Origin of the sequence: Micromonospora sp. NBRC 101691, from assembly GCF_030269285.1 — a bacterium.
Classification (GTDB): Bacteria; Actinomycetota; Actinomycetes; order Mycobacteriales; family Micromonosporaceae; genus Micromonospora; species Micromonospora echinospora.
Genome location: NZ_BSTB01000003.1, coordinates 57,672 through 168,823 on the forward strand (window position 1 = coordinate 57,672; position 111,152 = coordinate 168,823).

Consider the following 111,152-nt stretch of genomic DNA (forward strand, 5'->3'; position numbering starts at 1 on the left):
CCCAGTTGAACAGGACAGACCGAGCATTGCCCACGTGGAACATGCCTGTCGGGGAGGGTGCGAAACGGACGCGAAGATCGGAGCTGGTCACGGATAGCAGGCTACCGAACAACCGATGGTCAGCCTCACCGATATCCGGGCCGGAGCTTCCGAGGCGAGACGGGGCGCCCCCGATCTGCGCAGACCTGCTGTCAACGGGGTGTTGGAAGCGACAGCCGCGTCTCTACGCGAAATGGCGCGCACCCGACTGCTTACTCGACCTGAGCCCCGACGAGTACCCGAGCGAGTACCAAGCGTGGCGCAGCGAACGCCTTCGTGATCCGGATTCGGCTCTCCATGGTGGGGAGAGCCCGACCGCGCTACGACAACGCGCGATGGAAGCCGTATCGCGCGCCCACGAGGCCGCCCAGCAGGGCGTAGCCCTCATCGTGTCGCACCGCGTCTTCATCGGCGCCGTAGCCGCAAACCTGAACGGTGCCCGCAGCCCGCAAGACACTTTCCAGGCAGTCCGGGACTTCGGACTCGGACCGGCGATGGTCTGGCCAGCCTGCCCTACACGGAGAGCAGGGCCTCCTCGTTGGAGATGATGAACTCCTTCAGCGCATCCGGCTTGAGATCCACCGCAGGCAGCTTGTCGATCGTCACCCGGTCGAGGTGGTAGCCGCCACGCGACGGATCAACGAACTCCTCCCCGGTCCGGGCGTCCTCGTTCAGCTCACGTAGCCGACAGGCGAAGAAGTGCTGGACGGAAACGCCCTCACCAACGGGGGCGGTGAACAGGAACACCTGGGCGAACCGGTCCGCCTCGGCACCGAGTTCTTCGTGCAACTCGCGGCGAAGCGCCGCCTTGAGGGAGACATCCGTCGACTCCAGGCCACCACCCGGCGTTGTCCAGTACGGCGCTTGGCCGGGCTTGATCCGCTTGATCAGCACGAGGCGGTCGTCCTCATCCAGGAGAACGGCCCGCACCGACCTACGTACGATCTGACGCACGACTTGCCCCTATCCGCGCCCCGGAACCACTGACAGTAGGTACCTGTCGCATCTTTGTAGGCACCACGAGGTACCTGATCCAAGCCGCACCCTCCGACGCGGCGCGCCAGGCAGTCGATCCATCCCTCTACGGCCGCGCCACCCGTCCACCGGCAGCCGCAACAGTCCAACCGCTCCCGAGCACCCACCGAGCACCGGACCCCCGACGGGGAAACAAAAAAGGCTCCGACCCAGGGTGAAACCCCAGGTCAGAGCCATTATTGCTGGTGCGCCGCCAGGGACTCGAACCCCGAACCCGCGGATTAAGAGTCCGCTGCTCTGCCAGTTGAGCTAGCGGCGCTCGTTGGCAACGGGGAGAACCTTAGCACGCACCCTGAGCCGCGTTCCAATCCGATCCCCTCCTCACCTCTTTGGACGAGATTAACGGTCCAAAGGCGGACAAAAGCCCCAGAGTTCCGGTCACCGGGGGTCGGCGGCGGGCGCCGATGCGGCACGATGTCCGCCAGGCACGCAAGAAACTGAGGTGGGGATGGGCAGGTTCGCGCGGGCCGGGGCGATGGTGTGCGCTCTGGCTGTGACAGCGTCGGTGGCACTGACGGGCTGCGGCCCCGACCCGCAGAAGCCGGCGTTCGTGGGCGGCGGTCCCTCGGGGGCACCCGAGACGGGCGTGGCGGCACCGGTGGGTGACCGGGCGAGCGGGGCACCGGCCCCGAACGGGGGAACCGTTCCGGTCGCTCCGGCCGACGGGGCGACGAACCGGCCGGTGAGCACGGAGATCGCCGCCGGAACCCCGGACGTGAAGATCACCGAGGTCAAGCTCACTGCGGCCGACGGCAAGCCGGTCGCGGGCACGGCGCGTACCGACGGCTCGTCGTGGGTGCCGGCCGCCCCGCTGAAGTACGGCACCCGCTACACCGCCACGATCACCGGCACCAGCGCCGCCGGTCAGGTGACCGGCACCAGCACCTTCACCACGATGAAGAAGCCGAAGTCGCTGATCGGCTCGGGGCTCTACCTCTTCGACGACAAGACCTACGGCGTGGCGATGCCGGTGGTCACCGAGTTCTCGCCGGGCATCCCGAAGAAGGACCGGGCGGCCGTGCAGAAGCGGATGTTCGTCCAGACCGACCCGCCGCAGCCGGGTGCGTGGCACTGGGTGTCCAACGGCACCCAGGCCTACTACCGGGGCGCCGAGTACTGGACGCCGGGCACGAAGCTCACCGTCCGGATCGCCCTGGAGGGCATCCCGCTGAGCAACGGGAAGTACGGCAACGTCGACCGCCGGGCCAGCGCGAAGATCGGCCGGGCCTTCGAGATGAAGGTCGAGAACGCCACCAAGCAGATGACGGTGTCCGAGAACGGCCAGGTGGTCAAGACCCTGCCGGTGAGCCTGGGCAAGAAGTCGACCCCCTCTTCCAGCGGCACGATGGTCGTCATGGAGAAGAAGGAGGCCACGGTCTTCGACACCCGCGACGATCCCGATCCGGCCAACCGCTACGTCACCGACATCGACTTCGCCCAGCGCCTCACCTGGGGCGGCGAGTACATCCACGCGGCCCCGTGGTCCGTCCAGCACCAGGGGCGACGCAACGTCTCGCATGGCTGCGTGAACGTCTCCATGGACAACGCGCGCTGGCTGTTCCAGAAGACCCTGGTCGGCGACCCGATCACCATCACCGGCACGGAGCGTCAGCTCGCAGCCGGTAACGGCTGGACGGCATGGAGCCTGAGCTGGGCGGAGTTCGTCAAGGGCAGCGCGCTGCCGGTGCCGGACGGTGGTGAGGGTGCCACGCTGGCGCTCTGATCGACCTGGGTCGCGTGTTTTCCTTCACGCTCCGAAACGGGTACGAGGTTCCCTGCGTCTGTAGAGGGACGATGGTTTCCGGGACCACGACTGTGAGGACATCATGCGAGCTGACCAGAACCAGCTGATCCGGAGCGGGGGCGCCCGGCGCGGCCGGCGACGCGGCGGGTTCGCGGCCGCGGTGCTCGCCGTCGCGCTCACGCTGACCTCGGGCTGCACCGGTGGTGGCGACGACGGGCCGGCGGCCCCACCGGGCGCCAGCGAGAAGGCGCCCGAGGCGACTGTGGCGATCACCACTCCGCAGGCCGACGCGAAGGACGTGCCGGCCTCCACCGGGATCACCTTCACCGCCGAGAAGGCGCAGGAGACGACCGTCGAGCTGAAGGACCCGGCCGGCGCGGTGGTCGAGGGTACGCTCGCCGCCGACGGGAAGAGCTGGCTGCCGGCGGGCGCGCTGGAGTACGGCGCGACGTACACCGCCACCGTGACGGCGACCGGCTCGGACGGGAAGGCCGCGACCGCGACGCACTCCTTCACCACCATGGCCAAGCCGGCCAACCAGGTGCGGGTGACCAGCTTCCTCGGTGACGGTCAGGTGGTCGGCGTCGGCATGCCGTTGATCGTCAAGTTCGGTCGGGCGATCCCGGAGGACTACCGCGACGACGTGCAGAGCCGGATGACCGTCCGCTCGGACCCGCCGCAGGAGGGCATCTGGCACTGGGTGAGCCCGACCGAGATCCGCTACCGGCCGAAGGAGTTCTGGCAGGCGGGCAGCACGGTGCAGTACCGGGTGCAGGCCGGCGGCCTGCCGATGGGCGCCGGCTGGTACGGACGGGCCGACCTGACCGTGGACGTCAAGGTCGGCGCGGCGACGGTGATGACCGTCGACAACAAGACCAAGCGGATGACGGTCACCCGGGACGGCAAGGTGATCAAGACCATTCCGGTCAGCCTCGGCAAGAAGAGCACCCCGTCGTCCAGCGGGACGATGGTGGTCATCGAGAAGCTGAAGGAGACGGTCTTCGACACCTTCGACGAGCTGGGGCCGGAGGAGGGTTACCGCACCGACATCGACTTCGCGCAGCGGCTCACCTGGGGCGGGGAGTTCATCCACGCCGCGCCTTGGTCGGAGGGGCAGCAGGGCCGGGTCAACGTCTCGCACGGCTGCGTGAACGTCTCGATGGCCGACGGCGCGTGGCTGTTCGACCAGACCCGGATCGGTGACCCGGTCACGGTCAAGGGCACCGAGCGCAAGCTCCAGAACGGCAACGGCTGGACGGACTGGAACATGAGCTGGGACGAGTACGTCAAGGGCAGTGCCCTGCCGTACGAGCCGGGGGCGACCTCCTCACCGGAGGCGACGCCGTGACCGGACGCTGACGGTCAGCGTGTGACGGCCGGGGTGGCCCGCAGTGGAGGCGGGACGCCCCGGCCGTCCGGCGTTCACGACCGGTTGAACCACTGTCGCGACTGCGGGAGCAGCAGGAGTACGAGCAGGACGAGACCGGTGACGAAGGACAGCCACTCGCCACTGAAGACGCTCAGCAGAGCCAGCGCGCCGCCGATGATGGCGAGGATCCAGGCGATCTTGTTGCCCTTCCAGAGCCCGAAGGCGATGGCGAGGTAGATCACCGCCGCGATGAGGGCGACGACGACGCCGCCCGCGCCGCCGACGCCGTCGTACATGCGCAGGACGCCCTGGAGGCCGGCGAGCAGGAACACCACGGCGGCCAGGATCACGGTTATCGGTGCCTGGCGAGGCGTAACAGTAGTCATGCTACGTACGTTACCGAAAGTCGCCGCGTATCGCCCTCGGTGATATCCACCAACTTCGACAGGGATTCCCCTGCGGGGCAGGACGGGCCGGAGAAAACGGGACGGGCGGGAAAAGCAGTGAGCCCCCTCCGTGGAGGGGGCTCACTGTCAACTGGGTGACTGATGGGAATTGAAACCGCCGCACGGTCAAGGTCACGGGTCCGAGACTGCGTCCGCCGTGCTCACAGCGGTGGCTTGCCGTGGGTCATCGTGGGTCATCGTGGGCTCTGTGCCCCCACCCTGCCCCCAGTCGGACCGGGGTAGAGCCGCGTCCAGAGCCGTGGCGATCCGCTCGTCAACCGCCGGCAGCAGATGCCCGTACCGGTCCGAGGTGACCGTGATCGAAGCGTGCCCGAGCCGACGCTGGATCGCGGTGAGGTTCGGCGGCTCGGGCGCCGACAGCAGCCACGCCACGTGGCTGTGCCGCAGGTCGTGGAACCTCAGCCCGGCGACGCCGGCCCGCTCGGTCGCGGCCAGCCAGATCCGCCGGAAGTTGCGGATCCTCAGGGGCTGCCCCGTCGACGTCCGGAACACAAGATCACCCGGGCCGAGGTTGGCGACCAGGCCGACGAGAGCCTGCCGCACCTCCGACGGCAGCGTCACCGTCCGCCGCGACGCCGCCGTCTTCGGCGGCCCGAACACCAGCTCCGCCGCGCCCGGCAGCTCCGACAGCGTCTCCTCGACACGCAGGATCCCCGCCAGCACGTCCACCCGACCCGCCCGCAGACCGGCCAGCTCACCCCACCGCAGGCCGGTGCCGAGCGCAGTGACGAACAGCGGGCGGTAGTGCTCCGGCAGGGCGAGTAGAAGCCGGCCGGCCTCCGGCTCGGTTAGGAACCGCATCTCGGCGGCCATCCCCCGCGGCAGCTTCGTCCCGGCACACGGGTTCGCCCGGATCAGCCGCTGAGCTACAGCCCCCGCCATGATGCTGTTCAAGACGCCGTGCACGTTGGCGACGGTCTTCGCTGACCGTGTCTTGCCCATCTCGGAGACCCACCGCTGCACGTGCAGCGGCCGGATGTCCCCCACGGCCTGGTCGCCGAGCGCCGGCAGGATGTGCGTCTGGATCCTGCTCCACTCCGAGCGCTGCGTGTTCGGCGACAGCCCGGACTTGCGGGCCTCCCACCAGTCGCGCGCCCAGTCGCCGAGCAGCTTCTCCCCCGCCGACGGCATGACCAGGTCCCCACGTACCTGGTCACCCGCGAGGGCCTTCAGGGCCGTCTTGGCGGCGGTCTTGTTGAGGTACCCGTCGGCGACGGTGACCTTCTTGTCCCCTACCCGATCGCGGATCCGGTAGGTGGGTCCGTGCTTCTCAACCCACACGGTCAGACGTGACGCAGTCGGATGAACGAGTCAACAAACGACCTGCGGCGGTCCGCGTCCGCGCGAGCCATCCGACGCAGCTCCTCGACCAGCTCCGCCTTGACGGACTCCGGGAGGTCGGACGCCATGACCATCGCGACCTCGGCCGCATCGGGATCGGTCTGACCAAGGACGTCAGCGGCGGCAGCGAGCGCGATGGACGGGTTGTCACCTGCGGCAGCAGCAATCTTGTTGACCAGCTCGACGGTTGTGCCTCCGGTGTCGCCCTTGATCCAGCGGTAGATGGTTGATCGGTGCACCCCCGCTTCGTTCGCTAGGCGGGTAACGCTCCATCCGGGCCTGTCGGCCACTTCTTGCAGGTAGCGGGCCCACGATGAGCGCGCAGGGTCGGCTGCCGGTTCGGTCATGGGGACACGGTAAGGCGTCGCAAGGGTGCGACGCACTAGGTCAGATGCACGGGCCGTGATCTTGTCGCGTGGGCGCGACAATGACCTGTTCGCGGACGGCGGGCATGCAGGGGTCGTCACCCCGTTCTCACGTCGCATAGTCGCAACGATAGATGACCGAACGGGCAGGCGAAACGCACTGCCCGTACCCCTTGTGTCGCACGATTGCGACAGCTACAGTCGTCGCATGGATGCGAACGATGGTCGCTCCGAAGCGACAGACGTGCGGTTGAACCGCACCCGCCTCACCGAACTGCTCGCCGACAAGGGCGTCTCCGGTACTACCGCCTCCGCTGATTTCCTCGGCGTTCACCGTTCAGTCTTCGACCGGTGGATGGGTCAGAAGATCCTGCCGAGCCTCCCGGTAGCCCTCCGGATCGCCCGCCGGCTCGGCGTCAAGGTCGAGGACCTCGTCGAGGAGCGGAAGCCCGACAGCAGGCGGGTGGCCTGATGGCCCGCCCGACGAAGACCCAGCCCCTCACTCCCGTCGACGCTGGCCCGCTCATGGACGACGCCGACCTGGCCCGCCGCCTCAAGGTCCCCACCTCGTGGGTGCTCGACAAGGCGAAGGCCGGCCAGATCCCGTGCACGTTCATCGGCCGGCACCGCCGCTACACCGAGGCGCACTACCAGTGGATCGTCTCTGCCGGAGAGCGACCCGCCAGGAACGGGAGGCGGGCGGCATGAGCACCATCCACCCGCTGCGGCTGCGGGCCTTCATCACCCAGATCGACAGCACCGGCGGACCCGACGCCTGCTGGACGTGGCGCGGCGACCTCTACGACGGCTACGGACGCCTCGGCCGCAAAGGCGACCAGGCCCACCGGGTCGCCTACGAGCTGATGGTCCGCCCCATCCCCGCCGGGATGGTCATCGACCACCTCTGCCACAACCACGACGAGTCCTGCCCCGGTGGCAGCGGCTGCGTGCACCGGCGGTGCGTCAACCCCGCCCACCTGGAGGCGGTCACCCAGCGGGACAACGTCCTGCGGTCGCCGCACACCATGCCCAACCGCAACGCCGCCAAGACGGAGTGCCCGCAGGGCCACCCGTACGACGAGGCCAACACCTATTCGCGGCGCACCCCGCAGGGTCGTGCCCGCCGCGAATGCCGGACCTGCCGACGCGAGCGCCTCGCCCGCCGCGCCGCCGCCTGACCTCCTCCGGTGCCCGTCTGGGCCCGGACAGCCAGCGACCCCGCTACCCGACCAAGAGCCGCGGGGCCGCATGACAACGACAGGGAGTATCCCATGAACCCCAGCGTCACCGGCAACATCCCGGCCGAGCCGGACACCGTCGCGATCCTCGCCGCTCTCGACGCCGCCGGCCTCACCGTCACCGGCCAGCAGATCGAGGCCGACAGCATCGACATCCACCTCGCCCACCGCTACAACCCCGACTACGCGGCGACCTCGCTGTCGTGGCGGCCCGACGGGCAGGGCTGGTACCTGCTGAGCGTCGAGCCGGACGACGGCATCGAGGGCGACGCGTGGCCGCACTACCTGGGCGTGGAGGACCCGGCGCAGCTCATCGAAGCCGTCGCCGAGCTGCTCGACCACACCACCGCTCCGGCCGTCCCGGACACCACCCCCGACCTGACCGTGCGGCAGCGCCTGGCCGACGGGCTGCACCGGCTCGCCGACGACATCGCCACCACCGAACTGCCCCTGCCCCACGTCCTGAGCCTGCACCTCGGGCTGCTCAAGAGCCGCGCTGACCTGCACCAGTGGGCGGACCACTACGGGGCCGACGTCCAGGTCGACAGCAACGGCATCCCGCACATCGAGACGCTGCACCGGCTGACCGACGACCGGTACGGACCGACGCTCCGGATCCACGCCCAGTCGCCGCAGGAGCCTCGGGAGTCGGAGCTGGAGCGGCTGCGGGCCGAGCGCGACCAGCTGCGCGCCGAGCTGGAGGCCGCGAAGGGCAGCGACCGGTGACGGCCCCGACCCTGGACGGCCTGACCGCCGAGCTGACGCAGGCCCACGCCGAGATCGCCAGCCTCCGCAAGGCCAACGCCAAGCTGTACGCCGAGACCACCCACGACGCGCTCACCGGCCTGCTGAACCGTAAGGGCCTGGCCGAGCGGTGGCAGGGCAGGGACATCGACCAGCACGACGCCCTCGCCGTCCTCGACCTCGACAACTTCAAGCAGGTCAACGACACGTACGGCCACGCCGCCGGTGACCGGGTGCTGCGGCACGTCGCCCGCGACCTGGACGACCGGTACCACGTGGTGGCCCGCCTGTCCGGTGACGAGCTGGCCATCGTCGACGGCCGGGGCCGGCTGGGTGACCTGGTCCGCTGCCCGCTGGCCTGGCAGGTGCCGCTCTCCGCCGCGTTCACGCTGACGGTGACCGCGTCGGTCGGTATCGCGAAGTGCACCGCGCCGCTGAATCTGGTGCAGGCCAGGGCGGACGCGGCGCTCTACGACGCCAAGGCGGAGCGCGGGTCGGCGTGCTGGTTCGAGCTGCGCCGGCACCCGCACCTGCGCACGGCTGAGGGCATCGAGGCCCGGCCGGCGCGCCGGCTGCGGGACACCCGGACGGGGGTGGCCCGGTGAGCCAGACCGAGACCACCACGCCGGACCCGGACGGCCCGTACCGGCCGCAGCCCGGCCCGTGGCAGCCCACCGCCCGGCCGATCACCGTCCGCTTCAAGCCCTGCTGCCGGCGGGTGCTGGTGCGGGAGCGCTGCGACTGCCGGGCCATGCGTCGGCAGCTGCGCCGGGCGCCCGTCATCTGGGTCACCGCCGGGAGGGCCGCCGCGTGACCGCCGTCGCACTGGCCGTGCTCGCCGTCATCGCGGTGGTGCTCGCCGCCGCGTGGCGGTCCGCCGAGCGGGACGCCCGCGCCGACAGGACCCGCGCTGACACCGTCGCCGCCGACCTGACCCGCACCGAGGAGGAGCGCGACGGCCTGGCGGTGAAGGCCCACCACCTCGCCGGCCGCAACCAGGCGCTGCGCGCCGAGCTGGCCCGGCTGACGGCCGCCGCGCACCTCACCCCTGACACCGACCCGGACCCGCTGGAAGCCCTGTACGCCCTGCCCGCCTACGACCCGGAGGGAAACCGGTGACCACGACGATCGAGTGGACCGAGGAGACCTGGAACCCCACCACCGGCTGCGACCGGATCTCCGCCGGCTGCGACAACTGCTACGCCGCCACCCTCGCCAAGCGGCTCAAGGCCATGGGCTCGGCGAAGTACCAGACCGACGGCGACCCGCGCACCAGCGGGCCGGGCTTCGGCGTCGCCGTGCACCCCGACACGCTGACCGCGCCGCTGCACTGGCGGCAGCCGAAGCGCATCTTCGTCAACTCGATGAGCGACCTGTTCCACGCCCGGGTGCCCCGCGAGTTCGTCGCCCGCGTCTTCGCGATCATGGCCGCCACGCCGCAGCACACCTACCAGGTGCTCACCAAGCGGCCCGACCGGATGGCGCGGATCGTCAACGACCTCGCCTGGCGGTCGTCGGTCTACCTGCGCGAGAGCACCCTCGACCTACGCGGTCCCGCCAGGGACATCCCGCCGTGGCCGCTGCCGAACGTGTGGCTCGGCACCAGCGTCGAAGACCAGAAGGCCGCCGACCTACGCCTCCCGGCGCTGCTGGACACCCCCGCCGCCGTCCGGTGGCTGTCCTGCGAGCCGCTCCTCGGCCCGGTCAACCTCGGCCAGTGGCTGGACCGGGTGGAGCCCGACGGCCACGAGTACGACCAGGCCGTCGGCAACATCTCCTGGTACCGACGCCGCCTGGGCTGGGTGGTGGTCGGCGGTGAGTCCGGCCACCGCGCCCGACCCATGCACCCGGACTGGGCTCGCAGCCTCCGCGACCAGTGCGTGGACGCGGAGATCCCGTTCTTCTTCAAGCAGTGGGGCAACTGGGTGCCGCCGTCGCAGATGCCCGAGGACACGTTCATGAGCTGGGACGTCGAGAACGGCACCGGTGCCTACGACCGGGACCAGCCGTGGCGCGTCGGCAAGAAGGCCGCCGGCCGATCGCTGGACGGACGCACCTGGGACCAGTACCCCGCCGAGCTGGCGGGAGTGTCCCGGTGACCGCGCTCGACGCCCCCACCCAGCAGCAGCCCGCCGCGCCGGCCCCCACCGAGGGGCCGGCCCCGGCCGGGGACCACCAGCCCGGCCGACACCGCGCCGACCCCCGCGAACCCCGCCACACCCGGCACCTCATCCCCGCCGAACGGCGCGTCCCCGACACCTGGTGGCCGCCTCGCCGGCCCCGACCCGGCGACGCCGACACCGGCTGGTGGACCACCCGCCAGCAGCCCGCCGGACCCGACGAGCCCACCGCCCTGCTCCACACCAACGACATCCAGAACGCACGGAAGGACGGCACCCCGTGACCCACACCACGACCGCCCCCGCCGTCGACCAGATCACCGCCACCGACCGGCAGCTCCTCACGCTGCTCGCCGACGGCCTCACCCAGCAGCAGATCGCCCACCGGCTCGGCCGCGGGGGCAGCGCGGTGAACATGCGCATGCTGCGGATCCGCGAGCACCTCGGCGCGGCCACCACCGCCCACGCCGTCGCGATCGCCTACCGCACCGGCCTGCTCGACACCCGGGACGGCAACCGGTGACCACCGCGACCGAGCAGGCCATCATCGAACCCGGGGTGTACGCCGGCATCACCGACACCGCGTACCACCGCGACCCGGTGCCCGGCGGCAGCCTGTCCAGCAGCGGCGCCCGCCGCCTGCTCCCGCCGTCCTGCCCGGCCCTGTTCCGGCACTGGCAGGACAACCCGCAGCCACCGAAGCGGGAGTTCGACCTCGGCCACGCCGCGCACACCCTCGTGCTCGGTGCCGGCCCGCAGATCGTCGAGATCGAGCACGACTCCTGGCGGACCAGCGCGGCGAAGGACGCCGCCGCCGAGGCCCGCGACGCCGGCAAGGTGCCGCTGCTGACGAAGGACTACGAGGTCGTCCAGGCGATGGCTGCCGCCCTTCGCGCCCACCCGACGGCTGCCGCGCTGCTGCGGCCGGAGGGCGGCCGTCCGGAACTGTCCGCCTTCTGGATCGACCCGGAGACCCGCATCTGGTGCCGGCTGCGCACCGACTGGCTGGACGTGTCCCGGCCCGGCCGGCTGATCGTGCCCGACTACAAGACCTGCGCCAGCGCCGCGCCGGACGACCTTCAGCGGGCCATCTGGGACCACGGCTACCACCAGCAGGCCGACTGGTACCTCGGCGGTCTGCGGGCCCTCGGCCTGGCCGCCGAGGACTCGCAGTTCGTCTTCATCTTCCAGGAGAAGCGCGCCCCCTACCTGGTGACCGTCGCCCAGCCGGACCCGTTCGCGATGCGCATCGGCGCGCACCTCAACCGGGAGGCCCGGCACCTGTACCTCGAATGCATGACGTCCGGCCGGTGGCCCGGATACACGGACGACGTCGCCCTGATCTCGCTCCCCGGATGGGTGGAGCGCCAGTACGAGATGGAGCTATCCCTGTGACCACCATCGAGCGTGTCAGCCCCGCCGCCGTGATGCCGGCGGCCACCACCCAGACGACCGCCGTCGAGCAGGCCCGCGCCGTCGCCGAGGTCGCCGCAGCCGTCCAGGTCGCCCAGCAGTGCCCCCGCGACATGAACCGCGCCTGGGCCGAGATGAAGGCCGCCTGCTCCCGGCTCGGCCTCGCCTCCCGCGCCTTCTACTCCGTCCGCAACCGCGGCACCGGCCCCTCGGTGCACCTCGCCCGGGAACTGGCCCGGATCTGGGGAAACATGGACTACGGCGTCCACGAGCTGCACCGCGACGACACCCGGGGCGTGTCCGAGATCCGCGCGTACGCCTGGGACCAGCAGACCAACGTCCGGTCCTCCCGGACCTTCCAGGTGCCGCACGCCAAGATGGCCAACGGCCAGCGCAAGCCGCTGACCGACCTCCAGGACGTGTACCTGAACAACCAGAACATCGGCGCCCGGGCCGTCCGGGAGTCGATCCTTGCGGCCCTGCCGGCAGACTTCGTCGAGGAGGCGAAGGCGCAGTGCCGGGCCACGATCGAACGCGGCGACGGCAAGCCGCTGGTGGACCGGATCGCCGACATGGTGCAGGCGTTCGCCGGTATCGGTGTGAAGGGGCCGCAGATCGAGGCCCGGCTGGGCCGGCCGCGCGGCCAGTGGACGGCGGCGGACGTCGCCGAGCTGAGCGTGGTGTTCCAGTCGATCCGGCGCGGCGAGGTGAGCGCCGACGAGGAGTTCCCGGCGGCCCGGGTCACGGCCGCCGAGATCGCCGAGCAGGCCGCCGCCGCTCCGGCACCCGCCCCGGTGCCGGTGCCCGGTCCGGACGCGGCCGGAGCATCCGCCGAGGACGACTGGCCGACGGTCACGCAGCCCGGCGGTGACCGGTGACCGGCCGGGACCCCCTCGCCGCCGCCATGACCGAAGCGGAGCTCCAGTCGAACGTCCGCGACCTCGCACACCGGCTCGGCCTGCTCACGTACCACACCGCCGACTCCCGCCGGTCCGACGCCGGCTGGCCCGACCTCGTCATCGTCGGCCGCCGGATGCTCATCCGCGAGCTCAAGACCGAGACCGGCCGGGTCCGCCGGGAGCAGCAGGACTGGATTGGGGCGCTCGCCTCCGCCGGGGTGGACGTGGCCGTGTGGCGGCCGTCGGACTGGCGGTCCGGGCGCATCGCCGCCGAACTGACGGCGGTGTGCCGTGGCTGACGCCACCGCCCGGCCGCTGACCGCGCACCCGTACGTCGCCGACGAGACCGCCGCCCCGGACCACCGGGACCGCCGCCCGTGCCGGTGGTGCCCGCTGCCGGCCGGCAACCGCATCCACGACCAAGACGCCGTCGACGCCGCCGAGGCCGACCGCGACGCCGCCCACGCCGAGCACCTCCGCCGCATCGGAGAGGACAACTGATGCCCGCCACCGCCAACCACAGCAAGCCCGTCCGGCTCGCCGCCGCCGCGCTGGACGCCGCACTCGCCCGCCAGTGGCCGCGCGCCGAGCGAGCCCTCCAGCGGCTCAACGCCGAGTGCGACAGCGAGGGCCTCGCCACCGCCCTGATCGGCTGGTGCGACACCCTCATCGTCCACACCACCGGCGGCGACACCGGGTCGCAGACGGTTCGGATGGCCGCCTGGAACGTCGACACCGGCGTGATCGACGGGGAGATCCGGCCGACCGTGCGGTGGGCGATGGAGTTGATCCAGGCCCGCGCGGCCAAGGACCTCGACGCGTTCCAGGCCAAGCTCGACGAGCTCAACGCCATCGACGACGGCTTCGAGCGCGGCAAGTACGCCGTCGAGCTGTTGCAGTCGGTGGCGTTGACGATCAGCTCGACGCCGCGCGGCTACGCCCGGATGGGGCAGCGGTGACCAGCCCCATGGGCCGCGACGAGTACGCCGACCGGCTCGCCGAGATCGCCCAGGAGCTGGTTGTCCGGGTCCGCGACGACGACCCCGAGGCGAACCTCCGCTGGCTGACCAACACGCTGCGCACCCACGACGAGCGCGTGCACCTGCTCTTCGTCCTGGCCGCCGCGGTGCCCGACGACCGGCCGTGGCACCTGCTGACCGCCTGGACCGTCCTCGGCACCGGCCGACCGGCCGGACTGCTGGCCGAGAGGTACGGGCCGCTCGACGACATCGAGGCCGAGCTGCCCGCCGCGGCAGCCGCTTGACCGGCGGTCCGGGCTCCACTTCCCCGGGGCCCGGACCGCCCACCACGAACCGCACGAAGAGCACCACCAGAAGATCAGGAAGGCACACGACGTGGCCCGGATCCGCTCCATCAAGCCCGAGTTCTGGAAGAGCGAGGCGATCGCCGTCCACACCTTCCGGGCCCGGCTCACCTTCATCGGGCTCTGGACGTACGTCGACGACAACGGCGTCGGGATCGACAACCCGAAGCTCGTCGCCGCCGAACTCTTCGCACTGGAGGACGACCCTCGCGAGGCTCTCGCGAACGTTCGCGAGGATCTCGCGAGGCTTCACGAGGCCGGTCGAATCCGTCGCTACACCGTCGACGGCAAGGCGTACCTGGCCATCGTGAACTGGCGAGAGCACCAGAAGATCGACAAGCCGGGAAAGCCCAGGTACCCGGAGCCTGACGACCCTCGCGCCGTCCACGTCGAGGCCACCACCAGCGCAAACCCGCCCGCTCCCGAGCCCCTCGCGGAAGCCTCGCGAGAGTCTCGCGAGACCGTCGCGGAATCCCCGTGCCTGGATCAGGGATCAGGGATCAGGGAGCAGGGAGCAGAGGACCCCCCGCCGCTCGCTTCGCTCGACGGCGGCGCGGGCGAGCCCGACGACGTCATCGACGCCGAGATCGTGAACGACTTCGCCCGGCTCGCCGCCGTACCGAACCTCCCCGCCACCCTCGGCCCGGAGAACGCCGGCCAGATCACCGGCCAGTGGATCGACCACTGCAAGGCCCACGGCGTCCAGCTCACCAACACCCACATCAAGCGGTACGGCGCCGGCATCAAGGCCGCCCTCGACCAGAAGTTCGAGCCGCAGCTCATCAAGGACGCCCTCGCCCAGATGCTCGCCGACCGCGTCGCCAGCCGGCCCGCCCTGCTCGACAACTACCTCGTCCGCGCCCAGCAGGGCCCCGAACTGCCGCCCCGCCGCATGAGCCGCGCCGAGGAATCCGCCGCCCGCCTCACCCCCGACGGCACCGCCCCCGGCCAGCACCTCTACGACATCCTGACGAGGCCCGCATGAACCACACCGAAGCCCAAGGCCTGATCAAGCTCTGCACCAAGGCCTACCGGCAGCCCGCCGACGCCGACGACGAAGTCCTCTGGCTCGCCACCCTCGGCGACCTGCCCTTCGGACTCGCCCGCGCCGCCGTCGTCGAATGGGTCAGAACCTCCCCGTACTGGCCCCGGCCGGCCGACATCCGGGAACGCGCTCGCCTCATCGACGCCCAGCAGAAGCGCGAGGCCGCCAAGCGCAAGCAGCTCGACGACCGGGCCCGCCACGCCATCACCGCCGCGACCACCACCCCGGCCGCCGCCGCCCGCACCGGCGCGAACATGGTCCGCCACATCCTCGGTCGCCTCGCCGACGCCGGCCAGGACGTGGCCAACGGCAAGCGGCTCGGCAAGGAACGCGCCAAGACCGTCGCCGAAGCCGCCGTCGAGGAGTGGCTCGACCGCACCGCCGACCAGCCGGCCGCCCCGGAGCCGTACACCGGCCCGGCCACCGCCTGCCCGAACTGCTACACGCCACACGACCAACCGGCCGGCACCTGGTGCACGACGTGCGCCGCCGACCGCGAGCCCACCCACCAGCCCGCCTAACAGGAGATCCCGATGCCCGCTGACACCGTCCTCGCCGCCGCCCTCGCCGCGGCCTACACGCCCGCCGAGCTGACCGCCCTCCACCAGCAGCTCGTCGACCAGCTCGACGACGACACCCCCACCGCCGACCCCCTCGGCCGACTCTGCGACGCCCTCCACACCGCCGCGTACACCCAGCCCGCCACCCAGCCCGCCTGACCGAGGAGACACCGTGACCGACCAGACCGCCCAGGACGACGCCCGCCAGATCCTCGACACCCTCATCGGCGAATACATCACCGTCGCCTGCAACACCGCCCGATCCGCCACCGGCACCGGCACCCCCGAAGAGCGGGCCGCCCAGGCCGCCATCGACCACGTCCAGCACCTGTCCCTCGCCGGCCACCCCCACCGGCTGACCCCGCAGATCCTCGCCGCGATGAACCGCGCCGGGCTGCTACGCGCTAACACCCCCACCACCGCCGACGCGGCCCCGTACGACGCCGGAGATGCCCCGGTCGCCACCGTCCGGCCCCTGCCGATCCGGGACGACGCCGAGCATCTCCGCCAGCAGGCCCGCGAAGCCCGCGCCGAACTCAAGGACGTCCTCCACGACCTCCAGATCGCCGTCGGCCCCGACTACAGCACCCCCTCCTCCGCTGCCGTCGAAGCCTGCCGCCGCATCGCCACCCTCACCGCGGACGTCCAACAGCTCACCCGGGCCACCGCCGCGCTCATCTGCGACCTCGACGACGCCCGCGCGGCCCTCCGCACCGCAGCCGGATCCGCCGACCGGTTCCGTGACGTCCTCGCTGACGCCCTCGGCCACCACGACAACAACCCCGGCGACGACACCCTCATCACCGAACTCCGCGCACACTTCGGCCGCACCGGACCCGAACCCACTCGCTGGCGCGACGCCCTCACCGGCTACCGGGCCAGCGTCGACCAGATCAACGCCGAACGCGCCGCCCTCGGTTCCGCCGGCCCCCGCGCGCAGGAACTGCCGACCGGCGAACCCGACGAACGCGGCCCGCAGATCGGCTACGAAGTCGTCGCCCACACCCTCCACCGCGACAAGCGCGGCCAGCTCGTCACCGGCACCCTCGCCGCCTCGGCGGTCAGCACCAGGCCCACACTCGCCGAGGCCGTCGAGGAACTGCTGAACGCCGTCCGGGCCGTCAACGGACCGGCGCCCCGCGCACAGGGCCCGGACGACCTCACCGACCGGCTCGCCGCCGCCCTCGCTGAGGCCCTACGCCGCCACGACGGATCCGGCGTCGCCCCCGGCACCCTGGACGGCTGGCGGGCGCTGCTCGCCGAGCACGCCGACCGCAGCCTCGCCGCCGGCTGGACCGCCGAGGCCGACCGCCTCGACCAGGCCGCCGGCCTCCGCCCGGTCGCCGCGGACCGCCGCCGCCACGCCCTCGCCTTCAACGCCCTCAGCCGCGTCCTCGCCCAGCAGGCCGAGTTCGTGCCCCTCTCGGTGCGAGAGCGGTGCGCCGAAGCCGTCCTCGCCGCCCTCGAAGCCGACGGGCGCCCGCACGACGACCAGTGCACGGCACCGGTGTGCGCCGCGTGCGGCTGCTGGTGCCACCAGGCGGAGGGCTGACCGGTGGACCACGAGCAGCTCCGCCGCATCGCCGCCACCCGCCCCGGCTACGCCACGTACGCCGACACCCGACCCGGCAACCCGCACTGGCTCCGCCGCCAGCCCAGCCCCTGCACGTGGGCAGACCGGCCCGGCACCGGCCTGCTCTGCGTCCGCGCCGACCACCAGCACGGCACACCGCCGACCGCCGAGCCAGCGGCACCGGCCACCGCGCCGGCCGTCAACGAGCACCAGGCCGTCACCGCCCCGCCGCCGCCCCGCCGCCGCTGGTGGCACCGGATCACCTGGCGGGCCGACCGGTGACGACGCAGCAACTCACCCTCGACCTGTTCGGCGCCCATGCCCGCGCCGACGCCTGGCACACCACCCACCAGGTCGGCCAGTACCGCACCCCCTGGACGTGGTGCACCGGCTCCAACCCCGACGAACCCACCCCGCAGAAGGGCGACCTCCTGCCCGCCTGGCGGTGCTGCCACTGCGGTGCCATCGAGATGACCCGGTACGCCCTGATGTCCGACCACGGATGCGAGCCCGGACCCGACGGATGCCGCACCACCTGCCACTACCGGCCGCAGCCGCGCCGCATGCACCCGTACCGCATGGACGTCCACTGGATCCCGCCGGAGAGCATCCCGTGACCCGCCGCATCCTGGCCACCCCCGCTACCGCCACGGTGGCGGGGGTGGCCGCCCGCGCCATCTGGGCCCCGTACCGCCCCGAGCTCGACGGCTGCGAGTGCGCCGCCTGCCGAGCGACCGGCCCGGCCGCCCGCCGCATCCTCCTCGGCATGCTCCGCGCCGGCACCCACCAGCGCACCACCCTCGCCGAGGCAGCAGCCACCGCCCGGGAAATCCGCGACGACCGCCTCCGACACCTCCGGGCCACCGGAGCACCCGCCCACCTCATCGCCACCGTCGAGAGGGGCTACGGCCGGGCCGGCTCCTGCATGGTCGACGGCATCGGCATAGGCATGACCCCCACCCGGAGCACCCCGTGATCCGCCGCCTCCTGATCGCCTCCGCCATCGCCCTGACGGCGGGGGCAGCCGCGGTGCTCGCCCTCAGCGCCGCCGCACGCACCTGGGGCGACCCCGCCGCCGCCCTCCTCCTCGCCCTCACCGCCGTCTGGCTCGGCCAGGCCATCCCGCCCCTCGTCCGCACCAACCGCCGGAGCCGCACGTGACCAACCCGCACCGCCTCCACGCCACCGCCGCCGCCCACAGCCTCGACGCCGCCCTCCGCCAACTCCACCACCAGGCCGACGCCGAGGCCCGCGCCATCCGCGAGGAACAGGCCGCCGCCCGCGAGCCACTCCGCTCCGCCAGCTGGGGACGGCGTACCGCCCTCGGTGGCCACGGCGACCCCACCGGAGACGCCGTCCTCACCGCCCGCACCGGAGGCCGACCCAACCGGTACGCCAACCTCGTCCACGACGTCGACGAGCGTCTCACCGCCGTCGCCCGGCACCTGCCCGCCACCGTGATCGGCCGACCCCTCACGCGCCTCCTCAGCGCTATCCCCGGCATGTCCCCGGGCACCGCCGCCATCACCACCACCCTGCTCGTCAAGCTCGACGAGCGGGTCCGCCGCGAACTCCGCATCGGACCCGACCGGAAGCCGCTCACCGGCGTCGAGTGCCCGGCCTGCCGACACCGGCTCGTCTACGTCCAGACCGCCGGCCCCGAGGACGTCTGGACCGTGGTGTGCGCCAAGCCCTGCCACTGCACGGGCGTCGGCTGCCGGTGCGGGCAGAAGGACGCCGTCGAGGGCCCGGTGCACATCTGGCCCCGCGACCAGGTGCTCACCGGTAGCGCCATAAGCGCCAGTAGTGCTGGTTGGTCCGAACTTCAGCGGAGGAATGACACACCCCTGAGGGACGCTGCACGGTGGTGACATTGCCCAGGAACGGAGAGGTGATGAGCGAGACGAACACCGTCCAACACCTGAAGCTCGGCATCACCCTCGACCTTGCACAGCCGGACCTCGGCCACCCAGAACGCGACAACCTCTGGGAACAGCTTCGCGAGCGTCCTATCCATCGTGGTGAACTGCGGTGCATGGGGCGCTGCGCCCAGCGTGACCCCAACAACCCGCAGTGGGTTTACCTGCGGGAGTGGCAGGGCCAGCGCCAGGCCGTCCACCTCAACCCAGGCGCCCGGGCCAACCACGCCGGGGAGAGCGAGAGCGACGAACACAAGGCCCTCAAGGAGCGCGGCTACACGGCCGCCATCAACGCAGGGCTGCACGCCACCGTGGAGGATCACGCCCCGCACGGCAAGCGCATCACGGACCTGGTGATCGAAGCTGACGGACACCGCCTCGGGGTCGAGTACCAGCGATCCCTGCAGGCCCCGGCTCGCATCAAGAGCCGGGTGGCCATCGCCCAGGCGGACGGACTCACCCCGTTCTGGGCGACCGACAACCCCGATCTGAAGATTGACTACCGGGCGCCCTTCGCCCGGTTCAACGGCGCTCAGCCGTACGAGATTCGTGCTGGCGCAAGCCTGCGAGTGGTCAGCGGCTACGACAAGGTCGTCTACGAGCAGTGCGGCTGGAAGGGCCCACGCTGCCCCGTCACCGGAGGGCTTCGCTGCGGGAAGATCCACGCCTACCGGCTTGCCGCCAGCATCGAGCTGGACGAACTCCAGATCGGCGCTGCCACCCGGGTGTTCCTTCCCCTTCAGGAGCCGAAAAAGGGCGGTGGCTACAACTACCGCTGGCTGCGCGCCGCAGACCTGGAGCGGTATCTGGACGACCGTAGCCCCAGCTTCGGTGGCACCATCGCCAGCCCAAACTCCGCTGACAAGGCCGCCGCTCTCGCCTGCAACCAGCGAGGCGGCCTCCCCCTCGGGCAGCAGCACTCAGGGCCTGCGACCGCCTCGGTCAGCCTGAACTGGTCCAAGCACGCCGCCGGGGAACCGCGACCGTGCCGCGTATGCCAGAAGCCGGCACTGATGCGCGACCAGGACGGTCGGCCCTGCCACAAGGTGTGCGCCGAATCGCAGGCGGCTCGATAGCAGCGAGCGCGGGTCCAGTATGCCCCTTATGCGGCGCACCATAATCGCCGTTATTGTGCACTGTGGAGGAGCCATGATCCACCTCGCTGGCCACGACTACGGCACCGCCGCCGAGATCGCCAACCACCTCGGCGACGACGTCACCACCGACATGATCCGCAACTGGGCCAAGCGTGGCCGGCTCGCTCGACACCGAACCACCGACGACGACGGCCGGCCCTGCGTCCTCTACCCGCTCGACCAGGCCGCCGCCATCGAGGCCACCACCCGCACCGCGACACGCGGACGACCACGCCGAGTTGACGCACCCACCGTGATCGCCGCATGATTTGACCACTCCGTTGATGGGCGGAGTGTGCCCACAGCCCGGCAGAGCGCCCCGCGCCGCCGGGCTGTCGCGTATCCAGACCACGGTGGGGACCGGGGGACGCGGGCAGGTCGATGGTGGCCGACCTGCCCGCACACCCCCGACGCAGCGGCGTAGAGCAGCAGGTAGCTCGCCTGGCTCATACCCAGGAGGACGCGGGTTCGAGTCCCGCCGCCGCCACGAAGGCCACGGGCGCCCATGCGACGGCAGAGAGTGGCCAGGCTTCCCGGTTCAATTCCGGGCCTGCCGTCGCACCAACCATCGAGGTCCCATGCCCCGAGCCCTCAAGGTTTGCTCCACCCGCGACTGCCCCACCCTCGTCACCGCCGGACGCTGCGCCGCATGCCGAGCCGCAGCCGAAGCCCGACGCGGCACCGCATACCAACGCGGCTACGGCAGCCGACACCGCCGAGGCTTCCGCCGCGCCGTGCTCGCCAAGAACCCGCTCTGCGTCTGCACCGACCAGCACCACGGCCACGGACCACAGTGCCTCAGGCCCAGCCGCCACGCCGACCACCACCCACGCGGACGGGACGAACTGGTCGCCGCCGGCCTCAACCCCGACGACCCGGCACACGGACGCGGACTCTGTACCTCCTGCCACAGCAAACACACGGCGGCAGCGCAGCCCGGAGGCTGGAACCAGCCTCACCCAGCGTGACCACCCCCAGGGGGGAGGACCCCAGGGCCGGCAGAGCTGGGGACCGCCGGGGAGGTGGAAAGGGGTCTGTACGGATCCCAGGACTTTCGATCATGCATTTCGGTAACCGTGTGTCATGGCGCGAGGCTGTGACCGTCTAGCAGTGGAGGGCGCGATGCCCGCTCTGCCGAAGAGGAACCCGGCCAGGCGTAACAAGTCGGCGACCAGGGCGACCCTGACCGCCGTGCACGACGTCGAGGCTCCCGAGCTGCCGCCGTCGCACGACTGGCATCCGATGACGTTGGCGTGGTGGATGGACATCTGGGCGTCGCCGATGGCTCCCGAGTACGACGACTCCGACCGGCACGGCCTGTTCATCCTGGCGATGCTGGTGGACGCGTTCTGGACGGAGCCGAGTCAGGCGTTGGCGGCGGAGATTCGGCTTCAGCGGCAGTGCTTCGGGCTGTCGCCGATCGACCGGCGGCGGTTGCAGTGGGAGATCGAGCGGACCGACGAGGCGCAGGATCGTGGCCGGCGGCGGCGTACCGCCTCGGCGGGCGGGGCGGGGAAGCGGCCTGCGGCTGATCCGCGGTCGGTGCTGCGCGCGGTGCCGTGACGGGGCTGATCGTCCCGCCGATCGACGAGGAGCCGTGGCCGACCCTCGGCCCGGGGATCTGTGACCTGATCGAGGACGGCGCGTGTTTCGGCCCGGGTGACCTGCGTGGCGAGCCGGCGGTCATCGACGACGAGAAGCGGGCGTTGATCTACCGGGCGTACGAGGTGTTCCCCCGGGATCATCCGAAGGCGGGGAAGCGTCGCTTCAAGCGGGTGTGCATCAGCTTGCGGAAGGGCACGGCGAAGACCGAGCTGGCCGCCTGGGTGGCGTTCGCGGAGCTGCACCCGGAGGCGCCGGTCCGCACGGACGGGTGGCGCAAGCAGGGCGGCGTGTGGGTGCCGGTGGGCCGGCCGGTGCGGGACCCGTACATCCCGATGATCGCCCACACCGAGGAGCAGACGGAGGAGTTGGCGTACGCGGCGCTGCTGGTGATGTGTGCGGAGGGCCCCGACCAGGACCTGTTCGACTGCACCCTGGAGCGGATCACCCGGGTCAACGGCGACGGGAAGGCGGTCGCCCTGGCGTCGGCTCCGGACTCCCGGGACGGTGCCCGCACGACGTTCCAGCACGCTGACGAGCCGCACCGGTTGAAGTTGCCCCGGCAGGTGCAGGCGTGGCAGACGATGTTGCAGAACATCCCGAAGCGGCCGATCGCCGACCCGTGGTCGTTGTCGACGACGACGGCCGGGGTGCCTGGTGAGGGGTCGGTGGCCGAGCAGGAACGGGAGTACGCCCGCCGGATCGCGGAGGGCAAGGCCCGGGACCGGCAGTTGTTCTACTTCCACCGGGAGGCCAGCCCCAGCCACGACCTGACCACCGATGAGGGGCTGCGGGCGGCGATCGTGGAGGCGTCCGGGCCGGCGGTCGCGAAGTGGTCGGACATCGACTCGATCGCCTCGCTGTTCCATCAGGCCGACACCGACAAGGCGTACTTCGAGCGGGTGTGGCTCAACCGGTGGGTGGCCAGCAGCCGGCAGGCGTTCGACCCGGTCCGGTGGACGAAGGATCTGGTCCGCCCGGATGTGCGGATCGCCGACGGGGAGCCGATCACGATCGGTTTCGACGGCGCCCGCTGGCGGGACGCGTGCGGGTTCGTGGCCACGCACATCGAGACCGGCTTCCAGTGGCCCCTGGCGGTCTGGGAGAAGCCGGTCAGCGACAAGGCCACCGCCGTGGCGGACGTCGACGAGTGGGAGGTCACCGACGAGCAGGTCGACGGCGCCCTGGCGGAGGCGGTGGACCGCTTCCAGGTGGTGCTGGTGTACGCCGACCCGCCGCGGTTCGAAGCGAACGTGGCCCGCTGGTCGGGGCTGTACGGGGATCGGCGGGTGGCCGAGTGGTACACGAACCGGCCCCGGCAGATCGGTGTGGCGATGCGCGCGTTCAAGACCGCGCAGACGTCCGGTGAGGTGACCAACAGCGGCGACGCCGTGTACGCCCGGCACATCGGTAACTCCCGCAAGGGTGACCTGAAGATCCTCGACGACGACGACACGCCGCTGTGGACGATCTACAAGGAACGCCCCGACTCGCCGCTGTACATCGACCTGGCCATGGCGGGTTGCCTGTCGTGGCGGGCCCGCCTGGACGCCCTGGCGAAGGGCGGTTGGCAGCGCAAGAAGCGTAGGACGATCATCGTCAGGAGGTGAACCGCGTGGTGCTGCCCGATAACGACCTGGGCTGGCTGAACCACCTGGCGATCCGGCACGACCGGGACCTCCCCGTGCTGCGGGAGCTGAACGACCTCTACGAGGGCACGGCGCCGCTGCACTACATCCACCCGGAGATCCTGCGGGAGGTCGGCGAACGCATCCAGGCCGTCAGCCTCGGGTGGCCGATGCTGGCCGTGGATCCGCTCGAGGAGCGCCTTGAGCCGCTCGGGTTCCGGTACCCGGAGGCCGACGAGCCGGATCCGGACACGCCGCCGGAGGAACTGGCCAGCGCGACGGCCGACGCGAACCTGATGAGGGTGTGGCAGGACAACGACCTGGACGAGGAGGCGCAGCTCGGCCGCCTGGACGCGCTGGTCATGAAGCGGTCTTACCTGGCGGTCGGCACCAACGAAGACGATCCCGATACGCCGCTGGTGACGGTGGAGTCTCCGCTGGAGATGTTCGCCGACATCGACCCGCGCACCCGGCGGGTGCGGGCGGCGATCCGACGGTGGGCGGAGGACCAGGACTCGCTGGTCCGTCTGCCGGAGGAGTACGCGACGCTGTACCGACCGGACGCGACGATCTGGTACGACCGGGGTCCGCAGGGCTGGCGGGAACAGGGCCGCGACGAGCACGGCGTCGGCGAGGTGCTCGTCACCCCGTTGACCAACCGGTCGCGGCTGGCGGACCGGTACGGCCGGTCGGAGCTGACTGCGCCGCTGCTGTCCCTGTCGCACGCCGCCAACAAGGTCGCCAGCGACATGATGGTGGCGGCGGAGTTCCACGCGCTGCCGCTGCGGGCCCTGTTCAACATCGGCGAGGACGACCTGGTCGACGACAAGGGCCAGAAGCAGTCAGCCTTGCAGGTCATCATGGGCCGTCTGCTCACCCTGGAAGGGGCTGGCGACGGTTCCGAGGTGAAGCCGTACGAGTTCACCGCGAGCAGCCTGTCCAACTTCCACGACAGCCTCAACCAGCTCGCGAAGCACGCGACCGCGCTGGTCGGCCTGCCACCGACAGCGTTCGGCGTGGTGACGGACACCCCGGCGAGCGCAGAGGCGTGGCGGGCGGCGGAGGCTCGGCTGATCAAGCGGGCCGAGCGCAAGCAGGTCCCGTTCTCCGGCTCGTACGAGCGGATGAACCGCCACGTGCGTCGGCTCCAGGACGGTGACTGGGATCCGTCCGCCCGCCGGCTGGAGACGATCTGGCAGGACCCGGCGACCCCGACCCGGGCGCAGGCCGCCGACGCGGTACGGAAGCTGTTCGGCGACGGCGAACCGATCATCACCAAGCGGCAGGCCCGCGAGGATCTCCGGTACACGCCGGGTCAGATCCGGCGGATGGAGGCCGAGGACCGGGCGGCAGCGGAGGCCGACCCGGTGCGGGAGATCGTCCGGCTCAACGCGACCGGCGGGGCCCCGCCGACCGAGCGGGTGCCGGTGACGGAGCCGGCCGGTGTCGGCTAGGACGGTCGCCCTCGACCACTACCGGCGGCGGCGCCGGCTCGCCGACGCGCTCGCCGCGGTGGCGGCCCGGCTGTGGCGGCGGATCAGCCCGGACGACATCGCCCGGTCGTGGGCGACGGCACTGGTCGACCTGGTGCCAGTCACGAACGCCGCCCAGCTTGCCGCCGCCCGCGTGGCCGACGCGTATCTGGACGCCGTCCTTGACGCCCAGGGCATCGACCCGACCGCAGAGGCGCGGGTGGTGCCGGCGGCGTTGGCCGGTGTGGCGTCGGACGGTAGGCCGCTCGCTTCGCTGCTGTACGAGCCGGCGATCGGCACGCTGAAGGCGATCGGTGCCGGCGCGACCGTGGAGCGGGCCCTTGCCGGCGGCTTCGCGTCGCTGGACATGATGGTTCGGACTCAGGTCGCGGACGCGGGCCGGGCTGCTGACCAGGTGGCGATGGTGGCCCGCCGGCGGGCCGGCGGGTACACGCGAATGGTCGTCGGCCGCACGTGTGGCCGGTGCGTGGTCCTGGCGGGGAGGTGGTACGCCTACAACGCGGGTTTCGACAGACACCCGCGTTGTAGACCCGGGGCGACTGCGTGCACGTTCCATCCGGTGAGGACACCGACGACGACATCCGCACCGACCCGCGCAAGTGGTTCGACAGCCTGTCCCGCGAGGAGCAGGACAAGCAGTTCACCACGGCGGGTGCCGAGGCGATCCGGGTCGGCGCGGACATCGGCCAGGTGGTCAATGCGAGACGCGGCGCGTTCGGGCTGACTCCGGCTGGGGCGCGGATCACTGCCGACGAGGCCCGGATGCTGCGTGGTGGCCGGGATCGGGGGCGACTGGAGGCGGTCGACGTCTACGGGCGGCAGCTCTACGTCACGAGCGAGGGCGTCACCACCCGGGGCGTGGCCGGACGGCGGCTCGGCGCGCGGGAGACCGGCGTCAAGCAGGCCGGCGGCCGGTACCGGTCGGCTCGGCCGCCGCGGCTGATGCCGGAGTCGATCTACCAGATCGCCGGCGACGACAGAGACGAGGCGATCCGCCTGCTGCGGCGGTTCGGCTACATAACCACCTGACCAGGCGCGACGCCCGGTCACCAATCGGAGGTCGCGATGACCCAGCCTGCCCCTGCCCCGACGACCGCGCCGGTGGGCGACCCGCCGGCACCGACGGCCCCGCCCGTCACGCCGCCGCCCGTCGACCCACCGAAGGAGGATGAGCCGCTCGGCCCCGCCGGCAAGAAGGCGCTCGACGAAGAGCGGGCCGCCCGCAAGGAGCTGGAGCGCAAGCTCGCCGCCCTCGCCCCTCTGGAGCAGCTCGCCCAGGCGCTCGGCGGGAAGGCGACCGGCGACGGGAAGACTGACCTGGAGCGGCTCACCGAGCGGTTGACCCAGCACGAGACGGAGATCGCGGCCGAGCGGGCGGCCCGGTACCGCGCCGAGGTGGCCGCAGCGAAGGGCCTCACCCCGCAGCAGGCGGCGCGCCTCCAGGGGGCGACCCGGGAGGAGCTGGAGGCGGACGCGGACGCGCTGCTCGCGCTGTTCCCCGCCGCCCCTGCCGGGCCGCGCAACCCGGTGCCGGACCCGTCGCAGGGGCCGCGCGGCACCCAGCCACCGGACCTGGAGGCGCAGATCGCCGCCGCGCAGGCGAAGGGCGACTACCGGGCGGTCATCGCCTTGCAGCAATCGAAGCTGGCCAACGTCCAGCGGTAACCCGGGCCGGCGCGGGCCGCGCCCACAAGCAACGATGAAGGGAGCGACCAGCGATGGCTGGTATCACCGCGCTCGGCACCACCTACAACCTGCCCAACTACACGGGCATCCTGCACCTGCTGACTCCCGCCGACACGCCGTTCTTCTCGGCGATCGGCGGCCTGACCGGCGGCGGGCAGACCACCGACACCGAGTTCGAGTGGGGCACCTACGACCTGCGGGCCGCCGGCCAGAACGTGGCCCTGGAAGGCCAGGACGCGCCGGCCGACCAGGTGCGGGTCCGGGGCACCGCGAAGAACGTCACCCAGATCCACCAGGAGACGGTGGGTGTGTCCTACACCAAGCAGGCCGCGACCGGTCGGCTCGGTGGACTGGCGACCGCCGGGGGCACCAACTCGGTGCTCAACGAGCTGGACTGGCAGACCGAGACGATGCTCAAGCAGGTCGTCCGGGACGTCGAGTGGTCGTTCATCAACGGCACGTACCAGCTGCCGGCGGACAACACCACCCCCCGCAAGACCCGGGGCCTGCTGGCGGCCATCGCCACGAACGCGATCGACGGGTCGGTGGCCGTACCGAACGGCACCGGCGCGACGGCGGCTGCCGCCACCGACCTGATCACCGCGAACGGTCACGGCCTCGCCAACAACGACCAGGTCAACTTCACCAGCGTCGGCACGGCCGCCCCGCTGGCGGTGAACACCGTCTACTACGTGGTCAACTCGACGACCAACACGTTCTCCGTGTCGACCACGCGGGGCGGGGCGGCGGTCAACATCACCGCCGACGGCACCGTCACCTTCCGGAAGCGGCAGACCCTCACGAAGGTGCTCGTCGACGACCTGCTCCAGCTCGCCTACGACAACGGCGGCATCATGGAGTCGGAGACCGCGACCCTGCTCGTCGGATCGTCGCAGCGGCGGGCGGTCACCACCGCCTACGTCGGTGCGGGCGGCTACGTCACCAAGGAACTGTCCGGCAACGTCGGCGGTGTCACCGTCGACCGCATCCAGACGGACTTCGGGACGCTGAACGTGATGCTCGACCGGCACATGCCGGCCGACGCGCTCGCCGTGGTGTCGCTGGAGCAGTGCCGGCCGGTCTACCTGGAGGTGCCCGGCAAGGGCCACTTCTTCGAGGAGCCCCTCGCCAAGACCGGCGCGAAGGACCGCAACCAAATCTACGGCGAGGTCGGTCTCGCGTACGGCAACGAGCGCACCCACGCCAAGTACACCGCCCTCGCGGTCTGATCCGGGGAGACGATCAACGATGAGCGACAACAGCAACCGCCGGCTGGTCGTGCGGGGCGGCTACGTGACCGTGAAGCGGAAGGTCGGCGCGGGCATGGCCTACGTCGACATCCCGGCCGGCCAGGAACTGCCCGACGACGTGTCGGCCGAGGAGCGCGACGCGCTGGTCGCATCCGGTGCGGTCGGTCCCGCCGACGACGACACCCACGACGACGAGCGCACCGAGGCGGCGCACACCGCCCCGGACGGCACGCCCGTGGACCGGCCGGTCGCCGGTGAGGTCGAACCCGACGAGATCGACCCCGATGTCATCCCGGGCGGCTCCACCGAGCAGATCATGGCGTGGATCGGTGACGACCTGGCCCGCGCCCGGGTGGCCCGCCACGAGGAGAAAGCGAAGGGCGACAAGGCCCGCGCCGGCCTGATCGACCTGATCGAGCAGCGCATGGCCGAGCTGGAGTCCGAGCCGCCCGCCGTGCCGGAGTCCTGGCAGGAGACCAACCCCGGAAGCGCAACCGGCGGCGGCGTGGTCGAGCCGGTCGACGACCCGGGCGCCGGGTCCGGCAAGCCCGCCAGCCGGACCCGCAAGAACTGACCGACGGTGCCGGCCAGCGACTCCCGCCGGCCGGCACCCCACGATCGGGGAGGTGCCATGCCCGTCAGCCCGCGCCGCGTCCCGGTCGGGACCACCATCACCCGCCTCGACAGCGCCGACGTCGGCCAGATGGTGTCCCTCGTCGCCCGTAACCGCGGCACGGTCGCCGTCTACGTGGGCGGCCGGATGGTCAGCACCACGACCGGGTTCCAACTCGACCCGGGCGAGACCATCACCCTGGACCTACGGCCCACCGACGGGGGCCTGTACGCGATCACCGCGTCAGGGTCGGCGGACTGCCACGTGTTGCAGGTGGGTGCCCGATGATCCAGGTTTCCGGCACGATGCAGCCGGCGATGGACCGCATCGGCGCGCTGGAGCAGGCGGTCGCCGCGCTGACGGCGAACCGGCTCGGCGGAACTGCAGGGCAGGCGACGGTCGCCACGGGCCTGATCGGCGGTGCGACCCGAGACGTGCCCGTCACGTTCACCACACCACTGCCGGACACCAACTACGTGGCGATCCCGGTGATCGACGGCCCGCCGGGCATCCTCGGCACCTTGCAGGCCCTGTTCCCGGTGACGAGCAAGTCGGCCGCCGGCTGCACGGTCACCGTCAAGAACACGGCCCTGATCACGCTGGGGCTGTCCGGAACGGTGACCGTGGTCGCGATCCGACTGGGGGCGTGATGGCAGACCAGCTCGCCTCACCGGCCGACCTGAAACTCCTGCTCGACCGGCAGGACCTGGACGACGCCCGCTGCACCCTGCTGATCGAGTGCGCCACCGCGGTGGTGCAGAACGCGGCCGGCGGGCAGCGCATCGTCCGGGTCGTCGACGACACCGCGACGCTGACCGCCGGCCCCGGCCAGTGGCTGTCCCTACCGCAGTGGCCCGTCGAGTCGGTGGCCTCGGTGAACTACAACGGCACGGCGATGGCCGCCGGCCCGGCCGGGTACCGGCTGCACGGGACCCGGCTGTTCCGCCGCTGCGGCTGGTCGGACTGCCCGGGCGACCTGTTCCCGGTGGCGGTGGTCTACACCCACGGGTACGCCGAGGGTGACCAGGAGTTGCAGTTCGCCCGGTCGTCGGTGCTCGGCCTCATCCGAGACGTGGTCGACAACCCGACCGGCCTGAAGGCGGAGTCCCTCGACGACTGGTCGGCCACGTACTCGGCGCTGTCGACGCACATGGAGGGAACTCCGGCGCTGCGGAAGGCGCTGTACCGGCAGTACGGGCGGAGACGCTGATGTCGGTGGAGCGGGCGTTGGCCGCCGGCCGCCGCGCGGCTGAGGCGCGGATGCGTGACACCTGCCAGTTCCGGCGGAAGACCGGATCCACCACGGACCCGCGCACCGGTCGAATCACCCCGGTATACGCCGACGGGTACACGGGCCGGTGCCGGGTCAAGATGCCGTCGCCGCAGGGCACGCCCGCCGAGGCGGGTGAGGCGGTGGTGGTGATGTCCGCGATCGAGGTGCACATCCCGATGTCCGGCACTCCGGTGCCGCAGGTCGGCGACGAGTGCGTGATCACCGGGTCCGAGGGTGACCCCGGCCTGGTGGGGGCGGTGTTCGTCGTCGACAAGCCGCACCGACAGCCGGACGCGACTGCCCGCAGGGTCGGAGTACGGGAGCGATCGTCATGAGGATCGACCTGACGTCGTCGGACCTGAATCGGCTGGTTGCGGATCTTCGTGACGTGCCGGAGAACGCGCACGGCAACGTCCGCAAGGCGGTCGAGTTCACCGCGAACGGCATCAAGAAGACGTCGCGGGAGTTCGCGTCCGGCATCGCGCACGCCCCGCACTACCCGCGATACATCACCTACGACGTGGACGACCACGGGGTCGGGGTCGGGGTGTCTGCCGAGATCGGCCCGGACAAGGCATTCGGCGGTCAGGCGAACCTCGGTCACTTCTTCGAGTACGGGGATCCGCGTACGCCGCCGCAGGCCCATCTCGGCCCGGCGCTGGACATCTGGACTCCGGACCTGGAGAAGGGGTTGGAGAAGGCCGCCGCTGACGCCCTGGAGGGGAAATGAGCAATGACCCCCACCGCATCACCCGTGCCCAGATCGAGGAGTTGCTGCGGGGGCTCGGTCTGGACCCCGTTGACCTGCGCCAGATCATGTCGATCCACATGGCCGGAACGAAGATCGAGATAGTCCGGGCCAGACTCGACGAGGCGGGCAGGATGTACCCGGTCGGCAATGAGATTGCCGCCGAGACGGTAACGATTGCGATCGTTCCGTGAGCATCGACATCCAGGCCCACGCCGACGCCATTCTCGGCCTGCTGCGGGCCGTCGGGCCGGATCTGACGGTGTATCCGCCGGAGGATCCCGACGACACCGGCCAGGTCGTGCCGGACGGAGCGGATCCGCCGTACGTGGCGGTGCACATCCGACCCGGGTTCGGGCTCGCCGGACGCCTTGCGGACGCCACCACCAACGCCGTCTTCGACATCACCTGCCACTGCGTGGGCGGCAACGACATCGCCGCCCGCGCGGTCGCGCAGATGGTCGTTGACGCGCTGCTCGACGTCGAGCCGGTTATCCCGGGCCGGCAGTCCCGGCCGATCCGCTACCTCGACTCGCCGCCGGCCCGCCCGGACGAGTCCACTGGCCGCCTGGTCGTCGACCAGGTGTACCTACTGCGTTTGGAAACCCTGCCGGGCTGACCGGCACCACACCTGAGGAGGAGTCGTGCCGACTGAGTTCGTGCGCGTACGCGACAAGGACAAGACCGAGTCGAGCCTGCCCGTGCGGCGTGCCCGGCAGCTCGCCGACCGGGGCGACGTCGAGATCCTCGACGCCCCGGCCGTCAACGGGTTCGGCGAGCCGCTGCCGCCCGCCGTCCCGGACAGCACGCCGGCCAAGACCACCAGCGCGAAGACCAGCAAGGAGCCGACCCGATGACGTCCCCGCTGCCCCTGTCCGTCAAGTCGGACGGCACTCTCACGCTGCGGTACGTGCAGTCGCTGGCGAACCCGGCTGCCCCGAAGCTGACCGAGATCAACGCGGTGACCAGCCAGGATCTGCACGGCTACGTCACCGGTGACGGCTGGCAGCCGTCCGGTGAACAGGCCACCGTCAACGACGAGCGGATTGCCTCCGACCAGACGTTCGAGAAGCCCGGCCGCAAGTCCAAGAGCCTGACCATCGTGGCAGTGCACAACCCGGCCGACCCGGACGAGAACGAGGCATACCTCACCCTCGCCGAGGGCGTCACCGGGTATGTGCTCGCCCGGTACGGGGTGCCGCGTACGCAGGCGTGGGCGATCGACGACATCACCGACGTGTGGCCGATCGAGGCCGGCGAACCGATGAAGCAGTGGAACGGCGCGAACAGCGTGCACACCTACACGCAGCGGCTGTTCGTGCACAACACGATGGTCTCCGACGCGGTGGTGGTGGCGTGACCGATCCGAACGCCCTGCTCACCGGCGCGCGTCTGCCCGAGGATGAGGTGCGCATCTGCACCCGCCTCGACCTCGTGACGCAGTGGCGGCGGCTGGCTGAGGAGTTGGCCGCCGCGAAGGTCCGCAACACCGTGGATCCGCGTATCGCCGGTGGCGACGTCAGCGACCTGGCGGAGCGCATGGAGGCGCTGCGGGCCGAGGTCGAGGCGTCCACCGTCACGATGCGGGTGCGTGCGCTGTCGCCGAAGGCGTGGAACGAGCTGGCCGAGACGCACCCGCCCCGCCCGGACGACGAGGAAGACGCCCGCATGACCGTCAACCGGGCCACGTTCCTTCCGGTGCTGGTGCGGGCCAGCACCTACGAGCCGGAGCTGACCGAGGAGACGTGGGCGAAGCTGCTCGACCTGGGTAGCGGCCTGCTCGACGTGCAGCAGTGGCGCACCTGGTGGCGGACCTGCTGGAACCTCAACATGCGGCCGGTGGATCTCCCTTTCTCCGTCGCCGGATTGCTGACGACCCTCGACTCCGGCAGCGAATCCGGCTCGCCCGAACCCTCGGCGTAAGTCCCCGCCGGCTCGAAGGGTGGGAGCCCTCGACCGTCCACGAGTACGAGGGTGGACGGCTGGTCCGATCGACGCCGGAGAGCGAGTGGAATCCCGAGCAGCTCGGCTGGATGGTTGCCCTCGACGAGTACGAGTCGGGCCTGTGCAAGCAGTGCGGGCAGCCTCTCGAAGAGACCACGAAGCCGGAGTACGACTTCAACAACCCGTTCGGCGTGGCCCTCTACGAGGCCGCCCCGAACACGCCAGTGCAGTGCCACTGCTGTGCGGCTCTCCAGCGGTCCGAACGGGACACCAACGCCCTGAACCCTCAGTTCCCCGGGGCGATGCTGCACGCCGTTCGACTCGTCCGAAGGGGGTGAGCAGGTGACCAGAACTGTCAAGGTCGGCCTGGACGTCGCCGAGCAGCCGTTCGTCCGGGGTATGGACCGGGCGGCCGGGGCGGCGGGCCGTCTGGAAGACGCTCTCGACGACGTCACCGACTCCGCCCGGGAGACGGCAACCGGCACCGAGCGGGCTTCCGAGTCGGCCGACGACCTCGGCGACTCTGCCCGTGAGGCGGCACGCGACCTGGACCGGCTGCGGGCGGACGCCGCACGGCTGGACGCGCAGATCGACGACACCGCCCGGGGCATCCGGGACCTGGCGCGGGAGATCGCCCGCACGTCTGATGAGGCGGAACGGGCGAAGCTCGCCGAGAAGCTCACCGTTGAGCGAGGGAAGCTGCGTCAGCAGGTTGACCTGCGGAAGCTGATCGACGTCGACTCGGCCGACGGGATGGGCGCCGAACTGGCCAGCCAGGTCAGCGTGTCGTTCGCCGCCCGGCTCGGCCCGCTGCTGGCCCGTGCGCCGATGGCCGGCATGAACCCGGCGGTCGCCGCGATCGGCGCCCCGCTGGTGGCCGGGCTGGTCACCCTGCTCGGTGCGGGCGTGGCGGGGGCGATTGTCGGCGGCGTCGGCGTCGGCGGGGTCATCGGCGGCATCAAGCTGGCCGCCCGTGACCCTGCCGTGAAAGCGGCCGGCACCGAGCTGGGCACAGACCTGGCGGCGGTGCTCGGCCGGTCGGCGTCGGCGTTCGTACCCGAAACCCTCTCCGCGATCGACACCATTCGCGACCGGGTCCGCAAGCTGGAGCCTGATCTGAACAGGATGTTCAGCGGAGCTTCCCGGTTCGTGGACCCGCTGGTCGACGGCCTGCTTGACGCCGCCGGCAACGCCCTGCCCGGCGTGATCGACGTCATCGAGTCAGCCGGGCCGGTCATTGACACCGTTGCCGACGGTGCCCGCGACCTGGGCGACGCCCTCGGCGACGGGCTGTCTGGGCTGGCGGACAACGCCGATGAGGCCGGCCGGGCGCTCGACACGCTGTTCTTCATCATGGAATCCGGCGTCAGGTCCGCATTCATCCTGGTCGAGGCGTTGACCGCCCTGTACGGCGCTGCCGAGATCGTCGGTGCGGTACTCACCGGGGACGTGGCCCGGTTCATGTCACTCGTGGCGGCGCAGAAGGCAGGCGGCCAGTCGTCGGCGGAACTGTCCGGCGTGATCGGCGAGCTGGGCACGAAGATGCGGGACACCGGCAAGGAGACCATCTCCGCCGCCGACGCCGCGAAGACCCTCAAGAGCGCTTTCGACGAGCTGTTCGGCTCGGCGATGGACGTTGACCGGGCGGCCATCGAGTACCGCGAGGGCATCAAGGAGATGAACGCCGAGCTGCGCGAGGGCAAGCGCAGCCTGGACATCAACACGCAGGCCGGACGCGAGAACACCACGGCGGTGCTCGACCAGATCGACCGCATCAAGGCCCTGCGGGACGCCCGGCTGGCGCAGGGCCAGTCGATCGACGTGGTCGACGGCAAGTACCGCAAGGAGATCGGCGCGATCCGGGCGAAGCTGGCGGCGCTCGGCTACGAGAAGTCCGAGATCGACGCGCTCCTTGGAAAATACGAGGCGATCCCGGACCGGGTATCGACGCGGGTGGACGCGGAGACGAAGCAGGCCGAGGCGAACCTGGCACAGGTGCGGTCCCTCATCGCGCAGATCAAGTCGAAGCGGGTCGTGATCACGACCCAGCACAACCAGATCGTCACCCGGTCCGAGGGTCGCAACGTCCCGATCGGCGACGTCGGCGGGCGCCGGTGGGGTGGCATCGTCGAACACGCCCAGTGGGGCACTCTGCGGGAGGCGCAGATCGCCGCCCCGGTCGCGCCGGCCCGATACGCGTGGGCCGAGCCGGCAACCGGCGGCGAGGCGTTCATCCCGCGGTTCGGCGACCCGGGCCGGTCGCTGGACATCCTGTCCCGCGCGGCCCGCTGGTACGGCCAGGCAGTCGTGCCAGCAGCTACCCAGGGCCGCCCGCAGCCGACGGTTGACCCGGCGCAGATCGGCGCGGCAGTAGGCGCGGCGGTCCGATCAGCCGTGTCAGGGATGGCCGTGGTGTTGGATGGTCGGACGGTCGGCTACGTGCAGGGGCGGCAGGCTGACATCTACGCGCGGACCTGAATCACCAGGGTCCGTCGCCGAACTTCGCGATGCACGCGCCGCTCACGGCAAGGATCGCCCGGTCGGCTGCCAGGTTCGATTCCACTCCCGGCTCGGCAGTGAGCTTCGCCGCTGCCGCCACGAGCGCAACGCCGGCTTGGGCGATACCCGGGGTGGTGGCTTCTGCGGCCAGCGCGCCTGCGTCCCGGATGGCTTCAGGGTGCACGTCAGCACCCTTCGGGAGGCTGGAAATGGCCTGGCAGCCGCGCCGGTCCTTATCGACGGTCGGGCTGGGGGCGGCGCTGGTGGCTGCCGGCGCGCTGCTCGGCGTGGCGGTCGGCCGGTCGGTGTCGTCGCTGCCGCAGCCGGCGGCGAGCAGGGCGATGAGCAGCGTGGTGGCGAGGGCGGCGGGGGCTTTGGTCACCGGCGCACCGTAGCGGCCGACGTCCCCACGATCTGTCGGGTGCAGGACAACAACGAGAGGATCCCGTGGACATCGAACTGGAGTTCGTCGACAGCGTCAGCGCGTCGGCCACGGTGCGCCTGGACCTGACAGCGCCACCGTGGGCTGTGCAGTCGTCCACCGAGTTCGCGATGCCGGAGATTCGGCGGGCGGTCGCGGCGACGCTACTCACGGACGGGGAACGGTACCCGGCGGCGGCGTACGACAACCGTGTGATCCGGCTCGTCAGCCAGGTCCAGGGAGCCAGCGGGGATGCGGAGGCGGCGGCGTTGCAGGCGCTGTACCGGGAGTTGGACCGGCCCACGAACATCCTGCGGTACCGGCCGCCGGGTGCCAGCGAGCAGGTGTACTTCCGTACGTTCCGTACCGGCCCGAGAAGCGTCGTCTGGGATCCTCACCTGCGGGAGGTGAGCGCGGACATCCCCGCCGAGCCGTTCGCGCTGGGCCTGCGGGAGACTCTGTCGCCGGTCGCGGTGTCGAACAACCCGGCCACGGCGGGCGGCTGCTACTTCGACGTCAGCGCGGTCCGGGGCGACGTAGAGACGCCGCTATTCCTCCGGTGCGGTCCCGATGTGTTCGGCACCGTTTACGACAGCCGCACCATCGTCATGGGGGTACGCCGCAGGGGCACACCAGCGCAGATGCCGCTCGTGTTGCAGGCCGAGGCGATGGCGGCAGCCACCGGCACCACGCTCGCCGCAGCCAACGACCCGCTCATGTCCGGGCCGGGCCCCAACTACATGCGGGTCAGCCCGTCGGGTGCGTTGATGGAGCAGCGGCTTGTCATCCCCCTGTGGCCGGCGGCGGCGAGCGAGGATGTGCGGGGCCGGTATCGGGTGTTGGCGCGGATGCGTCAGTCGGCGATCGGTGACCTGTGGAACGTGCAGCTCGCCTACGGCGCTTCGGCGACCTTGCCGATCCGTAACACCTCGGCGGTCGTCAACCAGTCGGCGACGATCGCCTACTACGACCTCGGCACCATCCAATTGCCGGTCGGCGGCGACCCCGTCACCGACGGGTACTCGGGCGTCGAGGCACCGGTCGGTGGTACGCGGATCACGGTGTGGGCGCAGCGGGTGTCCGGCACCGGCACCCTCGACATCGACGTGCTGCTGTTCATCCCGGCTGACGACCGGTTCTCGATCACGCGCATGTGGTCGGACACGGGCGCGTCGGGCGGCATCATCGACGGTCTGCGGCACATGGTCTATCTGGTCGATGCGTTCGGGGCGATCCGGATGCCGGCGCAGCCGGAGGCCCCGATCGGAGGGCTGCCCATGGTGTCGCCGGGCGTCACAAACCGGGTGGTGTTCCTGCCCGACGGCGGTTCGGTGCGCGATTTCCTCACGTCGACATCGACGGTGACCCCCTACTACTGGCCGCGCTACCTGCACGTGAGGCCGGTGGGGTCGTGAGCATGAGTCCAGATGGTGGGGCGAGCCTGCACATGCCGGCCCCGCCGCAGACGGGCATCGTCACCGACTCGACGGGCATCCGCTGGCGGGCCGACGCCGACGGGGCTTGGTACCCGGACGCGTGCCAGATGTGCGGCACCCACCTCGGTGGTGGCCTGTCCTGGTCGGCGCTGCTGGAGTGGCGAGGCCCCGTGACCCCGGAGGAGGTCGCGCCATGAGCGTCCCGATTTCGCTGACGGTGGTGCTGCGGACCGGCCGCGCTGCCCAACCCGTCACCGTCGACATCCGGGACCTGACGTTCCGGTGGACGGACCCAGGCGGGTACGCGTCGTGCACGATCTCGCTGGACCGCCCGCTCGCGGTCCAACCGGACGAGATCGCCTACTACGGTCTGCTGACCGTCTACGACGCCCGCGACGGGTCGACGGTGTGGGAAGGCCGGCTGGAAGACCCCGGCCGCTCAGCGGGCGGCAACGGCCAGGTGTGGGCGCTGACGGCAGTCGGCGGGCAGGCACACACCCGCGACCGCACGGTGCCGCTGGTGTACGTCGACACGTCGCTAAACCGTCTGCGGCGCATCGACAACTTCACGCCGGGCGGGCAGGACTCCGTCACCACTGACCCGGAGGGCCGGCAGGCGTTGTTCCTGCGGTTTCCGTCGGGCACGGCGGTGGTCGTCGACTCCCGGGTGGTGATGCGCTACCAGGACATCACCGACGTCGGCATGCGCATCGCCCGCGTGGCGTTCTCGTGGGACACGGGGCTCACCTCGGCGGGCCTGGCGGTGCAGGCGATCATGTCGACGACCGGTGTCGGCACCGCAGACACCGCATTTTCTGCCACCGCGAACACCGCCGGAGGCAACGCGGTGGCCCTGCTCGGCACCCACTTCGGGGTGGGCCGGGACCGGGTTGACCTGCGGTGGCTGGACGTCAGCGTCGTCGGCACCGTCTCCCAGGAGACGTGGTGGGCGTCGTTCTACAACGTCGCGGTCCGGGCGCTCCTCAAGGACAAGTTGGGCAACGACATCACCTCGCCCACCTCCTACACCGCGAACACGGTCTTGGCGTCGGAGGTGGTGGCTGACCTGCTCGGCAGGGTCCTCACCGACTACGACGGCGCGGCGAGCACCATCGCCGCCACCAGCTACCCCATCGACCAGCTCGCCTACGTGGACGGCGCGGACGCGGCGAAGGTGCTCGGCGACCTGGTCGCCCTAGAGCCCACCTACACCTGGCGGGTGTGGGAGCGCACCACCAGCGGGCGGTGGCGGTTCGAGTGGGTCGCACGGCCGACGGCAGTGCGGTACGAGGCGGACCTTACCGACGGGTACGACAGCCAGGGCTCGGCGGACGGCCTCTACAACGCGGTCACGGTCCGCTGGCGGGAACCATCCGGCCGAACCAGGACGACCGTACGCACCTCGACCGTGCCCGCCCTGACCGCCGCCGGCCTGACCCGGCAGGCGTCCATCGACCTCGGTTCCGAGGTGGGATCGGCGACAGCAGCAGCCCAGGCTGGGGACAAGTTCCTGGCCGAGCACCAGTACCCGCCCAACGCAGGCAGCCTGCGCATCGCCCGCCCCATCCTCGACTTGCAGACCGGGCGGATGGTGCAGCCGTGGGAGATCCGTCCCGGCCTGATCAGGGTGCGCGGCATCCTGCCTCGCATCGACGGGCTCAACGCAACCGACCGGGACGGCGTCACCGTGTTCCGCATCGTCAGCTCGGAGTACCGGGCATCAGACGCCGCAGCAACGCTGGAACTCGACTCGTACGCACGGACGGTGCCACGCATGGTCGCCGACCTGATGCGCACCATGTCGTCGGCGCGAGCGCGGTGACCACGTTGACGACCATCGGTCAGCCTGAGGAGGCACCGTGACCAGCGCACCCGACACCCTCATGGCCGCCCGCCGGCTCCTACTCACCCACCTCGACGTCCAGCCCGGCCGGACCGTCGCCTCCGACCTTGACCCGGCCGAGGTCGGCATCGTCGGCGACCCCGACCACGTGGGCGGCTACCACTGCGGCACCGACCGGGTCCGCCGCGAGGGCGGGCAGATCCGCGACTACTCGGTCACCGAGTCCACCCGCGACCGCACCGGCCTCAGCGACTACGCCTGCGCCCTGGACATCGGGGAGTTCCGCCGCACCGTCGCCGGGCGGGTGTACGACCTGCCGCACCTGTCGGCGTGGATCGTCGCCCAGTGCACCGCCGGCACTGCTGACACCCGGGACATCCGGGAGGTCATCTGGTCCCCGGACGGGCGCACCGTGCGCCGCTGGGATCGGCTCGGACGACGCAGCACCGGGGACTCCTCGCACCGGTGGCACACGCACATCTCCTACCACCGCGACGCCATCAAGGCGGGCCGCGACCAGACGGCGTTGTTCCGCCGCTACCTGACCACCATCGGCCTCATCAAGGGAGACACCATGGCAACCGTCAGCGAAATCGTCGAGGGCGTCTGGTCTGCCGGTTTCGGCAAGGACCCCAACCGGCGCACCGCCGGGCAGCTCCTCGCCGAGTCCCGCAGCAGCGCCGTCAACTCGGAGATCCTGCTCGGGCAGGTGCAGGGCCAGATCGCACACCTCGCCGCGCAGGTCGCCCTGTGGGCCGGCCAGGACCCGGTCGACGAGCAGGCCATCATCGACGGCGTCCTCGCTGGCCTCGGCGCGCAGCCGCTCCACGTCGCCGCCGAGACGCTGCGGGCGGTGTACGGGCCGGAACGGGCAGCCGAGTTGGGCGCGCTGCTCACCGCCGGCCAGAGCCAGGCCGGGTAGTGCGGCGTCCGGTCACCGTCACCACCGGCCGGCACCCGTTCGAGGTGGCGGTGCTCGCCGCAGCCCTACTCTGCGGTGTCGCCCTCACCATCACCGGCCTGCGTCCCACGTCGGTGACCACCGGCATGCCCGGCACTGTCCAGGCGATCTGGCAGTTCGGCCTCATCGCCGCCGGTGGGGTTGGTCTCGCCGGGGTGTGGTGGCGTGGGCATCTCAGTGTTGCTCTCGGCATCGAGCTGGTGGGCGTGGCGACGTTGGGCACCGTCACCACCATGTACGCCATCGCCCTCTACGCCGTGTCCGGACGTCAGGCCATCGCCGCGGGCGCGTTCGTCGCCGGGGTGGCGTTCGCCGCATGGTGGAGGGTCGCCCAGATCGGTGTGGACCTGCACCGGGTCACCGCAGCGATCAACGCCGGTAGCGCCGGTGACGTACATCTGCTCGTCGAACAGGAGCAAGAGTGAGCTGGGTCGAGACGGCCACGACGTTGGCCGGTGTGCTCGGCGGTCTCGTCGGCGCCACCGGTGGTGCCGCCGTGTTCGCCAGCCGCCGGAAGATCAAAGCGGAGACGGCCGACGTGCTCACCGACACCGCGCTCACACTCGTCGAGCCGCTCAGGACGCGGGTCGCCGAACTGACCCAGGAAACCCGCCAGGCCCAGACGAACGTCAGGGAGTTGTCGGAGACGGTCGCTGAGCTGACCGCGACGATGCGCCGGTGGCGGGCGGCGATCCTCGCCCCGTCCGCTGACCTGGACCGGCTGCGGGAGATGGTCCGCACGGACGCCGGGCCGACGGTCAACGGCCGGCACCTCAGCTAGTCGCCCCGCCGCCGCACCCGCCACACCCCGTGCTGGCGGCCCTCGGCGTAGAGCCGCTCCACCTCGGCCTGGGCGGACTGCTCGTCGGGATGCTCGACCGACTGGGTCGGCGAGGCGGCCGGGTAGTTCAGCCGGACCTCCCACACATCGGATCCGTCCATCCGCTCGAACAACCTGACGAGGGCGAGCGGCAGGTCGGGGTCGTCCCCGTACAGCCACGCGGCCTCTCTGAGCTGCGGAATTCCAGCCACACCCACACCCTAGGAGCATCATGAAAGTGTTCGGCCGTGAGCCCACCCTCTACATCCAGGCCATCTCCGCCCTGCTCGGCGTGTTCGTGACGTTCGGTCTGCCGGGGCTGTCCGCGACGCAGGCGGCGGCGATCGTCGCCGTGCTCTCCGCCGTCCTCGCCGCGGTGAACGCAGCGATGGTCCGTCCGGTCGCGCCGGCCGCGTTCACCGGCCTGGTGACCGCGCTGGCGGTGCTGGTCGCCGCGTACGGCCTGGACGTGTCGCAGGAGACCGTGGGTGCCGTCCAGGTCGCGGTGGTCGGTGTGCTGGCGCTGCTGACCCGGACGCAGGTGTCGCCGTCCGCCGATCCGGCTCCACTACGGGCTGCCCGGTAGGATCACCGTCGCGGTGCCCCCGGTGGATCCCCGGGTGCGCCGACCAAACGACCCAGCGCCCCCACTGCCTCGCGGCGGTGGGGGCGCTGTGCTGTGTCCGGGCCCGGACGGTGCCGGTGGCCTGCCGACTCCGCCGCCCCACCTCCCGGAGGCGCGGCCGGCGGCGACGAGGGTGACCGCGTCGACGAGCCGAGCGTGCCGGGTGCGGGGCGGCCTGTCCAGCGGGTCCGGCACGCCTGTGGACAGCGCGACGGGCTGTGGATAACGCCCTGATCATGCTGGCGTGTGGTACGGGGCTGGGCGGGGGAAAGCGCGTTCCGCCGGGGCGTGCGGGTGGGGCCGGTTGCCCGGCCCCGATCCGTCAGCTCAGGGCGTCCAGGGCGTCGATGGCGGCTTGCCGCCACTCGTACCGCTCGCACCGCCGGCAGGCCTCCATGGTGCCGCCGCTGGGGGCTGCGACCTCGCGGGCGCCGGCCTGGCCGCAGCACTCGCAGTCGGTGGTGTAGGTGGTGGTCTGCATTTCCGTCTCCCTCGCTCGCCCCGCGTCTCATGTGAGACATTAACGGACTAGAGGGCATGTGTCAAATGAGACATGAAGCGGCCTCGCTACCTCCACATGGAGGCGGCGAGGCCGCTTCGTCGTGTCCGGGGTTCAGCTCGGTCGCGGACCGAACTTCCTGTTCAGCGTCGCGCGGCTGCGGCCGGTTTGGTCGCACAGCACGGTGTCGAGCACGCCTGCCTTTCGGGCCTCGTTGATCGCCTGCCAGGCGCGCTCCTCGGCTTCGTCCGCTTCCCGAGCGGCCTTCACAGCGGCGGCGAGGAGGGCGCGCTGCTCTTCGGTGTGCTGCGTCTTCGGGCGGATCACGTCGGTCACGGTATCAGTCCTGTCTCAGTTGACACACGGGATGGCAGGAGTTAGCGTCTCATCAGAGACATGAACTCCGCAAGCGAGGTCCATATGAACCACCGTCGCGCAGGGCGGTCGGGGCATGCGCCTCACCGCCCGCCGGCCGCTCACTCCGAACCGCCCCGCCGACCGGCGGCGCCGACCGCACACCGCGGGGCATCCGCTCATCACCCGGGTGCCCACGCGGGACCGGCCAGACCAACTGGACGGCACAACCGAACGGAGATCGACATGCAGCGTCCCGACCCCGGCCACACGTACTGCCCGTACTGCGGTGCCGGCCCCAACGACCAGCACACCTGCACGCAGAAGAGCACCCGCCGGCCCTGACCAATGAGAGCGGCCCCGGCGAGGCGACTCCACCGCCCGCCGGGGCCCTATCGAGAACCCCTGGAGGAATTCCCATGTTCATCATGCCCGTTCCCCGCTGGATCGCGCGCACCCTGCTCATCGGTGCCGCGCTGGCGGGGTTGGCGCTCGGCCAGAACCACACCGACTACCCGTGCGGCACCCACCAGGTGGGCGCGGCCGGCATGTGCGTCACCACGCAGTACGGGGGTGCGGCGTGAGCTTCCTGGCCAACATCTACGACAGCGACGGGCGGTCCGTCGCCCGCCAGGAGCTGCACGTCGCCGTCTCCGGTGACGCGCTGCGGGACATCGACGCCGCCGGAGACGCCGCCCGCCGGCTGCTCCAGCCCGGCCAGTACGCCGACCTGTACGAGCGCACCGCCACCGGTGGCGCCAGCTACGTCGACACCGTCCACCACCCGAAGGGGGTCTGATGAACCGCGCCCGCATCGCCGGCCACATCGCCGGTGCCGTTGTTTTCTCCGGCACCTGGATGGCTGCCGTGTCCCTGCCCGCCGGGTCGCCCGGGTGGCGGCTCCTCGCCGGCGGGCTTCTGCCCCCGGCTGTCGCGCTCGCGTCGCTGCTGTTGCAGGCGTCGGCGGACCGGCACCTGGACCGGCAGGCCCCGCCGCCCGGGCCGCGGCCGGCGGTGGTGACGCCGCGCCGGCACCCGCTGCCGCGCCCAGACCGGCCGGTGGAGGTGGCCCGGTGAGCCTGTTCCAGCGCACCCCCGTCGACCCGGCTGTCATCGCCGCCCAGGCCGCCGCCCGGCGGGAAGCCGCCCAGGCTGAGATCGAACGGGTGCGCCTCCAGGCGCAGCTTGACCGGGAGCTGCGGGAAGCCGCCGCCGAGGAGGACCGCCGCCGGGCCATCGCCGACGAGGAGGAGACCCGCCGCCGGCACGAGGTGCGCCGGCAGGAACGGGCAGCGGCCCGGGAGCGGCGCCGCACCAGCCGCGAGGAGTTCCTCACCAAGCTGCGTCCGGTGTTGCCGCTGCTGCTCATCAACGCCGGTGCCGCGTACGCGCAGGCCGCCTACGCGTACGCCGACATCGCCCCCGCCGACTGGCAGTGGCCAGCGAAGCTGACGTTCGCCATCGCGTTCGCCGCCGCCCTGGAGTCCATCGCCGTGTACGTGCAGTGGCACGCCCACGACGCGCTCCTGCTGAAGGCGCACGCCACGGCGGCGGCGCTGCGTCGGGCGTCGTGGGTGATCGCGGGCATCGTCGGCGTCATCAACTACGCGCACTTCGCCGACGGCGTGAAGCCCACGGCCGCCGCTGTGGCGTTCGCGTTGCTGTCGCTGCTGTCGCCGTGGCTGTGGGGTCTGCACACGCGCCGCGCCCAGCACGTGCAGCTCCTCGCCGAGGACGCCAACCTCATCGACGAGGGCGGCGTGGAGTTCTCCCCGCAGCGCCGCAGGGCATTCCCGATCCGGTCGTGGATGGCGAAGCGGTGGTCCATCGACCACTACGAGCGGGACCCGCGGCGGGCGTGGGAGGGCTACAACGCGGAACGGGTCGCACGGCAGGCCGCTCGGCGGGCGGAGAAGGAGGCCCGGCGGGCGGAGAAGGCCGCCGCCGACGTCGAGCGGGACCTGGCCGAGGCCGGCGACGACGCCACGCCGGTTGACCCGTGGGACTACGCCGAACCGATCGGTCCGCAGCCGGCACCCGTGCCGGTGGACACCGCCCGCCCGCGTGTTCGCTGGCGTACTCCGCTGCACCGTCGGCCCCGCCGGATGGGTCGCCCGCAGCCGCAGATCACCGTGGTTTTGCCGGAGACGGCACCGGCTGCGAAGGCCGCAAAACCCAGCAGTTCTGCGGGCCGCCCCGGGCGTCCGTCGCAGGCGCAGAAGGTGGCCAGTTTTGCGGCCCGCTTCCCGCAGGCGTCGATCGCAGAACTCGCCCGGAAAGCCCGCCTGTCGGAGGACACGATCCGCCGGCACCTGCCCAGGCCGACTGCCGCCGTCAACGGCCACAACCACACCCAGCAGTAGCCCGGCGGGCCGCGACCACCCCACCCCGGGTCGCGGCCCGCCGACGAGCAAGGAGCAGCAGCAATGACGCAGGAAGCGCTCGACACCCACTACGAAATCGAGCTGGACGAGCAGCCCGACACCCGCGCGCCCGTCTACGTCGACCTCGTCGCCGTGGACGACGAGCGCCGCCCCATCATCCCCGCCCAGTGGCGCGGCCCCGACAACATCAAAGCCACCATCAAACGGCAGGGCGAGGTGGTCGCCCACCACGCCGGCTACCACGCCGTCCGGGCACCCTGGTACGCGGTCCAGGCCACCGGGTGGGCGGTCGTCGGGCTCGCCCGCCTCGCCGGCCGGCAGGTCCGCTGGTGGTGGTTCACCGACCAGTACCCGCTCCAGCAGGCCGCCGCCAGCAAAAACGACCCCGGCACGTTCATGCAGCTCCACCGGCAAGCCCAAGCCGTGCGCCTCTACCGCGGCCTCGTGCTCGCCGGCGAGGTAGTGGTGCTCGCCGGTGCCGCCGTCACGCTCGCCCTGTCGCCCGGGTGGGTGCTGATGGCCACCGCCGCGGTCGCCGTGCCGGTGCTCGCCCGCGTCGGCCGTCCCTCCACCAAGCCCATCGTCCAGCCGGCCGTCGTCGCCCCGCGGTACCGGAAGCTCAACCCGGACATCGTGCTGCGCGCCTACTACGCCGCCGGTCTCGGTCACCCCGACAAGCCCGACCTGCGCATCCAGTTCGGCGGAACCATGTCCCGCGACGCGAAGCAGATCGGCTCCCAGGTGCTGGTGAACCTGCCCTACGGCAAGACCTTCGACGACGCGGTCAAAGCCAAGGGAGCCATCGCCTCCGGCCTCGACGTGTCCGTCAACCAGGTGTTCATCAGCAAGGACCGCACCAGCAACCGCAGTCACATGCTGTACGTCTCCGACCAGGACCAGCTCGCCATCCCCGCCGGGCGGACGCCGCTGCTGCGGCTCAAGCCCACCGACGTGTGGAAGCCGGCACCGTTCGGCCTCGACGAGCGGGCCAACCTGGTGTCGCTGCTGCTGATGTGGAACTCGGTGCTGGTCGGCGCGCAGCCCCGCAAGGGCAAGACGTTCTCCGCCCGGGCGCTGGCCCTGTACGCGGCGTGTGACCCGTACGTGCGGGTCATCGTCGCCGACGGCAAGAACTCCCCGGACTGGACGGCGTTCCGCATGGTCGCCCACATGGCGATCTTCGGAACGGTGCCGAACAGCCGCGACCGGGATCCGGTCGGGCATCTGCTCACCGCGCTGCGGTATCTGAAGGCGCACGTGGAGAACGTCAACGACGTCCTGGCGAAGCTGCCGCCGTCGGAGTGCCCGGAAGGGAAACTCACCCGGGACCTGTCGCGGAAGTATGAGCAGCTCAGGGTGCATGTTCTCGTCGTCGAGGAGTTCCAGGTGTACTACGAACTCGACGACAAGGACGACGCGGAGGAAGTCGCCGCGCTGCTGTCGTTCCTGATGGCGGTGGGCCCGTCCGCCGGGGTCATCATCCTGTCCAGCTCGCAGAAGCCGTCGGGTGTCGGCGCCAGCCAGAACATCCAGCGGCTGTTCACCCGCTACCGCGACAACCACGCCGTCCGGTTCGCGCTCAAGTGCGGCAACCGGCTCGTCAGCGAGGCCGTCCTCGGCGGCGACGCCTACGCCGAAGGGTTCGACGCCTCAACCCTGCCGGTCGGCCCCGAGTACCGCGGTGTCGGCTACCTGTACGGGGCCAGCGACGACACCCCCACCGTGCGGACGTTCCTCGCCGACGCCGAAGACGCCGACCGGATCCTCCGCGCCGCCCGCCAGTTCCGGGAAGCCCACGGCCTGCTCACCGGCGAGGCCGCCGGCGAGGACATGACCCGGGAGGCCCGCGACGTCCTCGCCGACGTGCTGAACATGTTCTACGCCGGCAAGGCCACCATCTCGTGGCCGGCGCTGGCCGCCCGCCTACAGGAGACCTACCCGGAGGCGTACGCCGACGTTACCCCGGACGCGATCAGCGCGATGGTCCGCAAGCTGGGCGTCAAGGGCAAGTCCGTGAAGGACGTGGAGCACTTCGAGTCCGGCGTCGGTCAGGGCTGCGACCGGGCCGCGATCGAGGCCGCGATCCAACGCCGTGCCATCGAACGCGGGTAGCGCCGGCCCTGCTACCGGTAGCGCGAACGCTACCGCCCTCCGCTACCTGCTGAACTGCGGAAACACCGGCAGGTAGCGAGTAGCGCCCCACGCGCCCAGCGCCCGGGATCGGCCATCTGAGGGGCCCGGGGCCCCTGTTCCGCTGCTACCGCTACCTCGAGGAGATGCCCGTGAAGGAGACCCTCATCGCCGTCGGCGTGCTGCTGGCATGGTCGCTGTCGTACGTCCTGTCCTGCTGGGTTCGCCCGTTCCGGGACTGCTGGGTGTGCGACGGCAAGGCCCACCACCGGTCCGCCACGAACCGGAAGTTGTCCCGCCCGTGCCGCTGGTGCAACGCCACCGGCAAGCGGCTGAGGATCGGACGGCGGGTGTGGAACCGGTTCGCCCGGGTCCGCTCCGCCGCCATGTAGTACACCGACCGAACGCCCCCGAGGAGTCATCCCCGGGGGCGTTTGTCGTCTGTCCAGTTCGGAGAGGGTGTGATCATATGATCCACGCCCGATATCACCCTATGCGTACCTGCGTCCGTACCGTCCGGGCGTGGTAATCAGGGTCGGCAGCACCAGGGCGGTCTACCTCCAGCTCGCCGACCTGCTCCGCGCCGACATCACCTCCGGGCGGATCCGACCCGGCGAGCTGCTGCCGTACGAAGGCCGCCTTGAGCAGGAGTACGGGGTCAGCCGGCCAACTGTCCGCCGTGCGCTCGCCGTGCTGCGGGGAGAGGGTCTGGTGTACACCGAGCGCGGCTACGGTACGCGCGTGGTGCAGCAGCAGACCCGGCAGCACATCAAGGTGCCGAGAGCAGCGCGGATCGTGTGTCGCATGCCGACCGAAGCGGAACGTGAAGCACTGGGGATCGAGCTTGGTGAGGTCGTGCCGGTGGTGACCATCCACGTCGGAGCGCAGACCCGAGGCCCGTACCGCGCGGACATGTTCGACTTCACCACTGCCTGACACCCTGCCTGATCTGCCCGTACGTGCGTCATCCGAGCAGAGAGGCGTTTGCCATGGGCCCCAAGTCACCCCGTTGATCGCCGGTTACCCACCGTATGAGGACCAGGTGGGCAAGCGGCCACAGAGATCCACCGATCGGGCATATCGCCGCAGCCAGGATGGCCTTGATGCAACTTGCCTCCCACCGTTGCCGCTGATCAAGTAACACGGAGCGCTTGCGCCGTCGCACAGCCGTACTAAGATCCGTGGTCTGATCCATAGGACACCCGGCCGCGCGGGGGAGGTGCTGGCCATGTCCAAGATCGCCCGACGACGGTGGGTTCGCGCCTTCATCGTCACCGCCGGCCTCACCGGCGGAGCCATCCTGACCCTGTCCGCCCTCGACTCCGACCCGGCAGCCGCCGCCGACCGGCCGCCGCTGCCGGCCATCGTGGACCGCGCCGAGCGGGCCGTCGACCGCGTCCTGGACCGGCCCGACCGCGAGTACCCGCCCCGCGTGCTGCCGCGCCATCACCGGCCGCCCGTGGACTGCGAGGACCCCGCCGACCACCCGCCGACCCGCAAGGTCCGGCCGGCCAAGCCGCCGACGCCGCCCGAGCCGGTCCCCGACGAGCCGACCTCGCCGCCGCCGGCCGAGCCCGTCGACCAGGGCCCCGCCGAGCCGCCCGCCGGCCGCCCCACCCCGCCAGCCGTCGAGCCCGCCAAGCCGACCCCACCGGCCGCCCCGGAGCCGCCGCGCGAGCCCATCCTCGACGTGCCGCCGCTCGACGTGCCGCCCATCGTCGTCGACATCCCCGTCATCCCGGTGCCGCCCGTGAGCGTGGACCTGCCGCCCCTGCTGCCGGTCACCAGCCCCACCCAGCCGCAGACCCCGGTCGAGCCGGCCCCAGTCGAGCCTGCCCCCGTCGACGCCCCGCCCGCACCCCCGACCACGCCGCGACCGGCCGCACCGCGACCGGTCACGCCCGCACCGGCGGCACCGGCCGAGACCGACCCGGCGGCGGTCGCCAGCCCCCGCGCCGGACCGTCCGGACGGCCACGAGCCGACCGCGGCACCGAGCAGGCCGACCCCGGGCGCGACGCCGTCAAGCCATGCGAGCAGCGCCGCATCGTCCGGCAAGGGCCCCGCGTCCAGCCAAAGACCACGACGGCCGGTGCCACCCGGCGGCCCGGGAAGTGCCCCGGCGAGGGCCCGGGGGCCGTGGTCGACGGAACCCAGCCCTCCGGGCTCAAGCCGCCGGCAGGCGGGGTCGACCTGCCGTGTCTGACCGCCACGGGCGCCATCGCCACCGACGACACTCTGACCCGGGTCGCCGTCGCCCGCGCCCGCGCACACCTCGACAGCCGAGGCGTCGCCGCGCTCGACCCACGACCTGCCTGACGCGACCAGGTCCGCTCATGCTGCGGACGCGCGCCGGCCCCCACCCTGAGGCCCGGCGGGAGCTACGGCTACTGTCACCGGCTCCTTACCCCTTCGAGTCGCGAGGATCGGTACGTGTACGACGCGTTTCATCACCGTCCCATCCACCACCGTCCCATCCAACGCCGGCTCTCAGACGAGCGCCGGACGACAGCCCCCCGGCTGTCCACGAAGATCCTGTGCACCCTCGCCACCATCCAGAGCATCCACGTGGTGATCATGCTGGTGATGGGCAGCGGGGCCGAACTCACCCGACGGGAGCTGGTGCAGGTCTTCGTCGCCGCGCTGATCGGCATCCCCGCCCTGTACCTCCTGGCGCGGGACATGGTCGCTGCCCCCAGCAACCAGAACAACGTCAAGGCGTTCCGTCTCGGCGTGGGCATCGGGCGCGTCTGGAGGATGCTCCGCCGATGACTGCCCCCACATGGCCCCCAAATACAGGTGAGGGCCGGCAGAGAACCGGCCCTCACCTGGGGTAACGCATGGGGTGACTGATGGGAATTGAACCCACGACAACCGGGACCACAACCCGGTGCTCTGCCAACTGAGCTACAGCCACCATGCCGACCGAACCCGGATCACCGGTCCAGCCGTGGCACCGGCTAATCATAGCCGCATCCCTGGCGGTTACGTCCAGCGGGTTACGGTGCCACGCGCCTACAGCTCCGCGGCGATCGCCTTGGCGGTCTCCACGTCCGGCCCGGGCAGCGGGACGAACAGGGTACGGCGGTAGTACTCCAACTCCCGGATGCTCTCCCGGATGTCGGCGAGCGCCCGGTGCTCCAGCCCCTTGGCCGGTTGTCCGAAGTACACGCGCGGGTACCAGCGCCGGCAGAGTTCCTTGATCGAGGAGACGTCGATCATCCGGTAGTGCAGGTGACCGTCGAGGCGGGGCATGTCCCGGGCGAGGAAGCCCCGGTCGGTGGCGATGGAGTTGCCGCAGAGCGGGGCGGTACGCGGATCCTTCACGAAGCTGGTGACGTACTCCAGCACCAGGTCCTCGGCCTCGGCGAGGGTCACCGCCGAGCGGCGTACCTCCTCGGTGAGGCCGGACTTCTCGTGCATCGTCCGGACGATCTCCGGCATACCGGCCAGTTTCTCCTCGTCGGCGTGGATGACCACGTCCACGCCGTCGCCGAGCACGTTGAGGTCGGGGTCGGTGACGAGCGCGGCGACCTCGATCAGGGCATCCCTGCCGAGGTCCAACCCGGTCATCTCACAGTCGATCCAGACGAGAAGATCAGCCACCGGAACAGACTACGCGCAGCGCAGACGGCCCGCGCCTGCGCACCGTGGGGCGGGACGACCGTTAGGGTTTCCCCGTGCCAGCCGAACCTGCCGCTCCGCCCGCCCTGGTCGAGGAGGACCCGGGCGGGCGCAGGGTCCGCCGGCTCCTGGCCGTTCTGGCCCTCGTCGCCGTGCTGCCCGCCCTCTACCTGCCGGGACTCGTGCACGACTTCTTCGACCTGAAGATCTACATGCGGGCGATGGAGTGGTGGGCGGCGGGCAACCCGCTCTACGACTACAGCCAGCCGGACCGGGTCCAGGGGGCCCTCTACTTCACCTACCCGCCGTTCAGCGCGCTGCTGCTGCGACCGTTCGCGATGCTCCCGCTCGGCGCGACCATCACCGTCTTCACCGCGCTCACCGCGGTCGGCGTGGTCGTGACGACCCGGTGGCTGGTCGGTCCGCTGATCGCCCGGCACCACCTGCCCCGCCTGTTCACGCTGACCGTGGCGGTGCTGCTCGCCTTCGCGGTGGAGAGCACCCGGGAGACCGTCACCTTCGGTCAGATCAACATGCTGCTGGTGGTGCTGATCCTGGCCGACCTGCTCTTCGCCGTACCCCGGGGAAGTCGCTGGGCCGGGGTGGCGGTGGGGCTGGCGACGGCGCTCAAGATCTTCCCGGGCATCTTCATCGTCTACCTGCTGGTGACCCGGCGCTGGCGGGCGGCGATCGTGGCGAGCGCGACCGCCGCGGCGGCGACGCTGCTGGCGGCGGCGGTCGCGCCCCGCGACTCGTGGCGGTTCTGGACCCACGAGCTGTGGGCCACCGACCGGGTGGGGCGCACCGACTACACCGGCAACCAGTCCCTGTTCGGGCTGCTCAGCCGCTTCACGGTGCCGGAGAAGCCGGACCGGGTGGTCTGGCTGCTGCTGGTGGCGGCGGTCACCGTCTACGGCCTGTGGCGGGCGTGGCGGGCGGCGCGGGCCGGTGACCTGCTCACCGGGCTGACCCTGACCGGGCTGGTCGGCGGGCTGGTGAGTCCGATCACGTGGACCCACCACATCTACTGGTTCATCCCGGCCGTGGTGATCATGCTCGACGCCGGGCTGCGCCCGGACCGCGCCCGGCCGGCGGCCGACGACCCCGGTCCGGCCGTCCGGCCGACCCGGATCCGGTGGTTGGTGGTGGCGGCCGTGGCCACCTACCTGGTGATCGCCTACGGGGTGGTCTCGTTCCAGGACTGGGGGGCCGGTCCGGCCCGGATCGACGACCCGGTGGACGTGCTGACCCGCAACACCTACGTGCTGCTCTCGCTGCTGCTGCTGGTGGTGCTGCCGGTGCGACCGGCCGCCGGGGACCGGGTGGCCGAGGCGGGTCCGCACGTGCCCCGCGCGCGGCCGCCCCGGTGGATCCGCTGGCGCCCCAAGACGAAACTTGCATCAAATGGACAGAACTGACGGGTAACGTGTTTTCCGGCTAATCTGGTATCACCTACCTCAGACGTTCTCTCAGGTAGCACCGATCCCCCGGTGAAGGTGGCCCTCCGCGTCGGCAGCGCGGAGGGCCACCCGCCGTCCGGGCCCGGAATCAGTCCGGGTCCCCGCTCCCCCGGGCCGTCCCGCCCGGCCCGTCGGGCGGCAGCGGTGGCCAGACCAGGCCGGGCGGGACCGGCCGGCGGTCCTCCTCCGCGTGCCGGTCGGCGGGCAGATCCGCGAGGGTGGCCGGGCGACCGGGTACCGACCCGATGGCGGGACGGCCGCCCACCGCCACCAACATCCGCTCGGACGGCGTCGGGGGCGGGTCGCCGGGCGACGAGCCGAGCGCGCTGAGCGAGGTCACGCCGAGCCGCTGGGCGAGGACCGGCACCTGGTCGGGTTCGACCACGAAGACCACCTCCCGGGGGCGGGGCGGGCGCAGCAGGAGCAGGGCCAGGGCCACCAGGAGCGCCCCGCCGGCGGGCAGCGCCCAACGGGCCGGGGTGAGCCAGCCGGGCCGCAGTTCGGCCCGGACGTCGAGGGTCAGGCCCGCCCGACCGTCCGGGTGCATCAGCACCAGGCTCAGCGGCCGGTCGTCGAACTCGGTCGGGGTCCACTCCAGCACGCCGATGCCCTCGCGCGTCCAGAAGGGCCGACCGACCGGTCCGGGCGCCGGGTCGGCGGGTTCGGCGTGGCCCGCCGGTTCCACCCGTGCCGGCAGCGCGCCCCGGGCCACCACGACGCGGGTCAGCGTGGACCGGGGCGCGTCGCCCAGCCAGCGGTCCACCTCGGCCGTCGGGGCAAGCCCGAGGAACGCGGGCCCCTCCGTGGTGTCGGCGGTCAACCGGAGCCGGTTCGCCCCGGCGTGGACGAACGGCGCGTCCCGGCGCAGCAGGTCGGGCAGGTCGGTGACGACCACGGCGTGGCCGGTGGTCGCGACCGGCTCGAACCGGGCGCGGAACCCGCCGTCCGGGTCGGCCCGGTGGGCGACGAACCAGAGCGCACCGCCGGCGACGAGCGCCGGGATTCCGATGACCAGCAACAGCATTCCGGCAAGCGCCCGCGCGAACCGCATTCGTGTCGTCCTCCTCCTGAGCCAGGTACCTGGACGACCTTACCGAGACAAGTGGCGCAAACCCCGGATATCTCAATCAAGCGGACATTCACCTGAACGCACCGGCCCCGTCGGGAATCCGACGGGGCCGGTGCGGAGGTGGTGGCGGCTTCAGGCGTCCCGCGCCGGCTCCCGTCGGGTACGCGCGAACGCGGCGCCGCCCAGCCCCAGGCCGGCGAGGCCGGCGACCAGCCCGGCGACCCCGAGCCCGGTGGCCAGCCCGGTGTCGTCCGACGACACCTCGTCGGTCTCGTCGTCATCGGCGTCCGGGGCGGCGGGCGCGGCCGACGGGGTCGTCGCGGCGAGAGCCAGCACCGGTGCCGGGCTCTCCGGCTCCTCGCCGCCCGGGACGGGCTCCTCGATCCAGCGCTGCACGTTGCCGTCCGAGTAGGTCTGGAGGGCCTTGAAGACCATCTGCCCGGTCTGCGGCAGCGGCCCCATCGACACCGGGAACTCCTGGAACTCCCCCGGCTTGACCCCGCCGCCCGCAGCGGCCGTCCAGGTGAGCTTCGACACCACCTCGGAGAGCTGGCTGCCGTGCACCTCCACCGGTGGGTCGACCTTGCGCTTCTCGACTGTCACCGTCCAGCCGGGCACGGGCATGGTGGACACCGAGCCGACCGGCGCGTTCTCCGGCAGCACCACCTCCACCTTGACGGTCGAGGCGGTGTCGCTCTCGTTCGGCACCCGGAACGCGAACCGGCCGTAGCTGCCCTGGGCGGCCTCCTGCGGGTTGACCGTGACGTGCGCCGAGGCCGACCCGGCGAAGCCGAGGACGGCGGTGCCGACGGTGCCGAGAGCGAGGGCGGCGGCGGCTGCCGCGATACGCCGGTGACGGATCATGGGATGGAACCTTCCTTATCGGACGGGCACGGTGGTGGTCACCGTGGCCTGGTCGATCTCTGACGTACGCGCGGTGACCCGGAGCTGCCACTCCCCCGACGCCGGCAGGTTGATCTCCCCGGTGGCGTGGTTGTCGGTAAGCGGCAGCAGCGGGATCTCGATCGGCTCGATCCCGGCCGACGGCAACGCGATGGTGGCCCTCCACTCCACCACCGGCTGCGGCCGGTTGTCCGGCTGGTACGCGTACAGGTGCAGGGAGTTGCTGCCCGGCTCGGCCGGGTCCACCTCCACCTGGAGGGAGTAGAGCGAGCTGGTCACCGTGGTGCTGAAGAGGGTGCTGCCGCTCCCGGCGATGTCGGCTCCGGCGGTGCGGGCCGGTGTGGTCTGCACCAGCACGGCGGTCACCCCGAGCACCACCGCGGCGACCGCCAGCTCCAGCCAGAGCGCCCGGCGCAGGGGCCTCGGCCGGGCCGCCTCCCGCCACCGGCGCACCAGGTTACGGGAGACCGCCGCCACCCCGACCACCAGCGCGAACAGTGCGATCTTGGCGATCAGCAGCCGGCCGTAGGTGGTGTCGACCAGGGCGGAGGGGCTGCCCACCTCGATCAACGCGTTCACCGTCCCGGCGAGCAGGAGGGCCACCACGGCGATCGCCGCCCACCTCGACCACACCGGCAGGATCGCGTCCAGCTCGTGCTCCTCGGCGGACCGCAGCAGGAACCCGGCGAGCACCACCAGTCCGCCCAGCCACACCGCCATGCTGCCCAGGTGCACGGCGTCGGCGAAGACCGACAGCGGCGGGGCGGGCGAGGCCGCCGGATGCCCGGCCAGCGGCCAGGTGAACAGCGCGGCGACGCCGAGGATGGCCAGGATCACCCGGTCCGCCCGGCCCTCCCGCCCGGCCAGCAGCGGCCGCAGCAGGAACGCCGACGCGGCCAGCAGCCCGAGCCGGACCAGGTGGGCCAGGCCGAAGTCACTGCCCAGCACGTCCCGCAGGCTCCCGCCGTCGACGTCGAGCAGCCCGCCGCCGGCGGTGTACGGCACCTGGGCCCACAGCCCCGCCAGGGTGCCGGCGACCACCAGCGCGAAGCCGGTCCAGGTGACGCGGGCCGGCCCGGTGCGGGAGAGCCGCCGGGGCCAGAAGGCGGTGAAGATCAGCACCGGCCCGACCAGCAGCAGCAGACCGACGTAGGTGAGGTACTTGGCGACCCTGGTCGCCAGGCTCACCGCCGGGTCGGCGCCGCTGTCCGCCCCGGAGTCGACCGGCACCGTCGACGGTGCGCCGACCGAGTAGGTGAACGCCCCGGACACCGGGTGGCTGTCGGCCGAGATCACCCGGTAGCTCACCAGGTAGGTGCCGCGCCCGCCCTCCGGGTCGACCGGCACGGTCACCACACCGCCGTCGAAGACCGGCCCGCCCCGGTCGGCCCGCGACCCGTCCGGGGCGATCACCCGGATCTTGTCGGTGACCTGCCGGACCGACTCACTGAAGGTCAGCACCACCTCGGCCGGGGCGCTCTGCACCACTGCGGACGAGGCCGGACTGCTGCTCACCAGCACCGCGTGCGCGCTCGCCGGCCCGGCCGGGACGAGCAGCAGGGCGACCAGGACGACCAGCAGGCCGGCCCCGGCGGCCAGGCGGGCGAGCGGATGAGCCGCGCGGGTACGGCGCGGCAGGGGTGTCGGAGCTGTCATGTGCGCAATGCTCGCCGAAGGACAGGGCCGATGACGACCCGAGTCACCTCGGTCCCGCGACGGCGGGAGCCGCGAGCGGGGGGTCCATCTGGCGGGTGGTGCGGCCCAGCGCCCAGAGCAGACCGGCCTGGACCACCGCGGCCAGGTGGCCGATCTCGTGCACCAGGGCGGTGGTCGAGTTGGCGATGTCCACCGCGCTGGTGCCGGCCAGGCAGACCGCCAGCACGAAGGCCACCGGCACGAACGCCTGGGCCCGCTCCGGCCGGTACGCGGCCAGCGCGAAGCCCACCGCGAGCGCCACGTCGAAGGAGGCCATCTCCCGGCTGGTGTGCGGGTCGACGGCCACCCCGAGGCCGGCGAGCAGGATCGGCAGCGCGATGGCGAGCTGGGCGGCTGCGGCCACCGCCACCGCCACCCGGAGCACCTGCCGACGGGCCCGCACCCCCGCCATGGCCGCGGCCCGGGCGGCCCGCTCGTCGGCGGCCACCGCCGCCAGCACCGAGGCGGTCAGGTCCGGCACGTCCACGGCCTGCACCCGGACCAGCCGCGTCACCTGTTCGGCTCGGGCCAGCCAGCTCCGGCATCCGGAGCACGTGGAGGTGTGCGCGTCCAGCGTGGCCGGCGGCGTGCCCGGATCCTCGCCATCCAGCCGCGCCGACAGCGCCGCGCGTACGTCGTCGCATGTCATGGTGGGATAGTCGGTGGCCGGGCCCGGTTGGTTCCCGACGTGGCGCACGCCATGGAAGTGCCGAAGGGCTCTGTTCGTTCCGTTGTCTCCGCGTAACCTGGAGTGTCGTGATCCCCGCGCCGCTGGACGCCGGCGGGGTCGGCCGTCCCGCCGACCCCCCGCACGAACCCGTGTGGGCGCCGCCGCACGATCCGGCCACCCCCGCCGCCGGACCCGATCCGGCGACCCAGTGGGCGCTCACCGCCCGCGACGGCGACCCGGTCGCCCAGGCCGCGTTCGTGCGGCTCACCCAGGCCGAGGTGTGGCGGTTCGTCGCCGCGTTGATCGACCCGGACAACGCCGACGACCTCACCCAGGAGACCTACCTGCGGGCGTTCCGGGCGCTACCGGCGTTCGAGGGACGGGCCAGCGCGCGCACCTGGCTGCTCGGCATCGCCCGACGCACCTGCGCCGACCACCTGCGCACCGTGGTCCGGCGGCGCCGGCTCGACGAACGGCTCGCCGCGCAGGCCTACACCGACCGACCGCACCCCGACCCGGCCGGGCACCTCGGCGCCGCCGACCTGCTCCGCCGGCTCCCCGCCGACCGGCGCGAGGCGTTCGTCCTCACCCAGCTCCTCGGCCTGTCGTACGCGGAGGCGGCGGCGGTCGGTGGCGTGCCGGTGGGCACCATCCGGTCCCGGGTGGCCCGGGCCCGGGGCGACCTGATCGAGGCGGTCGGCGACGCCCTGGGCAGCTGAGGCGGAGGTGGGGCGGTGGAAGCGACGGAACTTCGCGGTGGATCGGAGCGACCAATGACCGTGACCGCACCCCGCCCCCGGGTCATGAGCTGGCCCCTCCTGCGCCCCTGGCTCGCCGTCGCCGCCCGGCTCGGCCTCGCCGCGGTGTGGTTCGCCGCCGGCGGCAGCAAGGTCGGTGACCTGGCCGGCTCCGGGCGCGCCGTCAACGCCTACCAGGTCATGCCGTACGACCTGGCGATGGTGGTCGGCGCGGCGCTGCCCTTCGTGGAGCTGGCGCTCGGCGTCCTGCTGCTCGTCGGGTTGGCCACCCGGCTCGCCGCCGGCGTCTCGGCGGCGCTGCTCGTGGTCTTCGTCACGGGCATCGTCTCCGCCTGGACCCGAGGGCTCGCCATCGACTGCGGATGCTTCGGTGGCGGCGGGGAACTCACCGCCGGCCAGAGTCCCGCCTACCTCTCGGAGATCGTCCGGGACCTGGGTTTCCTGGCGCTCGCCGGGTTCCTGCTGATCTGGCCCCGCACCCCCGTCTCGATGGACGGGTGGCTGGCGGGCACACCGGCCACGGAGGACGAGGATGAGTAGTCGCAAGGGGCAGAAGGACGCCTCCCGGGTGGTCCGCGAACAACTCGCCCGGGAACGACGGCGACGCCGGACGCTCTGGACCTCGGTGGCCGCCGTGGCGGTGCTGGTGATCGCCGGGCTGATCGGCTGGAGCATCTACGCCGGGCAGCGCTCCGACGAGTTCACCGCGCCGACCGGCGCGAACGACGCCGGAACCGGGATCGTGGCCGGCTCCGGCCCGGTAACCGTCGACGTGTACGAGGACTTCATCTGCCCGGCCTGCAAGCAGTTCGAGCAGCTCAGCGGCCCCACCCTGAACACGCTCGTCGAGCAGGGCAAGATCCGGGTGGTGTACCACCCGGTCGCGTACCTCAACCGCTTCTCCAGCACGCAGTACTCCACCCGCGCGTCGGCCGCGTCCGGCTGCGCCGCCGAGAGCGGCCGGTACCGCGAGTACGCCGCAGCGCTCTTCGAGCGGCAGCCGCCGGAGGGCGGCGCGGGCCTCAGCGACGACGAGCTGACCGACATCGCCGCCGGCATCGGCATCGACCGGGACGGATTCGCCTCCTGCCTGCGGGAGGAGACCTTCAAGCCGTGGACCGAGCACGTCACCGACGAGGCGAGCCGGGCCGGGATCACCGGCACCCCGACCGTCCTGGTCGACGGCGAGCCGGTCGAGAACCCCACCCCGGACGCCATCACCACGGCCGTCGAGGCAGCCGCCCGGTGATCCGGTCGCTTCTGCTCCGGGCGGGACTTCCCCTGGTCGGGGCGCTCGTCGCGCTGCTGGCGACCGCTGCCCCGGCCGCGGCGCACGGCGCGGACGCCCCGAACGGCAGCGACTACCGGGTCGGGGTGACCGGACTGGCCCCGGCCCGTGACGGCGTGGACGTCCGAACGGTGGAGGCGGGCGCACGGCTGGAACTGCGCAACCGCACCGACCGGACGGTCACCGTGCTCGGCTACTCCGGCGAACCGTACCTCCAGGTGCGCCCCGACGGGGTGTACGAGAACGTCCGCTCACCGGCGACGTACCTGAACCGGACCCTCGCCGGTGAGACCGCCGTGCCCGCCGACGCCGACCCGACCGCCGAGCCGTCCTGGCAGCGGGTCGACGACGAGCCGGTGGCCCGCTGGCACGACCAGCGGGCCCTGTGGCGGGAGGGCGGCCCGCCCCCGCAGGTCAACGCCGCCCCCGACCGGGAACACCGGGTCCGCGACTGGGTGGTGCCGCTGCGCGACGGAGAGACCCCCGTGGAGCTGCGCGGCACCCTGGACTGGGTGCCCCCGCCGGACCCGTACCCGTGGTGGGCGGCGGTGGCCCTCGCCACGCTCGCGGTGGGCGCGCTCGGACTGGTGCCGGCCGGCGCCCCGGCGGGCCGCCGGGCACTGGTCGCGCTCGGGGCGCTGCTCGCCGTGGGTGGACTCGCCGCCGTCGCGGTCGCGGTCGGCCGGGCCCTCGACTCCGGGGCCGAAGGGGCCGGCGGGCTGCTCGTCACCCTGTTGACCGGCCAGACGTGGGCCCTCATCACCGGCCTCGGCGCGGTCGCCGCCGGCGGCTGGACGCTCACCCGGCACGCCGCCGCCGACTTCGGACTGGCCCTGGCCGGTGCCTGCCTGGCGCTGTTCGCCGGGGTGACCAACGCGGCGGTGCTCGCCCGCTCGGTGCCCCCGCTGCCCTGGCCCGTCCAACCCGTCCGGCTGGTGGTCACACTGATCCTGGTCGCCGGGGCGGGGGCGACCCTCGCCGGGGTGTTCCGGCTGCACGCCGCGAGCCGCGCGGTCGCCGAGGCGACCACCCGCCGGCCGGTCGACGTCGCGCACCTGCGACCCGAGCGGGCCCGGTAGGGACCGGCGGGCGGCCCGTCCGGGCGGGACACGGGCCGTGGGCTCACGCCGCAGCCGGGACCGGAGGCCGTAGGGTCTCGGACATGACCGCGCCGCACCGTCTCAGCCCCGGCGACCCCGCGCCGGACTTCACCCTGCCCACCGACACCGGCAGCACGCTCTCCCTGACCGCCCTGCGGGGCCGCAAGGTGATCCTGTACGCCTACCCGGCCGCGATGACCCCGGGCTGCACGAAGCAGGCCTGCGACTTCCGTGACTCGCTCGCCTCGCTCCAGGCGGCCGGGTACGAGGTGGTCGGCATCTCCCCGGACAAGCCGGAGAAGCTGGCGAAGTTCCGCGAGCGCGACGCCGTCACCTTCCCCCTGGTCTCCGACACCGACAGGGCCGTGCTCACCGCGTACGGGGCGTTCGGCGAGAAGCAGTCGTACGGGCGGACGGTCACCGGGGTGATCCGGTCCACCTTCGTCGTCGACGAGGACGGGAAGATCGAACGGGCGCTCTACAACGTCCGGGCCACCGGGCACGTCGCCAAGCTGCGCCGCGACCTCGGCCTGGACTGAGGCGCCCCGGGGTCGCCGTACGGGACGCGGGCATCACGCTCGTCGGCGGAAACTGTCACACCGGCCAACTACCGTCCGCGCATGACCCGTTACCGGCACACCCCGCAGGCGCGCGCCGACGCGGCGGCGCGCGCCCGCAACGTCACCGAGGTGATGCGCCTGCTGGGCGTCCGGATCAGCGGCGGCTCGCACGCCCACATCAGCCGTCAACTCAAGCGGTTCGGCATCGACACCTCCCACTTCACGAGCCGGGCCGGCGGGACGCGGGTTTCCCGCCGCCGGGTCTCCTCCTCGATGCTGCTCGTCCGACTGCCCGAGGGGTCCCGCCGGACGGTCGGCACCCGGTTGAAGTGGGCTCTGTCCGACATCGGCGTCCCGGAACAGTGCGAAGGGTGCGGCGTCGGCACGACGTGGCAGGGCTCGCCGCTCACCCTGCACGTCGACCACGTCAACGGTGACTTCCTCGACAACCGTCCGCCGAACCTGCGCCTGTTGTGCCCGAACTGCCACAGCCAGACCGCCACGTTCGCCGGCCGTAACCGCCGGTCCGTCTCCGCCTCCGCGCCTGGCAAAGATCAACCGGCCGAGCGCGTACCGGACCGGGCCGAGCCACCCCGCCCGCTCGATCCGCGCCAGGTCGAGGCCCTGGTCCGGCAGATGGCGGCCGGCGGCATGACCGCAGTGGAGGCCGGTCGCCGAATCGGCTGCCACCGCAATCACGTCTATCGACTACGGGACCGCCTGGAGCGGACCGGGACGATCGCACCACGGATCCCCCGCGCGCCGAAGGTCGACCGTACGATCGTGGTTCGGTACGCGCTGGCCAATCCCGACCTGGGTCCCCGGAAGCTCGCCGACCTGATCCGGGTCGCCACCGCCGGACGGAAGCACCCCAGTCACGGAACGGTGTCGAACGTCCTGCGGGCCGCCGGGCTCCACACCGTGCAGGCGCGACGCACTAGACTCTCCGGTCAGGCGGGAGTGGTGTAACTGGCAGCCACGCAGGATTTAGGTTCCTGTGCCTTCGGGCGTGGGGGTTCGAGTCCCCTCTCCCGCACGAGTAGCAGCGGCCCGGCCGGCTCCCACCGCAGAATTCCCGGTGGGGCCGGCGCGCGGACGAGCCGGGCCCGGTGTCCCGGACGGGGCCTCAGGTTGCCGGATCGACCCGTACCGGATCACCGACGCCGAGCGGGCCGGTCGACACCGGGACGAGGTGGAGTCCGAACAGGACCTTCCGGTCGACCCGGCGGTGCCGGACCAGGGTGCGCAGCGGTTCGTGTTCGCGTACCCCGGTCTCCTGGTCGGTGGTGGTGACCACGCAGCGGTCGCACGGCCCGGCGGCGCGGAAGGTGGTCGCGCCGATGCGCACGGTCCGGCCGGCCCAGCCGTCCTCGGCCCAGGCCGGCGCGCCCTCGACCACCACGTTGGGCCGGAACCGGGTCATCGGCACGGGTGCCGCGTCCGCCTCGGCCAGCCAGCCGTTGAGCGCGTCCAGCGAGGCGGTGACGGTCAGCAGCAGCGGGTAGGCGTCGGCGAAGCTGACCTGGTCGCCGGTGTCGTAGGTGCGTTCACCGGCGGCGATGTGCCGGGTGGGCCGCGCGAGCCAGGTCAGCCGGACGGGCATGTCGAGTGCGGCGGTGAGCCAGGCGTCGGCGGCCGGGCCGGCGGGGAGCGCGTCGACCGGCAGTTTCCGGTGCCGGAAGGTGCGGACCGCGACCGGGGCGACGCCGGCCGGTTCCGGCACGTCCAGGTCGGGGCGTCCGGGGCCGCGCAGCACCAGCCCGCCGGGACGGACGACCGGACGCAGGGTGGCCAGCACCGGGTGCTGCCGTTGGGTGACCCCGATGCCGTCGGCGTCGACGATCATCCAGCGGCGGTCGCCGGCCAGGCCCCAGGGTTCGACCCGGACCGTGTTGTGGTCCAGCCGGTGGCACCCCTTGACCGGGTACGTGTGGACGGACGTCACCCTCACCGGGCGACTCCGTTCCCGTCGCCGGGGGACCCGTGGTGGATCGGGGTCTCCCGGTGGGCGAGGTGGCTCGGGCTCAGCGGAGTGAGGTCGGTCGCGTCCACGCAAGGGTTGTACCACCCGCACGTGGAATGGGCATCACCCGACGGCGGAGGTCAGTCGCCGGCCACCGCCGCGCTGCGCGCGGAGATGCCGACCACCGCCGCCGCTCCCAGCAGCAGGGCGGGCAGGAGGAACCACCCGCCGATGCCGAGGCCGAGGAGGAGGCCCCAGAACAGCATCACCAGCGCCCCGACCGTCGTCGTGATGCCCACGGCCCGACCGGCCAGGTCCGCGACCAGGGGAAACACGGCCGCTCCCACCGGTACGCCCAGCAGGTAGCCGGCGGCAGCGCCGCTGTCCGCGACCGTGAACGGCGACAGCGCGACGGCGGTTCCCGTGGTGGCGGCGAACGCGAGCAGTCTCAGCAGTCGACCGACGGCGTCGGGTGCGGCACGGTGCCTGCGCAGGTGCATGAAGGCCGCCACGGCGACGAGGAGCGCGAGAACCGCGCCTACGGTCGTGGCTACCGTCATGTCGGTGGCTCCTCTTTCCGGGCGACGTCGGCGAGCCGGGTCTCGTACACGTGGACCTGCCACTTCTTCCGCAACGATCGGGCGAGTTGGCTCAGATGTTCCTCCTGACGATACGAGGCCATCGCCGACTTCACCTTGTAGGCCAGCGCCGCGTCCCAGTTCGTCTGCTGGAACGAGATGCGCTCGACGCGGACCACCCACCATCGTTTGTTCTTCGGGTCCGTGGACAATCCGACTCCCCCGGCGGTGCCGACCGCGAAGGCGGCCCGCGCGATCATCGGATCGGCGCCCTCGCCGTGATCGTCGATCGTGGCCGTGCCGCTGGCCGTCGCCCCACCCTCCTTCACCAGCTGCTGGAACGTCGACGCATCGGTGCCGGCGGCACGCTCCAGGGCCGTGGTGGCCGGGGTGGAGTCGGCGAACTCGGCCCACGCCACCTCGGCCCGGGCCACGTTCCCGAACAGGCGGCGGTGCTCCTGGTACCAGGTGCGGGCCTCGTCGTCGGTGATGTCCTCGGCGGTGAGGTCGGCGGCGTCGCGCCGTTCCTGCGTGACGAGGGTGGCGATCTGGTGGGCCCGGGTCGGCCCGGTGATGCCACGGCGAGCGGCTTCCCGCCCCAGCAGCTCGTCCCGGATCGCCAGGTCCAGCGCCTGCGGCCACGGACCGGAGTAGCCGCCGGCCACCAGCACCGCCGGCAGGGGGCTGTCCGGGATCAGCGCTCGAACCTGTTCGACGGTGACGGGTTCGCCCGCCACGGTGGCCAGCACGTCCGGCGGCGGGTCCACCGATTGGTCGGTGGACCCGCAACCGACCGCCACCAGTGCGACCGTGAGGAACGACACGGCGAGAAGAAACGGCTTCATGGTACGAGGGATCCGGGCTCTAACCGCACTGGTTCGTCGACCACAGGAAGTCGTCGTCGGCTTCCCAGTACTCGTCGCCGCAGTTGCTGTCCCACGGGTTCGTCGATCCGCCGTGGACCCGGCCGCAGCGGTCGTGGTCAGCACAGTCGTAGGTGTAGCCGGTGATGATGAAACAGCCACCACCGCACTTGCCCATGCAGTCGTACGAGGCGGGGCCAACGTAGACGACCTCGCTCATCATGCAGTGGTCGCCCGCGTCGTGGAGCACCCACTCGTTCGCGTTGCACCTGGTGTACCAGATCCCGTCCTCGTTGTTCTCCTGGCAGGCGGCGACCACGTCTCGCCGTTCCGGGCTGTTCTTGGCGGTGGCGAAGGTGGCCTCCGCCAGGCACGACTCCACCGCGACAGCGCTGTCCGGGAGCTTCCGGTCGCCGAACCGTTCCGCCGGGCGGGGCACGTCCTGGGTCCCGATCATGGTGCCGGGGGGCGCCTCGGCGAGCAGCATGGCGAGGCGGATGGTCAGGTCCCGGTGCAGCGGGATGGGCGCCTTCGTGGCGCTGGCCGGCTCGACCCACTCCGATTCGAGGGCGTTGGCGAAGGCGTCGAGCGCGAGCTTGTCCGCCGGCTCCAACGCGGCGCCCCGACCGGACCACCGGGCGGTGCCCTTCGCGTGGTCCTTGCTGGCCGTGAACGTCTTGCCGCCGACGGAGAGCGTCACCTGCGTCGACACGGCGCTCCTGGCCGTGGCCGCGAACTCGACCACGGTGGCCGAGCGGGCGAACGTGCCGGCGTCGCGGCCGGCCGACGACGCGGTGACGTGGAGGTCGTTGCTGGCCAGCGGTTGCGCCGCCGGCGCCGCGGAAGCGGCCGGCGTGGCCGAGGGCGCGACCAGGACGAGCGCGGCGCCGACAACCAGGATCTTGAAGAGACGGAAAGGTGAGGAGGTGCGGTGTCGCATTCGTTCCCCCATCGGAGCCCAGGGGGTACGCATCAGAAGTGGTCGCTCCCGCGATTGCCGGACGAAGCGACCGCCGCGATGGCACCCGTGCCGCCATTGGCGATATTGATATTCGACTATCAATTTGATGACTGTCAATACCTAGTCATGCGCCAGCGGCGAAGCCGCGCGGTCCCGTCGTACCGCGATGCCGGTCGGATCCCCGGACCGGAACGGACGGGGCACAGCCGGCACCGGCGGCGATCGGGGCGGGCCACCGAGAGTCGCCGCAGGCAGGAGGGGTCAGGCGGAGGTGGCGGCCCTTGCCTTCTGAAAGTTCTCATGCATAGAGTCGCGGCATGAATGAAACAGCCACCATCGGGGCTGGGCCGACGGACCGGCTGCTGGATCTCTTCCACGGCGTCCGGCTCACCCCGACCCAGCGCCGGATCGCGCACTGCCTGGTGCAGCACGCCGGCTCGGTGGCCTACCTCTCCGCCGCCGAGGTCGCCGACCTGGCCGGGGTCAGCCAGCCGTCGGTGACCCGGTTCGCGGTCGCGCTCGGTCACGACGGCTACCCGGCGCTGCGCCGCCGGCTGCGTGAGCTGACCGGCACCGGCACCACCGGCCCGTCCGGCGGGGAGAACGAACTGCAACGCGCGGTACGGGCCGAGATCGCCAACCTCGACCGGCTCGCCGGCCAGCTCGCCGACCGGGAGCGGATCGCCGGGGCCGGCGCGCTGCTGGCCGCCAGCCGTCCGCTGCCGGTGCTCGGTCTGCGCGCCGCCGCTCCGCTGGCCGCGTACTTCGCGTACTTCGCCGCTAAGGTGCACCCGGACGTACGGGTGCTCGACACCGGCGGCAGCCTGCTCACCGACCGCCTCGAACAGGCCGCCGTGGCCGGCGCGGACGCGCTGCTGGCCTTCGTTCTGCCCCGCTACCCCCGGGAGACCCTGGACGCGCTGCGCGCCGCCCGGGACGCCGGACTACGGGTCGTGGCGATCACCGACTCGCCGGTCAGCCCGGCGACCGAGTACGCCGACCTGGTGCTGCCCGCCGCCGTCGGCACCGACCTGGTCTTCGACCTGCACACTGCCCCGATGGCCCTGGCCATGGTGGTGCTCCAGGCGATCTGCGACGCCGCGCCGACCGACACGCAGGCCCGACTGGAGGCGTTCGAGGCGTCCGCCGCCCGCCGACAGTTGTTCCTCGGGTGAGAGGAGATCCGACGATGTACCAGCCCGTCCGTGCCGCTCGCGGCACCGAGCGCAGCGCCCGGGGGTGGCCACAGGAGGCCGCCCTGCGGATGCTGATGAACAACCTCGACCCGGAGGTCGCCGAGCGCCCCGAGGACCTGGTGGTCTACGGCGGCACCGGGAAGGCCGCGCGGGACTGGCCGTCGTACCACGCGCTGGTGCGGACCCTCACCGACCTGCGCGACGACGAGACGATGCTGGTGCAGTCCGGCCGGCCGGTCGGCGTGCTGCGCACCCACGAGTGGGCGCCCCGGGTGCTGCTGGCGAACTCCAACCTGGTCGGCGACTGGGCCACCTGGCCCGAGTTCCGCCGGCTGGAGCAGCTCGGCCTGACCATGTACGGGCAGATGACCGCCGGCTCGTGGATCTACATCGGCACCCAGGGCATCCTCCAGGGCACCTACGAGACGTTCGCCGCCGTCGCCGCGAAGCGGTTCGGTGGCAGCCTGGCCGGGACGCTGACGCTCACCGCCGGCTGCGGCGGGATGGGCGGGGCGCAGCCGCTCGCGGTCACCATGAACGGCGGGGCGTGCCTGGTCGTCGACGTCGACCGGTCCCGCCTGGACCGCCGGGTGCACGACCGCTACCTGGACGAGGTCGCCGACTCCCTGGACGACGCGGTCGAGCGGGTGCTCGCCGCGAGGCGCGACCGGCGGGCGCTCTCCGTCGGGGTGGTCGGCAACGCCGCCACCGTCTTCCCGGAGCTGCTGCGCCGGGGCGTCGACATCGACGTGGTCACCGACCAGACCAGCGCGCACGACCCGCTGTCGTACGTGCCGGAGGGGGTGGACCTGGCCGACGCCCGGGACTACGCGGCGGCGAAGCCGGCCGAGTTCACCGACCGGGCCCGCGCGTCGATGGCGAAGCACGTCGAGGCGATGGTCGGGTTCCTGGACGCCGGGGCGGAGGTCTTCGACTACGGCAACTCGATCCGGGGCGAGGCGAAACTCGGCGGGTACGAGCGGGCGTTCGACTTCCCCGGCTTCGTGCCCGCGTACATCCGGCCGTTGTTCTGCGAGGGGAAGGGCCCGTTCCGGTGGGCGGCGCTCTCCGGCGACCCGGCCGACATCGCCGCCACCGACCGGGCGATCCTCGACCTGTTCCCCGAGAACGAGTCCCTGGCCCGGTGGATCCGGCTGGCCGGGGAGCGGGTCGCCTTCCAGGGCCTGCCGGCCCGCATCTGCTGGCTCGGGTACGGCGAACGCGACCGGGCCGGGGTCCGCTTCAACGAGATGGTCGCCTCCGGTGAACTCTCCGCCCCGGTGGTGATCGGCCGGGACCACCTGGACTGCGGCAGCGTCGCCAGCCCGTACCGGGAGACCGAGGCGATGGCCGACGGCTCCGACGCGGTCGCCGACTGGCCGCTGCTCAACGCTCTGGTCAACACGGCCAGCGGGGCGTCCTGGGTGTCCATCCACCACGGCGGCGGGGTCGGCATCGGCCGGTCCATCCACGCCGGTCAGGTCTGCGTCGCCGACGGCACCGCCCTCGCCGGTCAGAAGATCGAACGGGTGCTCACCAACGACCCGGCGATGGGCGTCATCCGGCACGTCGACGCCGGCTACGACCACGCCCACGAGGTCGCCACCCGCACCGGTGTCCGCGTCCCGATGGCCGAGCGGTAGGAGGGGACCCTTGTTCATCGAAAACGCCCTGCAGGGGTCCCCTGCTACCACCGCCACCGCCACCGCCACCGCGGAGCGGTTCCGTGAGCTGTGGGACGAGATCGCGCCGATCGGGCGGGACGCGCGCACCGGCGGTTACCTGCGGTACGCGTTCGGCGAGCCGGAGCGGCAGTTGCGGGAGTGGTTCCGCCAGCAGGCCGAGCGGCGGGGCATGCCGGTCACCGACGACGGCAACGGCAACCTCTTCGCCCGCTGGGGCGACCCGGAGGCGGGGGACGCCGTGCTCACCGGCAGCCACTTCGACTCGGTGCCGCACGGCGGGGCGTACGACGGGCCGCTCGGCATCGTCAGCGCCTTCCTCGCCGTGGACGAACTGCGGGCCGCCGGGTTCACCCCGACGCGTCCGGTCGTCGTCGGGGCGTTCGTCGAGGAGGAGGGGGCCCGGTTCGGCGTCCCGTGCCTGGGGTCGCGGCTGCTCACCGGGGCGCTGACGCCCGAGCGGGCGGCCGGGCTGCGCGACGCCGACGGGGTCAGCTTCGCCGAGGCGCTCGGCGACCGTCCGGCGGGTGCCCGGCCGGAGCTGGTCGCCGGGTTCGCCGCCTTCGTCGAGCTGCACGTGGAGCAGGGCCGGGCGATGGTCGACCGGGACGCGGCGGTCGGGGTGGCGACGGCCATCTGGCCGCACGGCCGCTGGCGGTTCGACGTCACCGGCGAGGGCAACCACGCCGGTACGACCCGGATGACCGACCGCCGCGACCCGATGCTCACCTACGCGTTCACCGTGCTGGCGGCGAACAAGGAGGCCCGGTTGCGCGGGGCACACGCCACCGTCGGGCGGGTCCGGGTCGAACCGAACGCCACCAACGCGATCCCGGCCCGGGTGACCGGCTGGCTGGACGCGCGGGCCGCCGAGGAGTCCACGCTCGCCGAGCTGGTCGACGCGGTGCGCGCCAAGGCGACCGAGCGGGCCCGCCGGGACGGCACGGAGATCGCCCTGACCGAGGAGTCGGCGACGCCGCTTGTCGGTTTCGACGCCGACCTGGGCCGGCGGCTGGCGGCGCTGCTGGACGCGCCGACGCTGCCCACGGCGGCCGGGCACGACGCCGGGGTGCTGGCCGGGCACGTACCGACCGCGATGCTCTTCGTCCGCAACCCGACCGGGGTGTCACACTCCCCCGCCGAGTCGGCCACCGACGCCGACTGCGCCGCCGGGGTGAGCGCCCTGGCCCGGGTGCTGGCGGAGCTGACCGCCCGGCCCGTCCCGACCGGCGACGCCCCCGACGGGACCGGCCGCGCCGACCGGGACGGGGCGGCGGAGTGACCACCACCCGCTGGCTCGCCGAGTACGCCTGGCTGCCCGGCGCGGCCGAACCGACCGCCGACGTGCTGGTCGAGACCGTCGACGGCCGGATCACCACGGTCGTCCCGCTGGCCGGCCGGACCCCGCCCACCGCCGGGGTCGAGGTGCTGGCCGACGCGGTACGCCTGCCCGGGCTGACCCTGCCGGGCCTGGCGAACGCCCACTCGCACGCGTTCCACCGGGCGCTGCGCGGGCGGACCCACGGCGGTCGGGGCGACTTCTGGACCTGGCGGGACCTGATGTACACGGTCGCCGACCGGCTCGACCCGGACACCTACCTGGCCCTGGCCCGTGCCGTCTTCGCCGAGATGGCACTGGCCGGCGTCACCTGCGTCGGCGAGTTCCACTACCTGCACCACCGTCCGGACGGCGGCCGGTACGACGACCCGAACGCGATGGGCGCGGCGCTGGTCGAGGCCGCCGCGCAGGCCGGCATCCGGATCACCCTGCTGGACACCTGCTACCTGACCGCGACGGTGGACGGCCGTCCGCTGACCGGCCCGCAGCGCCGCTTCGGCGACGGGGACGCGGCCCGCTGGGCGGAACGCGTCGAGGCGTTCGCCCCGGCCGGCGCGCACGCCCGGGTCGGCGCGGCGGTGCACTCGGTCCGGGCGGTCCCCGCCAACGGGCTCGGCACGGTCGCGGAGTGGGCCCGGCGGCACGACGCCCCGCTGCACGTGCACCTCTCCGAGCAGCCCGCCGAGAACGACGCCTGCCGGGCGGTGCACGGACGTACCCCGGCCCGGCTGCTCGCCGACCACGGGGTCCTCGGCCCGGCCACCACGGCCGTCCACGCCACGCATCTGACCAGCGCCGACGTCGCCCTGCTCGGCGGCAGCGGCACCGGCGTCTGCCTCTGCCCGACCACCGAGCGGGACCTCGCCGACGGCATCGGCCCGGCCCGCCGGACGGCCGAGGCGGGCAGCCCGCTCAGCCTGGGCAGCGACAGCCACGCCGTGGTCGACCTCTTCGAGGAGGCCCGCGCGGTGGAGCTGGACGAGCGGCTGCGCACCCGGCAGCGCGGCCACTTCACCCCGGCGGAGCTGCACGACGCGGCGACCGTGACCGGGCACGCCGCGCTGGGCTGGACCGACGCCGGTCGGATCGCCCCGGGCGGGCGGGCCGACCTGGTCACCGTCCGGTTGGACAGCGCGCGGACGGCCGGCGTACCCCCGGTCGGGGTGTTCTTCGCGGCGGGCGCGGCGGACGTCACCCAGGTCGTGGTGGACGGCCGGGTCGTGGTCCGGGACGGTCGGCACACCAGCGTCGACGTGCCCGCCGCGCTCGCCGACACCGTCCGGGCGGTGATCGCCTCGTGAGCGCGAGGAGTGCGCGGGGTGTGCGAGCCCCGCAGTCGCGAACAACGGACGGCACCCCGTGAGCAGCCTGCTGATCGACAACATCGGGGAGCTGGTCACCAACGTGGCCGGCACCGGGGAGGGCGGCCGGCTCGGCATCCGTCGTGACGCGGCGATCCTCGTCGAGGAGGACCGCGTCGCCTGGCTCGGCCCGGCCCGGTACGCCCCGGCCGCCGCCCGCCGGATCGACGCGGACGGCGCGGCGGTGCTCCCCGGGTTCGTGGACAGCCACGCCCACCTGGTCTTCGCCGGGGACCGGGCCGCCGAGTTCGCCGCCCGGATGGCGGGGCAGCCGTACACCGGGGGCGGTATCCGGACCACCGTCGCGGCCACCCGCGCCGCCTCCGACGACACGCTGCGCGGCACCGTGCGCCGGCTCCGCGCGGAGGCGCTGCGCCAGGGCACCACCACCATCGAGATCAAGAGCGGGTACGGCCTGAACGTCGCCGACGAGGCCCGCTCGCTGCGGATCGCCGCCGAGGTGACCGGGGAGACCACGTTCCTCGGCGCGCACGTCGTCCCCACCGAGTACGCCGACCGCCCGGACGACTACGTCGGACTGGTCTGCGGGCCGATGCTGCACGCCGCCGCCCCGTACGCGAAGTGGATCGACGTGTTCTGCGAGCGGGGCGCGTTCGACGCCGACCACGCCCGCGCGATCCTCACCTGCGGGCAGGCCGCCGGCCTCGGGGTGCGGCTGCACGCCAACCAGCTCGGCCCCGGCCCCGGGGTCCAGCTCGCGGTGGAGCTCGGCGCGGCCAGCGCCGACCACTGCACCCACCTGGACGACGCCGACGTGGAGGCGCTGGCCGGGTCCGCCACGGTGGCCACGCTGCTGCCCGGCGCCGAGTTCTCCACCCGGTCGCCGTACCCGGACGCGCGCCGGCTGCTCGACGCCCGGGTCACCGTGGCGTTGGCGACCGACTGCAACCCCGGCTCGTCGTACACGTCGTCGATGCCGTTCTGCGTGGCGCTCGCCGTACGCGAGATGGGGATGACCCCGGCGGAGGCGGTCTGGGCCGCGACCGCCGGTGGCGCGCGGGCGCTGCGCCGCGACGACGTGGGCGTCCTCGCCCCCGGGGCGCGGGCCGACCTGATGATCCTCGACGCCCCGTCCCACCTGCACCTGGCCTACCGGCCGGGGGTTCCCCTGATCCGCCAGGTCCTGCACAACGGAGTTCCGCGATGAGCAAACGACACCTGAGTCCGCGCCAGCCCCGACGCCCCGACGCCCGCGGTCGGGTGACGTCATGAGCGTGGTCACCGTCCAGCCCACCGGCGTCTCCCCGGCCGACGTGCTCGCCGTGGCCCGGGGCGCCGCGAAGGTCGTCCTCGACCCGGCCACGGTGGACGCGATGGCCACCAGCCGGGCGATCGTGGACGGCATCGAGGCCTCCGGCCGCCCGGTCTACGGCGTGTCGACCGGGTTCGGCGCGCTGGCCAACACGTTCGTCGCGCCGGAGCGACGGGCCGAACTCCAGCACGCGCTGATCCGTTCGCACGCCGCCGGGGTCGGTGCGCCGATGCCCCGCGAGGTGGTGCGGGCGATGATGCTGCTGCGGGTACGCTCGCTGGCCCTCGGCCGGTCCGGGGTCCGGCCGCTGGTCGCCGAGGGTCTGGTCGACCTGCTCAACCACGACGTCACGCCGTGGGTGCCCGAGCACGGCTCGCTCGGCGCCTCCGGTGACCTCGCCCCGCTGGCGCACTGCGCGCTGGTGCTGCTCGGCGAGGGCTGGGTGCTCGGCCCGGACGGTGCGCGGCTACCCGCCGCCGACGCGCTGCGCCGGGCCGGCCTGGCTCCGGTGGCGCTGGCCGCCAAGGAGGGGCTGGCCCTGATCAACGGCACCGACGGGATGCTCGGCATGCTGCTGCTGGCCATCCACGACGCGGCCCACCTGTTCACCATGGCCGACGTGACCGCCGCGCTGGCGATCGAGGCGATGCTGGGCTCGGAACGGCCGTTCCTGTCCGAGCTGCACGCCATCCGCCCGCACCCCGGGCAGGCCACCTCGGCGGCGAACATCCACCGGCTGCTCCAGGGCTCGGCGGTGATGGACTCGCACCGGGACGACCTGGCGCACGCGGTGCAGGACGCGTACTCGATGCGCTGCGCGCCGCAGGTGGCCGGAGCGGCCCGGGACACGCTCGCCTTCGTCGAACAGGTCGCCGCCCGGGAACTGGTGTCCGTGGTGGACAACCCGGTGGTGCTGCCGGACGGCCGGGTCGAGTCGACCGGCAACTTCCACGGTGCGCCGCTCGGCTTCGCCGCCGACTTCCTCGCCATCGCCGCGTCCGAGGTGGGTGCGATCGCCGAGCGTCGGGTGGACCGGCTGCTCGACGTGACCCGCTCCCGGGAGCTGCCGGCGTTCCTCTCCCCCGACGCCGGGGTGAACTCGGGACTGATGATCGCCCAGTACACGGCCGCCGGCATCGTCGCGGAGAACCGCCGGCTGGCCGCCCCCGCCTCGGTGGACTCGCTGCCCACCAGCGGCATGCAGGAGGACCACGTCTCGATGGGCTGGGCCGCGACAAAGAAGCTGCGCACGGTGCTGGACAACCTGACCAGCCTGCTCGCCGTGGAGTTGCTCGCCGGGGTACGCGGGCTGCAACTGCGCGCCCCGCTCACCCCGTCCCCGGCCGGTCGGGCGGCGATCGCGGCGCTGGGCAGAATCGCCGGGGAGCCCGGCCCGGACGTGTTCCTCGCCCCGGTAATGGAGGCGGCCCGGGAGATCGTCCGGGGCCCGCAGCTGCGCGCCGCGATCGAACAGGAGCTGGGCCGGCTGGGCTGAGCACCGGGTGGTGGTTGGTTGCAGGGGGCCCTTCCTCATCAAAATGCGGTAGCAGGGGTCCCCTGCTACCACCCCAGCCACCACCTCAGCGGGCGCCGAGCAGGGCGACGGCGATCAGCACGGGCACCGCGCCGACGGTCGACAGGAGGATCGCGTCCCGGGCCAGCGTGACCCCCCGGCCGTAGCGCACCGCGTAGACGAAGACGTTCTGGGCCGTCGGCAGGGCGGCGGTGATCGTGCAGGCCAGCACCACCGGCTGCGACAACCCCAGCACGAACCGGGCCACCAGGTACGCCACCACCGGCTGGACCACCGTCTTGAGCAGCACGGCGAGCCGGACGTCCCGCCCGTTCTCCCCCGATCCGGGCGCCGGGGCGCCGTGCAGCGACAGCCCGTACGCGAGCAGCGCGGCGGGCACCGCCATCGCCGCGACGAGTTCCACCGGCCGCAGCACCGGCTCCGGTGGCAGCCAGCCGGTCAGCGCGCAGGCCACGCCGAGCGCGCAGGCCACGGTGACCGGGTTCGCCAGCGGCTGCACCACCACCCGGGCCAGTGACCGTCGGGTGCCGGTCGCCGTCTCCAGCACGGCGAAGGCGATCGGTGCCATCACGACGAGCTGGAACATCATCACCGGCGCGACCACCGAGGCGTCGTCGAGGACGTACACGGCGATCGGGATGCCGATGTTCGCCGCGTTGACGTACGACGAGGCGAGCGCTCCGATGGTGACCTCCGGCGCGGGCCGACGCCACCAGAGCCCGGCGACGGCCACGAACACGGCCGCCACCACGGCGGTGCCCACCACCGTGACGACCAGGGCCGAGGAGGCGACCGCGAGCACGTCGGAGCGGGCCACGGTCTGGAACAGCAGCGCCGGGGTGGCCACGAAGAACGCCACCCGGGACAGGACGGTCGACGCCTCCGGGCCGAGGGTGCCGCGCCGGCCGAGCAGCCAGCCGACCGCGACGACGGCCACGATGACCGCGAAGCCCGTCAGGACACCCGGCACGTCGTTTTCCTCTTCCTTCGCCGGCAGCCGGACCCCGGCCCCGCCCCCGGCACCGGTGTCCACCGGCGGTCCACGTCGACGGCGAACCGGGGCGTCGGTAGCGGACCGGGTCGTCAGTAGGGGGCCAGGTCGTCGGTGGCGGGTCGGTTTGTCGGTGGCCGACCGGGTCGTCGACGGGGGTCAGGGCGACGGCGGTGGGTCAGGCCGTCGTTCAACAGACCGGGCCGTCGACGACGGCGTCAGGCCAGTCCGGGCCGTCGACGGCGACGGTTCAGGCCGCCGGTGGGAGCACCTTGGCGACCAGCTTGGCCAGGTCCCGCAGGGCCTTGCCCCGGTGGCTGACCGCGTCCTTCTCCTCCGGGGTCAGCTCGGCGTTGGTCCGGGACTGCCCGTCCCCCAGGAAGATCGGGTCGTAGCCGAACCCACCCTCGCCACGTGGCGCCCGCAGCAGGCGGCCGGCCTGGCGGCCGTCGACCAGGTGCTCCTTGCCGCCGGGCAGCACCAGCGCCACGGTGCAGACGAAGGCGGCCCCCCGGTGTTCGTCCGGCAGGTCGGCGATCTGGTCGAGGACCAGTTGCAGGTTGGCCTGGTCGTCGCCGTGCCGGCCGGCCCAGCGGGCGCTGAACACCCCGGGCATGCCGTTGAGGGCGTCGACCGCGATGCCGGAGTCGTCGGCGATGGTGGGCAGGCCGGTGCGGCGGCAGCCCTCCCGCGCCTTGATCAGCGCGTTCTCGCCGAAGGTGAGGCCGGTCTCCGGCAGCTCGGGGTAGTCCTCGACGTCGTCGAGGCCGAGCAGCGCGATCCGGTGCGCGCCGAGCGCGCCGTCGAGGATCCGCTGGAGTTCGACCAGCTTCTTCTGGTTACGGGTCGCGAGCAGGACCTTGTTCACGCTGGACCACCTTTCGTCGCCGTCTGCGGGGCCCGGCGGCCCGTTCCTCGCGCGCTCACCGGCCGAGGGCCTCGCGCTGGGCCCCGGCCAGCTGCGCGCACCCGGCGACGGCCAGGTCGAGCAGGGCGTCGAGCTGGGACCGGGCGAAGACCCCGGACTCGCCGGTTCCCTGCACCTCGACGAAGTCACCGGTGCCGGTGCACACCACGTTCATGTCGACCTCGGCGGTCACGTCCTCGTCGTAGGCGAGGTCGAGGCGGGGCTCACCGTCGACGACGCCGACGCTCACCGCGGCCACCGACCGGTGCATCACCTTCTCCGGCTTGCCGGAGAGCGCCTTGCGGCCGGAGAGCCAGGTGACGGCGTCGTACAGCGCGACGTACGCGCCGGTGATCGCGGCCGTACGGGTGCCGCCGTCGGCCTGGAGGACGTCGCAGTCGAGCACGATCGAGTTCTCGCCGAGCGCCTTCAGGTCGACGCAGGCCCGCAGGCTCCGGCCGACCAGCCGGGAGATCTCGTGGGTCCGCCCGCCGACGCGCCCCTTGACGCTCTCCCGGTCGGAGCGGGTGTGGGTGGCCCGGGGCAGCATCGCGTACTCGGCGGTCACCCAGCCGAGCCCGGAGCCCTTCCGCCAGCGGGGCACTCCCTCGGTCACGCTGGCCGTACAGAGCACCCGGGTGTTCCCGAACTCCACCAGGACCGAGCCCTCCGGGTGGGTGCTCCAGCCCCGGGTCAGGGTCACCGGTCGGAGTTGATCGGGCTGCCGCCCGTCAGGTCGTGCCATGCAGGCACTCTATGCGGTGCCCTGATCGGACTCGCCCGGGGTCTCCCGCCGGGCGACGGCCCCGGTCAGATCTCGTAGCGGCAGCCGGGGCGGACGACCTCCAGCGGGCCGGCGTACGCGGCACCGGCCGCCTCGACCGTCTGCGCCTCGCTGCCCCAGGCGGTGACCAGGTGGGTGAGCAGGAGCCGGCCGACCCCGGCCTTGGTCGCCGCCTCGCCGGCTTCCCGGCCGGTCAGGTGCAGGTCCGGCGGGTTGTCCACGCCGTCGAGGTAGCTGGCCTCGCAGAGGAAGACGTCGGCGTCCTGGGCGAGCCGCAGCAGCGACTCGCAGGGCGCGGTGTCCGAGGAGTAGCAGAGGACCCGGCCGTCGTGCTCCAACCGGATCCCGTACGTCTCGACGGGATGGTTCATCCGGTCCACCGTGACGGTGAACGGGCCGATCGGGAAGCTCCCCGGCTCCAGGGCGTAGAACTGGTAGACGTCGTCCACGCCCGCCTCCTCCTGGTGCCCGTAGACGGCGTGCAGCCGTTCCGGGGCGCCGGCCGGGGCGTACACCGGCAGGGGCGGGTAGGGGCCGTCCGGGGCGTACCGGCGGACGACCACATAGGAGGCGGCGTCGAGGATGTGGTCGCAGTGCAGGTGGGACAGGACGATCGCGTCCGGGGCGTGCAGCCCGGCGTAGCGTTGGAGCGCGGAGAGCGAGCCGGTGCCGAAGTCGAGCAGCAGCCGGAAGCCCTCGGCCTCCACCAGGTACGCCGAGCAGGCGGACTCGGGGCCGGGGAAGCTGCCCGCGCAGCCCAGCACGGTCAATCTCATGCGGTCGCCCCGTCGCCACTACCGGTAGTCGAACCGTCGAGACTCGTCCCGTCGATGATCTCTACCGACGCGTACGCCACGCTGCGCAGCCTACGCCGGACACGGCGGTGGCAAGAATGATCTGATGGAAGTTGTCGCGAACGTGACACCCCTCCATGTCTTCTCCCGCCTCCTCCGTCACGCTTCTCGGACCGGGCCGTTGCACACGGTGAAACCCGTCGACCGTCGGCGGGGGTGACGACGGGGCGGGACAGATCGTGCTGACCGAGACGGAGAACGCCGGCCACGCGCCGCGGACCACGACGGACCCGGTCCGGCGGCCCGAGGTCGGGGCCGTGGCGGCTCCGGACCGGATTGCCGGGACGGGCCCGACGGAGGTCCCCGGCGCCGCGAGGGGCCGGACCGCCGAGCCAGGCGACAGCCTGACGGGCGACCGGAGGTCGGGCAGTGTGACAGCGGACGGCCGGAGGGCGGGCGGCGGGACGCACCGGCCCCGGTCGGCGCCGGCCGGACGGCACCGGGTGCCCCGGCGGGCGTTGCCGGCCGGCAGCAGCCGGCTCCTGGTGATCTACGGCTGGGCCACCGGCCTGGGAGCGGTGGCCCTCGCCTCGGGGATACGCGGTCTGGTGCTGGTGCTCGCCGGGACCGCCCCGCAGTGGTATCAGCCGACCGTGGCCGCCCTTGGCCTCGGCGGGATCGCCCTGGGCGGCGTCGCCCTGCACGCCCCCGCCCGCCCGGGGCTCCGGTGGGTCGCCCTCGGCCTGGCGAACCTGGCCGTCGGGGTGAGCGCCGGGCTCACCGCCAGCCTGCCGTGACCCGCCCACCGGAGCGTCGCACAGGTTCGACCCGTCGCCACGCGACACCGCTCCGACGGTCAGGCCCAGAGTTGACCTTCGAGCGCCTCCTCGGCGTCGGCCAGGGTGCCACCGTACGCGCCGGTGGAGAGGTACTTCCAGCCACCGTCAGCGACCACGAAGGCCACGTCGGCCCGGTGGCCGTCGCGGACCGCCTCGTGCGCCACGGCGAGCGCGGCGTGCAGGATCGCGCCGGTGGAGAAGCCGGCGAAGATCCCCTCCACCTCCACCAACTGCCGGGTACGCAGCACCGCGTCCCGGGTGCCGACGGAGAAGCGCCGGGAGAGCACCGTCGCGTCGTACAACTCCGGGACGTAGCCCTCGTCGATGTTGCGCAGGCCGTAGACCAGTTCGCCGTAGCGGGGCTCCGCCGCGACGATCTGGATGCCCTCGACCTTCTCGCGCAGGTAGCGTCCGGTGCCCATGAGCGTGCCGGTGGTGCCGAGACCCGCCACGAAGTGGGTGATCGTGGGCAGGTCGTGCAGCAGCTCCGGCCCGGTGGTCTCGTAGTGCGCCCGCGCGTTGGCCTCGTTGCCGTACTGGAAGAGCATCACCCAGTCGGGGTGCTCGGCGGCGATCTGCTTGGCCGTGGCGACCGCCTGGTTCGAACCGCCGGCGGCCGGCGAGAAGATGATCTCCGCGCCGTACATCCGGAGGAGCTGGACCCGCTCGGTCGAGACGTTCTCCGGCATCACGCAGACCAGTCGGTACCCGCGCAGCTTCGCCACCATGGCCAGCGAGATGCCGGTGTTGCCGCTGGTCGGTTCGAGGATGGTGTCCCCCGGGCGGAGCCGGCCGGCGCTCTCGGCCGCCTGGACCATGAAGAGCGCCGCCCGGTCCTTGATGCTGCCGGTCGGGTTCCGGTCCTCCAGCTTCGCCCAGAGCCGCACCGGCGGTGCCCCTTCGGGCACCGTCGGCGAGAGGCGCGGCAGACCGACCAGGGGCGTGCCGCCACAGGCGTCCAGGAGGCTGTCGTACCGCGCCATGGCGCGCGCCTCAGCGAGCGGCGACGGAGGCGTGGCGCACGCTGCCGTGTCCGCTGATCGCGGCCATGGCGGCGAAGCCCAGCGCACCACCGGCCACGGCGGGCAGGATCGTCACCGTGTCGCCGTCGGAGAGCTTGGCGTCGAGCGCGCCGAGGAAGCGGACGTCCTCGTCGTTGACGTAGACGTTGACGAAGCGGTGCAGCGTGCCGGTCTCGGTGACCAGCCGGCCACGCAGCCCGCCGTGCCGCGAGTCGAGGTCGGTGAGCAGGTCGGCCAGGGTGTCCCCGGCCCCCTCGACGACCTTCGCGCCGCCGGTGTAGCTGCGCAGGATGGTGGGAATGCGAACCTCGATGGCCATGATGTGGTGACTCCTCGTTCGGGTGTGGCTACGGTGACGGACGCGGGAATGTGCCGGACGCTGAACTGCTCAGCGGTCGGAACACTCGTAGTCGACCGTCGCCGGGCTCTGCCCGAACATGTAGGACTGGACGGCGTGCGGGTCCACGGTGGCATCCTCGATCCGGACCTGCTCCTCGGTGACCACGCCGTCCACGATGCGGAAGGAGCGGATCTCCTCCGTGTCGGGGTCGCGGGTGGAGACGAGCAGGTAGTGCGCTCCCGGCTCACCGGCGAACGACACGTCCGTGCGGGACGGGTACGCCTCGGTCGCGGTGTGCGAGTGGTAGATGACGACCGGTTCCTCGTCGCGGTCGTCCATCTCGCGCCAGACCCGCAGCTGCTCCATCGAGTCGAACTCGTAGAACGTCATCGAGCGGGCGGCGTTGTCCATCGGGATGTGCCGGGTCGGGGTGTCACTGCCGGCGGGGCCGGCGACGACACCGCACGCCTCGTCCGGATGGTCCCGGCGGGCGTGCGCGACGATCGCGTCGACGATCGACCGGTCGATGCTCAGCACGCCCCCCAGCCTAGCGCCTGATCCGACCGGACCGAAGGTGGCAGCCGTCACCCTCACCCCCGCCCACCGGCCCGGTTTCCCCCACCGCCCGACCGGGGACGCTGTCGGACAGGGGCGGGTGGCGCCGGGCATGCTGTCCGGTCAGCGGGACGACCCGCCCGGCCGGTGGGAACCGGCAGAAGGAAGACGAGGAGGACCACCATGCAGCACCGCCGCATCGGCCCGGTCGAGGTGAGCGCGATCGGGCTCGGCGCGATGCCGATGTCGGTGACCGGACGCCCGGACACCGACCGCGCCGTCCGGACCGTCCACGCCGCGCTCGACGCGGGCGTCACGCTCGTCGACACCGCCGACGCGTACGCGCTGGGCGCGGAGGACGTCGGGCACAACGAGTCGCTGATCGCCCGGGCGCTGGCGTCGTACGGCGGGGACACCTCCGGGGTGCTGGTCGCCACCAAGGGCGGACACACCCGTCCCGGCGGCGACGCGTGGGCGCTGGACGGCTCGCCCGAGCACCTCCGGGCGGCCTGCGAGGCGTCGCTCACCCGGCTCGGGGTGGACGCGATCGGGCTCTACCAGTTCCACCGCCCCGACCCCCAGGTGCCGTACGCGGAGTCGATCGGCGCGCTGCGGGAGCTCGCCGACGCCGGCAAGATCCGGATGGCCGGCATCTCCAACGCGAATCCGGAACAGATCCGTCAGGCCCGCCAGATCCTCGGCGACCACCTGGTGTCGGTGCAGAACCAGTTCTCCCCGGCCTACCGCGACAGCGAGCCCGAGCTGCGCCTCTGCGCCGAACTCGGCCTGGCGTTCCTGCCCTGGTCGCCGCTGGGCGGGATCGGCCGGGCCGGCGGGCTCGGTGACCGGTTCGCCGCGTTCGCCCGGATCGCCGAGGAGCGGGGGGTGAGCCCGCAGCAGGTCTGCCTGGCCTGGCAGCTCGCCCTCGCCCCGGTGGTCGTGCCGATTCCCGGCGCGAGCCGGCCGGAGACGATCCGTGACTCGGCCGCCGCGGCGGACCTGGTCCTCGACGAGCGGGAGATCGCCGCGCTGAACGCCGCCGGCTGACCTGCGGTCGCCGCGCCGCCACGCCGCCACGCCGCCGCCCACGGCTGGTGGTGGCGCTGGTGGTGGTAGCAGGGGACCCCTGCTCATCAAAAAGCGGTAACAAGGGTCCCCTGCTACCACCTCAGCCACCACCTGCGGGCGGGCGGTCAGTCGATCAGGGCGTTGAGCAACGACTCCTGGAGGTAGCCGAGGTACGCGTAGACCGAGAGCTGGAACACCCGGGTCGAGGACGGGTCGGCGGCGACGGCGTCGTCGAGTTCCTCGCCGAGATCCGTTCCCTCCTTGACGCCGAGCCGGACCCCCATCGCCAGCCGGGCGTCGTTGAGCGCCCGCAGCCACGCCTCGGCCGCCTCGGCGTCCAGGCGCACCTCGCCACCCTCGTTGCCGGGCAGGGCGGCGAGAATCGCGCCGGCCTGATCGATCTTGGCGGTCTTCAGGTCGCCCTCGGTGTACCGGCGGACCTCCGCCGAACTGGCCGGGTCGTCGGCGTAGACGTCGGGGAAGAGCCGACCCACCACCGGGTCGTCGTGGTCGAACCCGTCGGTGAGCAGGCCGACCACCTCGGAGGCGACCTTGCGGAGCACCCGGACCTCGTCCACGGCGAAGGTGGCGACGTACCGGCCGCCCCGGCGACGGAACATGCTCACGAACGATCCACCGTCGCCCAGAGCCCGTACGCGTGCAGCTGCGACGCGTCGTGCTCCATCCGCTCCCGCGCGCCGGTGGAGACCACGGCCCGGCCCTTGTGGTGCACATCCAACATCAGTTGCTCGGCCTTCTCCCGGCTGTATCCGAAGAGCTTCTGGAAGACCCAGGTCACGTACGTCATCAGGTTGACCGGGTCGTCCCACACGATCGTCACCCATGGCCGGTCCGAGACCGGCACCTCTTCGGTGCCCGGCGTCTCGACCGGTGCCACCTGTGGAGCCGCCATGCCACCCATCGTGCCACCGGATTCCCGATTGCGATGAACCGGAACGCCAGCGGGATCCGGATCGGTGCCCGGATCGCCCTTCTCCGACTCCCTTCGGCCGGCCGGAAAACCGCTCCGCCGCATCGTCAGGTGAGCAGGATGCCGTGGTCGACGGCCTCGGCGAGCACCACGCCCAGCGCCCGGCGGACCGCCTCGGTCCGGTGGGAGATCTCGCGCTGCAACTCCCGGTCGAGCTCGCGCAGCACGTGCTGGAGCCAGGACCGCGCGCCACCCGGGTCGGTGCTGCCCGGCCCCCAGAAGTGCAGGTAGCAACCACCGGCGACGGCCACCGCGACCGGCGGCAGGACCGCGGTGCGCGGCGCGCCCGGGTGACCGTCCAGCGCGGCCAGCGCGCCGGCTCCGGTCACCTCGGTGAGGTCGCCGGCACTGGTGACCAGCAGCACCCGCTCCAGGCTCCGGTCGGCCCGCTGCCCGGCCAGGACCGACCGGACGGCAGCGCACATCCGGCGGTACGCCGCGTCGTCCGGCGGCGCGCCGAAGACCTCGGCGCCGGTGTCGCGCACCATCCGGTCCACCGCCCGGTCGCATTCGGCGGTCGCGAACTGGGAGAGCGCGTGCACCTCCCGGTCGAGCAGGCGCGGCAGCCCGACGCAGCCGGGCCCGAAGACGATCTCCTGTACCGCACGCAGGTGGATGTGGGCCAGTTCGAGGCTGAGGTGTTGACGGATCCGCTGGGCGTGCGCGCGGGCCTGCCGGTCGAGCCCGCCGGCCCAGTCGCGGCCGTGCGCGTCCGGCGCCACCGGCACGGTGCGGTGCGGTGCGGCCGGTACGGCGGTGGCGAGCCGGCGCGGTCCCTCCTCGGCCGCCCAGACGACCAGGGCCCGCCGGAGCGCCCGGACGTCGGCGGGCCGGAACGGGAACCAGGGTGCGGCGGCCAACTCGGGGACGACCGCGAGCAACGCCGCCCGCTGCGTCTGCACGGCCAGCCCGACCGGGTCGGACGGCGACCCACCGGCGACGGGTCGCCCGCCGGTGGCCGCCGGCTCGTCGGCCGGATCCGTGTCGTCGGCCGGAGCCGCGTCGTCCGCCCGAACCGGGTCGTCGGCCGGATCCGTGCCGTCGGCCGGAGCCGCGTCGTCCGCCCGAACCGGGTCGTCCGCCGGGGCCGTCGCGACCGGTGCGACGTCGCCGTGCCACCCGGTCGTGCCCGGGGTGACCACGAAGAAGACCGCGAGATCCGCGCGGGCGGCTTCGCTCAACAACTCCAACTCCGCCCCGGTGAACACCTGGTCGGCGGAGACGACGACGAGCACCGCGCCGCCCCGGCCGGCGGCCTCGCGCAGCACCCGGGTCCCGGCGACTCCCAACCCGTCGGTGTCCGGCGCGCCGACCAGTGCCACGTGTCGAAGCAGCGGCGCGGGCAGGTGCAGTTCGACCCGGCGCGGTGGTCGGGGGAACGCCGGTCCGGCGGCCAGCACGTCGATCGCGTAGGCGTGCGGCTGCCGGTAGCCGGGCACGAAGGCGACCCGGGTGGGCTCCGGGGCGTACCGGGTCACGAGGTAGCTGTCGTCCGGCATCGGCACGGTCGGCGGCGGCACGTCGAGCAGCGCGGCGAGCACGTCCCGCCGGGCCGCTCCGGCCGGACCGGTGGCGATCACGGCCAGCGGCTCGTCCGCCGCCACCCGGGGTGGGACGGTCGCCGACGGCCCGGCGCACCGCCGGCCGTCCGGGCCGGCCTGGGCATCCGGGCCGGTCGGGGCGTCGAGGGCGTCCGCCGGCCGGGAGTCGCCGGGGTCGGTGTCCGCACCACCCGTCCCGTCCGGCTCGCCGTCGCCCCGCCGAGGACGTGGCGTCATCGTGGACGGCCTCCCTGACGAGTCGGGCCGGCGGGACGCGCGCGACGCGTTCGGCCGGTGGAGTCGAACGCCGGAAGACTACGGCCGGAAACCATCCCAGAACTGTGCGTTTCGATACTCAGGGGTAACGGGAAGGCTACTCAACTTCACTCGGTGACGGGCTGCGCGCAGAGCGAATCCGATGGATATGCTGCCCCGATGAGTCGGTGGGAGTTCGTCGGCCGGACGGACGATCTGAACCGTCTGCTGTCCGCGGTGACCGGGGGCGAGGGGCGGGGCCTGTTCCTCAGTGGAACCGCCGGCATCGGCAAGAGCCGGCTGCTGCGGGAGGGTGTCGCCGCGCTGCCCACCGACCGGTACGCGATCTGGGTGGTGGCGGCCAGCGCCACCACCGCCACCATCCCGTTCGGTGGACTGGTGCAGGTCCTGCCGACCGAGCAACCCCGGGGGCTCTCCCCCGCCGGTGTCCTGCGCTGGGCGGTGGGCGCGCTGCGGCAGCAGGCCGCCGGACGGCCGATCGTGCTGGCGGTGGACGACGCGCACCTGCTGGACCCGCCCTCGGCCGCGCTGGTGCACCTGATCGCCCGGATGGACAACGCCACCGTGCTGGGCACGTTGCGCAACGGCGAGCAGGTGCCGTTGCCGATCCGCGCGCTCTGGACCGACGACCTGGTGGACCACTCCGAACTGGCCCCGCTCGGCCTGGCCGACACCACCGGGCTGCTCACCGCCATCCTCGGCGGTCCGGTGGAGTCGTGCTCGGCGGACCGGCTCTGGCGGCTGTCCGAAGGCAACCCGCTGCTGCTGCGGGAGCTGGTGTTCGCCGCGCTCGGCAGCGGCGAGCTGCGCGAGACGTACGGCATCTGGCGCTGGACCGGCCGGTTGGAGCTGGCGCCCAGCCTCACCGACCTGATCGGCGTCCGGATCGGTCAGCTCACCCCGGAAGTCCGGACGGTGGTGGAGCTGGCCGCCTTCGGCGAGCCGCTCGGGCTGGAACTGCTCAACCGGGCCGCCGACCCGGCCGCCGTGGAGACCGCCGAGGAACGCGGCCTGATCTCGGTGGTCCGCGACGACCGGCGGCTCGACGTCCGGCTGGCGCACCCGCTCTACGGCGAGGTGATGCGCCGGGGATGCCCGGTCAGCCGGACCCGGCGGTTGCGGGCCCAGCTCGCCGACCTGATCGAGGCGGCCGGCAAGCGCCGCCGGGACGACCTGCTGCGGGTGGCGGTGTGGCGGCTCGACTCCGGCACCGCGCAGGACCCGGCGCTGCTGCTCGGCGCGGCCGTCCAGGCCTTCGCCCGGTACGACGTGCCGCTGGCGACCCGGCTGGCCCGCGCGGCGGTGGAGGCCGACGGCGGGTACGCCGCCGCCGAGCTGCTGGCCACCATCCTGATGTTCGCCGACCGGCCCGAGGAGGCGCTCGACGTGCTCGACGCGGTCGCCGGCCAACTCGACGCCGACGACCGGTACAGCCGGTGGCTGACCGTCCGGGGCATGGTCAGCTACTGGGGGCTGCGACAGGAGTCCACGGTGGAGGAGATGGCGGTGCGGGCGGCGGAGCTGACCGACATCGCCGACCAGACCCGGGTCCGCGCGTTCGAGGCGATCATGCGGCTGCACCGCCTGGACCTGGCCGCCGCCCAGCGGCTGAGCTGTGCGGTGCTGGACCGTCCGGCCGCCGGGGTGGCCTCGCGGGAACTGGCCCGGTGCACGATCGCCCATCTCCAGGCCGCCCAGGGCCGGCTGGCGCTCAGCGCGGCGGCGATCGCCGCCGTGGAGGCGGAGGCCGACCAGTGGCGGGGCGACATGCCGTACCTGCAACTGGCGCTGGAACTGGCCCGGGGCACCCGGCTGATGCTCGCCGGGGAACTCGCCGGGATCGACGCCATCGTGGTCGACGAGTTCGCCGACCTGGCCGGGGCCGGCGACTTCCGGCTCGGCACCGGCTACCTCGGCATCCTCCAGGCGTACGCGGCCCGGCTGCGCGGGCGCAGCGCCGAGGCGCTCAAGACCAGCCTGAGTGCCTGCGCGGTGTTGGCCAGCAGCGGTGTCTACGCCGGGCTGGCCCACGCCGAGCGGGCCCAGGCGGCGGCGCTACGCGGGGACGCCGTCGGGGCCGCCGAGGCGATGGCGGACGCCGACCGTACCCACTCGCCGGGGATGGCCGTGCTCTACCCCTGGCTGGAGCAGGCGCGCGGCGCGGTGCTCGCGGTCACCGGCGACCTGGCCGGTGCCGTGAAGCACCTCGCCGAGCTGGCCGACCGGCTGCGGGAGGACGGTTTCGCCGGGCACGAGGTGCTGGCCCTGCACGACCTGGTCCGGCTGGAGCAGGCGGCGCTCCCGGTCGGCCCGCGCTGTTCCGACGGGCAACGACGCACGGTCGCCCAGCGGTTGACCGAGCTGACCGAGCAGGTGGACGGCGTGCTGCCACCGCTGCTGGCCCGGCACGCACGGGCGGTGGCCGGCGGGTCCGCGGACGACCTGCTGGCCGTCGCCGACGGGTTCGCCGACCGTCAGCTGAACGTCTTCGCCGCCGAGGCGGCGGCCCTGGCCCTGCACCGGTTGCGCCGACAACGGGCGGCGACCGCCGGGGCCGCCCACGACCGCCTCGGTGACCTGTTGGGCCGCTGCGACCAGCTGCGGACGCCGGCGCTGCGGCTCGGTCAGCCGGCGCTGACCCACCGGGAGTGGCAGATCGCCCGGCTCGCCGCCGACGGCGTGGCGAGTCGCCGGATCGCCGAGCAGCTGTTCCTGTCGCCGCGCACGGTCGAGAACCATCTCCAGCGGGTCTACGGCAAGCTGGGCATCGCCGGGCGGCCCGAGCTGCGGGCCGCGTTGCGCTGCATCCCGGGCCACGAGGACGGGGTTGCGCACTGAACTCTAGGCTGGGGTCGTGAGCACCCTTCGCCCCGCGCTGCTGACCGACCACTACGAGCTGACCATGGTCAGCGCCGCCCTGCGGGACGGCACCGCCGACCGGCGCTGCGTCTTCGAGGTGTTCAGCCGGCGGCTGCCGGCCGGCCGCCGGTACGGCGTGGTCGCCGGCACCGCCCGGCTGGTCGAGCTGATCCGGGAGTTCCGGTTCGACGAGGCGGAGGTGGACTTCCTCCGCCGGACCGGGGTGGTCGACGAGGCGGCGGCCGACTGGCTGTCCCGGTACCGCTTCACCGGCGACGTCGACGGGTACGCCGAGGGCGACCTGTTCTTCCCCGGCTCGCCGATCCTCACCGTCTCGGGGGGTTTCGCCGAGTGCGTGGTGCTGGAGACGCTGGTGCTCTCGGTGCTCAACCACGACTGCGCGGTGGCCGCCGCGGCGGCCCGGATGGTGACCGCCGCCCGGGGCCGCACGCTGATCGAGATGGGCTCCCGGCGGGCGCACGAGGAGGCGGCGGTGGCCGCCGCGCGTTCCGCGTACCTGGCCGGTTTCGCGTTCACCTCGAACCTGGCCGCCGGGCAGCGGTACGGCATCCCCACCGCCGGCACCGCGGCGCACGCCTTCACCCTGCTGCACGACGACGAGCGGGCCGCGTTCGCCTCGCAGGTGGCCACGTTGGGCAAGGACACCACGCTGCTGGTGGACACGTACGACATCAGCCAGGGCATCCGCAACGCGATCGCGGTGGCCGGGACGGAGCTGCGGGCGGTCCGGATCGACTCCGGCGACCTGGCGGTGATCGCCCAGCAGTCCCGCGAGCTGCTCGACTCGCTCGGCGCCACCGAGACCAAGATCATCGTCTCGGGTGACCTGGACGAGTACGCCATCGCCGCGCTCGCCGCCGAGCCGGTCGACATGTACGGCGCGGGCACCGCCGTGGTCACCGGCTCGGGCGCGCCCACCGCCGGGCTGGTCTACAAGCTGGTCGAGGTGGCGGGGCGGCCGGTGGTCAAGCGCTCCGAGCAGAAGGCCACGATCGGCGGACGCAAGGTCGCGGTCCGCCGGCACAAGCCGACCGGCACCGCCACCGAGGAGGTCGTCGTCCCGCAGGGGGTGCCGGATCACGCCCCGCACGACCGGCTGCTCCAGCGGTCGTACGTGGTCGACGGCGAGCCGGTCGACCTGCCCCGGCTGGACGAGTCGCGGGAGCACCTGCGGCAGTGCCTGATCTCGATCCCCTGGGAGGGGCTGAAGCTCTCCGCCGGGGACCCGGCGGTCCCCGTCACCGTCGTACCCGCCGGCTGACCACACCCCGGAAAGGAACGCTCCGATGGCCAACGCACTGATCATCGTGGACGTGCAGAACGACTTCTGCGAGGGCGGCTCGCTCGCGGTCGCGGGCGGGGCCGGCGTCGCGGCCGGGATCTCCCGGCTGCTCGCCACCGAGCCAGACCGTTGGGACCACGTGGTCGCCACGAAGGACTACCACGTCGACCCGGGTGCGCACTTCGGGGACCCGCCGGACTTCGTGGAGTGCTGGCCCCGGCACTGCGTGGTCGGCACCCCGGGCTCGGAGTTCCACCCCGGGCTGGACACCTCCCGGGTCGAGGCGGTCTTCCACAAGGGCGAGTACGCCGCGGCGTACTCGGGCTTCGAGGGGCACGCCGCCGACGGCGAGTGCCTGGCCGACTGGCTGCGCCGGCACGACGTGGACCGGGTCGACCTGGTCGGCATCGCCACCGACCACTGCGTCCGGGCCACCGCGCTCGACGCCGCCCGGGAGGGCTTCGCCACGACCGTGCTGCTGGAGCTGACCGCCGCCGTCGCGCCGGCCACCACCGACGTGGCGCTGCGGGCCATGGAGGGCGCGGGGGTCACCCTGCACGGCGGGCCTGTGATGCCGACCGCATGACCCGGTAAACAGGTGGTTCCTGTCGCACCCTCGACCGACGATGGACGGCGGAGGTGCGCGCCGTCATGAATCTCACGCCCTACCGGGACGCCCTCGCGGTGCCCGGTATCCGGTCGCTGCTGCTCGTGGCGGTGCTGGCCCGCATCCCGCACACCGCGGCGGGCATCGCGCTCACCTTCTACGTCCTGCTCGACCTCGACCGGGGATACGGCGCGGCGGGCCTGGTCGGCGCGGCGCTGACCGTCGGCGCGGCGCTCGGCGCTCCGCTGCTGGGCCGGCTGGTCGACCGGCGGGGCCTGACCCTGGTCCTGGTCCTCACCACGGCCGGCGAGGCGCTGTTCTGGACGACCGCGCCGCACCTGACGTACGCGCTGCTGCTGCCGGCGGCGTTCCTGGCCGGGCTGCTCGCCCTGCCGCTCTCCTCGGTGATCCGGCAGTGCATCGCCGCGATGGTGCCGCCCGAGCACCGCCGGCCGGCGTACGCGCTGGACTCGATGTCGGTGGAACTGTCGTTCATGGTGGGCCCGGCGCTGGGCGTGGCGCTGGCCACCGCCATCGCGCCCCGGATCACCCTCTGGGCGGTGGGCGGCGGCATCGTCGCCGCCGGGCTCGCGCTGCTGGTGCTGAACCCACCGGTACGCACCGCGGCGGAGCAGACCGCCGGCCCGTCGCGCCGGATCCCCCGCCGCGAGTGGCTCACTCCGCGCCTGCTCGCCGTGCTCGCCGTCAGCGCGGCGTGCACGCTGGTGCTCGGCGGCACCGACGTGGCGGTGGTGGCGGCGCTGCGCGACGACGGCCAGGTCGGCTGGACGGGGGTGGTGCTGGGCCTCTGGGCGGCGTCCTCCCTGGTCGGCGGCTTCGCCTACGGCGCGGTCAGCCGGCCGGTGTCGCCGCTGGCCCTGATGGCCGGACTGGCCGTCTGCACCGTGCCGATCGGCCTGGCCGGCGGGCAGTGGTGGCTGCTCGCCCTGGCCCTGATCCCCGCCGGCCTGCTCTGCGCGCCGACGCTGGCCGCCACCGCCGACACGGTGAGCCGGCTCGCCCCGGCACCGGTGCGGGGCGAGGCGATGGGGCTGCACGCCTCGGCGATCACCGTCGGCGTCGCCATCGGCGCGCCGCTGGCCGGCGCGATCATCGACCGCACCACGCCGGCCTGGGGTTTCGCCGCCATCGGCCTGATCGGCGCGGTGGTCGCGCTCGCCGTGCTACCGGCCGAGCTGCGCCACCGACGCCGGACGACGGACGACGCGAAGACCCTCGAACTGGTCGACTCCGCCCACTGAATCCGCAGGCCACCGCCACTTTGGGTTCGCGCCGGCCGGAGTGCTTTGATGGGGGCGTGGCGAATCCGGTGATCCTCACCATCGACGACGACCCGGCCGTCTCCCGTGCCGTGGCCCGGGACATGCGACGGCGTTACGGCGACCGCTACCGGGTGGTCCGCGCCGGCTCCGGCCCCAGCGCCCTGGAGACGTTGCGCGAACTCAAGCTCCGGGGGGAGCAGGTGGCGGTGCTGGTCGCCGACTACCGCATGCCCGAGATGACCGGCATCGAGTTCCTCGAGGAGGCGATGGACCTCTTCCCCGCCGCGCGCCGGGTGCTGCTCACCGCGTACGCCGACACCGAGGCGGCGATCGACGCCATCAACCTGGTCGACCTCGACCACTACCTGCTCAAGCCCTGGCATCCGCCGGAGGAGAAGCTCTACCCGGTGGTGGACACGCTCCTCGACACCTGGGCGACCACCCCGGAGGCCGCCGCCGCGGAACTGCGGGTGGTCGGACACCGCTGGTCCGCGCCGTCCTTCGCCGTCCGGGACTTCCTGGCCCGCAACCTGGTCCCGTACCGTTGGCTGCTCGCCGACGACCCGGAGGGCGGCCGGCTGCTGAAGGCGGCCGGCGCGACCGTCGACGACGTGCCGGTGGTGATCGCCCCGGACGGGACGCATCTGGCCCGGCCCACCGACGCCGATCTGGCCGCGCTCGTCGGCCTCCGGGTGGCCCCCACCGAGGACTTCTACGACCTGGTGGTCGTCGGTGGCGGACCGGCCGGGCTCGGCGCGGCGGTCTACGGCGCGTCCGAGGGGCTGCGCACGGTGCTGGTCGAGCGACGGGCCACCGGCGGGCAGGCCGGGCAGAGCAGCCGGATCGAGAACTACCTCGGCTTCCCGGAGGGCGTGTCCGGCGCCCAGCTCACCGACCGGGCCCGCCGGCAGGCACTGAAGTTCGGCGCCGAGCTGCTGACCACCCGGGAGGTGACCGGGCTCAGCGAGGCCGGGTCGGCCCGACTGCTCACCTTCGGCGACGGCAGCACGATCGCCGCCCACTCGGTGGTGCTCGCCACCGGTGTGTCGTACCGGGTGCTGGACGCGCCCGGCCTGGCCGAGCTGACCGGCCGGGGGGTCTTCTACGGCTCGGCCGCCACCGAGGCGCCGAGCTGCGTCGACCAGGAGGTCTACATCGTCGGCGGGGCGAACTCCGCCGGGCAGGCGGCGGTGCACTTCTCCCGGTACGCGAAGCGGGTGCACCTGCTGATCCGGGGGGCCGACCTGACCGCCTCGATGTCCCGGTACCTGATCGACCAGCTCGACCGGATCGACCGGGTGGTGGTGCATCCGAACACCGTGGTCGCCGCCGGGGCCGGCACGGAGCACCTGGAGCGGCTCACCCTGGCCGACACCCGCAGCGGCGAGACCCGCGAGGTGGACGCCTCCTGGCTGTTCATCTTCATCGGCGCGCAACCCCGTACCGACTGGCTGGACGGTGTCCTGGTCCGCGACGAGCGCGGATTCGTGGTGACCGGCCCGGACCTGGTCACCGGGGGACGCCGGCCGGCGGGCTGGTCCCTCGCCCGGGAGCCGTACCACCTGGAGACCAGCATGCCCGGGGTCTTCGCCGCCGGGGACGTCCGGGCCGAGTCGGTCAAACGGGTCGCCTCGGCGGTCGGCGAGGGCGCGATGGCCGTCTCGCTGGTGCACCGCTACCTGGAGTCCCAGTGAGCAGTGCGGACCGGCCCACGGCCGCGCAACTGCGTACGCTCTTCCTCTTCGAGTCGCTCGACGACGGGAAGATCGCCTGGCTGGCCGAGCACGGACGGCTGGAGACCCGGGCCGCCGGTGCCACCGTCTACACCGAGGGCGACCCGGCGACCTGCCTGTACGTCCTGCTCGACGGCACGGTGACGATGACCCGCCGGGTGCACGGCGACGAGGTCGAGGTCGTCCGCACCGCCCAGCGCGGGGTCTACGGCGGCGCGACCCAGGCGTACCTGGGCGACCAGGTGCCGCAGGTCTACATCAACTCGCTGCGGGCCGTCGGCGACGCCACCTTCCTGGTGCTGCCCGCCGAGACCTTCGCGCACGCCGTCCGGTCCTGGTTCCCGATGGCGATGCACCTGCTCGAGGGGCTCTTCATCGGGATGCGGGACACCAACACCCGGGTCGGCGAGCGGGAACGGCTGCTGGCGCTCGGCTCCCTCTCGGCGGGGCTCACCCACGAGCTGAACAACCCGGCCGGCGCGGCGGTCCGGGCCACCGCCGTGCTGCGCGAACGGGTCGCGGCGATGCGGCACAAGCTGGCGATGATCGCCGACGGCCGGCTCGACGGGCGGGCTCTGCACCGGCTGGTCGCGTTGCAGGAGGAGGCGGTCCGTCGGGTGGCCGACGCACCGACCCTCTCCCCGCTGGCCGCCAGCGACGCCGAGGACGAGCTGGCCGACTGGCTGGACGAGCGGGACGTCTCCGCCGGCTGGGATCTCGCGCCGACGCTGGTCGCCGGTGGCCTCGACGCCGCCTGGCTGACCGGGGTGGAGTCGGCGGTCGGGACGGCGGATCTGGAGAACGCCGTCCGCTGGCTCACCTACACCGTCGACACCGAACTGCTGATGAAGGAGATCGACGAGGCGGTCGGCCGGATCTCCGGCCTGGTCGGCGCGGCGAAGCAGTACTCGCAGCTGGACCGGGCACCGTACCAGGTGGTGGACGTGCACGAACTGCTCGACGCGACCCTGGTCATGGTCAAGGCGAAGGTCCCGGCCGGGGTCCGGGTGGTCCGGGAGTACGACCGCGGCCTGCCGACCGTCCCCGCGTACGCGGCCGAGCTGAACCAGGTCTGGACGAACCTGATCGACAACGCACTCGGCGCGATGGGCGACACCGGCACCCTCACCGTCCGGACCGGCCGGGAAGCCGACTGTCTGGTGGTGGAGATCGTCGACACCGGACCGGGCATCCCGGCCGACGTCCGGCCCCGGATCTTCGAGCCGTTCTTCACCACCAAGCCGGTCGGCGAGGGAACCGGCCTCGGGCTGGACATCTCGTACCGGATCGTGGTGCGCAAGCACCACGGGGACATCCGGGTGGAGTCGGTGCCGGGGTCGACCACCTTCCGGGTCCTGCTGCCGCTCACCGAAGCGACCGCCGACGGCTGAACCGGGCCCCGGGGCCGGCCGCAGGGCGGTCGGCGGCGGAAACCCGCGGCCGGTCAGGCCTGGTCGGGCCGGGACTGCTCGGGTGGGGACGGCCGCCGGGTCCGTACGCCGGGGGCCAGGACCCGGTCCACGTAGCAGTAGCGCCAGGACTCGCCCGGTTCGATCGAGACGATGGCGGGGTGCTGCGTCGACTCGTGGTGCCGGGTGGCGTGCTTGTTCTTCGAGTCGTCGCAGCAGCCGACGTACCCGCAGGTCAGGCAGGACCGCAGGTGCACCCACTCGTCGCCGAGCGTGCGGCAGTCGTCGCAGCCGTCCGAGGCCGGTTCGGCGGCCACCACGTCGGTGTGCGGGCAACTTCGCACCATCGTCTCCTGTCCCACGTACCGGAAGCTGCCGCCGAGCAGCCAGTTGGGCAGCACCGGGGAGAGCCGGTGCGACCGGGCGGCGAGGATCGGGCCGACCAGGGCGAGCACCAGCACGTAGAGCGCCACGAAGGGGCCGATCCGCTCGTCCAGTCCGGCACCGATCGCCAGGGTGGCCAGGATCAGCGAGAACTCGCCGCGGCCGAGCAGGACGAGCGCCGCGTTGGCGGCGGACCGCTGGTTGAGGCCGTGCGAACGGGCCAGCAGCACCCCACCGAGGACGTTCATCACCAGGGACAGCACCACCGCCGCAGCGACGGGCAGCAGGACCGGCCCGAGGGCGTCGAGCTGGATGGTCGCCCCGAAGACCACGAAGAAGATCGCGGCGAACGCGTCCCGGACCGGCAGGATCAGCCGCTCGATCTGGTGCTTCGCCGCGGTGCGGGAGACCACCAGACCGATCATCAGCGCGCCGATCGCGTCGGAGACCCCGAGTTGTTCGGCGAAGCCGGCGACCAGGATGGCCAGTCCGATGGCGATGACGGTGACCAGCTCGTCCTCGTCCGACCGGAGGATCACGTGCACGGCGCGGGCACCGAAGCGGGCCAGCAGCATCAGCCCGAGGATGAAGCCGAAGGTCAGCCCGAGTTCGCCGAGCATCGCGGCCGGGGAGTCGACGCCGCCGAGCACCGGCCCGAGCAGACCGAGGTACAGCGCGAGGAAGATGTCCTCGACGACGATGACCCCGAGGATGACCGGGGTCTCCGCGTTGGTCAGCCGTCTCAGCTCGACGAGCAGTTTCGTCACGATCGCCGAGGAGGAGATGCCCACCGCACCGGCGATGACCAGCGCCTCCGGCGTACCCCAGCCGATGGTGAAGCCCAGCGCGAGGCCGCCGCCGACGTTGAGACCGATGTACCCGAAGGCCGCCAGCAGCATCCGTCTGCCGCTGGCGAGGACCTGCTCGGCGGGGAACTCGATGCCGAGGTGGAACAGGAGCACGACCAGGCCGATCTTGGCGACCAGCTCGATGTCCTCCGGATGGTCGATGACGCCGGCCACCGACGGGCCGAGGACGATGCCGGCGGCCATGAACGCCGGGATGGTCGGCAACGCGAGCCGCCGTCCGCCCCGGGCGAGCAGGCCCGCGGCGACCCCGGCCGCGCCCAGGGCGACGAGTTCCGCGCTCACCGTCGGCTCAGTCCTGGAAGTAGGTGCCGAGGAGCACGGCGGCCACCCGGCGCGCCTCCCCCTCGTCGAGGTGGATCACCGCGCTCGGTTCGTCCGCGTTGCCACCGGCCTCGAAGGCGTACAGCTCGCGGCGGCCGTCCTTGAGATGGACGACCACCAACCGTTGCTCCCGGCTACAGGCGATCTCGTACTTCGTGCCGATGCCGAACAGCTCTGTCACCTCGATGCCATGGCCCACGCGGGGACTATCCCACAGCAGGGAGATGGCGGTCCACCTGGTGTTATCTGCGTCCCGCCGGGTCACGCGGGCGGGTACGCCACCGGCGCGGTCCCGTCAGGCCGGCGTCGTCCGGTACCGCGCTGCCGGGTCCGTACGCGGCTACGCGACGGGCGCCGCACCCCTGGTCGGGGTGCGGCGCCCGTAGTACGCGCCGTGTGTCGCCGGTCAGTTCTTCCGGTCGACGTCGCTCTCGACGTCCTCGCGGTAGCTCGCGCCACCGTCGGACTCGCTGGTCAGCGGCTTGGCACCGCCCTCGGGCGGTCCGGCCAGCGTCTGGCCGGCGGCCAGCTCGGGGAACTTGTCGTCGAACGCCGGCCGCTCCGAGCGGATCCGGGGCATCCGGTCGAAGTTGCGCAGCGGCGGCGGGCAGGTGGTGGCCCACTCCAGCGAGTTGCCGTGCCCCCACGGGTCGTTCACCTCGACCACCGGACCGGTCTTGTACGACTTCCAGCAGTTGTAGATGAACGGCAGGGTGGAGATACCGGTGATGAACGCGCCGATCGTGGAGATCATGTTCAGCGTGGTGAAGCCGTCGCTGGGCAGGTAGTCGGCGTACCGCCGGGGCATGCCCTCGTTGCCCAGCCAGTGCTGCACCAGGAACGTGGTGTGGAAGCCGATCATCGTCAGCCAGAAGTGCACCTTGCCCAGGCGCTCGTCGAGCATCCGGCCGAACATCTTCGGGAACCAGAAGTAGATGCCGGCGAAGACGGCGAACACGATCGTGCCGAAGAGCACGTAGTGGAAGTGCGCCACGACGAAGTACGAGTCGTGCAGGTGGAAGTCGAGCGGCGGGCTGGCCAGCAGCACACCGGTCAGACCACCGAAGAGGAAGGTGACCAGGAAGCCGAGCGCGAAGAGCATCGGCGTCTCGAAGCTGATCTGGCCCCGCCACATGGTGCCGATCCAGTTGAAGAACTTCATACCGGTCGGCACGGCGATCAGGAAGCTCAGGAAGCTGAAGAACGGCAGGAGCACCTGGCCGGTGGCGAACATGTGGTGCGCCCAGACGCTCATCGACAGACCGGCGATGGCGATGGTCGCGGCGACCAGGCCCTTGTAGCCGAAGATCGGCTTCCGGGAGAAGACCGGGATGATCTCGGTGATGATGCCGAAGAACGGCAGCGCGATGATGTACACCTCGGGGTGGCCGAAGAACCAGAAGAGGTGCTGCCACAGCATCGGGCCACCGGTGTCGGCGCTGAAGACGTGCGCGCCGAGGATGCGGTCGGCGGCGAGCGCGAAGAGCGCGGCGGCGAGCAGCGGGAAGACCAGGATCACCAGGAGGCTGGTGACCAGCATGTTCCAGGTGAAGATCGGCATCCGGAACATGGTCATGCCCGGGGCGCGCAGGGTCAGGATCGTGGTGATCAGGTTGACCGCGCCGAGGATCGAGCCGAGACCGGAGACGGCCAGACCGACCACCCACAGGTTGCCGCCGATGCCCGGGGAGTGCGCCTCGTTGCTCAGCGGCGTGTACGCCGTCCAGCCGAAGTCGGCCGCGCCGCCGGGGGTCAGGAAGCCGGCCACGGCCATCGTCCCGCCGAACAGGAAGAGCCAGTAGGCGAAGCTGTTCAGCCGGGGGAACGACACGTCCGGCGCGCCGATCTGCAGCGGCACCACGTAGTTCGCGAAGGCGAACACGATCGGCGTCGCGAAGAAGAGCAGCATCACCGTGCCGTGCATGGTGAAGAGCTGGTTGTACTGCTCCGGCGAGAGGAACTGCAGGCCGGGACGGGCCAACTCGGCGCGGAGGATCAGGGCCATCAGGCCACCGATCATGAAGAACGCGAACGCGGTGACCATGTACATGATCCCGATCTGCTTCGCGTCCGTGGTACGCAGCATCCGCGCGATGGCCGAGCCCTTCACCGGCTCTCGGACCGGCCAGGGCCGGGTCACGACCGGCTTGGGTGCGACGGTGGTCACGAGTGGCCTCCGGTTCTCGTTCGTCCCCCTCGGCACGCGCTGACAATTGCGAGCCGTAGTCCGAAGGAAGGATAGTCCCCGGCAGGTCGCCACGCCGCGCCGGGTGGCCGGACACGCCCTGCGCACCTCGGCTGGTCGGAGGTCACAGCGGATCGACCAACAGCCGGTAGTGCTCCTGGAAGATACGCCCGCCCCGGCCGCGCAGCAGCGGGTCGCGCAACGCCGGGGGCACGTCCCGGGTCCGGTCTCGGTCGCGGGTCCGGTCCCGCACCCACTTGGTGCGCGGCCGGCGACGGCTCTCGTACGCCACCAGGGCGGCCTCGACGCTGCCGGTGGCGGCCAGCGACTCGGCGAGCACCACCGCGTCCTCCAGCGCCATCGCCGCGCCCTGGGCCAACGTCGGCGCGGTGGCGTGCGCGGCGTCGCCGACCAGCACGACCCGACCCCGGGACCAACGGCCCAACTCGACCTCGTCGGTGAGCCCGACGTGCACCTGGTCCAGTGCGTCGAGCACCCGGGGCACCGGCCCCCCGTAGGAACCGAACACCTCGCGCAGCCGGGCCATCGGGTCGGCCGGTGGCGCGGTGCCGGCCTCGTCGGCGTAGCAGTAGAGCCGTCCACCGCCGACCGGCATGACCACGAACCCGGCGCGCTGGCCGAGCAGGGCGGTCCACTCGACCACCGACGGGCCGCCCCGGACCATCCCCCGGTAGACGATCTGCCCGGCCGGGCGGGCGGGGCCGCCGAGCGCGGCCAGGGTCCGCACCGTGGAGCGGGGGCCGTCCGCGCCGATCACCAGGTCGTACTCGCTGACGGCGCCGTCGGCGAAGGTGACGGTGACCGCGTCGGCCGCGAGGTCGAGGGTGCGTACCTCGGCCCCGTGCCGGACCGCCCCGCCGGCCCCGGTGAGCAGGACGCGGTGCAGGTCGCTGCGGGGCAGGGCCCGGCACTCGCCGACGCCGGCCCAGAGGCCGGTCAGGTCGACCTCGCAGAGCTCGCTGCCGGTGGCGTCGAGGAACCGCTGCCGGTGGATCACCTGCCCGAGCGGGCGGACGGGCAGGTCGAGGTCGAGCCGACGCAGCGCGCGGGCGGCGTTGCCGGGGAGGTAGAGGCCGCTGTCGGGCAGGTCCGTGGCGGTCCGTCGCTCGGTGACGTCCGGGCGGAATCCCGCCCTTCGCAGGGCCCGGGCCACGGCGAGCCCGGCGATGCCCGCGCCGACGACGAGTATGCGCAGGGGGGATCCAGCCATGCTGGTGTACGCCTCCGAGGGGAGCGGCACGCGTTGAAGGCAAGAGACTACTCCCCGCAACCGGCCCATGGAAGATCCGATCGGATGGCGCGTGATCTCCCCTTCGACCGAGGCGGAGTAGTCCCAGGGTGCACGTGCCGAGCCGGTCCGGTTGCGCAGTAATTTCAGGCATGTAAATGTGTTGCTGTCCTTGGGAGCGCTCCCGCACCTACTTCGCGGTCTGTCCGGCGCCCCCACGCCGAGTCAAGGAGCAGCGAACCCCATGATCCGTATCCTCCGCGCCGCGGTGGCGGCCGGCGTCCTCGCGGTCGGCGCGATCACCGGCGTCGCCCTCGGCGGCAGCGCCTCCGCCGACACCCAGATCTGCGAGCAGTACGGCACCACCGTCATCCAGAACCGGTACGTGGTGCAGAACAACCGCTGGGGCACCAGCGCCCAGCAGTGCATCAACGTCACCGGCACCGGCTTCTCGATCACCCGCCAGGACGGCAGCAACCCGACCAACGGGGCGCCCACGGCGTACCCGTCGGTCTTCTACGGCTGCCACTACACCAACTGCTCACCGGGCACCACGCTGCCGATGCAGGTGAGCCAGATCAGCAGCGCGACCAGCAGCATCGACTACACGTACGTCAGCGGGGCCACCTACAACGCCTCGTACGACATCTGGCTCGACCCGACCCCGAAGCGGGACGGGGTGAACCAGATGGAGATCATGATCTGGCTCAACCGGCAGGGCCCGATCCAGCCCATCGGCTCCCGCGTCGGCACCACCACCCTGGCCGGCCGCACCTGGGAGGTCTGGCAGGGCAGCAACGGCGCCAACAACGTCATCTCGTACGTCGCGCCGTCGGCGATCAGCAGCCTGAGCTTCAGCGTGCTCGACTTCGTCGCCGACGTCCGCAACCGGGGCGCGATCACCAACTCCTGGTACCTGACCAGCATCCAGGCCGGCTTCGAGCCCTGGTCCGGCGGCGTCGGCCTGGCGGTGAACTCCTTCTCGGCCGCCGTCAACGGCGGCGGCACCAACCCGACCACCCCGCCGCCGACCACCGCGCCCCCGACCACCCCGCCGCCGACCGGGGGCGCCTGCGCGGTCCGGTACACCCCGACGAACACCTGGAACACCGGCTACACCGCCGAGGTCACCGTCACCAACACCGGCGCGACGCCGGTCACCGGCTGGACGCTGGCGTACCCGCTCGCGGCCGGACAGCAGGTCACCGGTTCGTGGAACGCCACGGTGACCCAGAACGGCAGCACGGTGACCGCCCGGAACCTCAGCTACAACGCCACCATCTCCCCCGGCGCCTCGGTCACCTTCGGCCACCAGGTGTCCATGAGCGGCAGCTACGCCGCGCCCAGCGGCTTCACCCTGAACGGCACAACCTGCGCCCGCCGCTGACCCGCCCGAGGGCCCGTCCCGCCACCCGCCGCCCGGCGGGACGGGCCCTCGGCGTGCGTCGTTACCGCACCGCAGTTGTGGCAGCTCAGATACATGACACGCCGAGCGGACCACACCTCAGGCAGCCACGAAGCCCCGGAGGCGAGCGCTCCGCGCCGAGCACCGCAGGCACCTCGTCGGCGACCGGCGAGATCCGGGTTCGCGATCAACTCCAGGATCCGCCGCCCGGATCACCCCCGCAAGGCTGCGTGACGAGGCATCAGACGATGAAGTCGATCGACCCGTTCCCGTCCGCGCCGCCTCCGCCGCCCAGGGCGTCGACCATGTCCCGTTCCTCCGGGGTCAGCGCGAAACCGAAGATGTCGGCGTTCGCCCGGATCCGGGCCGGCGTGACCGACTTCGGGATGACCACGGTCCCGTGGTCGACGTGCCAGCGCAGCACCACCTGGGCCGGCGTGACGCCGTGCGCCTCGGCGATCCGGGTCAGCACCGGGTCGGCCAGGTCGGTGCTCTTGAACGGGCTGTACCCCTCCAGCACGACCCCGCGCTCCCGGTGCTCGGCCTGCCGCCGGGCGTCGTACAGCATCGGACCCCAGCGGATCTGGTTGACCGCGGGCGCCTCGGTCGTCGCCTGGATCAGCTCGTCGATCTGTGCGGTCGAGTAGTTGCTCACCCCGACGGCGCGGGCCAGGCCGTCGTCGCGCGCCTTCAGCACCTGCCGCCACATCCGGACGCTGTCCCCGGGCGCGGCCGGAGGCCAGTGGATCAGCCACAGGTCGACGTGACCGGTCTCCAGGGCGGCCAGGCTGGCCTCCAGGACGTGCCGTTCCCGCCTGACCCCGTCCGAGGGGATCTTGGTGGTGACGAAGACGTCGTCCCGGTGCAGCCCGCTGTCCCGGATCGCCCGGCCCACCTCCTTCTCGTTGCCGTACATGGTGGCGGTGTCGACGTGCCGGTAGCCGACGGCGAGGGCGGTCCGCACGGCGTCGTAGGCGGACTGGCCGGACGCCTGCCACGTGCCGAAGCCGAGCAGCGGCATCCGGACCCGGCCGGGCAGGGTCACGGTGGGTTGGTCGGACGGACTCATGCCGGTGCGCGTACCCGCCCGCCGCGCTCCCATGCCGCTGCGGGGTCGTCCGGATTCGCGGACAATGTCCCCATGGCGGACCGGCTGCGCGAGTACCGGCGCAAACGCGACGCCGGGCGTACCCCGGAGCCGGTGCCCGAGCGGTCGCCACGGCGGCGGGAGCGGGGTGACGGACGGGGCCGGTTCGTGATCCAGCAGCACCACGCCCGCAGCCTGCACTGGGACCTGCGCCTGGAACGCGACGGCGTGCTGGTCTCCTGGGCCGTGCCACGTGGCCTACCCCGTGAGCCCGGCCGCAACCACCTGGCCGTGCACACCGAGGACCACCCGATCGAGTACCTCGACTTCCACGGCGACATCCCGGCCGGCGAGTACGGCGGCGGCCGGATGACCATCCACGACCGGGGCACGTACCGGTGTGAGAAGTGGCGCGACGACGAGGTGGTCGTGCGGCTCTCCGGTGAGCGGACCACCGGCCGGTACGTGCTCTTCGCCACCGGCGGCACGGACCGCGACTGGATGGTCCGGCGCACCGACCCGGCCCCGCCCGGCTGGGCGAGCATGCCCGAGCGGATCGCGCCGATGCGTCCGACCGCCGCCGCGGAGCTGCCGCCGGACGGGGACGCCTGGGGGTACGAGCTGCGCTGGGACGGGGTACGCGCGCTGGCGTACGTCTCCGGTGGCCGACTGCGGCTGGCCACCCCGACGGAGCAGGACGGGGAGCGGGACGTCACGGCGGCGTACCCCTGGCTGCGGGACATGGCCGAGGCGCTGGCCCCGACGGAGGTGGTGCTGGACGGGATCCTGGTCGACATCGACGCCGCCGGCCGGGTCCGCCCGCCCCGGCCGCCCCGCGCCGGACGCACCGACCCCACCGGCCAGTACCTCGTGGTCGACCTGCTCTGGCTCGACGGGGTGTCCAGCGTCGACGTGCCGTACGCCCAACGCCGGGAACTGCTGGACGGGCTGGCCCTGGGCGGCCCGCACTGGCAGACCACGCCCTGGTTCCCCGGCGCGGGCACGGAGACCCTGGCCACCGCCCGTACGCAGGACCTGCCGGGCGTGCTGGCGAAGCGGCTGGACGCCACGTACGAGCCGGGCCGCCGCAGCCCGCACTGGCTCAGCGTCGACACCCCCTGACCGCTTCCCCGCCGAGCCGTCCGGTGCTGGGGTGGTAGCAGGGGCCCCCTGTTACCGCTTTTTGCCGAGCAGGGGTCCCCTGCAACCACCCCAGCCCGACGCGGTCAACCGCCCGGGGCGGTCAGCTCCCAGGCCGCGTTGACCAGTCCGATGTGGGACAGCGCCTGCGGGAAGTTGCCGAGCATCCCACCGGTGACCGGATCGACCTGTTCGGCGAGGAGCCCGAGGTCGTTGGCGTGCCCGGCCACCCGGACGAAGATCGCCTCGGCCCGGTCCCGCTCACCGGCCTTGACGAGGCACTGCACCAGCCAGAACGAGCAGAGCAGGAAAGCGCCCGGGTCGGTCGACCAGCGCCGGACCAGCCCGTCCGGAGTGGCCAGTTCCCGCTCGACCGCCGCGATGGTGGCCCGCATCCGGGGGTCGGTGGCGGGCAGGAACCCCACCACCGGCAGGTAGAGCGCGGAGGCGTCCAGTTCGACGGAGCCGAACGCGCCGGTGTACGCGCCGACCCGCTCGTTCCAGCCCTCCGCCAGGACCGTCGCGCGGATCTCGTCGCGCACCGCCCGCCAGCGCACCGGATCGGCCCGGTCGCCGAGCCGGGGGGCCAGCTCCACCGCGAGTCGCATCGCCACCCAGCAGAGCGCCTTGGAGGAGAGGTGGTGGCGTTCCTCCGCCCGGGTCTCCCACATCCCCTGGTCCGGCAGCCGCCAGGTCGCGGCCACCTGCTCGGTCAACCCGACCACCATCTCCCGCAGCTCGTCGTCGAGCTGCTCACCGAGGTGCTCGTGCAGCCGCCACACCGCCGAGACCATCTCACCGGGCACGTCCAGCTGGCGTTGCCGCCAGGCGTCGTTGCCCAGCCGCACCGGTCGGCTGTCGGCGTACCCGCGCAGGTGCGTGACGTCGTGTTCGGCGAGACCCCGTTCCCCCTCCAGGCCGAAGAGCACCGGCACCGGGGCGTCGCGGAGTTGGCCGATCGAACGGGCCGCCCAGGCGAAGAGGCGGGACGCCTCGTCCGGGCAGGCCGCCACCCAGAGCGCGTGCAGGGTCATCGCGAAGTCGCGCAGCCAGGAGTAGCGGTAGTCGTAGTTGCGGCGGTCCCCGAGCCGCTCCGGCAGGGAGGTGGTGAGGGCGGCAGCGACCGCGCCGCTACGGGTGTACGTCAGCCCCTGGAGCACCGTAGCGCTGTGCCGTACCAGTGCGGTGTGCCGGCCCTGGTAGCGGTGCGTCTCCCGGAAGGCCTGCCAGGCGAGGACCGTGTCGGCGAGCGCGTCGACCGGGTCGAGGCGCGCGGGTGTCCCGCCGTACACCGGGGCGTACGCCAGGTCGAAGCCGATCCGGTCGCCGGCGGCGACGGTGAACTCCGCCCGGACCCGGTCCTGCTCCGCGCGCAGCGGCACGCCGCCGCGCAGCACCAGGGCGACCGGGCCGGCCTCGGCCCGTACCGCGCCGTCCGGCAGCCGGCGCAGGTACGGCGTGAGCAGCCCGTACTCGGGTCGGGGGGTGAGTTCCAGCTCCATCGGCACCCGGCCGCTGAGCCCTTCGACCACCCGGAGCAGCACCGCCGGGGAGTTCATCCCCACCTCGTGCGCCCGCGCGCCGGGCTCGGCGGCGAGCGCGTCGGTGACCGCGACGCTCCCCTCGGACGTGTGGTGGACGGTCCGTAGCACCAGCGTGTCGGGCAGGTACGTGCGGTCCACCCGACCGGGGCCGGCCGGGGCGATCCGCCACCGCCCCGCCGCGTCGTCGAGGAGCCGCCCGAACACGGCGGGCGAGTCGAACCGTTCGGGGCACCACCAGTCGACCGAGCCGTCCCGGCCGACCAGCGCGCCGGAACGGCAGTCGGAGAGGAACCCGTAGTCGGAGATCGCCGGCCGGTCCACCCGCCCGGCGTACCCCGAACCGCCGCGTTCAGACCCGGGGCCGGCGGCAGCCCGCCGGCCCGGTCCGGGTCACGTGGTCGGCGGCTCGTCCCGGCCGGCGGCCTCCATCTCGTCGGCCTCCTCCTTGGTCCGGTGCACGACCTGGTCGGCGTGCTCGGGCGGGCCGTAGACGGTGTACAGCACCAGCGGGTTGGGGCCGGTGTTGACGAAGTTGTGCTTCGTGCCGGCCGGTACGACCACCAGGTCGCCCTGGTTCACCGTCTTCGTCTCGCCCGCGACCCGGGCCTCGCCGGTGCCGCTGACGAAGGTCAGGATCTGGTCGATGCCCTCGTGGACCTCTTCGCCGATCTCCCCGCCCGGCGGGATCGTCATGATCACCAACTGGGTCTGCTGTCCGGTCCACAGCACCCGGCGGAAGTCCGGGCTCCGTTCGGCGACGGTCGCGATCGTGTAGTGCTCCATGTCGGGCTCATACCCGGTACCGGCCCCGGTCACGCCGTGACCACCGAATGGTGGACTTTTCCACAGCGGCCGGGTTTGCGGCTGCCCGCGATGGGCATGATGCAGACTGACCGGCGCGCACGGAGAGGCCGGTCGAGCCAGGTCCCCGCTGGCGTACCGCCGCAGGCTGCGACGGTGGGAGACGGCCAGAGCGCGGCGACGTGACGATCCACCAGGATCGAAACGGCGCCGCGCGCTCGTGTGGCGGCACCGGTGCCCGCCGGTCCGGGGCCGTCCGCGGCCACGGCCGTTCGTCCGCCCCGGCGCGTTCCGGGACGGCCCGCTGCCCCACGGGCGATACCACACCGGACCGCCCCGCCCACACCGCGAGACCGCCGATCCCCGGTCGCCCGTTGGGTCGAACGTCGGATACTTGCCTGTTCGACCACGGCGCGGGCTTCCCCGCACCCCACCGGTAGACCCCACAATGGAGGGCCGGTCACCGGTGCGGCAGCGGGAGGGACGAGCTTGAATCAGGATCCTGAGCCGAGCGCGGCGACGACAGCCGCCCCGTCGAGCAGCCCACGGTCCCGGCAACTCCGGCTCGTGGCGCTGACGGTCGTGCTGACCGTGCTGGCGGTGGCGCTGGTCCCCGTCGTGCTCAACCTCGGCCCGCCGACCCGCGACGAGCTGATGGAGCGGGCCGGCATGAAGGGCAAGCGGGAGTTGCTCATCGGGGTCAAGGACGACCAGCCCGGCATCGCGTCGCAGCTGCCCGGGGGCGGCTGGCAGGGCTTCGACATCGACATCGCCTACATGATCGCCAGCTACCTGGACTTCGACCGCAGCAAGGTGGTGCTGCTGCCGATCGAGAGCGAGGACCGGGCCCGTCGGCAGGCCCCCTACAACGACCGGTTCGTCACCGTCGACATGGTGATCGCCTCGTACAGCATCACCGACGAGCGGACCCGCGAGGGAGCGACCTTCTCCGCCCCGTACCTGCACACCGAGCAGTCGGTGGTCACCCGGGCGGACGAGCCCGGCCCGGTGAGCAGCCTGGAGGACCTGCGCGGGAAGCGGGTGTGCACGCTCACCACCTCCACCTCGCAGGCCCGCCTGCGTGACGTGGGCGCCGAGGCGTACGGACGGAACAAGATCAGCGAGTGCGTCCAGGAACTGCACGACGGACGCACCGACGCGGTCACCACCGACGCGGCGATCCTGGCCGGCTTCGTGACCTCCAGTCGGGACCCGGACGCCTTCCCCACCACCCTGAAGAACGTCAAGCCCCTGCGGCACTGGGACATCGGCTCGTCCCCGCAGGAGCGTTGGGGCGTCAACACCGGCCCCAACACCGCCCTGCGTGACCTGGTCGACCTCGCGCTGCACGCCTCCGCGAAGGACGACGGGAACAAGGTCTGGGAGGAGGCGTACGACGACAACCTCCGCTGGCAGCAGCCGTTCAACCGGCCGCAGTCGGTGGCGGAGGAGCAGCAGCCCGAGCCGAGGAAGGTGGAGGTACGGCAGTGGCCGTGGGAGAGGTTCGCGCTACCGCTGCCGGGTCACCCCGGACCGCCGGCGGCGCCGGTACGCTCGGCCGCCCGCGCCGGACGGCCGGGGCGCGGCAGGCGCAGCAGTGGCTGCTGACGCTCCTTCCGGCGTTCCCCGTCCTGCTGCTGGTGCTGCGGCTGTGGCAGCTCAGCCGGCAGGACATGTCGACGATGCTCCTGCTGGTGCAGTACGTCAGTCCACTCGGGCTGCTCAGCGCCCTGCTCATCGCGCTGGTGTGGGCGGTGCCGCTGGCCGTGCTGGTGGTCGGGGTGCTCGGCCGGCTGCTGCGGCTGAGCGCGCCGGACCGGTTCGATCCGGAGCGGTCGCTGCTCGCCTCCGGCACCGCCCGTACCCCGGGCTGGGTGCTCACCGCCGCGGTGGCGCTGGCCGCGCTCACCTGGCAGCTGCGGTTCCTCCCGGCCCTGCTGATGCTCGCCCTCTGGCTGCTCGCCCTGCGCACCCGGTACCTCCACCCCGACCAGCCCCTGCGGATCATGCTGGTCGGCCTGGCATTGCCGGTGGCGGCGGCCGTGGTCGCGTACACCGTGCTGGGCCCGGCCGTCTGGTCGGCGGTCCGGGCGGACGAGTGGAGCACCGTCGCGCTGCTGGCCGTACCACCGGCCGCCGCCGCCGTGCTCACCGGCCCGCTCCCCCGACGGGCCGCGCCGGCCCTGACCCACGGCCTGGCCTACACCGTCGCCGCCGCGCTTCCGCTGGTGATGGGGGCGGTGTTCCTGCGGGTGCCCGTCCTGCCCACGGCCGCGGTCGAGGTCGCGCCGACGGAGACCGGCCGGGCGACCGGTGTCGTGCTCGGGCACATGATCACGGTGACCGACACGTCGACGGTCGTGCTGGACCGGGGCGGTGTCGTCCGGTTCCTGCCCAACGGCCGGGTCCGTTCGCAGACCCTCTGCTCCGAGGCCGCCCGGATTCCGTTCAGCGTGGTCACCGTGCACGGGTGGCCGGTCGAGGAGACCGCCCTGGACTGGATGATGCCCCGCCGCCCGGTCGTCGCGCCGGACCAGCGCTGTTCCGGACGGCTCGGCCCCGGATCCTGACCGACGCCGCCCCCACCCGGTCGACGGACGACGCCGCGCCAGGCGACCGGTCGGCGGACGACGCACCGGACGACCGGTCGGCGGAGGACGCCGCGCCGGGCGACCGGTACCGTCGGGCACACGACCTGCTCCGGTTCGCCCCGCGCGGACCGGCCGAGGCGACCGGACGGTCCACGGGTACGGCGACGACGAGGTGCGCCGTGCCCTCGACGACCGGTGGCGACGAGGAGTCCGACGGGGGGCCCGCCTGATGCGCTGCACCCGCACCCCCGACTGCACCGGCACGGTCGACGAGACCGGCTTCTGCGACCGGTGCGGGCTGGCTCCCCGGCGCGCCGACCGGCCGCCGCGGCCCGGGTCGGCGCAGACACCACCGCCGGCCGGTCCCACCTGGAGGGTCGCCGACCTGGTCTCCCTTCCCGTGCTGGTGTTCCCGACCGACCAGCGGGTCCGGCGTGATCCGGCGGTCCCCGAGCACCAGCGGTTCTGCGCCCACTGTGGGGGCCCGGTCGGGCGCGGCGGGGAGGACCGCCTGGACCACGGCTACTGCGGCCGGTGCCAGACCCCCTTCGCCTTCGTCCCCGACCTGCGGCACGGCGACCGGGTCGCCGACCAGTACGAGGTCGTCGGCTACCTGGCCCGGGGCGGCCTCGGCCAGGTGTACCTCGCCAAGGACACCCACCTGGACGACAACCCGGTGGCCCTCAAACGGTTGATCGACAAGACCAACCGGCACGCCCTGAGGGTGGAGGTCTCCGAGCGGCGCTACCTGACCACGCTCGACCACCCCGCCATCGTCCGGATCTTCAACTTCGTCACCGTCCCGGACCGGCTCTTCGGGGGGCAGACCAGCTACCTCGTGATGGAGTACCTCAACGGGATGTCCCTGGCGGAACTCTGCCTGGCCGCCCGCGATCCGGCCCGACCGGACGTCTCGCTACCGCTGGAACACATCCTCGCGTACGCCCACGAGATCCTGACCGCGTTGGACTACCTGCACCGCCGGGGGCTGCTCTACACCGACCTGCACCCCGGGAACGTGATCCGTATCGCCGACCGGATCAAGCTGATCGACCTCGGCGGGGTACGCCGGGCCGACGACCGGTCCAGCCCGATGGTGGGGACCCCGCTGTACCGGGTGAGCGACCGGGAACTGGAGACGTACGGCACCACGGTCCGCTCCGACCTCTACGCGGTCGGGGTGCTGCTCGCCGAGCTGAGCCGTGGGCTCGTCCCCGGGCCGGAGGTCCCGCCCGGCGACGTCGACGTCGGGGTGGAGTCGTTCCTCCGGCTGGTCCGGCGGGCGCGGCACGGCCGGCCGGAGCACCGCTTCGCCTCCGCCACCGACATGTCGGAGCAGATCAAGGGGGTGCTGCACGAGCTGCTGCCGCCCCGGTCGGTACACGAGCAGCCCGCCTCGTCCACCGTCTTCGCGCCGACCCCCGCGCTGCTCGACGCGGGGCTCGGCACGGTGCCGCCGCTGGAACGCTGGACCACGCCGTCCGGCGGCGCGGTACACGCGCACGGTCGTCCCGCTCCGGCCTCCGTGGCCACCGGCCTGCCGGTGCCCCGTCCGCTGCCCGGCGACCCCGCCGCCGAGTTCCTCACCACCGTCGGGGCGCTCGACCCGGAGAACCTGCTGGACGGTCTCGCCTCCTTCGACGCCCCCTCCGTCGAGATCGAACTCGCCCGGTGCCGGGCCCGGCTGGAGCTGGGCGACCCGCCCCGCGCCTGGGACGCGCTCACCGCCGCCGAGAAGCTGCTCGACGACGTGACGACCGACTGGCGGGTGACCTGGCACCATGCGCTGCTCGCCCTCACCCAGGGCGACGTTCCCCGGGCCGGTGACCTCTTCGACGCGGTGTACGGGGAACTCCCCGGCGAGGTCGCGCCGAAGCTGGCCCTCGCCTACTGTGCCGAGCACGTCGGTGACACCGTCCGGGCGACCCGCTACTACGAGGCGGTGTGGCGACGGGACCGGCTCACGGCGAGCGCCGCGTTCGGCCTGGCCCGGCTCCGGCTGGCCGGGCGGGACCGGGCCGGGGCGGTGGCCGCCCTCGACGGCGTCCCCCGGTTCTCCCGGCACCACGACACCGCCCGGATCGCCGCCGTCCGGGCGCTCACCACCCGGCTCGGCGACGGACCGCCCGACGCGACGGCGCTGAACGAGGCGGTCCGACGTCTCACCGAGCTACGGCTCGACGGTGGCAGCCCGCACGGCGAGGCGCGGGACCGACTGACCACGACCGTCCTCGAGGCGGCACTGGAACGGGTCCTGGCCACCGGCCCGGACGGACTGGACGGCGACGGTACGTTCGGTGACCCGCCCGCGGAGAACGCCCTGCGACGCCGGCTCGCCCGGTCCTTCCGCGGCCTCGCCCGGCAACAGGCCCGCAACCGCAACGACCACGGCGTGCTCCTCGACCGGGCGAACACGGTCCGTCCCCTGACCCTGCTGTGACGTGTGAGGAGTGATCCGGTGCCGACCACCCCCCTCGGCTTCGACGTGCACCTCGACCACGACCGCCACCTCTCCCCCGCCGACCGCGAGCTGCACGCGATCCTCACCGTCGCGGTACGCGCCGGGGCCGGGCGACCGGCGGACGGACCCGACCGACCGCGCCCCGCCGGGGTCGTCGACGGCGCGGAGTCGACGCCCCGCCCGCCGACCGGGACGACCGCCGACGCGGTCGATCCGTCACCGGTACGGATCCGGATCCGGACCGTCGCCCCGAACCGGGTGCTGTTCTGCCGGCAGGTCCACCCGACCGTGCGGGACCTGGTCGGCGTACCGGTCGACGACCGGACCGTGGACCATCCGACCGGCCCGTGGGGCGAGGAGCGTCGCGAGTACCACCTCTGCCTGGCGGTGGACGGCACGGACCGGCCCCGGGACGAGGACCTGTTGGTCGCCCGGGTCGACCTGGTGGTGGACGGCGTCGCCCGGACACCACCGGTGGCCGTCCTGGTGCACTGGACGGACGACCTGACCCTCTCCAGCCGGGTCGACCCCCGGGTCGCGTACCACAGTGGTGTGGCGGAACCGGGCGGGCCGACCTCCGACGACGTCGAGCGCTACGACAGTGACGATCCCTCGGCCGTCGACGGTCTCCTGGGACGGGCGGTCCGGCTGGCCGCCGTGGCCGGGGACACCCGCCGGCTGGAGGAACTGGGGCTGCTGGTGGACGTGGCGGAGCCGCCACCGACGCCGACGGTGACCGACGGCGACGTCCGGTCCTGCCGGTGTGGCCGGGAGTCGTCCCCGGGCGCCCGGTACTGCGAACGGTGCGGGACGGAACTCGACGCCCCGGGGGCGGTGTCGACGTGAGCGGCACCCTGACCAGCACCACCCGGCGGAGCCTGCGCCGGCACCGGCGGACCCTGCTCGTCGCGACGGCGGTCGCGCTGGCCGGCTGCCTCTCGGTCTTCCTCGGCGTGCACCGGGCCGCCGACGCGGTCGCCACCCAGTCCGTGCCGTCGGTCCTGGCCGTCTACGACACCCAGGTCGCCCTCCGGGCGGCGCACGGCGCGGCCCTGGCCGGTTTCTCCGACGGCACCCGACTCCTCGGTGGACCCGGCGAGGAGTACCAGAACCGGATCGCCGCCGCCGGACAGCATCTCGCCGAGGTCGCCGAACGGAACGCGGCCGGCGAGACGGGCAGCGGGGACATCCAGGTGGTCGAGGCGCTGCTGGTCACCTACACCGGTCTGATCGCCCGGGCCGACGTGCACTTCCGGCAGGACCAGGACAGCGCCCTCGGCACCGCCGCGCTCTGGGACGCCGCCAGTCTCCTGGAGGAGCTCCTGCTCCGGCTGGACCGGCTCCGCCAGGCCCAGGCGGCGGCGTTGGACGAGCAGGTCGGCCGGCTGTGGGCCAGCCCGGTCGCGGCGGCGCTCTGGCTGGTGCCGGTGCTCGTCCTCGTCGGGCTGCTGGTGCGGGCACAGCGGTTCCTGCGCCGGCGGTTCCGCCGCCGGGTGAACGCTCCCCTGCTGCTGGCCACCCTCTTCGTGCTGCTGATGGGCGTCGCCACCTCCTCGACCCTCTGGTCGGCGGGGCAGCTCGCCGCGACCCGGGAGTCGGTCCGCGCGGTCGAGGGGGACCGGAGGGAGCAGTTGACGCGGCTGGCGGTCGAGGACACCGACCGCCTCACCGACCGGTTGGAGGCGGCCTGCGGGGGGCGGGACGGCTGCCCGCGCACCATCGACCTGGTCGACGCCGAGGGCGGCCGGGCCCCGGCCGGGCCCGGCGGCACGCCCACGTCCGGGGCACCCGCCGGTCCGGCGGGCGACGCGCGGACGAACGGCGACGTCGCCACCGACCGGGCCACCCGGGCGGCCACCAGCCACGGCGGTGAGTTCGTCCTCCCCGTCGCGGCGCTCTGCGCGGCGGTGGCCGTACTGCTCGGCTTCCAGCCTCGCCTGGACGAATACCGGTACGACGAACGATGAGACGCCACATCGGACTGCTGCTGATCCCGGCCCTGCTCGCGGGCGGGGTCGCCGCCTGCGCTGACCCCACCCCGACCGGACGGGTCACCGTCATCGCGTCCTGGTCCGAGGCCCCGGGGGACGACGGGACGGAGTCCCGGGACACCGAGGCGGCCGCGTTCGTCGCGGTGCTGGACGAGTTCGAGCGGCGCACCGGCATCACGGTGGACTACCGGGGCACCCGCGACGTCAGTCAGGTGCTCCGCTCCGGGGTCGACCGGGGCTCCCCGCCCGACGTGGCGGTGCTGCCCCGCCTCAACGACCTTCAGACGTACGTGCACAGCCGCAAGCTGCACCCCTTGGACGACGTGCTCGGCGCGGACCGGCCGGCGGATCTGGAGCCGCAGTTGGTCACCCTCGGGGGGCGGGTCTACGGGCTCTCCGTCAACGTGGTCCCCAAGAGCCTCGTCTGGTACGCGACCGACCGGCAGCCCGCCCTGACCCGACGTCCCCCGGCCACCTGGGAGGAGCTGGTGCGGTTCAGCGCCGGCCGGCGTACGCCCTGGTGCCTGGGGATGGGCGCGCCGCCGCTGTCCGGCTGGCCGGGCACCGACTGGATCGAGGACCTCTTCCTGCACCGGTGGGGTGCCCAGACGTACCAGGCGTGGACGGCCGGCGACCTGCCGTGGGACTCGCCGCAGATGCGCGAGGTCTGGCAGGCGTGGGGAGAGGTGACCCGGGCGGGCCGGAGCACCCCGAACGCGCTGCTGACCGGATTCAACGTCGCCGGGCTGGGGATGTTCGCCGAGCGGCCGGAGTGCCACCTGGACCACAGCGGCTCCTACATCGTCCGCGACTACCGGCGGGAGGCCCCGGGCCGGTTCGACTTCTTCCCGTTCCCGCCCTTCGCGGCGCGCGGGGACACCGCCACGACCACCGAGATCGCCGAGGACGTGGTGGGCATGTTCGAGGACACGCCGGAGGCCCGCGAGCTGATCCGCTTCCTGGCCGGGGAACGGGCCCGGCAGGTCTGGCGGGAGGCCAGTGGCGGGCTGTCCTTCACGCTGAACCGGGGCACCGATCCGGCGAGCTACCCGGACCCGGTGTCGCGCCGGATCGCCGAGACCCTGACCCGGGACACCCTCTGCCGGGACGCGTCGGACCTGATGCCGGCGGCGATGACCGCGGCGTTCCACCGGGCCGTCCTGCACCACCTCGACGATTCCCGGGACCTGGTGGCCCTGCTCCGCGAACTCGACACCGTCCGGGAACGGATCCGGGACGAGGAGTGGCTCGACCTGCCCTGCCTGACCCGGTAGGCGCGGGGCGGGAAGCCCGGCGGCACCGTCCGAAGGGGACGGTAGACGATGGCGCCGACGGAACGACCGATCAGCCGACTGACCGACGGATCAACCGAACGGCGCTGTGACGCATGGTCATCTCTCGATACAT

At 72.7% G+C, this 111,152-nt stretch carries 128 protein-coding genes, 4 tRNA genes and 2 pseudogenes (1 of these 134 only partly in view); 97 read left to right on the plus strand and 37 right to left on the minus strand.

Features of this window, described 5'->3' with window-relative positions:
* Positions 1-91, minus strand: the start of a protein-coding gene (gltX, locus tag QSK20_RS06825) for a glutamate--tRNA ligase (RefSeq protein WP_285787718.1). It extends 1,313 nt beyond the left edge of the window; only the first 91 of its 1,404 coding nucleotides appear in the window; it begins with the start codon at positions 89-91; its stop codon lies off the left edge, out of view.
* Between gltX and QSK20_RS32085 the strand changes: the two genes are divergently transcribed.
* Positions 42-587: a histidine phosphatase family protein gene (locus tag QSK20_RS32085; protein WP_352232280.1), complete on the plus strand. Its 546-nt coding sequence runs from the start codon at positions 42-44 to the stop codon at positions 585-587. The genes gltX and QSK20_RS32085 overlap by 50 nt on opposite strands.
* On the opposite strand, the gene QSK20_RS06830 is transcribed toward QSK20_RS32085, so the two are convergent.
* On the minus strand, positions 553-993 hold the full coding sequence (locus tag QSK20_RS06830; RefSeq protein ID WP_285787719.1) for an NUDIX hydrolase: 441 nt from the start codon (positions 991-993) through the stop codon (positions 553-555). The two genes, QSK20_RS32085 and QSK20_RS06830, sit on opposite strands and share 35 nt — an antisense overlap.
* Positions 994-1,257: 264 nt before the next feature.
* Positions 1,258-1,333: transfer RNA gene (locus QSK20_RS06835), tRNA-Lys, on the minus strand.
* A gap of 189 nt (positions 1,334-1,522) precedes the next feature.
* On the opposite strand from QSK20_RS06835, the gene QSK20_RS06840 reads away from it, so the two are divergent.
* Together QSK20_RS06840 and QSK20_RS06845 are read left to right on the plus strand one after the other, a co-directional pair.
* Entirely contained in the window at positions 1,523-2,797 is a 1,275-nt protein-coding gene (locus QSK20_RS06840; RefSeq protein WP_285787720.1) for a L,D-transpeptidase, read from the plus strand.
* Positions 2,798-2,900: 103 nt separating this feature from the next.
* A complete protein-coding gene (locus tag QSK20_RS06845; protein ID WP_285787721.1) occupies positions 2,901-4,166 on the plus strand; it encodes a L,D-transpeptidase in 1,266 nt (421 codons plus the stop codon).
* Positions 4,167-4,240: 74 nt separating this feature from the next.
* On the opposite strand, the gene QSK20_RS06850 is transcribed toward QSK20_RS06845, so the two are convergent.
* The 3 genes from QSK20_RS06850 to QSK20_RS06860 all read right to left on the minus strand — a co-directional run bounded on the left by QSK20_RS06850 (position 4,241) and on the right by QSK20_RS06860 (position 6,342).
* Positions 4,241-4,573 (minus strand): hypothetical protein, encoded by a 333-nt coding sequence (locus QSK20_RS06850; protein ID WP_285787722.1) that lies wholly within the window; start codon positions 4,571-4,573, stop codon positions 4,241-4,243.
* Between the two features lie 192 nt (positions 4,574-4,765).
* Entirely contained in the window at positions 4,766-5,935 is a 1,170-nt protein-coding gene (locus tag QSK20_RS06855) for a tyrosine-type recombinase/integrase (RefSeq protein WP_285787723.1), read from the minus strand.
* Between the two features lie 2 nt (positions 5,936-5,937).
* Positions 5,938-6,342 carry a helix-turn-helix domain-containing protein gene (locus QSK20_RS06860; RefSeq protein WP_285787724.1) on the minus strand — a complete coding sequence of 135 codons (405 nt, stop codon included), beginning with the start codon at positions 6,340-6,342 and terminating at the stop codon, positions 5,938-5,940.
* 226 nt (positions 6,343-6,568) lie between these two features.
* On the opposite strand from QSK20_RS06860, the gene QSK20_RS06865 reads away from it, so the two are divergent.
* From QSK20_RS06865 to QSK20_RS07095, 48 genes and pseudogenes are all read left to right on the plus strand, one after another.
* Positions 6,569-6,832 (plus strand): hypothetical protein, encoded by a 264-nt coding sequence (locus QSK20_RS06865; RefSeq protein ID WP_285787725.1) that lies wholly within the window; start codon positions 6,569-6,571, stop codon positions 6,830-6,832.
* Positions 6,832-7,068 (plus strand): helix-turn-helix domain-containing protein, encoded by a 237-nt coding sequence (locus tag QSK20_RS06870; RefSeq protein WP_285787726.1) that lies wholly within the window; start codon positions 6,832-6,834, stop codon positions 7,066-7,068. Before QSK20_RS06865 ends, QSK20_RS06870 begins: the two co-directional genes overlap by 1 nt.
* Positions 7,065-7,538 (plus strand): HNH endonuclease signature motif containing protein, encoded by a 474-nt coding sequence (locus tag QSK20_RS06875; RefSeq protein ID WP_285787727.1) that lies wholly within the window; start codon positions 7,065-7,067, stop codon positions 7,536-7,538. Before QSK20_RS06870 ends, QSK20_RS06875 begins: the two co-directional genes overlap by 4 nt.
* A gap of 93 nt (positions 7,539-7,631) precedes the next feature.
* Entirely contained in the window at positions 7,632-8,324 is a 693-nt protein-coding gene (locus QSK20_RS06880) for a hypothetical protein (RefSeq protein WP_285787728.1), read from the plus strand.
* Positions 8,321-8,947: a GGDEF domain-containing protein gene (locus QSK20_RS06885; protein ID WP_285787729.1), complete on the plus strand. Its 627-nt coding sequence runs from the start codon at positions 8,321-8,323 to the stop codon at positions 8,945-8,947. The genes QSK20_RS06880 and QSK20_RS06885 overlap by 4 nt, the downstream gene beginning before the upstream one ends.
* Positions 8,944-9,156, plus strand: a complete 213-nt coding sequence (locus QSK20_RS06890) for a hypothetical protein (protein WP_285787730.1) — start codon at positions 8,944-8,946, stop codon at positions 9,154-9,156. Before QSK20_RS06885 ends, QSK20_RS06890 begins: the two co-directional genes overlap by 4 nt.
* Positions 9,153-9,461: a hypothetical protein gene (locus QSK20_RS06895; RefSeq protein ID WP_285787731.1), complete on the plus strand. Its 309-nt coding sequence runs from the start codon at positions 9,153-9,155 to the stop codon at positions 9,459-9,461. Before QSK20_RS06890 ends, QSK20_RS06895 begins: the two co-directional genes overlap by 4 nt.
* The gene (locus tag QSK20_RS06900) at positions 9,458-10,441 is read left to right on the plus strand and encodes a phage Gp37/Gp68 family protein (protein WP_285787732.1); all 984 of its coding nucleotides are present in this window, start codon (positions 9,458-9,460) and stop codon (positions 10,439-10,441) included. The genes QSK20_RS06895 and QSK20_RS06900 overlap by 4 nt, the downstream gene beginning before the upstream one ends.
* Positions 10,438-10,746, plus strand: coding sequence for a hypothetical protein (locus QSK20_RS06905; protein WP_285787733.1), 309 nt, complete (start codon positions 10,438-10,440; stop codon positions 10,744-10,746). Before QSK20_RS06900 ends, QSK20_RS06905 begins: the two co-directional genes overlap by 4 nt.
* Positions 10,743-10,985 carry a helix-turn-helix domain-containing protein gene (locus QSK20_RS06910; RefSeq protein WP_285787734.1) on the plus strand — a complete coding sequence of 81 codons (243 nt, stop codon included), beginning with the start codon at positions 10,743-10,745 and terminating at the stop codon, positions 10,983-10,985. Before QSK20_RS06905 ends, QSK20_RS06910 begins: the two co-directional genes overlap by 4 nt.
* Positions 10,982-11,857, plus strand: coding sequence for a PD-(D/E)XK nuclease-like domain-containing protein (locus tag QSK20_RS06915; RefSeq protein WP_285787735.1), 876 nt, complete (start codon positions 10,982-10,984; stop codon positions 11,855-11,857). The genes QSK20_RS06910 and QSK20_RS06915 overlap by 4 nt, the downstream gene beginning before the upstream one ends.
* The gene (locus tag QSK20_RS06920; RefSeq protein ID WP_285787736.1) at positions 11,854-12,753 is read left to right on the plus strand and encodes a hypothetical protein; all 900 of its coding nucleotides are present in this window, start codon (positions 11,854-11,856) and stop codon (positions 12,751-12,753) included. The genes QSK20_RS06915 and QSK20_RS06920 overlap by 4 nt, the downstream gene beginning before the upstream one ends.
* Positions 12,754-12,779: 26 nt before the next feature.
* Entirely contained in the window at positions 12,780-13,073 is a 294-nt protein-coding gene (locus QSK20_RS06925; protein WP_285787737.1) for a VRR-NUC domain-containing protein, read from the plus strand.
* On the plus strand, positions 13,066-13,275 hold the full coding sequence (locus tag QSK20_RS06930) for a hypothetical protein (protein WP_285787738.1): 210 nt from the start codon (positions 13,066-13,068) through the stop codon (positions 13,273-13,275). Before QSK20_RS06925 ends, QSK20_RS06930 begins: the two co-directional genes overlap by 8 nt.
* Positions 13,275-13,733 (plus strand): hypothetical protein, encoded by a 459-nt coding sequence (locus QSK20_RS06935; RefSeq protein WP_285787739.1) that lies wholly within the window; start codon positions 13,275-13,277, stop codon positions 13,731-13,733. Before QSK20_RS06930 ends, QSK20_RS06935 begins: the two co-directional genes overlap by 1 nt.
* Positions 13,730-14,038 carry a hypothetical protein gene (locus QSK20_RS06940; RefSeq protein ID WP_285787740.1) on the plus strand — a complete coding sequence of 103 codons (309 nt, stop codon included), beginning with the start codon at positions 13,730-13,732 and terminating at the stop codon, positions 14,036-14,038. The genes QSK20_RS06935 and QSK20_RS06940 overlap by 4 nt, the downstream gene beginning before the upstream one ends.
* A 91-nt stretch (positions 14,039-14,129) precedes the next feature.
* Entirely contained in the window at positions 14,130-15,083 is a 954-nt protein-coding gene (locus tag QSK20_RS06945) for a hypothetical protein (protein ID WP_285787741.1), read from the plus strand.
* A complete protein-coding gene (locus QSK20_RS06950) occupies positions 15,080-15,664 on the plus strand; it encodes a hypothetical protein (RefSeq protein ID WP_285787742.1) in 585 nt (194 codons plus the stop codon). Before QSK20_RS06945 ends, QSK20_RS06950 begins: the two co-directional genes overlap by 4 nt.
* A 12-nt stretch (positions 15,665-15,676) precedes the next feature.
* Positions 15,677-15,862, plus strand: coding sequence for a hypothetical protein (locus QSK20_RS06955; protein ID WP_285787743.1), 186 nt, complete (start codon positions 15,677-15,679; stop codon positions 15,860-15,862).
* A gap of 13 nt (positions 15,863-15,875) precedes the next feature.
* Complete coding sequence (locus QSK20_RS06960) at positions 15,876-17,255, plus strand: hypothetical protein (RefSeq protein ID WP_285787744.1); 1,380 nt, start codon at positions 15,876-15,878, stop codon at positions 17,253-17,255.
* A gap of 3 nt (positions 17,256-17,258) precedes the next feature.
* Complete coding sequence (locus QSK20_RS06965; RefSeq protein WP_285787745.1) at positions 17,259-17,558, plus strand: hypothetical protein; 300 nt, start codon at positions 17,259-17,261, stop codon at positions 17,556-17,558.
* Positions 17,555-17,893 (plus strand): hypothetical protein, encoded by a 339-nt coding sequence (locus QSK20_RS06970; RefSeq protein WP_285787746.1) that lies wholly within the window; start codon positions 17,555-17,557, stop codon positions 17,891-17,893. The genes QSK20_RS06965 and QSK20_RS06970 overlap by 4 nt, the downstream gene beginning before the upstream one ends.
* On the plus strand, positions 17,890-18,252 hold the full coding sequence (locus QSK20_RS06975) for a hypothetical protein (protein WP_285787747.1): 363 nt from the start codon (positions 17,890-17,892) through the stop codon (positions 18,250-18,252). The genes QSK20_RS06970 and QSK20_RS06975 overlap by 4 nt, the downstream gene beginning before the upstream one ends.
* Positions 18,249-18,437 (plus strand): hypothetical protein, encoded by a 189-nt coding sequence (locus tag QSK20_RS06980; protein ID WP_285787748.1) that lies wholly within the window; start codon positions 18,249-18,251, stop codon positions 18,435-18,437. Before QSK20_RS06975 ends, QSK20_RS06980 begins: the two co-directional genes overlap by 4 nt.
* The gene (locus tag QSK20_RS06985) at positions 18,434-19,147 is read left to right on the plus strand and encodes a hypothetical protein (protein WP_285787749.1); all 714 of its coding nucleotides are present in this window, start codon (positions 18,434-18,436) and stop codon (positions 19,145-19,147) included. The genes QSK20_RS06980 and QSK20_RS06985 overlap by 4 nt, the downstream gene beginning before the upstream one ends.
* A gap of 23 nt (positions 19,148-19,170) precedes the next feature.
* Positions 19,171-20,271, plus strand: coding sequence for a competence protein CoiA family protein (locus tag QSK20_RS06990; RefSeq protein WP_285787750.1), 1,101 nt, complete (start codon positions 19,171-19,173; stop codon positions 20,269-20,271).
* A gap of 73 nt (positions 20,272-20,344) precedes the next feature.
* Positions 20,345-20,599 carry a hypothetical protein gene (locus QSK20_RS06995; protein ID WP_285787751.1) on the plus strand — a complete coding sequence of 85 codons (255 nt, stop codon included), beginning with the start codon at positions 20,345-20,347 and terminating at the stop codon, positions 20,597-20,599.
* 146 nt (positions 20,600-20,745) lie between these two features.
* Positions 20,746-20,818, plus strand: a tRNA-Met gene (locus tag QSK20_RS07000).
* Positions 20,819-21,453: 635 nt separating this feature from the next.
* Positions 21,454-21,894, plus strand: coding sequence for a phage terminase small subunit (locus QSK20_RS07005; protein ID WP_285787752.1), 441 nt, complete (start codon positions 21,454-21,456; stop codon positions 21,892-21,894).
* Positions 21,891-23,543 carry a terminase large subunit domain-containing protein gene (locus QSK20_RS07010; protein ID WP_285787753.1) on the plus strand — a complete coding sequence of 551 codons (1,653 nt, stop codon included), beginning with the start codon at positions 21,891-21,893 and terminating at the stop codon, positions 23,541-23,543. The genes QSK20_RS07005 and QSK20_RS07010 overlap by 4 nt, the downstream gene beginning before the upstream one ends.
* Entirely contained in the window at positions 23,540-25,015 is a 1,476-nt protein-coding gene (locus QSK20_RS07015; RefSeq protein ID WP_285787754.1) for a phage portal protein, read from the plus strand. The genes QSK20_RS07010 and QSK20_RS07015 overlap by 4 nt, the downstream gene beginning before the upstream one ends.
* A pseudogene (locus QSK20_RS32235) lies at positions 25,005-25,541 on the plus strand (VG15 protein); the annotation flags it as partial. The gene QSK20_RS07015 and the pseudogene QSK20_RS32235, both read left to right, overlap by 11 nt.
* Positions 25,542-25,597: 56 nt before the next feature.
* Positions 25,598-26,083: a hypothetical protein gene (locus QSK20_RS07020; RefSeq protein ID WP_285787755.1), complete on the plus strand. Its 486-nt coding sequence runs from the start codon at positions 25,598-25,600 to the stop codon at positions 26,081-26,083.
* Positions 26,084-26,119: 36 nt separating this feature from the next.
* Complete coding sequence (locus QSK20_RS07025) at positions 26,120-26,719, plus strand: hypothetical protein (protein ID WP_285787756.1); 600 nt, start codon at positions 26,120-26,122, stop codon at positions 26,717-26,719.
* Positions 26,720-26,772: 53 nt separating this feature from the next.
* Positions 26,773-27,969, plus strand: a complete 1,197-nt coding sequence (locus QSK20_RS07030) for an SU10 major capsid protein (protein ID WP_285787757.1) — start codon at positions 26,773-26,775, stop codon at positions 27,967-27,969.
* Positions 27,970-27,988: 19 nt separating this feature from the next.
* Positions 27,989-28,564, plus strand: coding sequence for a hypothetical protein (locus tag QSK20_RS07035; protein ID WP_285787758.1), 576 nt, complete (start codon positions 27,989-27,991; stop codon positions 28,562-28,564).
* Between the two features lie 57 nt (positions 28,565-28,621).
* Positions 28,622-28,891 (plus strand): hypothetical protein, encoded by a 270-nt coding sequence (locus QSK20_RS07040; protein ID WP_285787759.1) that lies wholly within the window; start codon positions 28,622-28,624, stop codon positions 28,889-28,891.
* Positions 28,888-29,253, plus strand: a complete 366-nt coding sequence (locus QSK20_RS07045; RefSeq protein WP_285787760.1) for a hypothetical protein — start codon at positions 28,888-28,890, stop codon at positions 29,251-29,253. Before QSK20_RS07040 ends, QSK20_RS07045 begins: the two co-directional genes overlap by 4 nt.
* A complete protein-coding gene (locus QSK20_RS07050) occupies positions 29,250-29,813 on the plus strand; it encodes a hypothetical protein (RefSeq protein WP_285787761.1) in 564 nt (187 codons plus the stop codon). The genes QSK20_RS07045 and QSK20_RS07050 overlap by 4 nt, the downstream gene beginning before the upstream one ends.
* Positions 29,813-30,211 carry a DUF6093 family protein gene (locus QSK20_RS07055; protein ID WP_285787762.1) on the plus strand — a complete coding sequence of 133 codons (399 nt, stop codon included), beginning with the start codon at positions 29,813-29,815 and terminating at the stop codon, positions 30,209-30,211. The genes QSK20_RS07050 and QSK20_RS07055 overlap by 1 nt, the downstream gene beginning before the upstream one ends.
* A complete protein-coding gene (locus QSK20_RS07060; protein WP_285787763.1) occupies positions 30,208-30,606 on the plus strand; it encodes a hypothetical protein in 399 nt (132 codons plus the stop codon). The genes QSK20_RS07055 and QSK20_RS07060 overlap by 4 nt, the downstream gene beginning before the upstream one ends.
* On the plus strand, positions 30,603-30,818 hold the full coding sequence (locus QSK20_RS07065) for a hypothetical protein (protein ID WP_285787764.1): 216 nt from the start codon (positions 30,603-30,605) through the stop codon (positions 30,816-30,818). The genes QSK20_RS07060 and QSK20_RS07065 overlap by 4 nt, the downstream gene beginning before the upstream one ends.
* Positions 30,815-31,243, plus strand: coding sequence for a hypothetical protein (locus QSK20_RS07070; RefSeq protein WP_285787765.1), 429 nt, complete (start codon positions 30,815-30,817; stop codon positions 31,241-31,243). Before QSK20_RS07065 ends, QSK20_RS07070 begins: the two co-directional genes overlap by 4 nt.
* A 25-nt stretch (positions 31,244-31,268) precedes the next feature.
* On the plus strand, positions 31,269-31,481 hold the full coding sequence (locus tag QSK20_RS07075; RefSeq protein ID WP_285787766.1) for a hypothetical protein: 213 nt from the start codon (positions 31,269-31,271) through the stop codon (positions 31,479-31,481).
* Complete coding sequence (locus tag QSK20_RS07080) at positions 31,478-31,984, plus strand: phage tail tube protein (protein WP_285787767.1); 507 nt, start codon at positions 31,478-31,480, stop codon at positions 31,982-31,984. Before QSK20_RS07075 ends, QSK20_RS07080 begins: the two co-directional genes overlap by 4 nt.
* Positions 31,981-32,547: a hypothetical protein gene (locus QSK20_RS07085; protein ID WP_285787768.1), complete on the plus strand. Its 567-nt coding sequence runs from the start codon at positions 31,981-31,983 to the stop codon at positions 32,545-32,547. Before QSK20_RS07080 ends, QSK20_RS07085 begins: the two co-directional genes overlap by 4 nt.
* A 110-nt stretch (positions 32,548-32,657) precedes the next feature.
* Complete coding sequence (locus QSK20_RS07090) at positions 32,658-32,906, plus strand: hypothetical protein (RefSeq protein WP_285787769.1); 249 nt, start codon at positions 32,658-32,660, stop codon at positions 32,904-32,906.
* A gap of 4 nt (positions 32,907-32,910) precedes the next feature.
* Positions 32,911-35,046, plus strand: a complete 2,136-nt coding sequence (locus QSK20_RS07095) for a coiled-coil domain-containing protein (protein WP_285787770.1) — start codon at positions 32,911-32,913, stop codon at positions 35,044-35,046.
* A 1-nt stretch (position 35,047) separates the two neighbouring features.
* Here QSK20_RS07095 and QSK20_RS07100 read toward each other — a convergent pair whose 3' ends face one another.
* On the minus strand, positions 35,048-35,449 hold the full coding sequence (locus tag QSK20_RS07100) for a hypothetical protein (RefSeq protein WP_285787771.1): 402 nt from the start codon (positions 35,447-35,449) through the stop codon (positions 35,048-35,050).
* 65 nt (positions 35,450-35,514) lie between these two features.
* On the opposite strand from QSK20_RS07100, the gene QSK20_RS07105 reads away from it, so the two are divergent.
* The 6 genes from QSK20_RS07105 to QSK20_RS07130 are packed head-to-tail and all read left to right on the plus strand — an operon-like array spanning position 35,515 to position 40,509.
* Positions 35,515-36,903 (plus strand): hypothetical protein, encoded by a 1,389-nt coding sequence (locus tag QSK20_RS07105; RefSeq protein WP_285787772.1) that lies wholly within the window; start codon positions 35,515-35,517, stop codon positions 36,901-36,903.
* Between the two features lie 2 nt (positions 36,904-36,905).
* Positions 36,906-37,121, plus strand: a complete 216-nt coding sequence (locus QSK20_RS07110; protein ID WP_285787773.1) for a hypothetical protein — start codon at positions 36,906-36,908, stop codon at positions 37,119-37,121.
* Positions 37,118-38,746, plus strand: coding sequence for a hypothetical protein (locus tag QSK20_RS07115; protein WP_285787774.1), 1,629 nt, complete (start codon positions 37,118-37,120; stop codon positions 38,744-38,746). The genes QSK20_RS07110 and QSK20_RS07115 overlap by 4 nt, the downstream gene beginning before the upstream one ends.
* 37 nt (positions 38,747-38,783) lie before the next feature.
* Complete coding sequence (locus QSK20_RS07120; protein ID WP_285787775.1) at positions 38,784-39,689, plus strand: hypothetical protein; 906 nt, start codon at positions 38,784-38,786, stop codon at positions 39,687-39,689.
* The gene (locus QSK20_RS07125; RefSeq protein ID WP_285787776.1) at positions 39,689-40,153 is read left to right on the plus strand and encodes a hypothetical protein; all 465 of its coding nucleotides are present in this window, start codon (positions 39,689-39,691) and stop codon (positions 40,151-40,153) included. Before QSK20_RS07120 ends, QSK20_RS07125 begins: the two co-directional genes overlap by 1 nt.
* Positions 40,150-40,509 carry a hypothetical protein gene (locus QSK20_RS07130; RefSeq protein WP_285787777.1) on the plus strand — a complete coding sequence of 120 codons (360 nt, stop codon included), beginning with the start codon at positions 40,150-40,152 and terminating at the stop codon, positions 40,507-40,509. Before QSK20_RS07125 ends, QSK20_RS07130 begins: the two co-directional genes overlap by 4 nt.
* Here QSK20_RS07130 and QSK20_RS07135 read toward each other — a convergent pair.
* The gene (locus tag QSK20_RS07135) at positions 40,506-40,760 is read right to left on the minus strand and encodes a hypothetical protein (RefSeq protein WP_285787778.1); all 255 of its coding nucleotides are present in this window, start codon (positions 40,758-40,760) and stop codon (positions 40,506-40,508) included. The genes QSK20_RS07130 and QSK20_RS07135 overlap by 4 nt on opposite strands.
* 20 nt (positions 40,761-40,780) lie before the next feature.
* Between QSK20_RS07135 and QSK20_RS07140 the strand changes: the two genes are divergently transcribed.
* Positions 40,781-41,134, plus strand: coding sequence for a hypothetical protein (locus QSK20_RS07140; RefSeq protein ID WP_285787779.1), 354 nt, complete (start codon positions 40,781-40,783; stop codon positions 41,132-41,134).
* 361 nt (positions 41,135-41,495) lie between these two features.
* Here the strand turns inward: QSK20_RS07140 and QSK20_RS07145 are convergent, their stop codons facing one another.
* Both QSK20_RS07145 and QSK20_RS07150 read right to left on the minus strand, forming a co-directional pair.
* Positions 41,496-41,654: a hypothetical protein gene (locus QSK20_RS07145; protein WP_285787780.1), complete on the minus strand. Its 159-nt coding sequence runs from the start codon at positions 41,652-41,654 to the stop codon at positions 41,496-41,498.
* Between the two features lie 132 nt (positions 41,655-41,786).
* Positions 41,787-42,008, minus strand: a complete 222-nt coding sequence (locus QSK20_RS07150) for a hypothetical protein (RefSeq protein WP_285787781.1) — start codon at positions 42,006-42,008, stop codon at positions 41,787-41,789.
* 437 nt (positions 42,009-42,445) lie between these two features.
* Here QSK20_RS07150 and QSK20_RS07155 point away from each other — a divergent pair, with 437 nt between their 5' ends.
* The 9 genes from QSK20_RS07155 to QSK20_RS07195 all read left to right on the plus strand — a co-directional run bounded on the left by QSK20_RS07155 (position 42,446) and on the right by QSK20_RS07195 (position 49,310).
* The gene (locus tag QSK20_RS07155) at positions 42,446-42,610 is read left to right on the plus strand and encodes a hypothetical protein (RefSeq protein WP_285787782.1); all 165 of its coding nucleotides are present in this window, start codon (positions 42,446-42,448) and stop codon (positions 42,608-42,610) included.
* On the plus strand, positions 42,607-42,825 hold the full coding sequence (locus QSK20_RS07160) for a hypothetical protein (RefSeq protein ID WP_285787783.1): 219 nt from the start codon (positions 42,607-42,609) through the stop codon (positions 42,823-42,825). Before QSK20_RS07155 ends, QSK20_RS07160 begins: the two co-directional genes overlap by 4 nt.
* Positions 42,825-43,103, plus strand: coding sequence for a hypothetical protein (locus QSK20_RS07165; protein ID WP_285787784.1), 279 nt, complete (start codon positions 42,825-42,827; stop codon positions 43,101-43,103). Before QSK20_RS07160 ends, QSK20_RS07165 begins: the two co-directional genes overlap by 1 nt.
* Positions 43,100-44,389, plus strand: a complete 1,290-nt coding sequence (locus QSK20_RS07170) for a hypothetical protein (protein ID WP_285787785.1) — start codon at positions 43,100-43,102, stop codon at positions 44,387-44,389. Before QSK20_RS07165 ends, QSK20_RS07170 begins: the two co-directional genes overlap by 4 nt.
* Before the next feature lie 63 nt (positions 44,390-44,452).
* Positions 44,453-46,522: a cell division protein FtsK gene (locus tag QSK20_RS07175; protein ID WP_285787786.1), complete on the plus strand. Its 2,070-nt coding sequence runs from the start codon at positions 44,453-44,455 to the stop codon at positions 46,520-46,522.
* 170 nt (positions 46,523-46,692) lie between these two features.
* Positions 46,693-46,932, plus strand: coding sequence for a hypothetical protein (locus tag QSK20_RS07180; RefSeq protein WP_285787787.1), 240 nt, complete (start codon positions 46,693-46,695; stop codon positions 46,930-46,932).
* A 130-nt stretch (positions 46,933-47,062) separates the two neighbouring features.
* Entirely contained in the window at positions 47,063-47,476 is a 414-nt protein-coding gene (locus QSK20_RS07185) for a GntR family transcriptional regulator (protein WP_285787788.1), read from the plus strand.
* A gap of 292 nt (positions 47,477-47,768) precedes the next feature.
* Positions 47,769-48,857 carry a hypothetical protein gene (locus QSK20_RS07190; protein WP_285787789.1) on the plus strand — a complete coding sequence of 363 codons (1,089 nt, stop codon included), beginning with the start codon at positions 47,769-47,771 and terminating at the stop codon, positions 48,855-48,857.
* 114 nt (positions 48,858-48,971) lie between these two features.
* Positions 48,972-49,310, plus strand: a complete 339-nt coding sequence (locus tag QSK20_RS07195; RefSeq protein WP_285787790.1) for a hypothetical protein — start codon at positions 48,972-48,974, stop codon at positions 49,308-49,310.
* 69 nt (positions 49,311-49,379) lie between these two features.
* On the opposite strand, the gene QSK20_RS07200 is transcribed toward QSK20_RS07195, so the two are convergent.
* Both QSK20_RS07200 and orn read right to left on the minus strand, forming a co-directional pair.
* Positions 49,380-49,455, minus strand: a tRNA-His gene (locus tag QSK20_RS07200).
* Between the two features lie 98 nt (positions 49,456-49,553).
* Positions 49,554-50,144 (minus strand): oligoribonuclease, encoded by a 591-nt coding sequence (orn, locus tag QSK20_RS07205; protein ID WP_088980373.1) that lies wholly within the window; start codon positions 50,142-50,144, stop codon positions 49,554-49,556.
* A gap of 74 nt (positions 50,145-50,218) precedes the next feature.
* Between orn and QSK20_RS07210 the strand changes: the two genes are divergently transcribed.
* Positions 50,219-51,580 (plus strand): glycosyltransferase family 87 protein, encoded by a 1,362-nt coding sequence (locus QSK20_RS07210; protein ID WP_285787791.1) that lies wholly within the window; start codon positions 50,219-50,221, stop codon positions 51,578-51,580.
* Positions 51,581-51,710: 130 nt separating this feature from the next.
* Here the strand turns inward: QSK20_RS07210 and QSK20_RS32240 are convergent, their stop codons facing one another.
* From QSK20_RS32240 to QSK20_RS07230, 4 genes are all read right to left on the minus strand, one after another.
* Positions 51,711-52,673 (minus strand): hypothetical protein, encoded by a 963-nt coding sequence (locus tag QSK20_RS32240; protein WP_502888868.1) that lies wholly within the window; start codon positions 52,671-52,673, stop codon positions 51,711-51,713.
* A gap of 150 nt (positions 52,674-52,823) precedes the next feature.
* Positions 52,824-53,555: a YcnI family copper-binding membrane protein gene (locus tag QSK20_RS07220; protein WP_285787792.1), complete on the minus strand. Its 732-nt coding sequence runs from the start codon at positions 53,553-53,555 to the stop codon at positions 52,824-52,826.
* A 15-nt stretch (positions 53,556-53,570) separates the two neighbouring features.
* Entirely contained in the window at positions 53,571-55,250 is a 1,680-nt protein-coding gene (locus QSK20_RS07225) for a copper resistance CopC/CopD family protein (protein ID WP_285787793.1), read from the minus strand.
* A 43-nt stretch (positions 55,251-55,293) separates the two neighbouring features.
* The gene (locus QSK20_RS07230) at positions 55,294-55,938 is read right to left on the minus strand and encodes a zf-HC2 domain-containing protein (protein ID WP_285787794.1); all 645 of its coding nucleotides are present in this window, start codon (positions 55,936-55,938) and stop codon (positions 55,294-55,296) included.
* A 107-nt stretch (positions 55,939-56,045) separates the two neighbouring features.
* Between QSK20_RS07230 and QSK20_RS07235 the strand changes: the two genes are divergently transcribed.
* From QSK20_RS07235 to QSK20_RS07265, 7 genes are all read left to right on the plus strand, one after another.
* Entirely contained in the window at positions 56,046-56,678 is a 633-nt protein-coding gene (locus tag QSK20_RS07235) for a sigma-70 family RNA polymerase sigma factor (RefSeq protein ID WP_502888869.1), read from the plus strand.
* A 54-nt stretch (positions 56,679-56,732) separates the two neighbouring features.
* On the plus strand, positions 56,733-57,257 hold the full coding sequence (locus QSK20_RS07240; protein ID WP_285787795.1) for a MauE/DoxX family redox-associated membrane protein: 525 nt from the start codon (positions 56,733-56,735) through the stop codon (positions 57,255-57,257).
* The gene (locus tag QSK20_RS07245) at positions 57,250-57,966 is read left to right on the plus strand and encodes a DsbA family protein (RefSeq protein WP_285787796.1); all 717 of its coding nucleotides are present in this window, start codon (positions 57,250-57,252) and stop codon (positions 57,964-57,966) included. Before QSK20_RS07240 ends, QSK20_RS07245 begins: the two co-directional genes overlap by 8 nt.
* The gene (locus QSK20_RS07250) at positions 57,963-59,084 is read left to right on the plus strand and encodes a hypothetical protein (protein WP_285787797.1); all 1,122 of its coding nucleotides are present in this window, start codon (positions 57,963-57,965) and stop codon (positions 59,082-59,084) included. Before QSK20_RS07245 ends, QSK20_RS07250 begins: the two co-directional genes overlap by 4 nt.
* A gap of 83 nt (positions 59,085-59,167) precedes the next feature.
* A complete protein-coding gene (gene bcp / locus QSK20_RS07255; RefSeq protein WP_285787798.1) occupies positions 59,168-59,644 on the plus strand; it encodes a thioredoxin-dependent thiol peroxidase in 477 nt (158 codons plus the stop codon).
* Positions 59,645-59,725: 81 nt separating this feature from the next.
* Positions 59,726-60,634: an HNH endonuclease gene (locus tag QSK20_RS07260; RefSeq protein ID WP_285787799.1), complete on the plus strand. Its 909-nt coding sequence runs from the start codon at positions 59,726-59,728 to the stop codon at positions 60,632-60,634.
* A tRNA-Leu gene (locus tag QSK20_RS07265) sits at positions 60,620-60,701 on the plus strand. Before QSK20_RS07260 ends, QSK20_RS07265 begins: the two co-directional genes overlap by 15 nt.
* A gap of 90 nt (positions 60,702-60,791) precedes the next feature.
* Here QSK20_RS07265 and QSK20_RS07270 read toward each other — a convergent pair.
* The 4 genes from QSK20_RS07270 to QSK20_RS07285 form a co-directional block, all read right to left on the minus strand.
* A complete protein-coding gene (locus QSK20_RS07270) occupies positions 60,792-61,616 on the minus strand; it encodes an MOSC domain-containing protein (protein ID WP_285787800.1) in 825 nt (274 codons plus the stop codon).
* Between the two features lie 152 nt (positions 61,617-61,768).
* Complete coding sequence (locus QSK20_RS07275; RefSeq protein ID WP_285787801.1) at positions 61,769-62,188, minus strand: hypothetical protein; 420 nt, start codon at positions 62,186-62,188, stop codon at positions 61,769-61,771.
* The gene (locus QSK20_RS07280; RefSeq protein WP_285787802.1) at positions 62,185-63,051 is read right to left on the minus strand and encodes a peptidylprolyl isomerase; all 867 of its coding nucleotides are present in this window, start codon (positions 63,049-63,051) and stop codon (positions 62,185-62,187) included. Before QSK20_RS07280 ends, QSK20_RS07275 begins: the two co-directional genes overlap by 4 nt.
* A 19-nt stretch (positions 63,052-63,070) precedes the next feature.
* Positions 63,071-64,009, minus strand: a complete 939-nt coding sequence (locus QSK20_RS07285) for a DUF8213 domain-containing protein (RefSeq protein ID WP_285787803.1) — start codon at positions 64,007-64,009, stop codon at positions 63,071-63,073.
* A 338-nt stretch (positions 64,010-64,347) separates the two neighbouring features.
* On the opposite strand from QSK20_RS07285, the gene QSK20_RS07290 reads away from it, so the two are divergent.
* From QSK20_RS07290 to hutH, 6 genes and pseudogenes are all read left to right on the plus strand, one after another.
* Positions 64,348-65,205, plus strand: a complete 858-nt coding sequence (locus QSK20_RS07290; RefSeq protein WP_285787804.1) for a MurR/RpiR family transcriptional regulator — start codon at positions 64,348-64,350, stop codon at positions 65,203-65,205.
* A gap of 14 nt (positions 65,206-65,219) precedes the next feature.
* Positions 65,220-66,869 carry a urocanate hydratase gene (gene hutU, locus QSK20_RS07295; RefSeq protein WP_285787805.1) on the plus strand — a complete coding sequence of 550 codons (1,650 nt, stop codon included), beginning with the start codon at positions 65,220-65,222 and terminating at the stop codon, positions 66,867-66,869.
* A gap of 28 nt (positions 66,870-66,897) precedes the next feature.
* Positions 66,898-68,118, plus strand: a pseudogene (locus tag QSK20_RS07300) (allantoate amidohydrolase); the annotation flags it as partial.
* Positions 68,119-68,186: 68 nt separating this feature from the next.
* Complete coding sequence (locus tag QSK20_RS07305; RefSeq protein ID WP_285787806.1) at positions 68,187-69,548, plus strand: formimidoylglutamate deiminase; 1,362 nt, start codon at positions 68,187-68,189, stop codon at positions 69,546-69,548.
* A gap of 58 nt (positions 69,549-69,606) precedes the next feature.
* Positions 69,607-70,776 carry an imidazolonepropionase gene (gene hutI / locus QSK20_RS07310; protein WP_285787807.1) on the plus strand — a complete coding sequence of 390 codons (1,170 nt, stop codon included), beginning with the start codon at positions 69,607-69,609 and terminating at the stop codon, positions 70,774-70,776.
* 61 nt (positions 70,777-70,837) lie between these two features.
* Positions 70,838-72,376 (plus strand): histidine ammonia-lyase, encoded by a 1,539-nt coding sequence (gene hutH / locus QSK20_RS07315; RefSeq protein WP_285787808.1) that lies wholly within the window; start codon positions 70,838-70,840, stop codon positions 72,374-72,376.
* A gap of 85 nt (positions 72,377-72,461) precedes the next feature.
* Here hutH and QSK20_RS07320 read toward each other — a convergent pair whose 3' ends face one another.
* The 4 genes from QSK20_RS07320 to QSK20_RS07335 all read right to left on the minus strand — a co-directional run bounded on the left by QSK20_RS07320 (position 72,462) and on the right by QSK20_RS07335 (position 75,873).
* The gene (locus QSK20_RS07320) at positions 72,462-73,448 is read right to left on the minus strand and encodes an AEC family transporter (RefSeq protein ID WP_285787809.1); all 987 of its coding nucleotides are present in this window, start codon (positions 73,446-73,448) and stop codon (positions 72,462-72,464) included.
* A gap of 208 nt (positions 73,449-73,656) precedes the next feature.
* Complete coding sequence (gene rdgB, locus QSK20_RS07325; RefSeq protein ID WP_088980391.1) at positions 73,657-74,274, minus strand: RdgB/HAM1 family non-canonical purine NTP pyrophosphatase; 618 nt, start codon at positions 74,272-74,274, stop codon at positions 73,657-73,659.
* 55 nt (positions 74,275-74,329) lie between these two features.
* On the minus strand, positions 74,330-75,058 hold the full coding sequence (rph, locus tag QSK20_RS07330; RefSeq protein ID WP_285787810.1) for a ribonuclease PH: 729 nt from the start codon (positions 75,056-75,058) through the stop codon (positions 74,330-74,332).
* A gap of 65 nt (positions 75,059-75,123) precedes the next feature.
* A complete protein-coding gene (locus QSK20_RS07335; RefSeq protein WP_285787811.1) occupies positions 75,124-75,873 on the minus strand; it encodes an MBL fold metallo-hydrolase in 750 nt (249 codons plus the stop codon).
* Between the two features lie 449 nt (positions 75,874-76,322).
* Between QSK20_RS07335 and QSK20_RS07340 the strand changes: the two genes are divergently transcribed.
* Entirely contained in the window at positions 76,323-76,688 is a 366-nt protein-coding gene (locus QSK20_RS07340) for a hypothetical protein (RefSeq protein ID WP_285787812.1), read from the plus strand.
* 59 nt (positions 76,689-76,747) lie between these two features.
* Here the strand turns inward: QSK20_RS07340 and QSK20_RS07345 are convergent, their stop codons facing one another.
* The 3 genes from QSK20_RS07345 to QSK20_RS07355 form a co-directional block, all read right to left on the minus strand.
* The gene (locus QSK20_RS07345) at positions 76,748-77,713 is read right to left on the minus strand and encodes a PLP-dependent cysteine synthase family protein (protein WP_285787813.1); all 966 of its coding nucleotides are present in this window, start codon (positions 77,711-77,713) and stop codon (positions 76,748-76,750) included.
* Positions 77,714-77,723: 10 nt separating this feature from the next.
* On the minus strand, positions 77,724-78,071 hold the full coding sequence (locus QSK20_RS07350) for a MoaD family protein (protein ID WP_285787814.1): 348 nt from the start codon (positions 78,069-78,071) through the stop codon (positions 77,724-77,726).
* 69 nt (positions 78,072-78,140) lie between these two features.
* Positions 78,141-78,629, minus strand: a complete 489-nt coding sequence (locus QSK20_RS07355; RefSeq protein ID WP_088980397.1) for a M67 family metallopeptidase — start codon at positions 78,627-78,629, stop codon at positions 78,141-78,143.
* Between the two features lie 201 nt (positions 78,630-78,830).
* Between QSK20_RS07355 and QSK20_RS07360 the strand changes: the two genes are divergently transcribed.
* Entirely contained in the window at positions 78,831-79,694 is an 864-nt protein-coding gene (locus tag QSK20_RS07360) for an aldo/keto reductase (RefSeq protein WP_285787815.1), read from the plus strand.
* Between the two features lie 146 nt (positions 79,695-79,840).
* Here the strand turns inward: QSK20_RS07360 and QSK20_RS07365 are convergent, their stop codons facing one another.
* The 3 genes from QSK20_RS07365 to QSK20_RS07375 all read right to left on the minus strand — a co-directional run bounded on the left by QSK20_RS07365 (position 79,841) and on the right by QSK20_RS07375 (position 82,484).
* Complete coding sequence (locus tag QSK20_RS07365; RefSeq protein WP_172900365.1) at positions 79,841-80,335, minus strand: DUF2017 domain-containing protein; 495 nt, start codon at positions 80,333-80,335, stop codon at positions 79,841-79,843.
* Positions 80,336-80,337: 2 nt separating this feature from the next.
* A complete protein-coding gene (gene clpS / locus QSK20_RS07370) occupies positions 80,338-80,628 on the minus strand; it encodes an ATP-dependent Clp protease adapter ClpS (RefSeq protein WP_088980400.1) in 291 nt (96 codons plus the stop codon).
* A gap of 125 nt (positions 80,629-80,753) precedes the next feature.
* Positions 80,754-82,484 (minus strand): hypothetical protein, encoded by a 1,731-nt coding sequence (locus QSK20_RS07375; RefSeq protein ID WP_285787816.1) that lies wholly within the window; start codon positions 82,482-82,484, stop codon positions 80,754-80,756.
* Between the two features lie 198 nt (positions 82,485-82,682).
* Between QSK20_RS07375 and QSK20_RS07380 the strand changes: the two genes are divergently transcribed.
* The 6 genes from QSK20_RS07380 (at position 82,683) to QSK20_RS07405 (ending at position 91,699) form a co-directional block, all read left to right on the plus strand.
* Positions 82,683-85,361, plus strand: a complete 2,679-nt coding sequence (locus QSK20_RS07380; protein ID WP_285787817.1) for a LuxR family transcriptional regulator — start codon at positions 82,683-82,685, stop codon at positions 85,359-85,361.
* 16 nt (positions 85,362-85,377) lie between these two features.
* Positions 85,378-86,664 carry a nicotinate phosphoribosyltransferase gene (locus QSK20_RS07385; protein WP_285787818.1) on the plus strand — a complete coding sequence of 429 codons (1,287 nt, stop codon included), beginning with the start codon at positions 85,378-85,380 and terminating at the stop codon, positions 86,662-86,664.
* A 25-nt stretch (positions 86,665-86,689) separates the two neighbouring features.
* Positions 86,690-87,271, plus strand: coding sequence for an isochorismatase family protein (locus QSK20_RS07390; RefSeq protein WP_285787819.1), 582 nt, complete (start codon positions 86,690-86,692; stop codon positions 87,269-87,271).
* A 65-nt stretch (positions 87,272-87,336) separates the two neighbouring features.
* Complete coding sequence (locus QSK20_RS07395) at positions 87,337-88,554, plus strand: MFS transporter (protein WP_285787820.1); 1,218 nt, start codon at positions 87,337-87,339, stop codon at positions 88,552-88,554.
* Positions 88,555-88,610: 56 nt separating this feature from the next.
* Positions 88,611-90,269: an NAD(P)/FAD-dependent oxidoreductase gene (locus QSK20_RS07400; protein WP_285787821.1), complete on the plus strand. Its 1,659-nt coding sequence runs from the start codon at positions 88,611-88,613 to the stop codon at positions 90,267-90,269.
* On the plus strand, positions 90,266-91,699 hold the full coding sequence (locus QSK20_RS07405; RefSeq protein ID WP_285787822.1) for an ATP-binding protein: 1,434 nt from the start codon (positions 90,266-90,268) through the stop codon (positions 91,697-91,699). Before QSK20_RS07400 ends, QSK20_RS07405 begins: the two co-directional genes overlap by 4 nt.
* A 53-nt stretch (positions 91,700-91,752) precedes the next feature.
* Here QSK20_RS07405 and QSK20_RS07415 read toward each other — a convergent pair whose 3' ends face one another.
* The 4 genes from QSK20_RS07415 to QSK20_RS07430 all read right to left on the minus strand — a co-directional run bounded on the left by QSK20_RS07415 (position 91,753) and on the right by QSK20_RS07430 (position 96,707).
* Positions 91,753-93,252 (minus strand): cation:proton antiporter domain-containing protein, encoded by a 1,500-nt coding sequence (locus QSK20_RS07415; RefSeq protein WP_352232281.1) that lies wholly within the window; start codon positions 93,250-93,252, stop codon positions 91,753-91,755.
* 7 nt (positions 93,253-93,259) lie between these two features.
* A complete protein-coding gene (locus tag QSK20_RS07420) occupies positions 93,260-93,490 on the minus strand; it encodes a cation:proton antiporter regulatory subunit (RefSeq protein WP_285787823.1) in 231 nt (76 codons plus the stop codon).
* Positions 93,491-93,697: 207 nt separating this feature from the next.
* Complete coding sequence (gene ctaD / locus QSK20_RS07425) at positions 93,698-95,458, minus strand: aa3-type cytochrome oxidase subunit I (protein WP_285787824.1); 1,761 nt, start codon at positions 95,456-95,458, stop codon at positions 93,698-93,700.
* Positions 95,459-95,600: 142 nt separating this feature from the next.
* Positions 95,601-96,707 (minus strand): FAD-dependent monooxygenase, encoded by a 1,107-nt coding sequence (locus QSK20_RS07430; RefSeq protein WP_285787825.1) that lies wholly within the window; start codon positions 96,705-96,707, stop codon positions 95,601-95,603.
* 262 nt (positions 96,708-96,969) lie between these two features.
* Between QSK20_RS07430 and QSK20_RS07435 the strand changes: the two genes are divergently transcribed.
* Positions 96,970-98,112, plus strand: coding sequence for a glycoside hydrolase family 12 protein (locus tag QSK20_RS07435; protein WP_285787826.1), 1,143 nt, complete (start codon positions 96,970-96,972; stop codon positions 98,110-98,112).
* 259 nt (positions 98,113-98,371) lie between these two features.
* On the opposite strand, the gene QSK20_RS07440 is transcribed toward QSK20_RS07435, so the two are convergent.
* Positions 98,372-99,199: an aldo/keto reductase gene (locus tag QSK20_RS07440; RefSeq protein ID WP_285787827.1), complete on the minus strand. Its 828-nt coding sequence runs from the start codon at positions 99,197-99,199 to the stop codon at positions 98,372-98,374.
* A gap of 72 nt (positions 99,200-99,271) precedes the next feature.
* Here QSK20_RS07440 and QSK20_RS07445 point away from each other — a divergent pair, with 72 nt between their 5' ends.
* Positions 99,272-100,339, plus strand: coding sequence for a DNA polymerase ligase N-terminal domain-containing protein (locus QSK20_RS07445; RefSeq protein ID WP_285787828.1), 1,068 nt, complete (start codon positions 99,272-99,274; stop codon positions 100,337-100,339).
* 104 nt (positions 100,340-100,443) lie between these two features.
* On the opposite strand, the gene QSK20_RS07450 is transcribed toward QSK20_RS07445, so the two are convergent.
* Both QSK20_RS07450 and QSK20_RS07455 read right to left on the minus strand, forming a co-directional pair.
* Positions 100,444-102,222, minus strand: a complete 1,779-nt coding sequence (locus tag QSK20_RS07450) for a glycoside hydrolase family 15 protein (RefSeq protein WP_285787829.1) — start codon at positions 102,220-102,222, stop codon at positions 100,444-100,446.
* Between the two features lie 69 nt (positions 102,223-102,291).
* The gene (locus QSK20_RS07455) at positions 102,292-102,684 is read right to left on the minus strand and encodes a cupin domain-containing protein (protein ID WP_285787830.1); all 393 of its coding nucleotides are present in this window, start codon (positions 102,682-102,684) and stop codon (positions 102,292-102,294) included.
* 507 nt (positions 102,685-103,191) lie between these two features.
* Here QSK20_RS07455 and QSK20_RS07460 point away from each other — a divergent pair.
* From QSK20_RS07460 to QSK20_RS07485, 6 genes are all read left to right on the plus strand, one after another.
* On the plus strand, positions 103,192-104,310 hold the full coding sequence (locus QSK20_RS07460; protein WP_285787831.1) for a transporter substrate-binding domain-containing protein: 1,119 nt from the start codon (positions 103,192-103,194) through the stop codon (positions 104,308-104,310).
* Between the two features lie 32 nt (positions 104,311-104,342).
* Positions 104,343-105,272, plus strand: a complete 930-nt coding sequence (locus QSK20_RS07465; RefSeq protein ID WP_285787832.1) for a hypothetical protein — start codon at positions 104,343-104,345, stop codon at positions 105,270-105,272.
* Between the two features lie 250 nt (positions 105,273-105,522).
* The gene (locus QSK20_RS07470) at positions 105,523-107,733 is read left to right on the plus strand and encodes a serine/threonine-protein kinase (protein WP_285787833.1); all 2,211 of its coding nucleotides are present in this window, start codon (positions 105,523-105,525) and stop codon (positions 107,731-107,733) included.
* A gap of 18 nt (positions 107,734-107,751) precedes the next feature.
* A complete protein-coding gene (locus QSK20_RS07475; RefSeq protein WP_285787834.1) occupies positions 107,752-108,600 on the plus strand; it encodes a zinc ribbon domain-containing protein in 849 nt (282 codons plus the stop codon).
* Entirely contained in the window at positions 108,597-109,721 is a 1,125-nt protein-coding gene (locus tag QSK20_RS07480) for a GlnX family signal transduction membrane protein (RefSeq protein ID WP_285787835.1), read from the plus strand. The genes QSK20_RS07475 and QSK20_RS07480 overlap by 4 nt, the downstream gene beginning before the upstream one ends.
* Positions 109,718-111,019, plus strand: a complete 1,302-nt coding sequence (locus QSK20_RS07485; RefSeq protein WP_285787836.1) for an ABC transporter substrate-binding protein — start codon at positions 109,718-109,720, stop codon at positions 111,017-111,019. Before QSK20_RS07480 ends, QSK20_RS07485 begins: the two co-directional genes overlap by 4 nt.
* Positions 111,020-111,152: the final 133 nt, after the last annotated feature.

Excerpts from the sequence above, each read along its gene's own strand:
- QSK20_RS32085 (WP_352232280.1), top strand. The coding sequence starts at position 42 with ATGCCTGTCGGGGAGGGTGCGAAACGGACGCGAAGATCGGAGCTGGTC.
- QSK20_RS06840 (WP_285787720.1), top strand. The coding sequence starts at position 1,523 with ATGGGCAGGTTCGCGCGGGCCGGGGCGATGGTGTGCGCTCTGGCTGTG.
- QSK20_RS06845 (WP_285787721.1), top strand. The coding sequence starts at position 2,901 with ATGCGAGCTGACCAGAACCAGCTGATCCGGAGCGGGGGCGCCCGGCGC.
- QSK20_RS06850 (WP_285787722.1), bottom strand. The coding sequence starts at position 4,573 with ATGACTACTGTTACGCCTCGCCAGGCACCGATAACCGTGATCCTGGCC.
- QSK20_RS06860 (WP_285787724.1), bottom strand. The coding sequence starts at position 6,342 with ATGACCGAACCGGCAGCCGACCCTGCGCGCTCATCGTGGGCCCGCTAC.
- QSK20_RS06865 (WP_285787725.1), top strand. The coding sequence starts at position 6,569 with ATGGATGCGAACGATGGTCGCTCCGAAGCGACAGACGTGCGGTTGAAC.
- QSK20_RS06870 (WP_285787726.1), top strand. The coding sequence starts at position 6,832 with ATGGCCCGCCCGACGAAGACCCAGCCCCTCACTCCCGTCGACGCTGGC.
- QSK20_RS06875 (WP_285787727.1), top strand. The coding sequence starts at position 7,065 with ATGAGCACCATCCACCCGCTGCGGCTGCGGGCCTTCATCACCCAGATC.
- QSK20_RS06880 (WP_285787728.1), top strand. The coding sequence starts at position 7,632 with ATGAACCCCAGCGTCACCGGCAACATCCCGGCCGAGCCGGACACCGTC.
- QSK20_RS06925 (WP_285787737.1), top strand. The coding sequence starts at position 12,780 with ATGACCGAAGCGGAGCTCCAGTCGAACGTCCGCGACCTCGCACACCGG.
- QSK20_RS06935 (WP_285787739.1), top strand. The coding sequence starts at position 13,275 with ATGCCCGCCACCGCCAACCACAGCAAGCCCGTCCGGCTCGCCGCCGCC.
- QSK20_RS06950 (WP_285787742.1), top strand. The coding sequence starts at position 15,080 with ATGAACCACACCGAAGCCCAAGGCCTGATCAAGCTCTGCACCAAGGCC.
- QSK20_RS06955 (WP_285787743.1), top strand. The coding sequence starts at position 15,677 with ATGCCCGCTGACACCGTCCTCGCCGCCGCCCTCGCCGCGGCCTACACG.
- QSK20_RS06990 (WP_285787750.1), top strand. The coding sequence starts at position 19,171 with ATGAGCGAGACGAACACCGTCCAACACCTGAAGCTCGGCATCACCCTC.
- QSK20_RS06995 (WP_285787751.1), top strand. The coding sequence starts at position 20,345 with ATGATCCACCTCGCTGGCCACGACTACGGCACCGCCGCCGAGATCGCC.
- QSK20_RS07005 (WP_285787752.1), top strand. The coding sequence starts at position 21,454 with ATGCCCGCTCTGCCGAAGAGGAACCCGGCCAGGCGTAACAAGTCGGCG.
- QSK20_RS07025 (WP_285787756.1), top strand. The coding sequence starts at position 26,120 with ATGACCCAGCCTGCCCCTGCCCCGACGACCGCGCCGGTGGGCGACCCG.
- QSK20_RS07030 (WP_285787757.1), top strand. The coding sequence starts at position 26,773 with ATGGCTGGTATCACCGCGCTCGGCACCACCTACAACCTGCCCAACTAC.
- QSK20_RS07035 (WP_285787758.1), top strand. The coding sequence starts at position 27,989 with ATGAGCGACAACAGCAACCGCCGGCTGGTCGTGCGGGGCGGCTACGTG.
- QSK20_RS07040 (WP_285787759.1), top strand. The coding sequence starts at position 28,622 with ATGCCCGTCAGCCCGCGCCGCGTCCCGGTCGGGACCACCATCACCCGC.
- QSK20_RS07045 (WP_285787760.1), top strand. The coding sequence starts at position 28,888 with ATGATCCAGGTTTCCGGCACGATGCAGCCGGCGATGGACCGCATCGGC.
- QSK20_RS07055 (WP_285787762.1), top strand. The coding sequence starts at position 29,813 with ATGTCGGTGGAGCGGGCGTTGGCCGCCGGCCGCCGCGCGGCTGAGGCG.
- QSK20_RS07060 (WP_285787763.1), top strand. The coding sequence starts at position 30,208 with ATGAGGATCGACCTGACGTCGTCGGACCTGAATCGGCTGGTTGCGGAT.
- QSK20_RS07065 (WP_285787764.1), top strand. The coding sequence starts at position 30,603 with ATGAGCAATGACCCCCACCGCATCACCCGTGCCCAGATCGAGGAGTTG.
- QSK20_RS07080 (WP_285787767.1), top strand. The coding sequence starts at position 31,478 with ATGACGTCCCCGCTGCCCCTGTCCGTCAAGTCGGACGGCACTCTCACG.
- QSK20_RS07090 (WP_285787769.1), top strand. The coding sequence starts at position 32,658 with ATGGTTGCCCTCGACGAGTACGAGTCGGGCCTGTGCAAGCAGTGCGGG.
- QSK20_RS07110 (WP_285787773.1), top strand. The coding sequence starts at position 36,906 with ATGAGTCCAGATGGTGGGGCGAGCCTGCACATGCCGGCCCCGCCGCAG.
- QSK20_RS07115 (WP_285787774.1), top strand. The coding sequence starts at position 37,118 with ATGAGCGTCCCGATTTCGCTGACGGTGGTGCTGCGGACCGGCCGCGCT.
- QSK20_RS07140 (WP_285787779.1), top strand. The coding sequence starts at position 40,781 with ATGAAAGTGTTCGGCCGTGAGCCCACCCTCTACATCCAGGCCATCTCC.
- QSK20_RS07145 (WP_285787780.1), bottom strand. The coding sequence starts at position 41,654 with ATGCAGACCACCACCTACACCACCGACTGCGAGTGCTGCGGCCAGGCC.
- QSK20_RS07155 (WP_285787782.1), top strand. The coding sequence starts at position 42,446 with ATGTTCATCATGCCCGTTCCCCGCTGGATCGCGCGCACCCTGCTCATC.
- QSK20_RS07165 (WP_285787784.1), top strand. The coding sequence starts at position 42,825 with ATGAACCGCGCCCGCATCGCCGGCCACATCGCCGGTGCCGTTGTTTTC.
- QSK20_RS07175 (WP_285787786.1), top strand. The coding sequence starts at position 44,453 with ATGACGCAGGAAGCGCTCGACACCCACTACGAAATCGAGCTGGACGAG.
- QSK20_RS07190 (WP_285787789.1), top strand. The coding sequence starts at position 47,769 with ATGTCCAAGATCGCCCGACGACGGTGGGTTCGCGCCTTCATCGTCACC.
- QSK20_RS32240 (WP_502888868.1), bottom strand. The coding sequence starts at position 52,673 with ATGCGGTTCGCGCGGGCGCTTGCCGGAATGCTGTTGCTGGTCATCGGA.
- QSK20_RS07220 (WP_285787792.1), bottom strand. The coding sequence starts at position 53,555 with ATGATCCGTCACCGGCGTATCGCGGCAGCCGCCGCCGCCCTCGCTCTC.
- QSK20_RS07225 (WP_285787793.1), bottom strand. The coding sequence starts at position 55,250 with ATGACAGCTCCGACACCCCTGCCGCGCCGTACCCGCGCGGCTCATCCG.
- QSK20_RS07230 (WP_285787794.1), bottom strand. The coding sequence starts at position 55,938 with ATGACATGCGACGACGTACGCGCGGCGCTGTCGGCGCGGCTGGATGGC.
- QSK20_RS07240 (WP_285787795.1), top strand. The coding sequence starts at position 56,733 with ATGACCGTGACCGCACCCCGCCCCCGGGTCATGAGCTGGCCCCTCCTG.
- QSK20_RS07245 (WP_285787796.1), top strand. The coding sequence starts at position 57,250 with ATGAGTAGTCGCAAGGGGCAGAAGGACGCCTCCCGGGTGGTCCGCGAA.
- bcp (WP_285787798.1), top strand. The coding sequence starts at position 59,168 with ATGACCGCGCCGCACCGTCTCAGCCCCGGCGACCCCGCGCCGGACTTC.
- QSK20_RS07260 (WP_285787799.1), top strand. The coding sequence starts at position 59,726 with ATGACCCGTTACCGGCACACCCCGCAGGCGCGCGCCGACGCGGCGGCG.
- QSK20_RS07275 (WP_285787801.1), bottom strand. The coding sequence starts at position 62,188 with ATGACGGTAGCCACGACCGTAGGCGCGGTTCTCGCGCTCCTCGTCGCC.
- QSK20_RS07280 (WP_285787802.1), bottom strand. The coding sequence starts at position 63,051 with ATGAAGCCGTTTCTTCTCGCCGTGTCGTTCCTCACGGTCGCACTGGTG.
- QSK20_RS07285 (WP_285787803.1), bottom strand. The coding sequence starts at position 64,009 with ATGCGACACCGCACCTCCTCACCTTTCCGTCTCTTCAAGATCCTGGTT.
- QSK20_RS07290 (WP_285787804.1), top strand. The coding sequence starts at position 64,348 with ATGAATGAAACAGCCACCATCGGGGCTGGGCCGACGGACCGGCTGCTG.
- hutU (WP_285787805.1), top strand. The coding sequence starts at position 65,220 with ATGTACCAGCCCGTCCGTGCCGCTCGCGGCACCGAGCGCAGCGCCCGG.
- hutH (WP_285787808.1), top strand. The coding sequence starts at position 70,838 with ATGAGCGTGGTCACCGTCCAGCCCACCGGCGTCTCCCCGGCCGACGTG.
- rph (WP_285787810.1), bottom strand. The coding sequence starts at position 75,058 with ATGGCACGACCTGACGGGCGGCAGCCCGATCAACTCCGACCGGTGACC.
- QSK20_RS07335 (WP_285787811.1), bottom strand. The coding sequence starts at position 75,873 with ATGAGATTGACCGTGCTGGGCTGCGCGGGCAGCTTCCCCGGCCCCGAG.
- QSK20_RS07345 (WP_285787813.1), bottom strand. The coding sequence starts at position 77,713 with ATGGCGCGGTACGACAGCCTCCTGGACGCCTGTGGCGGCACGCCCCTG.
- QSK20_RS07350 (WP_285787814.1), bottom strand. The coding sequence starts at position 78,071 with ATGGCCATCGAGGTTCGCATTCCCACCATCCTGCGCAGCTACACCGGC.
- QSK20_RS07360 (WP_285787815.1), top strand. The coding sequence starts at position 78,831 with ATGCAGCACCGCCGCATCGGCCCGGTCGAGGTGAGCGCGATCGGGCTC.
- QSK20_RS07365 (WP_172900365.1), bottom strand. The coding sequence starts at position 80,335 with ATGTTCCGTCGCCGGGGCGGCCGGTACGTCGCCACCTTCGCCGTGGAC.
- clpS (WP_088980400.1), bottom strand. The coding sequence starts at position 80,628 with ATGGCGGCTCCACAGGTGGCACCGGTCGAGACGCCGGGCACCGAAGAG.
- QSK20_RS07375 (WP_285787816.1), bottom strand. The coding sequence starts at position 82,484 with ATGACGCCACGTCCTCGGCGGGGCGACGGCGAGCCGGACGGGACGGGT.
- QSK20_RS07380 (WP_285787817.1), top strand. The coding sequence starts at position 82,683 with ATGAGTCGGTGGGAGTTCGTCGGCCGGACGGACGATCTGAACCGTCTG.
- QSK20_RS07390 (WP_285787819.1), top strand. The coding sequence starts at position 86,690 with ATGGCCAACGCACTGATCATCGTGGACGTGCAGAACGACTTCTGCGAG.
- QSK20_RS07395 (WP_285787820.1), top strand. The coding sequence starts at position 87,337 with ATGAATCTCACGCCCTACCGGGACGCCCTCGCGGTGCCCGGTATCCGG.
- QSK20_RS07430 (WP_285787825.1), bottom strand. The coding sequence starts at position 96,707 with ATGGCTGGATCCCCCCTGCGCATACTCGTCGTCGGCGCGGGCATCGCC.
- QSK20_RS07435 (WP_285787826.1), top strand. The coding sequence starts at position 96,970 with ATGATCCGTATCCTCCGCGCCGCGGTGGCGGCCGGCGTCCTCGCGGTC.
- QSK20_RS07440 (WP_285787827.1), bottom strand. The coding sequence starts at position 99,199 with ATGAGTCCGTCCGACCAACCCACCGTGACCCTGCCCGGCCGGGTCCGG.
- QSK20_RS07445 (WP_285787828.1), top strand. The coding sequence starts at position 99,272 with ATGGCGGACCGGCTGCGCGAGTACCGGCGCAAACGCGACGCCGGGCGT.
- QSK20_RS07455 (WP_285787830.1), bottom strand. The coding sequence starts at position 102,684 with ATGGAGCACTACACGATCGCGACCGTCGCCGAACGGAGCCCGGACTTC.
- QSK20_RS07470 (WP_285787833.1), top strand. The coding sequence starts at position 105,523 with ATGCGCTGCACCCGCACCCCCGACTGCACCGGCACGGTCGACGAGACC.
- QSK20_RS07485 (WP_285787836.1), top strand. The coding sequence starts at position 109,718 with ATGAGACGCCACATCGGACTGCTGCTGATCCCGGCCCTGCTCGCGGGC.